Genomic DNA, 100,278 nt, shown 5'->3' on the forward strand with positions numbered 1-100,278 from the left:
TAAAGGCGAAGAATTTACAGTTCAAGAGGCAACTCCTGAAAGCTTTGAAGGAGTAGATATCGCACTATTTAGTGCTGGTGGATCTGTATCGAAACAATTAGCGCCAGAAGCAGCAAAACGCGGTGCGATTGTTGTTGATAATACAAGTGCATTCCGTATGACAGAAAACGTGCCACTTGTTGTACCTGAAGTAAATGAAAATGACTTAAAAGAACATAATGGCATTATTGCAAATCCAAACTGTTCTACAATTCAAATGGTAGTAGCTCTTGAGCCAGTTCGTCAGCAATATGGTTTAAAACGAGTAATCGTTTCCACATATCAAGCTGTATCAGGTGCTGGTGCGGCAGCTATTGAAGAACTTCATGAACAATCACAAGCAATCTTAAATGGCGAAGAAGTTAAGGCAAATGTTCTTCCTGTATCAGGTGATAAGAAGCATTTCCCAATTGCTTTTAATGCGATTCCACAGATTGATAAGTTCCAAGATAATGGATTTACATTTGAAGAAATGAAAATGATTAACGAAACGAAAAAAATTATGCATATGCCTGAATTAGAAGTAGCGGCAACATGTGTACGTTTACCAGTTGTATCAGGACACTCTGAGTCTGTTTACATCGAAGTAGAAAAAGAAGGCGTAACAGTAGCAGAATTAAAGAGCTTACTTGCAAATGCGGAAGGTATTGTTCTGCAAGATAATCCAGAAGAGCAGTTATATCCAATGCCAGCTACTGCAGTAGGTAAAAACGAAGTATTCGTTGGAAGAATCCGTAAAGATTTAAATAACGATAAAGGATTCCATCTTTGGGTCGTATCTGATAACTTATTAAAAGGCGCTGCATGGAATTCTGTTCAAATTGCAGAGCGCTTAGTAAAATTACAATTAGTGTAAACGGCTAAGAGAAGGTGCAAAATATGAAAATAATTGTTCAAAAATTTGGTGGCACATCAGTACGTGATGACAATGGACGTAAGCATGCGCTTCATCATATAAAAAAATCATTAGCTGCTGGTTATAAAGTAGTTACTGTCGTATCTGCTATGGGTCGTAAAGGTGAACCATATGCAACGGATACGTTATTAAGTCTTGTAAATCAAGAGGAATCTACTATTTCTAAACGTGAGCAAGATTTATTATTATCGTGCGGAGAGTTAATCTCTGCAATTGTTTTCTCTAATATGTTGAATGAGAACGGTATAAAAGCAGCAGCATTAAATGGTGCACAAGCTGGTTTTGTAACGAATGATGACTTTACGAATGCAAAGATTATTGAAATGAATTGCGATCGTATACATGAAGAGTTAGAAAATGTAGATGTAATCGTCGTTACAGGATTCCAAGGGCAAACGAAAAAAGGTGATACGACAACACTTGGACGCGGAGGTAGCGATACTTCAGCTTCAGCATTAGGTGTTGCGCTTCATGCTGAATACATCGATATATTCACTGATGTAGAAGGTGTTATGACTGCGGATCCTCGTATTGTAAAAGATGCACGTCATCTTCAAACTGTAACGTATAACGAAATTTGTAACATGGCTTATCAAGGTGCGAAAGTCGTTCATCCACGTGCAGTTGAAATTGCGATGCATGCAAAAGTACCGCTTCGTGTACGTTCTACGTATTCTGAGAGTGAAGGTACGCTTATTTCAGCATATGACGGTGCTACAAGAGGTCGTGATGTAGAAGAACGTCCTGTTACAGGTATTGCCCACGTATCAAACGTAACGCAAATTAAAGTGCTTGCAAAAGAAACGGCATATGATTTGCAGCAACATGTGTTTAAAGAAATGGCGAACGAAGGAATCAGTGTCGATTTAATTAACATTTCACCTACTGGCGTAGCATATACGGTGAGTGATAATGTATCAAGTCATGCAGTTAAATTATTAAAGAACCTTGGATATGAGCCAATTGTGACAGAGCATTGTGCGAAAGTATCTATCGTTGGAGCTGGAATGGCAGGATACCCAGGGGTTACTGCGAAAATCGTTACAGCTTTAGCAGAAAAAGGTATTCAAATTCTGCAATCGGCAGATAGTCATACAACAATTTGGGTTCTTGTAAAAGAAACTGATTTAGTGGAGGCTGTAAATGCATTACATAGTGCGTTTGAGCTTTCAAAAGAAAAGCAACTGGAACAATAAGGAGTGAGACCATGATAGATTTTGGGACAATTGCAACTGCGATGGTAACACCGTTTGATATAAACGGTAATATCGATTTTGCGAAGACAACGAAATTGGTAAATTATTTAATTGATAACGGTACAACAGCAATCGTGGTAGGAGGAACGACAGGCGAATCTCCTACATTAACTTCAGAAGAGAAAGTAGCGTTATATCGCCATGTCGTATCTGTTGTCGATAAAAGAGTGCCCGTAATCGCTGGAACAGGTAGCAATAATACGCATGCTTCTATTGACTTGACTAAAAAGGCAACAGAAGTTGGTGTGGATGCAGTAATGCTAGTAGCACCGTATTATAACAAGCCGAGTCAAGAAGGAATGTATCAGCATTTTAAGGCAATTGCTGAAAGCACGCCGCTTCCGGTTATGCTATATAACGTTCCAGGACGATCTATTGTACAAATCTCCGTTGATACAGTTGTTCGTTTATCAGAAATAGAAAACATTGTTGCTATTAAAGATGCCGGCGGCGATGTGTTAACAATGACAGAAATCATTGAAAAAACAGCGGACGACTTTGCGGTATACAGCGGTGATGACGGTTTAACGTTACCGGCTATGGCAGTTGGAGCGAAAGGTATCGTTTCGGTAGCATCTCATGTCATCGGAAACGAAATGCAAGAAATGATTACAGCATTTCAAGCAGGAGAGTTTAAGAAGGCGCAAAAATTACATCAATTACTTGTAAGAGTAACTGATTCGTTATTTATGGCGCCAAGTCCAACTCCAGTAAAAACAGCGTTACAAATGGTTGGATTAGATGTAGGTTCTGTACGTTTACCACTTCTTCCATTAACAGAAGAAGAAAGAGTAACGTTACAATCTGTAATGCAATCTATTCCTCGTTAATAAAAATGACCTAGTGTGGAACTAGGTCATTTTTTTATTGATATGAAAATGTTTGAATCTGTTTTAATGTGAATCTTTTGTAAAATGATTTTAGGCTCGCCTTTCTCGTCTGTATATGACCCTATATAGAAAACATTTTATGTTGAAAACGAGTATATTACGCTACGCGTTCTCTACTGGCTAAAGTATGATATGGTCCTTTCGTTAATTTTGTTTCAACCTCTTGTTCTCGATAGTGACTGTCAAATCCCGCTAAAAATTTAACCTTATTAAATTTTTAGCGGGATTTTGTAATTCATAGCTTTTTGTCATGTAATGCAATGTTTATAAGAAAAGGATCTTACATCTTTAATTTTGTTGAAAAGTAGTTGCTGGTACAGAAAATACTTTCGGTTATGTTTTTATAGGAATTGCCTCAAATATGACGTAATCTATAAAAAAGCTTCATTTTATAAGTGTTTTTGTGCGATTCAAGAAAAAAATCTAGGAAATCCATCAAATGAAAGTAATTTAAAGTATTTAGGGTAGTTTTTTCCAAATAACATGGAGTATAAAAGCAGCGGAAATAAGCCATATACTTTTAGTGCTGTTCCTTTCTTTTACTTTTTCTTTCGCACGATTTAACTTGTGTTCTATTTCTTGTATCAGGTATAATATGGCTAAGTAGCTTAGTACGGGTATGCTTAGCAAAATTGGTAAAAATTATAATTTAATTACATTTTCATATCATATCGAATAAGATATTTGATTTATATAATGAAAGAGAGGTGAAACCTGGTTTAAAAAATAAACAAGGACATGATATCGCATAACGGTAAGGACATTCGTCTTGGACGGTGAATATATGGTGGTTGTAGAGTTTCCCCTGGTGTCTCTGCAATTTTAGTGAAATCAGTGTTTGCAAGATTTTTAAACCAGGCAACAACATGAAGAGAAAAGAGAATGAGTCTGTTAAAGTATTTGCTCTTGGTGGAGTAGGTGAAATCGGGAAAAACATGTACTGTGTTGAAATTGATTCTGAAATCTTTATTGTGGATGCAGGGTTAATGTTCCCGGGAGATGAAATGTTTGGAATTGATATCGTTATTCCTGATATTACATATTTAGTGGAAAACCAAGAGCGAGTAAAGGGTTTATTTATTACTCACGGTCATGAAGATCATATTGGTGGTATTGTTTACGTACTTCGTAAATTATCTATTCCAGTGTATGCAACGAAATTAACAGTAGGACTTATACAAGAAAAACTTGGCGAAGCGGGTATGTTAGGTCGTGTAGACTTAAAAACAATCGATTCAAATTCAACAGTAGAGTTTAATACTACAACGGTGTCATTCTTTGGAACGACACATAGTATTCCAGATTCTGTTGGTGTTTGTTTCCATACATCAAAAGGTGCAATCGTATATACAGGAGACTTTAAATTCGATCAAACTCCAATTGGAAATAGTGGAGCAGACCTTGGGAAAATGGCTCAAATTGGAAATGAAGGCGTACTTTGCTTATTATCTGATAGTACAAACGCAGAGCGCCCAGGTTATACAGGTTCTGAAAAAGAAGTTGGTGTAGAAATTTCTAAAGTGTTCTACGGCGCAGAAGGTCGTATTATCGTTGCTTCATTTGCATCGAATGTACATCGTATTCAACAAGTATTTGATGCAGCTGCCGAAACAGGGCGAAAAGTAGCGGTAGTAGGACGTAGTATGGTGAAAGTAGTAGACATTGCAAGACGTCTTGGTTATTTAGATGTTCCAGAAGGTATGGTTATTTCATTACAAGAAGTAGACAACTTCCCAGAGAAAAAGGTAGCTATTTTAACGACAGGTAGTCAAGGTGAACCGATGGCTGCTCTATCTAGAATGGCAAAACAAGCACATAAACAAATTTCAATTCGTAAAGGTGATACTGTTATCATTGCTGCTTCGCCAATTCCGGGTAATGAAATATCTGTATCAAAAATTATTGATTTGTTATTTAGAGCTGGAGCTGAAGTTGTTTATTACGGCGAAAGAAAAGTTCATGTTTCAGGTCACGGTAGCCAAGAAGAATTAAAATTAATGTTAAATTTAATGAAACCGAAGTACTTTGTACCCGTACATGGTGAGTTCCGTATGCAAAAAGCACATGCGTATTTAGCTGAAGATGTAGGTATTACAAGAGAAAATATCTTTATCGTAGAAAAAGGCGATGTAATTGCTTTTGGTGACGATGAAGCGAACTTAGTCGGTAAAGTACAAGCTGGTAATGTTTTAATTGATGGATTAGGTGTAGGTGACGTTGGTAATATCGTTCTTCGAGATAGAAAGATGTTATCTCAAGATGGAATATTAGTAGTAGTTGTAACGCTTGGTAAAGATGAAAAGAAAATTATCTCTGGTCCAGAAATCATTTCACGTGGTTTCGTATATGTTCGTGAGTCAGAAGCGTTAATTGAACGATCTACAGAGATTGTACGTATGATTGTTGAGCAGTCAATTAAAGAATATTCGATTGAATGGTCAATGTTAAAACAAAATATTCGTGAATTATTAGGACAGTTCTTGTACGAAGAGACAAAGAGAAAACCTATGATTTTACCGATTATTATGGAAGTATAAAAAAGATCACCCTTATGGGTGATCTTTTTTTTCTTTTTAACCCTATCGAATGAAATTTATAACTTAAGAAATAATAGTTATATACGAGTGAAAGGGGATGCGAAATGACAGAACGTGATCGATATACAAATGAAGAAAAAGAAACTGAGCCAAAAGAAGCTGGAAAAGAGGCTTCAATAGTAGAAAAAATTCAACAGCTTGGACAGACAAATGTACCACAGATGAATGAATCACGTATTCATTGTTTAACGATTATCGGACAAGTGGAAGGTCATGTTCAATTACCGCCGCAAAATAAAACAACAAAATACGAGCATATCATTCCGCAAATTGTTGCGATTGAACAAAATCCGAAAATTGAAGGTTTGCTTTTAATATTAAATACGGTTGGAGGTGACGTTGAAGCTGGACTAGCAATTTCAGAAATGGTAGCTTCACTTTCAAAACCAACAGTATCTCTAGTTTTAGGTGGGGGACATTCCATCGGTGTACCGATTGCTGTTTCTACTGACTATTCGTTTATTGCGGAAACTGCGACGATGACAATTCATCCAATTCGTTTAACAGGTCTTGTCATAGGTGTGCCGCAAACATTTGAGTATTTGGATAAGATGCAAGAAAGAGTTATTCGTTTTGTGACGAAGCACTCGAAAGTAACAGAGGATCGTTTTAAAGAGCTTATGTTTGCGAAAGGAAATTTAACGCGAGATATTGGGACGAATGTAATTGGTGGAGATGCAGTAAAGTACGGTCTTATAGATGATGTTGGTGGTATTGGAAATGCGATTCGAAAATTAAACGAATTAATAGATGTTCGCGCGGAAGGTAGTGCAGAAGGGACAATGTTACAATGATTTTATATACAATTATGCCAGAGCAACTTGTGTATCCGGCCGATTATTCACAATGTGAAAGTCAAAAAGTTGTAAATATAAATGGTGTGGAATTAATGGTTTCTGAAGAGGAACATGGGTGTTATTCTATTGTACGTGTGCTAAGTACGGACCCACTTCACTATTTAGAGTTTGAGCCCGGTCAGAAAATAACCTTTTAGCAAAAAGAAGGATTTTGTTTAGAAGCTATGGTATAATATAAAAAACAAGACGGTTGAGCAGCCATGAGTAGGCTGCTTTCTTCTGTTTATTTAGCATTTTACAAGAAGTGTAAAAATAGAAGATATAAAGACCTGAAAAATAGAGAAAACAGACATATAAATAGAGCATTTTTAGGGGAGCTTTACTTATATGTAGAACACGAGGTGAAGAAATGGCAAAACAAAAGCAAAGAGGGACGAAGGCAAAGGCAAGACGTACGATAAAGCCAACCTTGTATTATGAAATCGTCGGTTTAACTCTTTTTGCACTTTCAATCATTACGATTTTACAGCTAGGCGTTGTAGGGAAATCGTTTGTGTTATTTTTTCGCTTCTTCTTTGGTGAGTGGTACATAATTGGTGTGTTAGGTGTAATAGCTTTATCGGTTTCCTTTGTTATAAAACGCGGATGGCCGAACCTTTTAAATAAACGGTTAATTGGATTTTATTTAATTGTATTGGCAATATTAATGTTTAGTCATATTACATTATTTAACCTTCTTACAAAAGATGGAGCAGTGCAAAATACTTCTGTTATTGTGAGTACGAAAGATAACTTCTTTCTTGAAATGAAAAAAGGGCCAGATAGCGTTCATTTAGGCGGTGGTATGTTTGGTGCGCTTATGTTCGCGACATGTTACTTCCTATTCGACGAAGTAGGAGCCTATATCATTGGGATTATTTTAGTTATTCTCGGGGTACTCTGTATAACAAATAAACATATTGGAGAAGTGTTAGCTCCAGTTGGTAGAATTCTTAGAAGTCAATTTCAAGTGATGCAAGTGGATTATAAAGATTGGAGATCCAAAAGAACGGCTGAACAAACAGAAAAGAAAAAAACAACAAGAAGTACAAGAAGCAAACGTGCTGCAGAACAAGAAGAAGTGATTGAGCCGATGGAAGAAATCCAAATTGATCCGCCAATTATTTCAAATTTCACTGAGAATTATCCTGCAAATGAAGAAGAGGATAAACGAATTGAAGTAGAGCAAGAAGATTTGATCACTTCACCGTTTATTGAAGAGACTCCACCAATTGAAGAATCAAAGAAAAAGCGTGGAGAAAAAATCGTTGAATCGTTAGAGAGTGAAGCGCAAGCACCTCCTATGCAATTTTCAAATGTAGAAAATAAAGATTACAAGCTTCCTTCACTTGATATATTAAAATTTCCAAAGAATAAGCAAGTTACAAATGAAAATGCGGAAATTTATGAGAATGCTCGTAAATTAGAACGTACATTCCAAAGTTTCGGAGTGAAAGCGAAAGTAACAAAAGTGCATAGAGGTCCTGCAGTTACAAAATATGAAGTGTATCCTGATATGGGGGTAAAGGTAAGTAAAATTGTCAGTTTAAGTGATGATTTAGCCCTTGCATTAGCTGCAAAGGACATTCGTATTGAGGCGCCAATTCCCGGGAAATCAGCTGTAGGGATCGAAGTTCCGAACTCAGAAGTTTCGATGGTAACGCTGAGGGAAGTTCTTGATTCTAAGGCTAACAATCATCCGGAAGAGAAGTTGTTAATTGGTCTTGGCCGAGATATTACAGGTGAAGCTGTATTAGCCCGTTTAAATAAAATGCCCCATTTACTCGTAGCTGGTGCGACAGGGAGCGGGAAAAGTGTATGTATTAACGGTATTATTGTTAGTATTTTAATGCGTGCAAAACCACATGAAGTAAAATTAATGATGATTGACCCGAAAATGGTAGAGTTAAATGTATATAACGGTGTGCCTCATTTGTTAACACCAGTTGTAACTGATCCGAAAAAAGCATCGCAAGCATTGAAAAAAGTTGTGAGTGAGATGGAACGTCGTTATGAATTGTTTGCTCATAGTGGTACACGTAACATTGAAGGATACAACGATTATATAAAAGAGCATAATAGTCAATCAGAAGCGAAACAACCCGAATTACCGTATATTGTAGTAATTGTGGACGAGTTAGCAGATTTAATGATGGTTGCTTCGTCTGATGTAGAGGATGCGATTATGCGTCTAGCGCAAATGGCTCGTGCTGCTGGTATTCATTTAATTATTGCAACGCAACGTCCGTCAGTTGACGTTATTACGGGTGTTATTAAAGCGAATATTCCATCACGTATTGCATTCGCTGTATCTTCTCAAACAGATTCTCGTACAATTCTTGACGGTGGTGGTGCAGAGAAGCTACTAGGTCGTGGCGACATGCTGTTTATACCAATTGGTGCATCGAAACCTGTACGTGTACAAGGTGCATTTTTATCAGATGATGAAGTTGAGAGAGTTGTAGAATATGTTATTGGACAGCAAAAAGCACAATATCAAGAAGATATGATTCCGCAAGATGTTCCTGATACGAAGCAGGAAGTAGAAGATGAATTATATGATGAAGCGGTTCAACTTGTAGTGGAAATGCAAACAGCATCTGTTTCTATGCTACAACGTAGGTTTAGAGTAGGTTATACGCGAGCTGCTCGTCTAATTGATGCAATGGAAATGAATGGTGTAGTAGGTCCATATGAAGGTAGTAAACCGAGAGAAGTACTCATTAATGATGTACAAGAAAAAAGTTCTTAAAAAAGCCTAATTGTTTTTACAATTAGGCTTTTTTATATAGTGTTTTTGTTATATACTATACTCAGCAATAAAGAAAGGGCTTACATTTAGAGGGTATCTTTAGAATACGAATACTTTGAGTATGTTTTATGTAAATGTTCGATATTTAATGCAGAAAAATGTTGGATTTTGTTGACACGTATGAGAGCAAGTGGTAAGATTACTTCGAAAAGAATCACTGCCTCATATAATCTTGGAGATAAGGTCCATAAGTTTCTACCTGGCAACCATGAATTGCTAGACTATGAGGGGAAAAGTGTGTAACAAAGGATGTAAAGGATCTTTGTGCCGAACTTTTTCTCGAAATGAGGAATGTTTATGGTGCAAAGTTTTTTTTATACAGTAAAGAGTGAAAATTTCATTTTAAAAAATTATTATTATTTATTCGACAATTGCGCTTATTTTTAGTGGTTAGTCATTTGTACTATGTTGTAAGTTGAAAAAAGAGAAAAGAAGTCTTACATCAGAGGTCGAATAATTGAAATGCGGGGGAGTCTTATGTCAGTAAAATCCGATAGTCGTCACCTATATTTACGGGTGATTGATCACATCAAAGAAAAAATTAAAGATGGGGCTTATAAAGAACGACAAAAGTTACCATCAGAGTTTGATTTAGCGAAAGAACTTGGCGTAAGTAGAGCGACTTTAAGGGAAGCGTTACGTATTTTAGAAGAAGAAAATGTTGTCATTCGTAGACATGGTGTAGGGACATTTGTAAATGCAAAGCCATTATTTTCTTCTGGAATAGAACAACTTTCTAGTATTACAGATATGATTTCTAGTGTGGGGAAAACACCAGGAACGATCTTTTTATCATCATCTACTACAACTTTAACAGAAGAGGAAAAAGAGAAGTTTAATAGTGAAGATGGTTTCAATGCAGTGATGATTGAACGCGTGCGTACAGCAGATGGGGAACCTGTTGTATATTGTATCGATAAACTTGCAAAAGAAATATTGCCAGATTTATCGGGTTACAATGAGGAGTCATTATTAACGGTGATACATAATAACACGCATAAGCGCATAACATATGCGGTTGCTCACATTGAGCCAATTGGCTATCACCCTAAAATCTCACCGATTTTAGAATGTGAGCCTGAAACAGCACTGCTTGTATTAAAACAAATGCACTATGATCAAAATGATGAGCCAATCTTATATTCTATCAATTACTTTAGAGCTGATAAGTTTAGCTTCCACGTATTAAGAAAGCGTATGTAGGTAAGTTCCTTTTTAGGGAGGTGACAGCAAGAAGTAAGGGACAGCAGCGAAAGAATAAAAAAATATATATCATTTTTGGAGGGGTTTCTAGTATGAAGAAAAAAGCAGGTCTTTTATTATCATTAACATTAGCAGCAAGTACAGTTTTAGGTGCATGTGGTAACTCGGATAAGGCAAGCAGTGATAAGAAAGACACGAAAGACTTCAAGGTCGGTATGGTAACGGATGTTGGGGGCGTTGATGACAAATCGTTCAACCAATCGTCTTGGGAAGGACTAAAAAAGTTTGGTAAAGATAACGGATTAAAGGAAAAGACAAATTATCGTTACCTACAGTCTGAAAAAGAAGCGGATTATATTCCAAACTTAAAGAAATTTTCAAAAGATAAGTATGATTTATCTTTCGGAATTGGTTATAAATTAGAAGGTGCAATTAAAGAAGTAGCAAAAGAATCTCCAAAACAACAATTTGCAATCGTTGATACTGTAGTAGATGCACCAAACGTAACGAGCATTACATTTAAAGATCATGAAGGATCATTCCTTGTAGGTGCGGTAGCAGCTATGTCAACAAAATCGAATAAAGTAGGATTTGTTGGTGGGATGAAGAGTGATTTAATTAGTAAATTCGAAAATGGATTTAAAGCGGGTGCAAAAGCAGTAAATCCAAACATTGAAATCGTATCTGAATATGCAGAAGCATTCGATAAACCTGAAAAAGGTACAGTTCTTGCATCAGCAATGTATGGTCAAGGCGTAGACGTAATTTATCATGCTGCTGGTGGTACAGGTAACGGTGTATTCACTGAAGCGAAAAACCGTAAGAAAAAAGGTGAAAATGTTTGGGTAATCGGTGTTGACCGTGATCAAAACCAAGAAGGTATGCCTGAAAACGTAACATTAACTTCAATGGTAAAACGTGTAGATATCGCTGTTGAAAAAGTAGCGCAAGAAGCGAAAGACGGTAAGTTAAAAGGCGGTAAAGTAGAAGCGTTTGGTTTAAAAGATGACGGTATTGGTATTTCAAAAACAACTGATAACGTGAAAAAAGTTAACCCTGAAATTTTAACAAAAGTAGAAGAATTTGAAAAGAAAATTACAGACGGTGAAATTAAAGTACCGGCTACAGATAAAGAGTATAAAGAATATGAAGCTTCTCTAAAAAAATAAATAGAGAAATAGCAAAGGTTAGTTCATAGAACTAACCTTTGTATGTATAAAACTTCCGAATTGCTTAATAAGTTAATAGTGTAATAGGGAATGTTCCCTGTTAAAAGGAGGAACACAATGGAATACGTAATTGAGATGAATAACATTACGAAAGTATTCCCAGGCATTGTAGCGAATGATGATATTACGCTGCAAGTAAAGCAGGGTGAGATACATGCTTTACTTGGAGAAAATGGTGCAGGGAAATCCACATTGATGAATGTACTATTTGGTTTGTACCAACCAGAACAAGGTGAAATTAAAATTAAAGGAAAGTCTGTAAATATTACCAATCCGAATGTGGCAAATGACCTTGGTATTGGAATGGTTCATCAGCACTTTATGCTTGTTCATAATTTTACAGTTACAGAGAATATTATTCTCGGAAATGAACCGAGGAAAAAAGGGAAAATTGCTGTTGAGGAAGCTGCTAAAGAAATTCAAAAACTGTCTGAACAATACGGTTTAGCTGTAGATCCATATGCGAAAATACAGGATATTTCAGTGGGTATGCAACAGCGTGTTGAGATTTTGAAAACTCTTTACCGCGGTGCAGAAATTTTAATATTTGATGAACCGACAGCTGTGTTAACACCACAAGAAATTCATGAGCTAATTCAAATTATGAAAAAGCTTGTGCAAGAAGGAAAATCTATTGTTCTTATTACACATAAGTTGAAAGAAATTATGGAAGTTTGCGATCGTTGTACGATTATTCGTAAAGGAAAAGGAATTGGAACGGTTGACGTTGCAAATACGGATGAAAATAAACTTGCAGAATTAATGGTCGGACGTCAAGTGAATTTTAAAACAGAAAAAATAGACGCGAAACCAAAAGAAGAGGTACTTTCAATTGCAAATCTTGTTGTTCACGATGCACGTCAACTACCTGCTGTAAAAGGCCTTGACTTAACTGTTCGTGCGGGGGAAATTGTTGGGATTGCAGGGATTGATGGAAATGGACAAAGTGAATTAATAGAAGCAATTACTGGTTTACGAAAAGTTGAGTCAGGTTCTATTGCAATTAAAGGGAAAGAAATAACAAATTGGCCTGTTAGAAGAATAACAGAAGAAGGAATTGGTCATATTCCAGAAGATCGTCATAAACACGGACTCGTCCTTGATTTTTCTGTTAGAGATAATATAGTTCTGCAAACGTACTATAAGAATCCGTTTTCAAAGAAATGGATTTTAAATTTCAGCAAAATTACAGAAAAAGCAAAGGCTCTTATTGAACAGTTTGATGTACGTACACCTAGTGAGCAAACTTTAGCACGCGCTCTATCTGGGGGAAATCAACAAAAAGCAATTATTGCACGTGAAGTAGACCGTGATCCAGATTTATTAATCGCAGCACAGCCAACACGTGGTTTAGATGTAGGAGCAATTGAATTTATTCATAAGAGATTAATAGAGCAAAGGGATAAAGGGAAAGGTGTATTACTTTTATCACTAGAGTTAGATGAAATCTTAAATGTTAGCGATCGAATTGCTGTTATTTATGAAGGGAAAATTGTAGCAATAGTTGATGCGAAAGAAACGAATGAACAACAGCTTGGATTGTTAATGGCTGGGGGAACAAAGAAGGAGCAGGTGGGTACAAATGGCTAAAAAACTTTTAACAGAACGAACGATAAATATTTTAGTCCCAGTACTATCCGTTATTTTTGGCTTACTTGTCGGAGCGATTGTAATGTTAGTTAGTGGTTATGATCCAATTGTAGGTTATAGTGCACTTTGGACAGGGATGTTCGGTAGCGCAAGTGCGATTGGTGAAACGCTTCGTACAATGATACCGCTTATTCTTGCTGGTTTATCAGTGGCGTTTGCATTTCGTACAGGTTTATTTAATATCGGGGTAGAGGGTCAATTGCTAGTTGGTTGGCTTGCAGCGGTTTGGTTCGGTTATGCAGTTTCACTACCAGCTTTCCTTCATATTCCATTATCTATTTTATTCGCAGCATTGGTAGGAGGAATTTGGGGCTTCATTCCTGGATATTTAAAAGGAAAGTTTCAAGTTAATGAGGTTATTGTAACAATTATGATGAACTATATCGCATTATATGTAACATATGACATCATTAAGCGCTTTTTACATGAAGGTAATGATAAAACGTATGACATTAAAGAGAGTGCATCACTATCTTCAGACTGGCTTGCTAGCATTACTGATGGTTCGCGTCTTCACTGGGGAATTATTGTAGCAATATTAATCGCTATTTTAATGTGGTTCTTATTAGATCGAACAACTTTAGGCTACGAATTAAAGTCGGTAGGATTTAATCAGCATGCTTCTCAATATGCAGGTATGAAAGTTTCTCGTAATGTAGTATTCTCCATGACAATTGCTGGTGCATTTGCGGGGATTGGTGGAGCGATGGAAGGATTAGGAACATTCCAGAGTATGACCGCGATGTCTTCGTTTACAGGAGTAGGATTTGATGGGATTGCCGTAGCATTACTTGGAGGGAATAATCCGTTTGGTATAATCCTTTCAGCTTTATTATTTGGTGGTTTGAAAAGTGCTTCCCCTCAAATGAACTTTGAGGCAGATGTACCATCAGAGCTTATTAATGTAATTATTGCATGTATCATCTTCTTTGTTGCATGTAGTTATGTGTTAAGATGGGCGCTTACACGCATGAGCAAGGAGGGGAAATAAATGAGCTTTTTAGATATATTAGCCATTCTTGTGACAGGTACGTTATATACATCGGCACCTATCATTTTCACAGCACTAGGTGGAGTATTTAGTGAACGATCGGGTGTTGTAAATATCGGATTAGAAGGACTAATGCTATTTGGTGCATTTATTGGAGTTGTTACAAACTTATTAATGGGTGATACTTGGGGAACGATGACCCCGTGGATTGCGTTATTATTTGCGGCAATTGGTAGTGGATTATTTGCATTACTTCATGCGGTAGCTTCTATTACATTCCGAGCAGATCAAGTTGTAAGTGGTGTAGCAATTAACTTCTTATCTCTTGGTTTAACGGTATTTGCAATTAAGAAGATTTTTGATAAAGGGCAGACTGACTTTATTCAGTATCGTATTGAAAAGATTGATATTCCAGGCCTTTCGGATATTCCGGTTTTAGGGAAAATATTTTTCTCGAATGTACCAATAACGTCGTATATTGCCATTATTTTAGCATTCGTTGTTTGGTATGTTATTTATAAAACACCGTTCGGTCTTCGTCTACGTGCTGTTGGTGAACACCCAATGGCAGCGGATACGATGGGGATTAACGTATATAAAATGCGCTATATTGGAGTCTGTATTTCAGGAGTGTTTGCTGGAATTGGTGGAGCGATTTTTGCAATGTCAATTTCTAATAACTTCTCAGGGGCAACTATTACAGGACAAGGTTTCTTAGCTTTAGCTGCTATGATTTTTGGAAAGTGGAATCCACTAGGCGCACTAGGTGCAGCTCTATTCTTTGGTTTTGCGCAATCTCTTAGTGTAACGGGCGGAACAATTCCTGTATTAGATCAAATTCCAAGTGTTTTATTAACGATATTACCATATGTATTCACAATATTAGCGCTTGTTGGTTTTGTAGGTCGTTCTGAAGCTCCGAAAGCATTAGGAACTCCTTATGAAAAAGGAAAACGATAAGTATTTTATAAGTATAAAAAAGCTCGCACATTAGTGTGGGCTTTTTTACATAGAATATATTTAATACGGAATTTTACTATGTTCCTTACATATTAAAGTTTTTAGAAAGAATCATATGTAAGCATAATAAGGGAGAAAAGTTGATTTTTTATTTCTAAAAACTGTATATTGAAGAGGAATATTCCTATATACGTAAAGGAGGGCTATAAATGAAACTAATGGAACAACAACTACATGAGTTAGGTGGTTTGCGCGTACATATTATTCCGACTGATAAATATAAAACGAATACCTTTGTATTTCGTTTTAAAGCGCCTTTAAATGAGGAGACGGTGACAGAGCGTGCCCTATTGCCATACGTATTGCAAAGTGCCACAGAAAAATTACCTTCTGTAATTCGTCTTCGTCAATATTTAGAAGAATTATACGGGTCTTCTTTAGCGGTAGATGTAAGTAAAAAAGGGGAAGACCATATTATCTCCATTTATGTAGACATTGCAAATGAAGTTTATTTACATGATGCACCACCGTTATTTGAAAAAGCGCTTTCTATGTTGTCTGATATTGTGTTACATCCAGCAACCGAGGGGAACGGTTTCCTATCTTCTATCGTAGAAAGTGAAAAAAGAGCACTGTTACAGAGAATTGAAGCTACTTATGATGATAAAATGCGTTATGCAAACGAGCGTTTAATTGAAGAAATGTGCAAAGTAGAACCGTATCGTTTAAGTGCAAATGGAAAAAAAGAGAGTGTTGCTTCTATTACAAATGAAAGTCTGTATCAATATTATCAAAAGGTGTTAGCGGAAGATGAGATGGATCTATATATTATTGGTGATATTTCAGAAAACGCCGTTGATCTTGTAAGTAAGTATTTTTCTATTTCAGCTCGTCCAGTGAGAGAAAGAAATGTACTCCTTCATAGACGAAATAATGAAGAAAAAGAAGTTGTTGAAAAACAAGAATTAAAACAAAGTAAATTACACATCGGTTATCGTACATTTGTCACATATAAAGATGAAGATTATTTTGCATTGCAATTGTTCAATGGATTGTTTGGTGGTTTTTCTCATTCGAAGTTATTCGTAAATGTGCGTGAAAAAAATAGTTTAGCGTACTATGCAGCATCGCGCTTTGAAAGTCATAAAGGTTTATTATTTGTTATGTCAGGAATCGAAGCGAAAAATTATGAAAAAGCAGTTGAGATTATTAAAGAACAAATGCTTGCGATGCAAAACGGAGAGTTTTCTGAAGAAGAAATACATCAAACAAAAAGTGTCATCCAAAATCAAATATTAGAGGCGATTGATACACCGCGTGGATTTGTAGAAATGCTATATCATGGTATTATTTCAGATCGTACACGTCCAGTTGAAGAATGGCTTACAGGTATAGAAAGTGTAACAAAAGAAGAAATTGTAAAAGTAGCTAAAAATATTGAACTAGATACAATTTACTTTTTACAAGGAACGGAGGGAGAGTAAATGGAAAAAATTGTTTATGAGCAATTAAAAGAAACACTCTATTATGAAAAACTTCCTAATGGATTAGATGTATATGTTTTACCGAAACAAGGATTTAATAAAACATTTGCGACGTTTACGACGAAATATGGTTCAGTAGATAATACATTTGTACCATTGGGGAAAGAAGAAATGATTCGTGTGCCTGATGGGATTGCACATTTTCTTGAGCATAAATTATTTGAAAAAGAAGATCACGATGCTTTCCAATTGTTTAGTAAACAAGGAGCATCGGCAAATGCTTTTACATCCTTCACACGAACAGCTTACCTTTTTTCATGTACTTCAAACGTAGAACAAAATTTAAATACATTGCTAAACTTCGTGCAAGAGCCTTATTTCTCTGAAAAAACAGTTGAAAAAGAGAAGGGGATTATTGGGCAAGAAATTCAAATGTATCAAGATAACCCAGATTGGCGTTTGTACTTTGGGTTAATTGATAGCTTGTTTGTAAAACACCCAATTAAAATTGATATTGCAGGCACAATCGAATCTATTAGTAAAATTACGAAAGATTTATTATATGAATGTTATGAAACATTTTATCATCCGAGCAATATGTTATTATTTGTTGTGGGTGCAATTGATCCAGAGAAAACAATGGATTTAGTACGTGAAAATCAAGCGGAAAAAGATTATAAAAACCAGCCAGAAATTGTGCGTTCATTTGAAGAGGAACCAAATGAGGTAAATGAAAAGAAAAAAATTATTTCAATGCCTGTGCAAACACCGAAATGTTTAGTTGGTATTAAAGCGACTAATTTAAAAGAAAAGGGGCAAGCGCTTTTAAAACAAGAAATTGCGCTTACGTTACTCTTAGATTATTTATTTGGAAAAAGTTCTGTTCATTACGAAGCTTTATATAATGAAGGACTTATTGATGATTCATTCTCGTATGACTATACAGAAGAAAATAACTTCGGTTTTGCAATGGTTGGTGGTGATACGAAACAACCTGATGAATTGGCAGATCGTTTAAAAGATATTTTATTCAAAACAGATTATGATCAATTAGATGCGGCGGCATTAGAACGAGTGAAGAAAAAGAAAATTGGTGGTTTTTTACGCTCGTTGAATTCACCAGAATATATTGCAAATCAATTTACACGATATGCGTTTAATGAATCTAGTCTATTTGATGCATTGACTGTATTAGAAGGGCTGACGGTTCAAGACTTACAAGAAGTAGCAAAATTATTGTTATCAGAAGAAAAAATGAGTGTTTGTCAGGTGTTACCGAAAAAATAACATTTTAAAGATACCCTCATCTTATCATTGAAAAATTGTAAGATGAGGGTATTATTTAGTTGTGTGAAAATTGAACTTGTAGAGATAAGAGAGGGAATTTATGAAAAAGTATGCGTTAGTAACTGGAGGGAGCGGAGGGATTGGCTCTGCTATTTCGAAACAATTAATTCAAGATGGATATACAGTTTATGTTCATTACAATAACAGTGAAGGAAAGGTATTGGAATTGCAGAAAGCATGGGGAGAAGTTATCCCTGTTCAAGCGAATTTGGCTTCTAGTGATGGAGCAGAGCAATTGTGGGGACAAATTGAACACCCTATTGATGTTATTGTATACGCAGCTGGGAAGAGTATTTTTGGACTAGTAACAGATGTAACAAACGAAGAATTGGGTTATATGGTAGAACTTCAAGTGAAGAACGTATATAAATTACTTTCAATGGCACTTCCGCCTATGATCGGGAGGAGAAGTGGTAATATTGTAATTATTTCATCTATATGGGGACAAATAGGGGCTTCTTGTGAAGTGCTGTATTCAATGGTAAAAGGGGCGCAAAATTCATATGTGAAAGCTTTAGCGAAAGAAGTTTCTTTAAGTGGATTACGTGTGAATGCAGTAGCACCAGGAGCAATTGAAACGGAAATGTTAAGTGTTTTTTCTGAAGAAGATAAAATGGGAATTGCTGAAGATATACCATTAGGTAGAATAGGATTACCAGAAGAAGTAGCAAAAACAGTTTCATTCCTCGTATCACCAGGAGCATCATACATAACTGGACAAATCATCGGAGTGAATGGCGGTTGGCACTGCTAAAAATTTCTTACATAAAAAATGAACAGTTGCACAAATTAAGGATGATTTTATTACTCAATAGTGAGGTGCTTAATTATGTCAGTATTAGATAATTTTGATCAGTGGAAGAGCTTTTTAGGAGATCGTTTAGAGCAAGCGCAAGGAAAAGGTTTAGACGGCGGTGCGGTATCAGATATGGCATTTCGTGTTGGCGACTACCTTGCTAATGAAGTAGAAGGGCGCAATGACCAAGAGAAATTATTAGCTGAGCTTTGGAAAGTTGCTGATGAACAGGAGCAACATACAATTGCAAACTTAATGGTTAAGTTTGTACAACATAAGTAAAAGTAGAGAGGAGATTCTCCTCTCTACTTTTTTTGTATAATAATTACACAGGATAGATTATACATTTAGCTTCCCTATTAAGGTGAAATCATATAATATAGTACGTAGGTGTAAAGTAAGCAAGGGGAGTGATCTTGGATGATTGAATGGTATTTTGAATATGAAATACATAAAAACCGACCTGGCTTGCTTGGTGACGTTTCTTCGTTAATCGGTATGCTCGGCATTAATATTGTCACAATTAATGGTGTAGATAATGCACGACGTGGGTTACTTCTTATGTGTGATAATCAAGAGCAAATCTCTAGACTTGAATCAATTTTAAATACGATGGATAACATAACGGTAACGAAATATCGTCCGCCCAAGCTAAGAGATAAGCTAGCGGTTAGGCATGGTAGGTACATACAACGAGATGCAGATGATAAGAAAACATTTCGATTTGTGCGTGATGAATTAGGCTTACTTGTAGACTTTATGGCAGAAATTATGAAAAAAGAAGGCCATAAACTAATTGGGATACGCGGAATGCCTCGTGTCGGAAAAACAGAATCCATTGTTGCTGCAAGTGTTTGTGCAAATAAAAGGTGGTTATTTGTATCATCTACTCTTATTAAGCAAACTGTTCGTAGTCAATTAATTGAAGATGAGTATAGCGATGACAATATTTTCATCCTAGATGGAATTGTGTCAACGAAGCGTGCCAACGAAAGACATTGGCAGCTCGTTCGTGAAATTATGAGATTGCCTGCAACGAAAGTTGTGGAACATCCTGATGTATTTGTGAGTCAGTCAGAATACACATTGGATGATTTTGATTATATTATCGAGTTGCGTAACGATTATGATGAAGAAATTCAATATAATTTAGTAGATGAAATTGAGCAAGGTACGCAAAATAATTTCTCTATGTTTGACTTTTAAAGAAATATTGAGGTGTTAGTAGTGACGGAATTGGGACAAAAGCTGAAAGAAGCAAGAGAAGCGAAAGGCTTGTCTATTGATCAGCTGCATGAAATTACAAAAATTCAAAAACGCCATCTAGTGGCAATTGAAGAAGGCAATTATGATGTATTGCCAGGAGCTTTTTATGCGCGTGCATTCATTAAACAATACGCAGATGCTGTTGGATTAAATGGAGAGGAACTGCTTGTAGAACATCAGAGTACGATACCACAATCTGAAAGGCGTGAAGTTCCACAAGTATCAACGGGACAAAAAACACAAGAAACAATGCAAAAATCTTCATCATGGCCAGTTGCAGATCACATGCCGAAAATCTTAGTTGCGCTGTTAGTAATCGCGGTTGGAGTCGTAATCTGGTTTGTGTTTCAAGCGTTAACTGGAAAAGATGATGAAAAAGTTCCGAGTGCTCAAAGTGAGAAAATTGAAGTTCAAAAAGCGAAAGATTCTCCGTTAGATACGAAGAAAGCGGAAGAGCCAAAGAAAGAAGAGCCAAAGAAAGAAGAACTAAAGAAAGAAGAACCAAAGAAAGAGGAGCAGCCAGCACCACCAACTGGACAGCAAGAAGTGAAAGTAGTTGGAACAACTGGTAAGGTATCTACTTTGGAAATTCATAATAATAAAACGTTAGAATTGGAAATTTCAGCGAAGGGTGCAAGTTATGTAGATGTTAAGGATGATGCGGGTAATGAAATTCTAAACACTACAGTACAAAGCGGTCAAACAGAGAAACGCGATGTATCAACATTAAAAGAAGTACGACTTAATATTGGAAGTGCACCGAATGTTGAAATTAAACTGAATGGCCAAGTGCTTGCTTTCCCGTTAGATCCACAAAAAGAATATCACCAAAGATTGGTGATTAAAAACCAAGGGATAGAGCAACCTGCACAATAACAGTCATCGCTTCGATGACTTTTTTTTCGATGAACAAATGTTTTTGATATGATGGAGGAATAGCTGTGAATTTACCAAATAAAATTACAATATCTAGAATCTTCTTAATTCCAATTTTTATGGTAATTATGTTAGCGCCCTTTGATTGGGGTTCATACAAAATTGGTGATGTTGATTTGCCAATTCAACATTTAGTAGGGGCACTTATCTTTATCATTGCTTCAGCTACAGATTGGATTGATGGACATTACGCAAGAAAGTATAATCTTGTAACGAATTTAGGAAAGTTTCTTGACCCATTAGCTGATAAATTACTTGTTTCAGCAGCACTTATTACATTGGTAGAGATGCAATATGTACCGGCTTGGATTGTTATTGTAATTATCAGTCGTGAGTTTGCTGTAACAGGTTTACGTCTTGTACTTGCTGGAACAGGGGAAGTAGTTGCGGCAAATCAGCTAGGGAAAATTAAGACATGGACACAAATTATTGCGATTGCAGCATATTTATTACACGATGTACCTTTAAATTTAATCCATATTCCAGTTGCTGATATCTTCATATGGATTGCATTAATCTTTACTGTTATTTCAGGATGGGATTATTTCTGGAAAAATAGAGCTGCTTTTGTAAACTCAAAATAGAAGTTTATGGGGGAATTAGGATGAATGCTGAGATTATTGCGGTTGGAACTGAATTATTACTTGGACAAATTGCAAATACAAATGCCCAGTTTTTATCTGAAAAGTTAGCTTCAATTGGAATTAACGTGTACTATCATACTGTTGTTGGTGATAATAATAAGCGACTGCAAAAGGCGATTGAAGCTGCGGAAGAACGTGCTGATATACTTATTTTTACAGGTGGATTAGGACCGACAAAAGATGATTTAACGAAAGAAACGATAGCGGCTAGTTTAGATGAAGCGCTTGTGTATGATGAAAAGGCATTAGCCTTAATAAGTAATTACTTTAAGCGTACAGGCCGTGAATTTACGGAGAATAATAAAAAGCAAGCGCTCGTCTTAAATGGAGCAACAGTATTTGCAAATGACCACGGTATGGCGCCTGGTATGGGGGTAAATAAGAACGGAAAAGTTTATATTTTATTACCAGGGCCGCCAAAAGAAATGAAACCAATGTATGTAAGTTACGTGGAGCCTTTTTTACGTAATTTTACAACAGGAGAAAACATTTATTCCCGTGTGCTTCGTTTCTTCGGTATCGGGGAGTCCCAATTAGAGGTGAAAGTTCAAGATTTAATTGATGGACAAACAAACCCAACAATCGCCCCGCTAGCAAATGATGGAGAAGTGACATTACGTTTAACCGCTAAGCATCAAAATGTTAGCGAAGCGGAGAAACTAATTCAACATGTGGAAGATTTGATTTTAGAAAGGGTAGGAGAATTTTTCTACGGATATGACCAAGAATTTTTGCATTATAAGGCAATCGAGTTATTGAAGAGAAAAGGGTTAACTTTAGCATGTGCAGAAAGTTTAACAGGTGGTCTTTTTGGAAATCAAGTAACTGAAAATGCTGGTGTTTCTTCTGTATTTAAAGGCGGTGTCATTTGTTATCATAATGATGTGAAGCAACATGTATTGCGTGTGCCTGAAGAAGTGTTGCATACTGATGGTGCAGTTAGTAAAGAATGTGCTCGTTATCTTGCTGAAAATGTTAAGGATTTATTAAAAGCGGATATCGGAATTAGTTTCACTGGGGTAGCAGGGCCAGATGCTTCAGAACAGAAAGAGCCAGGAACAGTATTTGTTGGATTGGCGATTAAAGGTGAACAAACTGCAGTTTTTCCTCTTAATTTAAGTGGAAGTCGTCAACAAATTAGAGAACGCTCGACAAAATATGGATTTTATCATTTATATAAAAAGCTAGAAGAGATATAAGTTTCTTCTAGCTTTTTTTATAGTTAAATTACGTATTTATGTAATGGAAAATAAAAAAATCGAATAAATGTTCGATTTTTGTTGGCAAATTGAATTGAAAATAGGTATAATAAGATTAGCAATTCAGTTAAGGAGGAATTTTGAATGAGTGATCGTCAAGCGGCATTAGATATGGCGTTAAAACAAATAGAGAAGCAATTTGGTAAAGGTTCAATTATGAAATTAGGAGAACAAGCGGAACGTAGAATTTCTACAATTTCAAGTGGTTCTTTAGCACTTGATGTGGCATTAGGGGTAGGCGGATACCCACGTGGCCGTATTATCGAAATTTACGGACCTGAAAGTTCAGGTAAAACGACAGTTTCATTACATGCAATTGCAGAAGTACAACGTCAAGGTGGACAAGCAGCATTCATCGATGCGGAGCACGCAATGGATCCTGTATATGCACAAAAATTAGGCGTTAACATAGATGAATTACTATTATCACAGCCTGATACAGGGGAGCAAGGATTAGAAATCGCGGAAGCTCTTGTACGAAGTGGTGCGGTTGACATTATCGTAATTGACTCTGTAGCAGCTCTTGTACCGAAAGCAGAGATTGAAGGCGACATGGGTGACTCACACGTAGGTTTACAAGCACGTTTAATGTCACAAGCACTTCGTAAGCTTTCAGGAGCAATCAACAAATCAAAAACAATTGCAATCTTTATTAACCAAATTCGTGAAAAAGTTGGGGTTATGTTCGGAAACCCAGAAACAACTCCAGGTGGTCGTGCGTTGAAATTCTATTCAACTGTCCGTCTTGAAGTGCGTCGTGCGGAGCAATTAAAGCAAGGTAACGACATCGTTGGTAATAAAACAAAAGTAAAAGTAGTGAAAAATAAAGTAGCGCCACCATTCCGTGTTGCTGAAGTTGATATTATGTACGGAGAAGGTATTTCAAGAGAGGGTGAAATCTTGGATATGGCTTCTGAGCTTGATATCGTTCAAAAGAGCGGTGCTTGGTATTCTTATAATGAAGAACGTTTAGGACAAGGTCGTGAAAATTCGAAGCAATTCTTAAAAGAGAATACGGACTTAAGAGAGGAAATTGCCTTCTTTGTTCGTGATCATCACGGAATTGGTGAAGATTCTGGTGTGGAAGACACGGAAGATGCAACTCTTCAAGATTAAAAAATAAAAGACACGGGTCCCGTGTCTTTTATTTTTTTACCTTCTATTAAAGGGGTATCTATCGTAGTGGTTAAAATATTTTTTTGACTCAAATGGGATGTGTAAAGAGGAATATTCATACGTTTTAAGGGAATAAAATGGTATTTACTAAGGTTTTCCAGGATAGTATGCTATCAATTTTTCAAATTCAGATAACATTAAGGACTGAAGGTAAAGAAAGTAAAAGTAGACAACGCTTGACAATGAAAATTACGATAGATACAATGAGAATGTATATTTTTTCTTATATACGATATACTCTTCTCAAGAAGAGAAGTAATATTCGGAGTAAGGTTTAAATCTTACCGAAATAATAATATGACATTTTAATTGTGAAATGAAGAAAGTCCCTTAAAAAAGCGGGACGACGGTCTTTGCTGTATATTGTAATTTAATGTACATGCCGACAGTCTTTTTTCATTCATAGCAAGGGGAGGTGAAATCATGAGTAGTACAGTTTGGATACTCATCTCCATTTTGCTTGCAACAACAGTCGGTGCAGTTGTTGGCTTTTTTGTTCGAAAGTCTATTGCTGAAGCGAAGATTAATGGTGCGGCTAATGAAGCGAAACGTATTTTAGACGAAGCGAATCGTGAGGCTGAAGCACTTAAGAAAGAAGCGCTTTTAGAAGCAAAGGATGAAATTCATACACTTCGTACAGAAGCTGAATTAGAAATTCGTGACCGTAGAAGCGAATTACAAAAACAAGAAAATCGTTTAATGCAAAAAGAAGAGAACCTTGATCGTAAAGACGAAACGCTCGATAAACGCGAGCAGCAGTTAGAGAAGAAAGAGGAATCTCTTGTAGCGAGACAACAACAGATTGAAGAGTTGGAAAGCAAAGTGGGAGAGTTAGTTCAAAAGCAACAAACAGAATTAGAGCGCATTTCCAATCTGACACGCGAACAAGCGAAAGCAATTATTCTTGGTAAAGTAGAAAATGAAGTTTCTCATGAAATCGCTGTTATGGTAAAAGAAAGTGAAGTTCGCGCGAAAGAAGAAGCGGATAAGAAAGCAAAAGAGATTTTATCTCTTGCAATGCAAAGATGTGCAGCTGATCATGTTGCTGAAACAACCGTTTCGGTTGTAAATCTTCCAAATGACGAAATGAAGGGACGTATTATCGGGCGTGAAGGTCGTAATATTCGTACGTTAGAAACGTTAACGGGTATTGACTTAATTATCGATGATACACCAGAGGCGGTAATTCTTTCTGGATTCGATCCAATTCGTCGTGAAACAGCTCGTATCGCTCTTGATAAACTAGTACAGGACGGACGTATTCACCCAGCGCGTATTGAAGAGATGGTCGAAAAATCAAGACGTGAAGTGGACGAGTATATTCGCGAAGTCGGAGAGCAAACAACGTTTGAAGTGGGTGTTCACGGATTACACCCAGATTTAATTAAAATTTTAGGTCGTTTAAAATACCGTACAAGTTATGGACAAAACGTCTTAAAACACTCTATGGAAGTTGCATATTTAACTGGACTTATGGCAGCAGAGCTTGGTGAGGATGAAAAACTAGCAAGACGTGCTGGTCTATTACATGATATCGGAAAAGCGATTGACCATGAAGTAGAAGGTAGCCACGTTGAAATTGGTGTTGAACTCGCAACGAAATATAAAGAGCATCCTGTAGTTATAAACAGTATCGCATCTCACCATGGTGACACAGAACCAACTTCTATCATTGCAGTTTTAGTTGCAGCAGCAGATGCTTTATCAGCTGCAAGACCGGGAGCTCGTAGTGAAACGCTTGAAAACTACATTCGTCGTCTTGAAAAGTTAGAAGAGATTTCAGAGTCTTATGAAGGCGTTGAAAAATCATTTGCAATTCAAGCAGGACGTGAAGTTCGTATTTTGGTAAAACCAGATACAATCGATGACTTAGAAGCTCATCGTTTAGCTCGTGATATCCGAAAACGTATTGAAAATGAACTGGATTACCCAGGACATATTAAAGTAACTGTTATTCGTGAAACACGTGCAGTGGAATACGCAAAATAAAGTGGTGAAACACCACTTTATTTTTTTGTGTTGGAATTGGATAAAATAAAGACAGTTATTTAGCATAAAAGTGAAACAAACTTATAATAAACATATTATAAGGAATTTACTTGATGCTATAGCAATAAAAAATGCAGTACATAGAAAGGGTAAGACATATGAGAATATTATTTGTTGGGGATGTAGTAGGATCTCCTGGTAGAGGTATGATTCAACAGTACGTACCGGCATTAAAGAAAAAATATACACCTACAGTAACAATCATTAATGGAGAAAATGCAGCAGGTGGCCGTGGGATTACAGAAAAAATATATCGAAACTTTTTAGAGTGTGGGGCACAAGCAGTTACACTTGGAAACCATGCTTGGGATAATCGTGAAGTATTTGAATTCATCGATGATGCAAAATATCTTGCAAGACCAGCTAACTTCCCAGAAGGAACTCCAGGAAAAGGACTTATCTTTGTGAACTGTAATGGAACAGAAGTTGCAGTTATTAACTTACAGGGGCGTACTTTCCTTCCTCCGATTGATTGTCCATTCCGTAAAGTGGATGAATTAATTAATATTGCGAAAAAACGTACGAATATTATCTTTATTGATTTCCATGCGGAGACTACAAGTGAAAAACAAGCGCTAGGTTGGTATGTAGATGGACGTGCTACAGCAGTAGTAGGTACGCATACGCATGTCCCTACAGCGGATAACCGTATTTTACCAAGCGGAACGGCATATATTACAGATGTTGGGATGACAGGGCCATATGATGGAATTTTAGGTATGGACCGAGAAGCAGTATTGAAGAAGTTTTTAACGAACTTACCGGTACGATTTGAAGTAACAAGTGGTAGAACGCAATTAAGTGCAGTGTTAATTGATGTGGATCCAAATACAGGAAAAGCAAAGAAAATTGAGCGCATTTTAATTAATGACGATCAACCATTTTTTGAGTAAATTTCCGTTAAATTTTAGATAAGTTATTATATTTTAATTTTTTAGAAAAATTACGAAAATTTAGCAGGAATACGCGCCATTCCTCGTGAATATAAGTTAAAGTGAAATAATTGCTAATACTTTTTAAAGAAACGAGGAGGAAACGCGGAATGGAAATATTAAAAGTTAAAGCAACGTCGGTCCCTAATTCTGTAGCTGGTGCACTTGCAGGTGTTATTCGCGAACGCGGAACAGCAGAAATTCAAGCTATTGGTGCAGGTGCATTAAACCAAGCGGTAAAGGCAGTAGCAATTGCAAGAGGGTTTGTAGCGCCTAGTGGTTTGGACCTAATTTGTATCCCAGCGTTTACAGATATTATGATTGATGGCGAAGAGCGTACAGCAATAAAATTAATTGTAGAACCTCGTTAAGTTTAAACAACCTGTTTGCAGTATGCAAACAGGTTGTTTTTATAATGGAGGAATGAAAATGAAAATTTTTGATGCTCATTGTGATGTGCTCTTTCAGTTATGGAGTGCAAAGGGAAAAAAGAATTTTAAAAACGATCCGCAATTACATATTACATTTCAACAGTTAAAGGAAAGACAAGGAAGTATACAATGTTTTGCAATATATGTGCCAGAAACAGTGACGTATGAAAAACGATTTGAAGCGGCATTACAAATGATAGATATTTTTTATAATGAAATTCTATCGCTACCAGGTGTGAGATTTATCCGAACGAAAGAGGATATAAATAGATTAAAACAAGACGAGGTTGGCGCGCTATTAACGTTAGAAGGGTGCGAAGCAATTGGCAAAGAAGCGATGAAATTACGTTTGTTTTATCGGTTAGGTGTACGTTCTTTCGGATTAACATGGAACTATGCGAATTTGTTAGCTGATGGGGCGCTAGAGACGCGTGGAGCAGGTTTAACTACTGTTGGTAGACAAGTTGTACAAGAGTTGAATACTTTGCAATTATGGACGGATCTATCACATTTAAATGAGAGAAGTTTTTGGGATGTGATAGAAATTGCAAATAACCCAATTGCATCCCACTCAAATTGTTATAAACTGTGTGAGCATCCACGCAATTTAAATGACGAACAAATTAAAGCGCTTATACAGAGAAATAGCATAATCGGTGTTACTTTTGTACCGCAGTTTCTAACAAGTGAAAGACAAGCAAATATAACAGATATAGTAAAACATATCGAATATATTTGCTCGCTAGGTGGAGAAAACAATATAGGGTTTGGTTCAGATTTTGATGGGATTGTAGATACGGTTGTCAATGTATCTGCCTACCGAGATTATGAAAATGTCATGAATGAGCTTTATAAATACTATGCTGCATCTACTGTAGAAAGATTTTTATATGATAATTTTGTTGAACATATGAGTTTTTAAGTTTTTGGTTTAAAATTCAGAATAATTAAAATTAATTCATTTGATTTTATTGCTTTTTTTAAGACCTAATACTAGAATGAAAAACAAAATAGCTTTATACTAAAGATTCAGGGAAATCAGAAGAGGCATAATTTGCGTCCGTTGTAGTTTATTTGCATAAAAAATGCTAAACTATTACTGTAAAAAAATACACTACAATGAATGCAGCCAAAAGGGGTGTAGGAGATGATTAGTCAACTTTCATGGAAAGTTGGAGGCCAACAAGGTGAAGGAATTGAAAGTACAGGAGAAATCTTCTGTATTGCATTAAACCGATTAGGATATTACCTATACGGTTACCGCCACTTCTCATCACGTATAAAAGGCGGCCATACAAATAATAAAATTCGTGTAAGTACAACAGAAGTACGAGCGATCTCAGATGATTTAGATATTTTAATTGCTTTTGACCAAGAAACAATTGATTTTAACTTCCACGAACTACGTCCAGGTGGAATTGTAGTTGCGGATGCGAAATTTAATCCAACAATACCTGATAATACAGATGTAAATCTATATGTGATACCGTTTACAGATATTGCTTCAGAATTAGGCACATCATTAATGAAAAACATGGTTGCTGTTGGAGCATCAAGTGCAGTATTAGGATTAGACGAAACAGCTTATTTAGATGTTGTTGAAGAAATCTTTGGTCGTAAAGGAGAGCAAGTCGTTCAAAAGAATATGGACGCAATTAAACGCGGCTCTCAATATATGAAAGAATTACTAGGTGAGAAAGTAAACATGATGCAGCTTGAAAAAGCTGATGGTAAAAAACGCATGTTTATGATTGGAAACGACGCAATCGCATTTGGTGCGGTAGCTGGTGGTGCTCGTTTTATGTCAGCATACCCAATCACACCTGCATCAGAAATTATGGAATACTTAATTAAAAAATTACCGAAAGTCGGCGGAACAGTAATCCAAACTGAGGATGAAATCGCAGCTTGTACAATGGCAATCGGTGCAAACTATGCTGGTGTTCGTACATTAACTGCATCTGCTGGTCCTGGTCTTTCATTAATGATGGAAGCAATCGGTTTAGCAGGTATTACAGAAACTCCATTAGTAATTGTTGATACACAACGTGGTGGTCCAAGTACGGGATTACCAACGAAACAAGAACAGTCTGACTTAATGGCGATGATTTACGGTACGCATGGTGAAATTCCAAAAATCGTAATGGCGCCAAGTACAGTTGAAGAAGCTTTCTATGACATTGTAGAAGCATTTAACTTATCTGAAGAATATCAAGTTCCTGTTATTTTCTTAACAGATTTACAGCTTTCGTTAGGAAAACAAACAGTAGAACCACTTAAATTAGATAAAGTGGAAATTCGTCGTGGTAAGCTTGATTTAGAAGCGGAATTACCAGAACGTGAAAATAAAGCATACTTCAAGCGTTATGAAGTAACTGAAGACGGCGTTTCACCGCGTGTTTTACCTGGTATGAAAAATGGTGTTCACCATGTTACAGGTGTAGAACATGATGAAACTGGAAAACCATCGGAATCAGCAATAAACCGTAAAGATCAAATGGACAAACGTTTCCGTAAAATGGAAAACTTGAAGTTTAATACCCCTGTTTATAAAAATGTTAAGCATGAAGAAGCAGACGTATTGCTTGTTGGATTTAACTCAACTCGTGGTGCGATCGAAGAGGCAATGACGCGTTTAGAACAAGAGGGTATGAAAGTAAACCATGCTCATGTACGTTTAATTCACCCGTTCCCAACAGCTGAAATCGATCCACTTGTGAAAAAGGCGAAGCGTGTTGTAGTAGTAGAAAACAATGCAACAGGTCAGCTTGCTAACATTATGAAAATGAATCTTGGTAATGGTGAGAAAATTTCTAGTCTTTTAAAATATGATGGAAACCCATTCTTGCCGAAAGAGATTTACAACGAATGCAAAAAAGGGGTTGTATTAAATGGCAACATTTAAGGACTTTCGTAACAGTGTAAAGCCAAACTGGTGCCCAGGTTGCGGAGACTTCTCAGTGCAAGCTGCAATTCAACGTGCGGCAGCTAACGTTGGTTTAAATCCAGATGAACTTGCTGTTATTTCTGGTATTGGCTGTTCAGGCCGTATTTCAGGTTATATTAATTCATATGGTGTGCATAGTATTCATGGTCGTGCCCTTCCGATTGCACAAGGTGTAAAAATGGCAAATCGTGATTTAACAGTCATCGCTTCAGGTGGTGATGGTGATGGATTTGCGATTGGTATGGGACATACAATCCATTCTATTCGTCGTAATATCGATATTACGTACATCGTAATGGATAACCAAATTTACGGGTTAACAAAAGGGCAAACTTCACCACGTAGTGAAGCTGGATTTAAAACGAAAAGCACACCGCAAGGTTCAATTGAACCATCACTAAATGTAATGGAAATGGCTTTAACAGCTGGTGCGACATTTGTGGCGCAAAGCTTTTCGAGTGATTTAAAAGAATTAACACAAATTATTGAAGCTGGTATTAACCATAAAGGATTTTCATTAATTAACGTATTTAGCCCATGTGTTACTTACAATAAAGTAAATACCTACGATTGGTTTAAAGAGAATTTAACGAAACTAAGCACAGTAGAGGGATATGATCCATCTAATCGCATGATGGCTATGCAAACTTTAATGGAAAATAACGGTTTAGTAACAGGTTTAATTTATCAAAATACTAAGCAACCATCATATCAAGAACTTGTTAAAGGCTATAGTGAAGAGCCTTTAGTGAAATCTGATTTAAATATGGATCAGAAAATGTTTGATGAGCTTGTTGCTGAATTTATGTAATATAAGAAGAGGAGGTTGCCATGTGGCAACCTTTTTTTATTAGAAAAATATAGGGTAGTCTTATTTACTTAGAAAATTCAGAATGGTAAAATAATATATAAATCGTTGTATGAAAATGGCAAGTTCATTGCTTATGAAATGTAAGATAATAAAGGGCCTCTGTATTGTTAAAATTGGCGAAACAGGTCATACTATGGTAATGTTTATAGGGATAAAGCAATATGCTTTTGGGTAGGACAACAAGAAATAATAAAAAGGGAATGTCTATTTGCGTGGGGAAGACTTCATTCTTATGAATGATTAGATTGATTACTCAAGTTTCAAAGGACAAGTTATCTCTCAAGCTATCTAACCATTTTTGAGGTGAGTCTAGGCGCATTAAAATGGACTATAGAGTGTGTATAGTTAAGGGTGAAAGGAGATTACCGATGAACGAGCAACAACGATTAGCAAGTCAACAAGCAAATTCCTCTACGAAAAAAGAAGAGAAAGATTATAGTAAATACTTTGAAAGTGTATATCAACCACCTTCCTTAAAGGATGCGAAAAAGCGAGGGAAAGAAGAAGTTAAAATTGAACGGGATTTTGGCTTACCTGAAGAGTTTCGCAATTTTGGTACAGGAAGAAAGTTCTATATTCGTACATATGGTTGTCAAATGAATGAGCATGATACGGAAGTAATGGCAGGTATTTTCACAACGCTTGGATATGAACCAACTTTTTCGACTGAGGATGCAGATGTAGTTTTATTAAATACTTGTGCAATTCGTGAAAATGCTGAAAATAAAGTGTTTGGTGAACTAGGCCATTTAAAGTCACTAAAGCGAAGAAATCCGGACCTTTTAATTGGTGTATGTGGTTGTATGTCTCAAGAAGAATCTGTTGTAAATAAAATTATGCAAAAAAATCAGCATGTAGATATGGTATTTGGAACGCATAATATTCATAGATTACCGTACATTCTAAAAGATGCGATGTTCTCGAAAGAGACGGTAGTTGAAGTATGGTCAAAGGAAGGCGACGTAATTGAAAACCTTCCGAAAGTACGTCGTGGTGATATTAAAGCTTGGGTAAATATTATGTATGGCTGTGATAAGTTCTGTACGTATTGTATTGTACCGTATACGCGCGGAAAAGAGCGGAGCAGACGTCCAGAAGATATTATCCAAGAGATTCGTCATTTAGCTGCGAATGGTTATAAAGAAATTACATTACTTGGACAGAACGTAAATGCATATGGTAAAGACTTTGAAGATGTAGAATACGGTCTTGGTGATTTAATGGACGAACTTCGTAAAGTTGATATTGCCCGTATTCGTTTTACAACGAGCCATCCACGTGATTTCGATGATCACTTAATTGAAGTGCTTGGCAAAGGTGGCAACTTAGTAGAACATATCCATTTACCAGTTCAATCTGGAAGTACAGATATGCTGAAAATTATGGCGCGTAAATATTCACGTGAGCATTATTTAGAACTTGTAAGAAAAATTAAAGAAGCAATTCCAGATGCAGTATTAACAACAGATATTATCGTTGGTTTCCCAAATGAAACAGATGAGCAATTTGAAGAAACGATGTCGTTATATCGTGAAGTAGGATTTGATACTGCCTTTACATTTATTTATTCTCCTCGCGAAGGTACACCAGCTGCAAAAATGAAAGATAATGTACCTATGGAAGTGAAGAAAGAACGTCTTCAACGCTTAAATACACTAGTAAATACGTTGGCAATTGAAAAGAATAGTCGTTACAAAGGTCAAATTGTAGAAGTGTTAGTTGATGGGGAAAGTAAAAATAATCCGGAAGTACTTGCAGGTTATACTCGCACGAATAAACTTGTAAACTTCGTCGCTTCAAAATCTTTAATTGGTCAGCTTGTGAAAGTAAAAGTAACGGAAGCAAAAACTTGGTCTCTTAACGGGGAATTAGTTGAAGAGCCGATTGAGGTGAAATAATAGATGAAAGTATATTCGAAAGATGACATTGTTGAACAAGCAAAAGAATTAGCAAAAATGATTTCTGAAACAGAAGAAGTTGATTTTTTTAAGAAAGCAGAGGCGCAAATTCATAAAAATGAAAATGTAAAGCGCGCAATCGATGAAATTAAAGCACTGCAAAAACAAGCAGTAAACTTGCAGCATTACGGGAAGTGGGAAGCTTTAAAAAAGGTAGAAGCTGAAATTGATGCATTGCAAGATAAGTTAGACAGTATTCCAGTCGTACAAGAATTTAAATCTTCACAAACATATGTAAATGACTTATTACAGTTAGTTGCTAGTACAATTTCTAACAACGTAACAGATGAAATATTAATTTCAACTGGTGGCGATGTACTTAAGGGTGAAACTGGCGCAGCGGTAGAAAGTAAAAAAGGAAATTGTGGTTGTTAAAGAGATGTCATATTGACATCTCTTTTTTTTAGTTGATTAAACGTAAGTTCTTCTCAAAAAAAGAATGACACATTCCGCTATTGTCACGCATATGATTAAGTGAATAGTGATTGAGGAGGGTTACGAATGTCCGAATTTAGAGAGATTATTACAAAAGCAGTGGTTGGAAAAGGACGTAAGTATACAAAGTCAACGCATACATGTGAATCGAATAATGAACCAACAAGTATTTTAGGGTGCTGGGTAATTAACCACTCGTACGAAGCAAGAAAGAATGGGAAGCATGTGGAAATTGAAGGTTTCTATGATGTGAACACTTGGTATTCATTTGATGGAAATACAAAGACTGAAGTTGTAACAGAACGCGTGAACTACACGGACGAAGTAAGCATTGGTTATCGTGATAAAAACTTTTCTGGTGACGATTTAGAAATTATTGCTCGTGTTATTCAGCCACCAAATTGTTTAGAAGCGCTTGTATCACCAAACGGTAATAAAATTGTTGTAACTGTAGAACGTGAATTTGTAACAGAAGTAGTTGGAGAAACGAAAATTTGTGTAAGTGTAAATCCTGAAGGCTGCGTAGAATCAGATGATGATTTCCAAATTGCTGATGATGAATTTGAAGAATTAGATCCGAACTTTATCGTTGATGCAGAAGAAGAGTAATAGAAAGCTAGGGAGAAGTTCTTCCTAGCTTTTTACTTTACATAAGTGGCGCTGAATGAACATGATTCTTTATGAAATATGTTATAATGAAGATAGACTCCTGAAATAGGAGATATGGATGTCCGTGAAATGTGACATATATGAAAATTGATTACTATGTAAGAATTATGGAGGAAAAGTATGACGCAATATACCCCTATGATACAGCAATATTTAAAGGTTAAGGCAGACTATCAAGATGCCTTTTTATTTTTCCGATTAGGCGATTTTTATGAAATGTTCTTTGAAGATGCCGTTAAAGCAGCTCATGAACTTGAGATTACATTAACGAGCCGAGATGGTGGCAGTAGTGATCGTATACCGATGTGCGGTGTACCGCATCATGCAGCTAAAAACTATATTGAACAACTTGTTGAAAAAGGATATAAAGTTGCTGTTTGTGAGCAAGTGGAAGATCCAAAAACAGCTAAAGGTGTAGTGCGCCGTGAAGTAGTACAACTAATTACGCCAGGAACGATGATGGAAGGGCGTACAATTGATGAGAAAGAAAACAACTTCTTAGCCGCATTAACACATTTTGAAGATGGATCATATGCTTTAGCTTGTAATGATTTAACGACTGGACAAAATACAGTAACGTTATTGACTGGTTCAGTAGAAGATATTTTATTGGAAGTGTATGCAACTGGTTCGAAAGAAATTGTTGTAGATTCTTCATTTTCTAAAGATGAATTAAATAAATTAACTGAAACGTTAAAAATGACAATTTCATATGAAGATGCAACGGCAATTCCTGAAGGATTAGAACATCTTGTGAAAAATGTTTCGCAAGCAAAGTTAATTAAAGCAATTGGACGCTTATTTAACTATGTGATAAGAACGCAAAAACGTTCATTAGATCATTTACAACCTGTAGAAATTTATTATACGAATCAATTTATGAAAATTGATGTGCATTCAAAGCGAAATTTAGAGCTGACGGAAACACTTCGAACGAAAGAAAAAACAGGATCATTATTATGGCTATTGGATAAAACAAAAACAGCTATGGGTGGTCGTATGTTAAAACAGTGGATGGAACGTCCACTTATTCAGAAAGAAAAAGTTGAAGAGCGTTTAGAAATGGTTGAAACATTTGTAAATGATTACTTCTTACGTGAAGATTTAAAAGAAAAATTAAAAGAAGTATATGATTTAGAACGTTTAGCAGGAAAAGTTGCATTTGGTAATGTCAATGCACGGGACTTATTACAGTTAAGACGATCTTTACTTCAAGTACCAGCTATTTTAGAAGCGATTAGTTTGTTAGATAATGCTTATGCAGCAAGGTTAATTCAAAGCGCGGATCCATGTGAGAGCTTAACTGAATTACTAGGAAGAAGTATTCAAGAAAACCCACCGCTTTCTATTAAAGATGGAGATATTATTAAAGACGGTTATAATGACAAGCTTGATCAATATCGTTACGTTAGTAAAAACGGAAAAACGTGGATCGCTGAGCTTGAAAAACGAGAGCGTGATATTACAGGAGTTAAATCGTTAAAAATCGGGTACAACCGTATTTTCGGCTACTACATTGAAGTGACGAAGGCGAATCTTGCAGCACTTCCAGAAGGCCGCTACGAACGAAAACAAACGCTTGCTAATGCTGAACGTTTCATTACAGATGAACTGAAAGAAAAAGAAACGTTAATTTTAGAAGCAGAAGAAAAAATTGTACAACTAGAATACGATTTATTTACAGCGCTTCGTGAAGAAGTAAAAGTATTTATTCCGAAATTACAACATTTAGCAAAAGTAATTAGTGAATTAGACGTACTGCAAAGTTTTGCGACAGTTAGTGAAGAAGAACAGTTTGTAAAACCTGTACTAACAACGAAGCGTGAAATCTTTATTAAAGATGGTCGTCATCCTGTCGTTGAAAAAGTATTGAACGGGAAATTGTATGTACCGAATGATTGTATTATGCCAGAGAAGATGGATGTCTTTTTAATTACAGGACCGAACATGTCTGGTAAAAGTACGTATATGAGACAGTTAGCACTTGTAACGGTTATGTCACAAATTGGTTGTTTCGTACCAGCGACAGAAGCAGTATTACCTGTATTTGACCAAATCTTTACGAGAATTGGTGCAGCAGATGATTTGATTTCAGGTCAAAGTACATTTATGGTCGAAATGTTAGAAGCGAAAAATGCAATTGCAAACGCATCAGAAAGAAGTTTAATTTTATTTGATGAAATTGGACGAGGTACATCTACGTATGATGGCATGGCACTTGCACAGGCAATCATTGAACATATTCATGACCAAATTGGGGCAAAAACGTTATTTTCTACACATTATCATGAATTGACTGTGTTAGAAGAGAGTTTAGATCAACTGAAAAATGTACACGTTTCAGCAATTGAAGAGAATGGTAAAGTAGTATTCCTTCATAAAATTCAAGATGGAGCAGCAGATAAAAGTTACGGAATCCACGTTGCGCAACTTGCAGAGCTTCCAGATAGCTTAATTGCCCGTGCGAAAGAAGTGTTAGCACAACTAGAAGGACAAGAAGAAATTATTATTCCAAAGCGTGTAGAAGTGAAAGTGCAGGAGCAAGAAGTTATTCCAGAACCTGTAGTTGTAAAAGAAGAGCCAGTAGAAGTACTAGAGGCGAAAGTAGAGACTGAGGAAGAATCACAACTATCTTTCTTTGGAGGAGAACAGTCTTCGAAGAAACAAGACAAGCTTGCGTTAGATCAAAAAGAAACAGCAGTACTGGCGCAAATTAAAAAAATTGATTTACTTGATATGACGCCTTTAGAAGCGATGAACGAACTGTATCGCTTACAGAAAAAGTTAAAGAAAGGATGAGTAAGTAGATGGGGAAAATTCGCAAACTCGATGACCAACTCTCTAACTTAATTGCGGCAGGAGAAGTAGTAGAGCGTCCTGCTTCAGTCGTAAAAGAACTTGTGGAAAATTCTATCGATGCGAATAGTACATCTATTGAAATCCACTTAGAAGAAGCTGGTTTATCGAAAATTCGCATCATTGATAATGGAGATGGCATTGCAGAAGAAGATTGCATCGTAGCTTTTGAACGACATGCGACAAGTAAAATTAAAGATGAAAACGATCTGTTTCGCATCAGAACACTCGGTTTCCGTGGTGAGGCATTGCCGAGTATCGCCTCAGTTAGTGAATTAGAATTAATCACTAGCACAGGTGATGCACCTGGTACACACCTTATTATTAAAGGTGGAGACATTATAAAGCAAGAGAAAACCGCGAGCCGAAAAGGAACAGATATTACAGTACAAAACTTATTCTTTAATACACCAGCGCGTCTTAAATATATGAAAACCATTCATACAGAGCTTGGTAATATTACAGATATTGTGTATCGTATTGCAATGTCACATCCAGAAGTATCGTTAAAGCTGTTTCATAATGAAAAGAAATTGCTTCATACGTCAGGTAATGGTGATGTAAGACAAGTACTTGCATCGATTTACAGCATTCAAGTTGCGAAGAAACTTGTTCCGATTGAAGCTGAATCTTTAGATTTCACAATTACAGGCTATGTAACATTACCAGAAGTAACGAGAGCATCTCGAAATTATATGTCAACAATCGTAAATGGCCGTTACGTTCGAAACTTTGTATTAATGAAAGCAATTCAGCAAGGATATCATACATTACTGCCAGTCGGACGATATCCAATCGGATTTTTATCGATTGAAATGGATCCAATGCTTGTTGACGTTAACGTACATCCTGCAAAATTAGAAGTTCGTTTTAGTAAAGAACAAGAATTGCTAAAGCTTATCGAAGAAACATTGCAAGCTGCATTTAAAAAAATACAGCTCATTCCAGATGCAGGCGTAACAACGAAGAAAAAAGAAAAAGACGAGAGTGTGCAAGAACAGTTCCAGTTTGAGCATGCGAAGCCGAAAGAACCATCCATGCCGGACATTGTTTTACCAACTGGCATGGATGAAAAACAAGAAGAACCGCTGCCTGTGAAACAGCCAGCACAACTGTGGCAACCGCCGAAACAAGAATGGCAACCACCGAAACAAGAATGGCAACCACCACAGTCGCTCGTAAGAGAAGAACAAAGTTGGCAGCCATCTACTAGACCGATAATGGAAGAACCAATTCGAGAAGAAAAATCGTGGGACAGTAATGAAGAGGACTTTGAATTAGAGGAATTGGAAGAAGAAGTTCAGGAAATAAAAGAGATTGAAATGAACGGTAATGACTTACCGCCACTTTATCCAATTGGACAAATGCATGGAACATATATTTTCGCTCAAAATGATAAAGGCTTATATATGATTGACCAACATGCCGCGCAGGAACGTATTAATTATGAATACTTCCGTGATAAAGTAGGAAGGGTAGCGCAAGAAGTACAAGAACTGCTTGTACCGTACCGTATCGATTTATCTCTTACTGAATTTTTACGTGTTGAAGAGCAACTAGAAGAACTGAAAAAAGTCGGTCTATTCTTGGAGCAATTTGGCCATCAATCCTTTATCGTCCGCTCACATCCAACGTGGTTCCCGAAAGGACAAGAAACAGAAATTATCGATGAAATGATGGAGCAAGTTGTTAAACTAAAAAAAGTTGATATTAAAAAATTACGTGAAGAAGCAGCCATCATGATGAGCTGTAAAGCATCGATTAAAGCGAATCAATATTTAACGAACGATCAAATATTTGCTTTACTGGAAGAACTACGTACAACAACAAACCCGTATACATGCCCGCACGGAAGACCGATTCTTGTGCATCATTCTACTTATGAGTTGGAGAAGATGTTTAAGAGGGTTATGTAGAGTGAATAAACTACATTTCAAAAGGGGGCAACATTTACTGTTGCTCCCTTTTAATATGTAGATTTAATTGTTAAACGAGAATATGGTGAAGTAATTTTGCAGTTTATTTCTTGGCTGCGTTAGCTTATATTTATCTATGTATAAAAAAGCGCTGTATACGGCACTTTTTAAAAGGTGCATGAATAGTATAATGAAGATTTTTACATTATTAAAGACATAACTATGCATGGCCTAATATTGATTCTTATTTGGTTAATTGTCATAAGGATCTATACGATTATTTATTTTTATTATTATTAATTTTTTCAGTGTATAGAACTTGCTCTTTGTAGTGTTTCTTAATTGGAAAGTTATGTGTACCTGTGCCGTTCTTGAATTTTTTATCAATGGGGTTCTTTAGAGGAACTGTTGTGGTTTCAGTAAATTCATATGGGTAATTTATTTTAGATTTATCTTCAAACATGAAAATGCCTCCTTTTAGGATTTCCTAAATTCTTTACTATAACATGATATGCATATAGATTTTTTTTGGACTAGTTATTTATATAGGTTAATGGAATTTAATTACATAACCACTGAAGCCTTTTAAAGGAAAATAATTTGAGAAAGAAATGGTATGAATAGCCGTTGGCTCCTATTGTTATTTTTTTGTTTGACAGCGCAGTGAATAATGCATATAAATTCAATATAGATTGTTTTTATAATATGGTTTATATGAGATTTTCTTGATAATATAATGTGGAATATTATAGTATTATTAGGTTATTAGGAACATTTAATGCTGTTTCATAACTGAAAGGGAATTGAAAAAAAACTGAAACTTTTCTCATAAAAATTCAATCTAACTTGAAAAATGAAAGGAAAATGAAATTTTCCAAAAGATATTCTTTGTTAAGATAAAAAGCATACATACAAAAAGTATTGGTATATCTTAAAAATGTATTTTCAAGATATAGTGGGGGAAAAGATGAGATTAGAAAAACAATTAATAAAAAAGATGTATTATGAAACATTCCTAATGGAGAATGAAACAAAACCAACTCTTGACGTACTTGGACAAGCTTATGTAAACGATGAAAAAAATGAGATTTCTGATGGGTCTTATATTCGTTTTGCACAAGGTGAATTTTATTATCGTCATCAAGATTTTGAAGCAGCTATTTTTAAATGGGAGAAGGTTAGTAATGAATTAGCACCATGGGCACAAAAAAATATTGCGGATGCTTATTTCGAACTTAATCAATTATCATATGCTGAAAATATTTATACTTCTATTACTACTGATAATAAAATATTGATGATTGAAATTAGACTACAATTACTTTCTCTTTACATTGAGCAAAATAATTTTGACTCAGCTTTCGGTGTTATTAAAGAAGCAGTTTCTTTAAATCCTGATTATCCGAATGTCACAAAAATTGCCCGTTCCTTTTATGAGGAACAGCAAGATTTTGATAGTGCAGTAGAGCTTGCTGTGAATGAGTTAATTCGAATAGAATCGTATCCGTGGTTTGAGGTATTAAAAGGATATATTGATAAAGGGTTTACTAAACATATTTCACCAGATTATTTTTATAATGCATTAGCTACATTAAATAATGTAGATCAAGTACAGTTTACGCAAATGGTTTCATCACTTTGGAACAGTTATAAAGATGAACAAAATTATTTATTATGGCTTAATACAATAAATGAATTTTTCTTACATATTGAAATACATTCGTCCGATATATGGAACAAAGTTTCTGCTTTTTACGAAGAAACTTACTTTGCATTAATTCAAGGTCAATATACGCTTAGACAATTAAACGATATCATACCCAATCTGTTAGCAAATTGGTTAAAAGTAGTTAATCCATCTTATGCTGTATTTCCATCTGCAGCTGTATTGGCATGGGATGAGATTTTCCCTTCCAAAATAGATTCAGCAAATATAGAGCATGCGGAAAACTTACTGTCACATTCTATTAATCATGTAAATGGCTTAGAGTACAGCTTACACCTTTTTGAATCTATTACAGAGTGGGCACAAAAGCACAATATAGAAATAGGTCACCGATTTAAATGGTTAGTTGACGAACTCGCAGATTTAAGAACAAATCGTATTTTAGTAACGGGAACTTCAGGAAATGGAAAAACTACATTTATTAACTCTATATTAGGAGAAAACATATTAGAAAAATCAATTTCAAATGTAGTAGTTTTAAAAAATGATGCTCATATAGAAATAAACGCTATAACAGACTCAGCAATTACAACAACGGAAGATGTCTCTGATTACCATAATATGATGTCTCAGCACCATCAAACATATAGAGATAGAGCGTGTGTTGAATTTAAATTACCATGCAGATTTTTAAATGAAAATAAACTTACATTTGTAGTGACACCTGGCTTTAATAGGAATAACGACACTAGAGATGAGATATTCGAATATTTAAATTCTGTAGACGAATTACTGTTCGTATTGAATGCGGATTCACCTTTTACTGACAAAGAACGTGACATTCTATTAAGTATTCAAGAACATACGCCAAATTTACAAATTCATTTCTTATTAAATAAAATCGATAACATTTACAGTGAAGCAGAAGTGAAAAGGGTATTACATGATACGGCAACGAGAATAAACACATATTTCCCGCATGCGAGAATTTTCCCTTATTCCTCGTTATATACAAGTAGTAAACAATTAAATGATTTAACTGAGTTTATTCATTTTAACTTTAATCATAAAAATATCGATGCAGAACGTACTGAAAAGTTATTATTTTTCATTCGAAAAACAATTACATATCTTTTGGATAAACGTGTTGAGAAAGAAAATAATCTAGTAGATGCTATTAATTGGAATGAAGATATGCTAGTGAAACTAAACGGTAGCATTAATAACCTTACTGCATTTGAGAGGGAAAAAATTCATTTCATTACACAATCATATCGTTCAATGAAGACTGAAATTACAAATGATCTTACTGAAAATATTCCGAAGATATTAAAGAGCTGTTCTAATTTAATTAGTGAAGAAAGTGATTTCGGGCACATGGATACGGAACTAAATAAAGCAATGAATGAAAAAGTGCATAAATATTTAGAACAAACTGTATTACCTAATCTCGCTCTTTCTATGCAAAATTGGATTGCAACTTCTAATAATGAGCTTCTTCAAAGTCAAACGTATTTAGAAGAACTTAGTGAAGGGCTTAATTCACTATTTGGAGAAAATAGAATACAGTTAGAATGTGATTTTAAAGTGCTTGATGACTGGCGCAGAGATACTGACAGGATGACGACTAGAATACAAATGGATGAAGTAAATATTTTACGTCGATTTACGCCAGCACAATTTTTGTTGAAAAGTGCCGGTAAATTATTTGGAGTTCTTCCTAAAAATAAATCTATACTATATAACAAATACAAACAGTATGTAGAAAATGAAGATTATACTGAAGTAACGGCTTCTATTATGAAGAAATTTTTCTTGCAATTTGAGCTGTTTGAAAACACACAAGAGCGAGATATTAATATATTCTTTAGGAATCCATTTAACTCCTTAAAGCAAGCTGTAGAAAACACGCATTTAGAAATACAAGAAAAACAAGAGATATTACATAAGATGAAATCAAATCCTGAAATCTATCATGATTCTATCATGCTCTTTGAATTGAGATTGCGTCAATGTGAAGTAATTTTAAATATAGGTGATGATAATACCTATACGGATGTAGCTTTAGAAACAAGCGTAGAATAAAAGTAAACACATCAGATTTTTTATATGAAAAATCTGATGTGTTATAAGAAAGTAAAAAGGAGCAATTGTAATAAGTTGCTCCTTTTTCATATATAGATTATTTTTCTGTTTCTTTAATTTTAGTTTGTACTTCGCCAGTTTTAATTTTATTACTTTCTGAGAAGCGTAATAAATCGCCTTCAATAATTTTGTCAGACATTCGTAATTCATTTTGTGCACGTTTAATGAGGGCTTGAGCTTCTTTTTTTGGTAAATCTACAATTTCCCCTGTTATACGGTCGTAGAAAGTGTTGTTTTTGTATGCATACTTATCTGTAACGAAGCTACCATCGCGTAAAACAACAAAGCCAGTATATTCATCTGAAAACATATCATGGCCAAAACGGATATCATTCGTAGAACCAACACCTAATAAATTTAGAATAGTAGGTTTCATATCGATTTGTCCCGTAGGCTTTGAAATATTTTGACCTTCTGTTTGTCCAGGAATATGAATATATAAAGGTGTACGTTGTAAATTTAAAGTATCAAATTCTGTTATTTGATCTTTGTCTAAAAACTGTGCCATTGCACGATTATGTTTTTCGGAAATGCCATAATGATCACCGTATAACACAATAATAGAATCATCATACATTCCCTCGGCCTTTAAACGCTCAATAAATTTTTTAATTGATTCGTCTAAGTAACGTGCAGTTACGATGTAACGATCGAATACGCCATTACCAGAGTTGTATGGTTCAATGAATTTTGTATCTTCATCATACGTGAATGGATAATGGTTTGTTAAAGTAAGGAAACGAGCATAGAATGGTTGATCAACAGTTTTTAATATATCTACTGATTGATCAAAGTATTCGATATCTTTTAATCCCCAATTTAAATTTGTTTCTGGCGTAATTTTGTAATCAAGCTCATTATAGTAACGATCATAACCAAGAGCGGAGTACATAATATTACGATTCCAAAATGTTGCGTTATTCGCATGGAATACAGAAGTGAAATAACCTTGCTGACGTAAAATTTCTGGAGTCGCAGTATAATCATTGTTACCGTGTGTGAAGAATACAGCCCCTCGATTTAATGGATACAACGACGTATCGATTAGAAATTCAGAATCGGATGTTTTCCCTTGACCAGTTTGATGGAAAAAGTTATCAAAGTAATAACTTTCATTTATGAATTCATTTAGGAATGGTGTAACTTCTTGCCCATTGACTGATGCGCCTATTAAGAAGGTCTGCAAGGATTCAAGAGTGACGACAATTACGTTTTTTCCTTTCGCTGCACCAAACATATTAGGGTTTGGCTCGCTTTGGTTTGCTTTTACGTAGTTTTCAGTTTCTTGTAATTTACTACTATCAGCAAGTGCTTTTTGTGACCCAGCTTTTACTTGCAGTGTTAAGTCATATACTTGGTGAGTATATAAGCCTAAATTTTTGACAAGCATTACCCGGTCGAATGATCTCGTTAATAATTCAGGGCGCTCTTTTTCTGCAAGCTGTAGATTCGCAAAGAATACACCAATCGTTAAAAGAAAGTATAACAAGCGTGTAGAATGAGTTACACGTTCTGTTTTAAAGACCAATGATTTCTTTTTTAATAAAATAAAGAAGAAAACAATGTCTACGAATGCGAGTATAATTTTGTAGTTTAATATCTCTATAATACTGCCGCCTAATTGGCCAAAGTTTGAGGTTTGTCCAAGTACTGGTAATGTAACGAAATCACTATAAAAATCATAGAACATTACATTTCCAACAAGCACGATCGTTAATAAGAAATTAATACATAGCGCTATATAATTTCGCTTTTCACCAGTTGCAAATAATGCTAATCCAACAAATGCTAATGATGCGGCTAGAGGGCTAATAAACAAAATAAGCTCTTGCGTTGAAGACTCAATTTTTAAATCAAAACTGAATCGAGTAATAAGATATGTTTTTAACCATACTGCTAAAGCCATTATTATAACAAAACTTATATTTTGCATTTGTAAATTTATTTTATTCTTCATTTTTACACCTTCTTTATACAATTTATTTAATTGAAGTTATATATTATGTTTTTATAACTATTAGAGTTTAATGAACCATTTAGATTATGTTTTCTAAAGGGAATAATTTGAAGTATTCATATACATACAATGGGGATTTTTAAAGCGTAGTAGCATAAATATAACTCTTTTTGAGAAACGGGCAGAACAAGTCATAGTTGTAGTGAAATTGACTTATAGACATCCTACCATATTAAACACTATGATGATGTTACAAAATATCGAACAAATGAAAGTGAAAATGGATAGAGACTTTTAAAACTGTTGACATTCAATTTATTAGAATTGAATGTCAATCGTTTTAAATATACAGTTATGTTACATATGTATTTTGTAAAATTCCGTTTCTTTGCCAGTTAATCATTAGCCGGGAAGGATAGGAGGGATTATTAAAACACTTTTACTATATATAAGTAAAAGTGTTTTGGAATTGAAAATATTTGACTGACATCTTAATGATAGAAATTAAATGTCAGATAAGTACTTTCCAACATACAGACCACTTGCAGCAGCTTGAGATAAGGAATGAGTGACGCCGGAACAATCTCCAACTAAAAATAGTCCATGCACACTTGTTTCAAAAGAGTTATTGATTTTTATCGTAGGAGCATAGAACTTTCCGTCAATTCCATATAGTAAAGTATGTTGATCAATAGGCTCTTGTATAAATTGTTCTAAACGTAATAAAAATTCTTTCAGCCCTTCAATATATAATTGAGGAACTTCTTGATTCAAATCTCCATAATCCCCCTGTAGTGTAGGTTGTATACGATTATGTTCCATGCTGTTTTTCGCCGTAGGTTGTTTCTTTAATAAGTCCTCTAAGCGCTGTATAACAATCCGATCTCGTCCTTGGTTAATGCCTTTAATAATTGAACTTGCGTATACATTTGCTTCTTTGAGAGTTGGAAAATAGCGAGGAATAAATAAAGTGAAGTTTAAATTAGAAGTGCCAGTTCCTTGCTCTCGAAAATTTTGACCGTCAGGCATAACTAAACCTTCTTCGTACTTTCGAATGATGCGTCCTTTTGGATTCATACAGTAAGTAGTTGCTGTGAAATGCTCACCTTGATAAGAAAGTTTTGTTTCAAAAGTATCTTTTAATATAGAACGTAATTGATGTTCTTTCATTTCTACTCTAATTCCTAAATCTACACGTGTTTGCTCCTGAGAAATACTTAGAGAACTGCATATTTCTTTTAACCAATCGGCCCCTGAACGCCCAGTTGCAAATACTAGTTGCTTAGTTTGAACTGTTCCTTGATTTGTCTCTATTGTAAAATAATCTTCCTGTTTCAGAATATGTTGTACATCTATTTGAAATTTGATCTTTATTTTCGTCAGTAAAAATTCATAGAGCTGCTGAAAAATGTTATTGGAAAGGGGAGTACCAAGATGTCTTACTTCTGTTGTTAGCATTTGTAAACCACACGCTTCAGCTCTTTTAGTGAGACTTGAATTTTCAGTACAATATTTTGAGACAGAACTTCCACCAAACTGACATAGAATTTCATCTACTTCAGCCATGAGCTGTATAAAGCCCTCTTTACCGACTTTTTGCTCAAGTTCTCCGCCAAATCCGTTTGTATAATTAAATTTCCCTTCAGATCTTCCTAAACCACCAAACCCGAAATATTTATCACATGTAGTACAATTACACACTTTTCCTTCGTCTAAAGGACAATGGCGATCTTCTAGCGCTTTACCTTTATCAAGAATTAAAACTTTTTTGTTACTTTTAGCTAGTGAATAAGCCATAAAAATGCTACTTACTCCAGCGCCGATAATTGTAACATCATACATATTCTTTCACCTGCTAACGAATAGTTTGTTTTTTATTTTTCTAGTGTATAACAATTTTATGAAGTTAAGAAATAGCTTTTATTAATAAAGTGGGAGTTTTTGAACTTGATGCTGTATTAACTTCTCCGAGTGGTGGAGTAAATACAAAAATTTTTATTTGAAAGAAGAAATAGTTTGAAAAATCACTATGTCATATGATTAATAACATCTTACATAGAAAAAAACAGACCTTTTAAGTGAAGAGGTCTGTTAATGATTTTAAATCTTATTTAGCAAACACATGGTTACCAATTACTGCTACTGTTTGACGTGTCGTAATCCACTTGTCTGTTGATGTTTTTGGATTGTAGAAATAAATCCAGTCAGAATGTACTCCATTTGTGGAGATAGCCTCTTCTACAGCCATTTTTGCTTCTGCACTTGCAGGCTGATTAATTCTGCCATCTGTAACAGGAGTAAATGCATATCCGTATTTAATAGGTTCATAAATAACACCTGTTATTGTATTTGGAAAACCTTTTGCATTTACACGATTTAGTATAACTTTTGCTACTGCTACTTTTCCTTTATAGGATTCGCCACCTGCTTCAGCAGTAACTAAGCGTGCCATTAAGTCTTTTTCTTTTTGTGAAATGCTTGAGTTAATTTTTAAATGTTGTCCTGTATAAAGCTTGTTTCCGACTGTATTGTTAATTTGTTTTATAGATTGGACGGTGACATTGTAACGCTTTGCTATCGTTTCTAATGAATCCCCCGGTTGTACTTGATAAATAATTTGTCCAGAAATGCTCGCAGGCTTGGCGTTTTGAGGAACAGTGATTTCATTTGATTTCACGGACCCTGGAATATGTAACTGTTCGCCAATAAAGGTTTTATCGTTTCCTTTATTATTAGCCTGTTTAATGGATTGTATTGAAACTCCGTATTGTTTACTAATGCCCCAAAGTGTATCGTTCTTTTTTACTGTATGAATGGTAGAAGCTTCAGCTGTACTTTGACTACATACGAATGTAATTGCAGCCGCGGATAAAGGGATTATATGTTTTATTTTTAGTAATTTCATTGTAAATCCTCCTAAGAAAAAATTAAGGTGAAACTATTAAGTAATGTAGTTCAGAATGTGTATATGCGTAATATATTAATGTAAGTATATTAGCACATATAAAATAAATAATCACTATAAGTTTCATATTCGTGTAGTGTAGAGTCAGAATATGAAATATTGCATATGAAAATACATTGAAGTTCATATTTCTGATTACTATAATCTATTTAGTAGAAAGGGAATACGTTATAGAAATAAAATCATTATAGATTAATATAATGATTAATAATTATTAATAGGAGGATTGATGTAATGAAAATATTTCAAAAAATGTATGCGTCAACTGTAATCATTACAACACTTTTAGGAACAGGAGGTACTATCAATAGTGTACATGCTGATTCTATAGAACAGCAGAGTAAATTAGGGATAGAACAAGAAACAGATAAGCAAATCATTGTAAAATTTAAAGCAGATTTGGATTTTCCATATGAAGATGGTATTGAAAAACAAATACAATCTCAAACGAATGATAAAGTAATAAAAGATCTTTTGACAGAATATCCAGATGTAACATTTACTCGTTTATTCACATCTGTAAGCCCGGAACAAATACAAAACCTTGAAGTGAAAGCACCTAATCATGTATCTACAAGTTTATTAAACTACTATATTCTTCAAAATCAAAATAGTGGGTATGAAGAAGAAATAGTAGATAAGTTAAAGGCATCTTCTTTAATAGAAGATGCGTATATGAAGAAACAAGAGAAAATAATGCCACCTGAAGTGCAATCATCAAGTGTAGCTCTTAATCCTAATAAAAATCCTAGATTTAAAAAACAAGGTTATCTTGAAGCAGCCCCATACGGTATTAATGCGCCTTTCGCCTGGGGAGTTCAAGGCGGTAATGGAAATGGTATCACTTTTGTTGATATGGAATACGGATGGCTATTAAATCATGAGGATTTATTACATCAAAATATTGAATTAATGTCTGGAAGAAATATAAATCAGCATGTCGGTCATGGGACGTCTGTACTAGGAATTGTATCCTCTGAGGACAATGAAGTCGGGAATATTGGGATTGCGCCAAAAGCGAAAGCAAAGGTTATCTCTCAAATAAGAGATAACGGACAGTATAATACGGCTGATGCAATATTAAGCGCTGTAAATCAGTTAGAAGCTGGGGATGTTTTATTGTTAGAGGCGCAAGCATCCTTTGATGGATATGGTGATAAATATTTACCTGTTGAAGTACAACCAGATATTTTTGATGCAATTCGTGCTGGTACAGATAAGGGAATTGTAATTATAGAGGCTGGAGCAAATGGGTGGAATGATTTAGATCAGTTCAAAGATAGAAAGGGTAAGCAAGTCTTAAATCGTAATAGTAAAGATTTTAAAGATTCGGGTGCAATTATAGTAGGAGCTGGCTCTTCATCTTTCCCTCATGAACGTATGTGGTTTTCGAATTATGGAAGCCGTATTGATGTGTACGGATGGGGAGAAAATGTAGATACAACTACAGCCGAGCAAAGTAGAAGTGCTGTAAATCTTTATACTTCAAGCTTTAGCGGAACATCTAGTGCTTCGCCAATTATTGCTGGGGCAGCGACTTTAGTACAAAGCATTGCTAAAGAAAATTTAGGACAACCATATAGACCTAGTGAACTAAGAGCAATATTAAGCAACCAGAGCACAGGAACAAAATCTAAAGATCCATATGCAGATAAAATTGGTGTTTTACCAGATTTGAAGTCTATACTAGTAAACTTAGGCTATGAACAAAGAAAACTAAACGGTGGGAATGAATTACAAGTAACAGAAAATGAACCAAATAATGAGCCTAGACAGGCAAATAAAGTTAACTTTCATACACCGGTGAAAGGAACGCTACATAATAGTGATAGAGTAGATGTATTTACTTTCCAAATTGACTCGCCGGAAAATATTAATATTTCTCTACTAAATGAACAAAATATCGGAATGACATGGGTACTTCATCATGAATCAGATTTAAATAACTATGTAGCATATGGTGAAAATGAAGGAAATGTAGTTAAAGGAACTTATAATGCAAAGCCAGGAAAATATTATTTATACGTCTATAAATATGAGAATAAAGATGGTTCATATGTATTGAACATAAAATAAGCAAAGGGAACTTCAGATGAAGTTCCTTTAAATTTTTCTAATTTAGTATATGTGAATGATTTTTTAACTTTACTTCTATGCAATATTTCATATTGATGAAATGTTATTTATTTTTTATGAACTAGCCTATATTATATTCAATAAGTTTGATATAAAAACAGAAAAAGAGAGTGATAATAATGAGAAATAAGAAGTTAATTTTGAAATTATTCATATGTAGTACAATATTTATCACATTTGTATTTGCTTTACATGATAAGAGAGTAGTTGCAGCTAGCTCTGTTAATGAGCTTGAAAATTGGTCGAAATGGATGCAACCTATACCTGATAATATTCCGTTAGCACGAATTTCAATTCCAGGAACACACGATAGTGGGACGTTCAAGTTGCAAAATCCGATTAAGCAAGTGTGGGGAATGACGCAAGAATATGATTTTCGCTATCAAATGGACCATGGAGCTCGCATTTTTGATATAAGAGGACGTTTAACAGATGATAATACGATAGTTCTTCATCATGGGCCATTATATCTTTACGTAACACTGCATGAATTCATAAATGAAGCGAAACAATTTTTAAAAGATAACCCGAGTGAAACAATTATTATGTCTTTAAAAAAAGAGTATGAGGATATGAAAGGGGCAGAAGATTCATTTAGTAGTACGTTTGAAAAAAATTATTTTGTTGATCCTATCTTTTTAAAAACAGAAGGAAATATAAAACTTGGAGATGCTCGTGGGAAAATTGTACTACTAAAAAGATATAGTGGCAGTAATGAATCTGGAGGATATAATAATTTTTATTGGCCAGATAATGAGACGTTTACCACAACTGTAAACAAAAATGTAAATGTAACAGTACAAGATAAATATAAAGTGAGTTATGATGAGAAAGTAAAATCTATTAAAGATACAATCAATGAAACGATGAACAATAGCGAGGATTTAAATCATCTATATATTAATTTTACAAGCTTGTCTTCGGGTGGTACAGCATGGAATAGTCCATATTATTATGCGTCTTATATAAATCCCGAGATCGCGGCATATATTAAACAAGAGAATCCAAAAAGAGTTGGTTGGGTTATCCAAGATTATATTAGTGATAAGTGGTCACCGATTCTCTATCAAGAAGTTATAAGAACTAATAAGTCGCTTTAATTTTTATCATAATTTCATAGAAACAATATAACTCTATTAAAAGTCTTGTGGAATTCCCATAAGACTTTTTAGTATTTGATAGTATGAGAATCAAGTTCTTCGAATATAATTATAAGATTAATAAAAAAATGTCGATAAATGTCGATTGTTGTTGTAATATAAAACAAGTAAAATATAATATATAGATGAAGTGATTTTGTTGTCTTTTATTAAAAATAGTAAAATTGGAACGAAATTAAATGTGTTAGTCATTATATCGAGTTTGGCTTGTATCATGTTATCTTCACTCGGGTTTTTAGGGCTTCAAAAAGGTGAAAATGCATCTTCTAGTATGTATGAAGAAAGACTATTACCAATTGAATGGATAGGAATTGTAGAATCAAATTTTTACCATGTTAATATGAATTTTATGGAGATTATGATATCGAAAGATGAAAAAAGAATGAAAGAACTCATAATAGAAATGGATAAGACTAGAAAAGAAAATGATGAGCTGTTAAAACAATTTGAAACTAGAATTAGTTCTCATAAAGAAAAAGATTTGTATAATGCGTTTCAAAGTCAATTTAAAGATTTAAGAGTACAAATGAAAAAAGCACAAGATTTGGGACTGACTAATAATGAAGAAGCCTATAGCTATTATTTAAAAGAAATTGACCCTAATATGGAAAAAACAATTCAGTCTATTCGTGAACTTATTTTATATAATAATAATGCTGCTGAACAGCTACAAAAAGAGAATGTTAATAGTGTGAAAAATACAATCATAACATTTGTAATTATTTCATTTGTTGGAATCATAATAATCATTTTTATTGGTTTTATAACAAAAAATGCTATAAAAAAACCAATTGTATTATTACAAAAAGATATGGAACGAGTATCTGCTGGAGATTTAACAATTCGAACTTCTTATAAATCCGAGAACGAATTAGGCCATATTGTACAGTCCTTTAATAGTATGTTAGATAACTTGCAACAATTAGTCGGTCAGGTGAAGGTTACGGCGAAAGAAGTGATTGTTTCAACTGAAAATATGCTACAAGAGACGAAAACGGCAGCACATATATCAAACGAGGTTGTTCGAACTACTTCTGAAATAAATAAAGAAATAGAGGGACAAGTGACTAGTATTCAAGAAAGTTCAACTTCAATGGAAGAAATTGCAACTGGTGTTCAAACAGTAGCTGAATCTTCAGCGATGGTTGCTGAAGTTGCTGTTGCAACAATAGACCAAGCAAACTCTGGTAGTGAAGTTATAAAACAATCTATTCATCAAATGAATAGCGTGAATGAAGTTGTCGAAGAAACTTCTAAGGTCATTGATAGACTTGTTACGCGTACACAACAAATTGAAGAAGCGTTAGATGTTATTACTAATATTGCGGAACAAACGAATTTACTTGCTTTAAATGCTGCAATTGAGGCAGCACGTGCTGGAGAAAATGGAAAAGGATTTGCAGTAGTTGCAGCTGAAGTAAGAGGTCTAGCTGAGAAATCTAAAACATCTGTAAATGATATAAATAATTTAATACGTTTTATACATCAAGATACAGAGGATACAGTTCATGTAATGAAAAAAGGTCAACAACAGGCTAGTGGTGGTAAAGAAGCAGCGCATAAGGCAGAACTCGCATTTTCATCTATTATGCAAGATATTAATAGAATAACGACCCAAATTCAAGAAGTGTCTGCTGCCACAGAAGAAATGTCTGCTGGGACAGAAGAAGTAAATGCCTCTTTGTCAATAGTTTCTGAAACTGCAACACAAGTCGCACAAGAAACGAATCGAACGGTACAATCAATTCAAGCACAAGCCACATTGATTCAAGAAATAACGACGAAATCTAATGAAATGAAAAAGAAAGTCGAAAATTTAGAAATGCTAATTTCACAATTCATTATTGAAGAATAAGTCTATTAACATTTATCCCGCTATTTGCCGGGCAGTAAGACCCCTACCTCAAAATTCAGCGGAAGCAAAGAAGTTAGGTAGGGGCCTGCTGCCCGTAAAAGCCCGATTGGTGAAGACTGATTAAAGTTTCACTTTATCATTAGTATAAACTTTAAGATACTCAACATAGTGCTGTGTTGTATAATTTGAAAAAGGACCTTCATAGGTTCTTTTTTTGTAAATGGTGTGAACGATACTTTTCATTATGAAAAAATCAAACTTTTAAATCGGGTTAATTTCAAGTGGAAAATGGATATAATTAACCTTGCGAAAAAGCAACTGGTCCTAAGTGATCAGTTGCTTTTTATTTTTAAAGTGGATGAGCAAAAAAACGCGAAAGTGGTTGGTCCGCTTTTTACAAACATCTATTATGATAAGAGAAGAAAGGTAGTATGTTATCAGCGTTTTAAAGAGGAAGGTTTTTATGTAAGTTCTTTAATTAAAATAGATGGGTCTTAGAGAGGTGAAAAGACAATGAGTTTTGCAATTTCACTAGTCGTTATTATTGTAATTGTATCGCTATTTGGGACTGTACTAGTTGCAAGAAACGTGGAGGAGAATTACGGCAAGTCTACAAAAAGAAATGTGAAAAACTTATCTGCAATCTATATTCTTCTTCTTTTTGTTCTACTGGTTGGGGTAACATGGTATGTGGTAATGATTTGATAGTTTGTGAAAGAACTGAAATGAGAGTATGAAGTTGGAATTTCAGAAGCTATCGAGTAATCAGAAAGAGAACTATTTTGGATATATCCATTTACGGATAAGAAAATGTGACTAATTAATACTATTTTTACGGTGAATACTGTTAGTAAAAAATGAGGATAGTTCGTTTTGAAAGGAGGGAACTAGATGGAATGGAAACCAAATCGTGCAGATAAGACACCTGTATATAAACAAATTGCTGATTATATTGAAAGAGGCATTTCTTCAGGTGAATTTCCTTCTGATAGTAAGTTACCTTCTGAGCGTATATTGGCAAAGGGGTTACAGGTGAACCGGAGTACAATAGTAGCTGCGTATGAAGAATTAAAATCACTTGGAGTAGTAGAACGGCAAAAGGGAAGCGGAACACGGGTCAATACAGACATATGGGGTGTCTCACATAAACGAATACCGAACTGGGGTAGGTACGTGGAGGACGGATCATTCTTACCTAACGTACCACTCGTTCAACAAATTCGAACGGAAACACAAAAAGATGATTTAATTAATTTAGCAAGTGGTGAACTGTCACCAGAATTAATTCCAAGTGATAGATTTCGAACAATTTTGTCGGAGAAAACATTTATGGAAAACCTCGGTTATGACCATCCACTTGGAAATGAGATGTTGAGAAAAACAATTTCAGCACATGTTCAGCAATATAAACAAATTGAAGCAGATTCAAGCTCTATTCTTATTACGTCTGGAGCACAACAGGCGCTTAATCTTATCGTTCAATGTTTATTAAAACCTGGCGATGCGATCGCGATTGAAGATCCTTCGTATTGTTTTTCGCTTCCAATGTTTAAATCGGCCGGTTTAAACATATTTCATTTACCTGTTGATGAGCATGGAATGAATCCAGATGACTTAATCGATTTGCACAAAAAGCATCGCATTCGGATGGTATTTTTGAATCCAGATTATCAGAATCCAACGGGTACTGTACTTTCATTAGCGAGACGTAAAAAGATTTTAGAACTGTCTTCTGAGTTCGGTATACCAATTGTAGAAGATGATCCGTATAGTTTAATTTCTTTTAATGGAGAAGTGAATCCGACATTAAAATCAATGGATCAAAATGGAAATGTTCTTTATATAAGTTCATTATCAAAAATTGTTGCATCAGGATTACGTATTGGATGGATAATTGGTCCTATACGAGTAATTGAGCGTTTAGCAGATGCAAAGCAACAAGTTGATTTTGGCCATAGTGTATTTACGCAGTGGGTAGCAAATCAATTTTTAGAATCAAAGGATTTTCATACACATATTACGATACTTCGTGGACAATTAAAGCAAAGAAGAGATGAATTAATTACAGAGCTTGAAGGAACATTGGGAGACCGAGTTGAATGTTTCGTGCCAGAGGGTGGAATACATGTATGGTGTAAAGTGAAAGGAAAGTTTGATGAATATCACTTATTAGGTGAATCTATACGGAATGGTGTCGCATTTGTTCCGGGCAGTGTTTTAGGTTCGAAAAATGAATATATACGATTTACGTTTGGTAGAGCGAATATAGAACAAATTCAACTTGGAATTAAACGGTTTGCTTACACGCTAAATGAGATTTCATAATATGGATGTGTGATAGTGAAATGAGGGAAATAAATGAAGTACGTGACGCTTTTACTTCAAGTAGGTGTGCTATATGTATTTAGCTTAGTGGGTATGTGGATTCAGGAAATATTCCATCTATCAATACCGGGAAGTTTAATAGGGATGTTAATACTGTTCCTGTTTCTTTTCACTCGCGTTCTACCGTTAAAGTGGTTTGAGTTAGGTGCGGAAAAGTTAATCGTATTTTTACCGTTATTTTTAATCCCTTCGACAACAGGGCTCATGGAATACGGATCTTTTCTTTTAAGTAAGGGGAGTATTATATTCCTTTTAGTAGTTGCAAGTACTATAGTAACTTTAATTGTTTCAGGTTATATAAGTCAATTATTAGTAACATCAAAAAAATAAAATCGACAAGGTGCACGATTCAAATGGTCTTAATTATTATTACTGTAGCAATTTATTTCTTGGCGACAAATCTATATAAAAAATTTACGTTTGCATTTACGTTACCGGTGTTAACAGTTACGGCAATTATGATTTGTTTATTTTTGATTTTTGGTATTTCTCATCATGAGTATAGGGAAAATGGTGGAGACATTCTTTCAAGCTTATTGAGCCCTGCAATTGTAGCATTAGCCATACCTCTATTTAAAGAGCGAAAGATACTGATGAAAAATTTTTTATCGATACTTATCGGAGTAGTGATAGGTATAGTGGCTGTAACGAGCATGAATGTAGTGATTGGCGGAATTTTAAATATAGATAAGGAACTTATATTAACTACTTTACCACAGTTAGCAACGATGCCTATTGCCCTTTCATTAGCGGATCAAATTGGTGGTATTCCATCTATGACTTCTAGTTTTGTAGTTGTTGCAGGGATAACAGGTGCTATTGTCGGACCGACAGTACTTAAGTTTTTCAGTATAACAAGTACGATTGGAAAAGGAGTTGGAATGGGCTGTGCATCACATATTATCGGTGTGAGTCGTTTAGTGAAGGAAGGCGAGAAAGAAGCGACTATCGGTTCGGTAACGATGATTGTAACTGGAATACTCATTAGTATACTAATACCGTATGGAACGAAATTTATTTTTTAAATGTAATGGAGATGATAACAATGACAACATGGTTTATAGTTACATTATTTGTTTTTGGAGCTATTAAAGTATTAGTTTCTAGTATGCCCACTTCTGTTGTAGAATCAATTATTAGTAAATTTGAGTTGCATCAAAAACTTGAGGCGGAAAATACTTCTATATCAATAGATGGAAAAAATATAGAGGGAGAAATGAAACTACAAGTTATTCATGAATTTAATGAAGCTTTGTTTTTAGATAAACATTATTTCCCGCCGCACGGAGAAGGGACACCAATAGTCATTGATACGAAGAAAGGGAATAAAGAGATTAGGTTTTCTCTATATAGCTATGAGGAACATATTGATGTCATTAAGCAATATAAGAAGAAAGTCGTTGCCTATCGTTTACGCTCTAAAAGCCTACAAACACTGGCACCATTAGCAATAATGGAAGAGTATGCTTAAGAAGGGACCTATAATGGTCTCTTTATTTTTTTATCCAATTATATATGTTCCAAATAAAAGAATGGAAAATCATATAACCAAATAAAGAATATGTATGGTTCCAATTCGTACTGTGTATAAATAAACCTAAACTTTCAGCAATCTGTTCAAAAAGGCTAGCACAAATACCAATTGAAATAATAAATAGAATTCTAGAAACTTTAGATAATTTTTTTGAAATGTGTATAAAGATAACTGTTAAAATCGGCAGTACGAATAATGTAAAAGCTATATTAACCGAAAATGTGGATGAGAAGGGTCTAGCTGGAAAGGAATATATTTGTTTATGAACAAAAAAAGCATCTAAACAAGTTCCAATAATAGCAGAGAGAAAGATTGTAACTACTAATGCTAGAAACTCATTCTTCTTCTCGGAGGAGGACATTTTTCTTTGCGAGAATTGCGAGTTCAATTTTTTCGAGTGTTTTGCAGTAGTCTTCTGTAATTTGTCCATTTATATTTTCCTCCTTATCAACTAAATAATGTACAACTTGCCAATCGGTAAACCAATCTTCACTGTCAACTTCCTCATGCTTCATATCTCGCCATGCATAGATGAGTGCAGGGCTGTATATGCGATAAGCGTCATTTCGTAACTGGCATTTTTTTATTCGGCGCTTATAAAACTCACGGGAAAAAGATTCATTTACACTTGAAAATAAATGGGGCCAGTAATCTTTCCTTGATCCCGTGTGTGGATGGTGTTGGGCCCAGCTTATTATTTGAGATAAAACATGTGTATCTCGAAATAATAATGAATATAATCTTTTTCCAATTAATATTCGTTCATGTAAGGAAGTGAAATGTTTCATTGTATCACCAAATAGTAACACTTTTTGTTTCTTATCATTTTCGTAGAATGGGAAAATGATATGATTAAACTGAAAGAAATCAAAGAGTTTAAATCCAATACTATTGAGTACGGTCTTTTTAAATTGTACATTTTGAATCACTCTTTTTTCTAAGTAGTTTTGTTCATTAATAATAGTTGCAATGGCTAATGTTTTTTTGTTGCCTGTTTTCCAAAAATCGTTCCACATCGTTTCCATAAATGTAGAAACATTTAGGTGAGGGAGAAGGTGAAATAACTTTTGTGATTTCTTTACACTTTGTTCGTAAAGTAAAAATTGAGGGTATACATCTTGGAAAATAAGCCAATTCCCTCTTTCTAAAAAAGAAAAAAATATGAATTGATCTTTCTCTGATAAGATTCTCGTATATAAATCGCCCTTTAAATCAGTCATATTCCAACCGCCGTTACGTGATACCATATGTCCAAGCAGTGCCCAATGTATTTCTGGATATTGAATGTAAAATTGGTAGTATGCGCGTGTTCTTGTAACATTATTTTTATTTAGCTGTTCTGTTTGTATTTTTATTTTGTTGATGATGAGTTGCTCTTCTTTCGTTAATTTATACAAGGTATCAGAAGGAATAAGCTTGCTTTTTTGTTTCAATTCATTTTTTACATCGAATAGGGAGAGGGGCAGTGCTTTGGAAGGTCCGTTATATGTATGATTTGAATTGCTTTGGTCCATTCCGTTACCTCCCTTTTTCATAAATTTAAACATGATTATTGGCTATGAATCATTCTATTTATCCCGCTATTTGCCGGGTAGTAAGATCCCCACCTCAAAATTCAGCGGAAGCAAAGATGTTCGGTGGGGGATCAACTGCCCGTAAAAGCCCGATTGGTGAGGGCTGATAATTAGTGGGGGATGAACAATATCCCCACTGATTAAAGTTTCACTTTATTTTATTACGAGTATAAGAAATAAATGAGCGGTGTTTTTTTACAAGGAATTTATTTATCATGCAAACAGTATAAAAAATCTTACTGTTGTGAGGTGAAATGAAAAACAGAAACGTTGTTTAATAGTTTCTGTTTTTTTATTTTGTCAATTAAATGTAACAAACGACGATTATGATTTGAATCAATTGAAAATAATTCAATAAATACTATTTAAATTGAGATGTTTCGTAGGAGGAAAAGGAATGTTAAATAAAATAATTTTAATTACTGGTGGTACAGGTTCGTGGGGGCATGAACTTATAAAACAACTATTAGAAAAATCACCGAAAGAAATTAGAATTTTTTCAAGAAATGAAACGGTTCAGTTTGAAATGCAGCAACAGTTTATAAATGATGAAAGGTTAAAATTTATTATTGGAGATATTCGTGATAAAGATCAACTAGTCTATGCTTGCCAAGGTGTACATTATATATTTCATCTTGCAGCTTTAAAACACGTTCCAGTATGTGAGTATTATCCTTATGAAGCTATAAAAACCAACATACATGGTACGCAAAATGTAATTGAAGCCTCTATACAGATGCGAGTTGAAAAAGTTATATATGTTTCAACGGATAAAGCAGCTGATCCATCAAATACGTATGGGATGACAAAAGCAATTGGTGAAAAATTAATGGTTCATGCGAATATACAAACGAAGAAAACAAAATTCATTTGTGTTCGTGGTGGAAATGTTTTAGGGACGAGTGGAAGTGTAGTACCGCTTTTTAAACAACAAATTAAAAAATCTTCACAAGTAGGGATTACCGATGCGAATATGACTAGATTTTTCTTAACAGTTGAAGATGCTGTTGGATTGTTATTTAAAGCCGTATATCAAGGTAGAGGCGGGGAAATCTTTGTTATGAAAATGCCGGCATGTAAAATAACAGATTTAGCAGAAGTGTTAATTGAAGATTCGGAAAAAAGGAACGTTAAGGTAAAAGAGGTAGGGATAAGACCAGGTGAAAAATTAAGTGAAATGCTTTTATCTGAGGTAGAGAGTAAAACAAGTATAAGTTTTGATCAAAATTATTTTGTGGTACTACCGACCATTCCTATAGAAGGACTTCAAGAATATTATTCTAGCTATCCGCTAGTGGATGTGAAGAGTTTTAGTTCTCAACAAGACTTACTTGCAAAACATGAGGTGAAACAAATGCTATTAAAAGGAGGATTTTTGCGATGAAAAAAAATGCGAGCCTTTTAATAACTGGTGCAAATGGTTTTACAGGACGCCATGCTTGCCAATATTTTTTAGAGCAGGGCTTTCATGTAATTCCTATGTTTCAAAATCGTGCACATAGAGAAAAAATTAGAAATGGTATTACTTGTAATTTAACTAATAAGAGCGAAGTAATAAAGGTAATGAAACAAATAAAGCCAGACTACGTATTGCATTTAGCAGGAAGGAATTCGGTCATAGAATCTTGGACATCTGCTCTTGAATATATAGAGATTAACGTAATAGGAACGTTATATTTATTAGAAGCAATTAAGCAAGAAGCATCGCATTGTAGAACATTAGTTATAGGATCTGCTTTGCAAGCAGATAGTATGGACGAAATGAAAATTTCAAATCCATATAGTTTAAGTAAAACGATGCAAGTCATTATTGCAGAGGCTTGGGGAGAATTAATGGATTCAAATATTATCATTGCAAAGCCTTCAAATTTAATTGGTCCAGGGGTATCGAATGGCATTTGTTCGATTCTCGCAAAGAAAATGATAGATATAGAATCAGGTAGAAGTAAAGCTATTATTGAAGTAAACAGTTTGAAAGATAGTAGAGATTTTCTAGATGTACGTGATGCGGTTAAAGCATATCATGTGTTATTACGAGATGGAATAAATGGAAAACAATATAACATCGGATCAGGAGTAAAACGATCTTTATTAGATGTACTAGAACAATATAAAGAATTAACACAGCTAAATTTTTTTATAGAGGAAACAGAGAAAAGTGGGAGCGACTCAAATGAGAGTTTAGTAATAGAGGAAATAAAAAGGTTAGGTTGGATCCCAGAAATTGAATTTCATCAATCATTAAAAGATGTACTTGAGTATGCGAAGTGTAGTGACATCTGCATGCAATGAAAAACAAAAAAGGGTGTAAGAAATATATGAATGGTTATGAAGTAATAGATAATCAAAATACGCTATTTCTTTCAATTGTTGATACGCTGGACTGGAAAGATGAAGAAGCGCATGTATTGCGTCTTTATGAGGCAATACATAAATATCAAGCGTATGTAGAAGAAAAAAGGGTTAATCGAATAAAGTCAGCATTAGAGACCGAAACTAGGTATGTGATTCAAATCTTTGCTCAATATGAGTGTAGTGAGTATGGAAATGATTTTTATGAACTCATTAAAGATCTTTTACAAGATATAGAGGTGGAGTTAAAGATTTATATAAAAAATAATAAGTTTATTTACATTTAAAAGGTAAATATAAAGCTAGATTTTTAATAATAAAGGTGGGTATAAGTTATGAGCAAAACGATTCTTTTTACTGGGGGCGGTACAGCCGGACACGTTATGATTAATATTGTATTAATTCCTAAATTTATAGAGCAAGGATGGAGAGTCGAGTATATTGGATCCAAAAATGGAATTGAAAAATCATTAGTGAAAAATGTTAAATACAATAGTGTTTCAACGGGCAAGCTTAGGAGATATTGGGATTGGGAGAATTTTAAAGATCCTTTTAAAATTATAAGCGGTTGTTTACAAAGTTATAAATTAATTAAGAAAACAAAGCCTGACGTTATCTTTTCAGCAGGAGGATTTGTTTCAGTTCCTGTAGCTATAGGAGCATGGTTAAATCGTGTGCCTATAATTATACGTGAACCAGATAGCACATTAGGACTTGCCAATAAAATAGCATTACCTTTTGCTACAAAGCTATGCACAACATTTCCTCAGACAGGAGAAAATGTAAGTAATGAGAAGAAGGTTTATGTAGGACCGATTGTAAGGGAAGAAATTGAGAAGGGTAACGTATTAAGAGGAAGAAGATATTGTGAATTTCAACAAGATAAACCAGTGTTATTAATTATGGGTGGGAGTCAAGGTGCTAAATGGATAAATGATATGGTAAGGAAATGTTTAGATACAATACTATTAAACTTTAATATTATTCATATATGTGGTAAAGGGAAGGTAGACCCATCTATTGGCATGGAGGGGTATATGCAATTTGAATATATAGGAGACGAGTTGCCGCATATACTAAATATGGCAAGTGTTGTAGTTTCCAGAGCGGGTTCTACTGCTATTTCTGAATTGTTATTTTTGAAGAAACCGATGTTGCTTATCCCGTTAACTAACAGTTCCAGTAGGGGAGATCAAGGTTTAAATGCTGAATATTTTTCACGGCAAGGATATGCGGAAGTAATACTCCAAGACAGAGTAAATACGAATACATTTATACATGCAGTAAATAAGTTGTATACAAATCAGGAGAAATATATTCAAAACATGAATGAATATAAAAAAACAAATGATGAGGGGATTCATCAATTAGTAGATATAATAAATGATGTGGTGAAGTAATAGAAATGTAAATGGAAAAACAAAAGGAAAGAAGGTATCTTCTTTCCTTTTTACTATATTTGTTCAAATTTATTGTTAGTTATTCCAATTAGCTATGTAATATGGGTGAATGCCGTTTTCTAATAGCTCAGTAAATGCATCAATATGAATAGGCTTACTGTAATAATAACCTTGAATAAACTGACATTTATTTTTTTGAAGGAAATTTACGTGCTCTTTTGTTTCTACACCTTCAGCAATGACAGACATTCCTAGTGTATTTGCTAATGTGATGATTGTTTTAATAATTTCCATTCCATCATCACATGTTTCAGACATTGTAATAAATTCTCTCGGAATTTTTAATGTATCAATTGGATATAAAGGTAAGTAGGCTAGCGAAGAATAACCTGTACCAAAGTCGTCGATTGAAATGTGAATCCCTAGACTTTTTAGTGTACGCAGTTTTATCAATGTTTCTCGTTCATCCATCATTGCAATTCGCTCTGTTAATTCAAGATCAAGAGAGCTTGCTGGTAAACCTGTATTTGTTAAAGTAGAAGAAATAGACCTTACAAAATCCTCTTGTTCAAATTCTTTAGCAGATAAATTTACACCTATTTTTAAATGTGAATATCCGAGTCCGTGCCAACGTTTCATTTGCTTACAAGCCTGCTCTAATGTCCATTTTCCTATTGAAATAATTTGTAGTGTTTCTTCTGCAATCGGAATAAACTCGTATGGAGAAATAATACCTAATTCAGGATGATTCCACCTAATTAAAGCTTCTGCACCGATGATTTTATTAGATTCACTATCAACTTGAGGTTGATACAAAAGGAACAATTCTTCATTTTGTAGTGCGTTTGGTAAATCTTTTTCTAATCGTAATCGTCTTTCAATTTTTTTAGCGATTACATCGTCATAAATAGAGAGAGAGTTAAGCTCTTTTGCTTTTGCATCATACATTGCAACATTGGCGTTTTTCAGGAGTGTAGCGGTATCGATTCCGGAATGTGGATAAATAGCGATGCCGATACTCAGTGATAAAGTTAATTTATGCTCATGTATGATAAATGATTTTTTCATGCATTCAAATAATTGGTTACATAATTGGAATAAGTAATCTTCGTCAGTATAGTTTTCAATTATGATTGTAAATTCATCGCCACCGATTCTTGAAAGATGAGTATGTGATGGAAGACATGATTGGAATCGCTTTGCTACTTCTTCTAATATGTAATCTCCTGACGAATGTCCAAGTGTATCGTTAATTGCTTTAAAGCGATCTAAATCTAAATATAATAATGCAAACTCGCTTCCTGCTATTTTAGCATTTTTTATAACTCTCTTTAATTTTTTATGAAAAAAGGCACGGTTCCCAATTTTCGTTACTGTGTCATGGAATGCTAAATATTTAATTTCTTCTTGCTGTTTTTTTAGTGCAGTAATATCTTTCACCATAATATAGCTTCCTGAAATTTGTCCGTCTATTATAATAGGAATGATTGTAACGTATAAAAAATAAGTAAAGCCATCTTTATATTGAGAACTAAGTTGTAAGGATGCCGATTCTTGTTGTTTCACTTTCTCTAATGCCAATGCTAGCTTATGCTTATCTTCATCTAAAATAATCGAAAAACAAGTTTCACCTAGTAACTCATCCGTTGGTGCACCAAGTAGTACACTCCCAGCCTTATTTACATTTAAGAATATTCCATTTAAATCAATGGTGAAAATAGGGTCAGGATGATATTCATATAATGATTTAAACTTTTGTTGTTTTTGAGAAAGAGCCTCTGATTTATGAACTAAATCAGACGTCCGTAAAGTAACTTTTTCTTCTAGTTGGGCATTAAATGCCTGCAAACGTTTTGTTAAGGAATTGTTTTGCATACGTACGATAGAATGACGAATGAGTACGAAAATAAAAGTAATACAATTTCCTGTAATGAGAGTTGAAGATGATGTTTGTTCTTTTAATGTAAACCCGATTAGTATTGCAACAGCAAGATAGGGAAATACAACTAAAGCTTTTTTTCCTATTATAGGGTTTACAATGAAATAATTTTTATGGCTATTATGATCTTCTGGAATAGAGCCAGCTATTGCAATAAGTAATATAGGTATTCTATATAAAAGACGTAATAATGTTATCGTTTCAGTTGATAAGTGGTTATTTAAGTAAAAATAAATATAGTTAAAAGTTGCAGAACTTATTAATACAAAAATAAAGATATAAATTTTCCGTTTGGATTTAAAAATTGTTGGACGGAAAAAGAGACTAACACCTAGCAGCAGAAATAATAAATCTGCAATTGGGTATAAAAATGAAAGGAAAACATCTCCTAGTGAAAGAGAGAATATATTTAAACTTGGTTGGTTAAATAAATACCATTCTAATGTAAATATGGAAGTAAGCACTATGCATATATCACAAATAAAGAACGCTTTTTCCCATTTATTGCATTCCTTTAAAATTTTATAGCAGAAAGCGATAAGACAGAAAAATAGAAAAAACATGTAAAATACATCAGAAACAGTAAAACGATGTATTGGAATTTCGAAGAAGCTATCCTGATATGTATATACTATTTTCCCTAATAAAAAACTACCAATTGCTATTGTAATACATATCCAAAACGGATTTGAACTGACTTTTTTAGAATATATAGAGTAAATCAGTGATACAAATGTAATGGCTTCAACGATAAGTGAAGCGAAGCGTACATCTGAATTTGAAAAATGAGTAGGGAACAGATAGAAAAACATAAAATAGATTGAATAGCATATTAATGTTCCAATTAATATACATAATTGTAAATTTTTATTTAATTTCAATGAAATCACCTTCTTTAATTATGTACTATGTTCGTTATATCTATACATAATAATATTATTTAAGAATTGTATCAGATTTCCTTATAAAAATCATGTTTATAAGGAAAGTGTTAAATAGTGTAAGTATTCTTAAAGTTAAAAAAACATTGTGGTTGATAGTATAGACTGTATCAAGATTTTAAATAGAAATTGTATATTTAGTCATCCTTTGAATTGTAAAGTTTTTTTAGTGATTTGTAAGTGGAGATGCAAAATTGCATATAAAATGATGAGGATTTTTTAGGCGAGATTTTTATTTTAAATCTGAAAATTAACATTTGTGAAAATATAGGGGAAGGATATAGAATAAGAACGTGTATTCTTACAGAGTGGATAGTATTGCCACTAAATAGGGAGGTTTTTTTATGATATATCGAATTAAAGATGCAGAAATATACTATGAAATTGTGGGAGAGGGTAAACCGGTCATTATCATACATGGCTGCGCCCCTGATCATAGGTTAATGATGAAATGTATGGAATCAGTATTTCAGAAATATGAAGGTTGTAAGCGAATATATATTGATTTACCTGGTATGGGGAAATCGAACGCTCCAAATTGGATAAATAGTTCAGATCGTATAGTAGAAGTGCTTATCACATTTATTGAGGAAATCATTTCTACTGAAAAATTTTTATTGGTAGGAGAATCATATGGAGGCTATTTAGCCAAAGGTATACTTACAAAGATGTTTGAGAGAGTTAGCGGATTACTATTAGTATGTCCTGTTGTTGTAGCGGAGCCAGAAAAAAGGATTCTTCCAGATAAACAGGTAATTGTACAAGATGAGGAATTTTTAAATACGCTTACTTCCACGGAAAGAGAGAAATTTTGTGAGTTAGCTGTAATAGCAAATGAATATACATATACGCGATTTAAAGAAGAAATTAAGCCTGGGTTAGATGTTGCTAATTATGAATTTATTGAAAGGTTGCAAAAGAATTACTCTCTTACTATGGATTTTCAGCGTGAAAAATATGAAAAGCCCGTTCTTTTACTGACTGGAAGACAAGATATATCAGTAGGTTATCAAAATATTATAGAAATTATTGAAGAATATCCCAGGGCAACATTAGCAGTGTTAGATATGGCAGGGCATAATTTGCAAATTGAGCAGCCTGAATTATTTGAGAGTTTAGTAGGAGAATGGATTAGACGAACAAATCAGCACATTTTATAAAGTATTTTAGTATTACACTTAAGTGTTGAAATGGGATAAATGAACGTGATGTATTAACTAATAAACAATTTTAAGGAGAAATTATGAGCACATATATTTATATGGTTAGACATGGTGAATCACCAAAACTAGAAGGAAATGAAAGAATGCGCGGGTTAACTGAGAAGGGACGTATGGATGCCCGTAGAGTAACTGACATATTAAAAGCGGAGAAAATTGATACTTTTATTTCCAGTCCCTATAATCGGGCTATGTTAACGATAGAGGAGTCAGCTAATTTCCATGAAAAAGAAATAGTAGTATATGAAAATCTTAAAGAGTGTATGTTTTCAAGTGAGGGTCAGGTTATATCAGACAAAGAGGTGTATCCACTTGTACAGAAGATGTTCTCTAATCCGGACTTTTCACGAACGGAAGGAGAGTCATATGCAGATTGCCAGAGAAGAGTAGTGAAAGTATTAAAAGAAATCTTAATAGATTTTCAAGGACGCAAAATTGTAATTGGTACACATGGGCTTGTCATGACATTAATGATGAACTATTTTGATAAACAATATGGTTTTGAATTTTTAATGAATACGTCAAAACCGGATATATATAAGATGGAGTTTAAAGAAGAACAATTAATGAATGTAGAGAGATTATGGAAAGCGGAATAAAATTAGTTGCATGGATTTTGTTGTAAAAGTTACTTTTATAGCAAAGTCTTTTTTTGAATAGAAAGCATCTTTATCAACTATTTTTAGAATGTTAAATCAATAAGTAATTATTCAGTATTTGAATAAATTATGGGGGAATTGGTTTAGGGAAACAATTTTAAATGTGTCAAAACTCCAAACGTTGGATTTATATTCAATAGGAGAAAAAGATGTAGAATTTTGTCTTACAGTCCCCGTTTACTTTTCATTTCATTACATATAGGCTTTGTGGTGTAAGGGGGACATCACCTTTACGCAAAATCTATAAGGAGGTCATTGTAATGAAACAGATTAAAAAGTTTGCGGGAGTTGCTTTAGCGGGGACGATTGGATTAAGTGGACTACTGTTTTTAGAACCAAGTGTAAGCGTTGCGGAAGCACAGCAAGTGAAAGTGGAAAATTTCAATACAATTGATGTAACGATGGATCTAAATGAATTGTATGTATTAAGTGGCAGAAGTATTGATATTCTTTCTGGAGATAAAGAAGCAATTCAGTTAAATAAATACACAATTAGTTTTAATAAACCTGGGAAGTATGTGATTAAAGTAAATGGTTGTATTTATGATGATGTATATACTTTTATTGTGAATGAGTAGTATTATATATTCTTAAATTGCGAGATAAAAACAGAAACACCCTATTTGCGGCGGGAGTCGTAAATAGGGTGAATTTATTTGCATTAAGCAGTACTTTAAATATGTTCACTAATTTTCTTTTTGTTATGTAAAAGTGTTTGAAACATCTTAAATGATTGCTGAAAGATTGGACTTTGAATAAAGGTGTACAGAAAAGTTACGATGAAAACAGGACCGCCTAGCATAAATCCAACAACTAGTACAATACATTCTACTATGATTCTAGCACGGCTAATAGAAAGTCCTGTTTTGTCGGAAATAGTAAGCATGAATCCATCACGAGGGCCAGCGCCAATCCCAGCTGCAACGTACATCCCTCCCCCGATACCTGTAATGGCAATACCAGAAAATAAAATGAGTAAGTTTATCCATAAATAATTACTAGCGTCTGGAAGCATGTTTGATTGTAAGAAAAAGTCCATAATGGGACCGATAAGTAGTGCATTCAAAAATGTACCGACATTTATATATTTTCGATCTACTAGTAAAGATATTAGAACGAGACATAACCCACATATGACACTCCACGTACCAATGGTCCATCCAAACTTTTGGTAGAGAGCCATATTTAAAACTTCCCAAGGGTGCAAGCCTAGAAATTTAACTTTGACCGCAAGAGCATTTCCAAGGCCAAAGAAAATTAATCCTAAGAAAAAAAGAAAATAGCGAAAGAGAGTTAGCCTCATCTTTAAAACCTCCCATATTTTATAATTATGTATGTTACCTGTTACGGTTTTAATGTACAAATATTATGTCTTTTTATCATTCGTTTAAAAATGTTAACAATGTAAATGAAATATGTATCTTCACAGTCAAAAAAGTTAAAATATTTCGTTTTAAGGATTATAATGGAGAGAGAAACGTAAAAGGGAGTGAATGAACTTGAAACAAGAACTTATTGAAAGATTTACGAGATATGTAAAAATTGATACGCAATCAAATGAAGAAAGCCATACAGTACCAACAACACCAGGACAAATTGAGTTTGGTAAGTTATTAGTGGAAGAGCTAAAAGAAATTGGGTTAACAGAAGTAATGATGGATGATAATGGCTATGTAATGGCAACACTTCCAGCTAATACGGACAAGGATGTTCCTGTAATCGGATTTTTAGCTCATTTAGATACGGCAACAGACTTTACAGGGAAAAACGTCAAGCCACAAATTCATGAAAATTTTGATGGTAATGCAATTACGTTAAATGAAGAGCTAAATGTTGTGTTAACACCAGAGCAGTTCCTGGAATTACCATCATATAAAGGGCATACCATTATTACAACTGATGGTACAACACTTCTAGGAGCAGATGATAAAGCTGGTCTTACAGAAATTATGGTTGCAATGAACCATTTAATACATAATCCGCAAATTAAGCACGGGAAAATAAGAGTAGCATTTACACCGGATGAAGAAATTGGTCGTGGGCCAGCGCATTTTGATGTAGAAGCGTTTGGTGCATCATTCGCTTATACGATGGATGGAGGTCCATTAGGTGGTTTAGAGTATGAAAGTTTTAATGCTGCAGGTGCTAAGTTAACGTTTAACGGAACGAATACACATCCTGGAACAGCGAAAAATAAAATGCGCAATGCAACTAAACTGGCTATGGAGTTTAATGGGCATTTACCAGTAGAAGAGGCGCCAGAATATACAGAAGGCTATGAAGGATTCTATCATTTACTTTCTTTAAATGGTGATGTTGAGCAAAGTAAAGCGTATTATATTGTTCGAGACTTTGATCGTGAAAATTTTGAGGCACGTAAAAATAACGTTAAAAATATTGTGAAGAATATGCAAGAAAAGTATGGTGAAGATGCAGTCGTCTTAGAAATGAATGATCAATACTATAACATGCTTGAAAAAATTGAACCGGTAAGAGAAATTGTTGATATTGCATATGAAGCAATGAAAAGTTTAGACATTGAACCAAATATTCATCCGATTCGCGGAGGCACAGATGGATCACAATTATCATATATGGGATTACCGACGCCGAATATTTTCACTGGTGGTGAAAACTATCACGGTAAATTTGAGTATGTTTCGGTAGATAATATGGAAAAAGCCGTTCAAGTTATTGTAGAAATTGCAAGACGTTTTGAGGAGCAAGCTTAAAAAAGAACCAAGTAGTACGAATGTGCTACTTGGTTCTTTTAATATAGTACTCGCCATAAATAAAAAGTCGCATAAGACTCCCAATTAGCCCAGTTTGCCGCGAAATCTTTTATTTCATTTTTAGTCGGTTTATTTTCGGAACCTGTTATAAATTTAATTGCATTATGCAGACCAACATCATCAATTGGAAAAGCTGAAGGAAATCTTAAACAACGCATTAAAACATAGTTGGCAGTCCATGGGCCTATACCATGGATAGCGGTTAATTGTTTCTCAGCAACCTTTACATCTTGTGTTTGCAGTAAATCCTCTTTTGATAGTTTTCCCTCTGTGATAAGCTTCGCAATACCGATTAAATATTCACATTTTCTAGTCGTCATTTTTAATTGTTGGAGATCTTCTACATGTAGATTTGCAATTGTTTCAGGTGATGGGAATATCCAATGCTTTCTACCGTCCCATTCTACATAACTTCCAAATTGCTCAACTAATCTTCTTTTTAGCGTATAAGCATATGTTAGGTTAATTTGTTGACCGATAATTCCCCAGGAAAGTGCCTCAAATAAGTCTGGAATACCTAAAGTACGAAGGCCATAATATTGTTCAATTGGTCCTTGAAGGAGTAAATCATGTTTAGCTAATGTATAAAAGGGGGCTAAATCAGTAGTTAAATCAAACCATTCTTTTATATAGTTAGCTACAGCTTCACGTATCGATTTTTCAGATGTGAATGATTCTTCTAAACAAAGTATTTGAATATTGCCATCTGTATTCACACTAATTTCAACTAGAGGATTTACATCTTGAACAGGGATAACTTTATAAATTTTGTTATCTTCAATATGGAACATACATTCATTGTTAGAACGTGATAGATAACGTAAATTTTCTTGGAAACAAAATTCTTTTGGAACTGCTATAGATAATGCGCTATTATATTCTGCTGTCATATGAATTCCACCTGCAACTTTTCTAATGTAAGCAATTTTTTCTTCATTTCTAATCCACCCCTAAATCCGGTTAGTTTCCCATTCTTCCCAATAACGCGGTGACAAGGAATGGTAATAAGAAGAGGGTTAGCAGCAATAGCAGAAGCAACGGCGCGCACAGCTTTAGGTTTTTGAATTCTTTCAGCAATTTCTGTATAAGAATAGGTCTTTCCATAAGGAATTTCACGTACCGCATTCCAAACAGATGATTGAAAATTAGTTCCATAAGCATCGATAGGGAATGTAAAAGTTTCTCGCTTGCTTTCTAAATATTCGATAATTTCTTTCGTATATATTTGCAAGTAATCTGGACTATGGATCAATATATGTTGGGGCAGTTTTTTTCTAGCCCATATATTTAATTCTTCAAAGTTTTCGTCTTGTGATCCAATGAAACATAGTCCATTTTCAGTTGCAGCAATATGAAATCGCCAATTTTTATGTGTAAGTAGCGTCCAATATATATAATTATTTTTGTAGGAATTCATTATCGTATCCCTCTTTCATTTCGTTCTTTTTTCGATATTCAGTAGGAGTAAATCCGGTTTTTTTTTTAAATAAAGTTGCGAAATACTCTGGGTTTTCTATCCCGACAGCAGTACTAATTTCTTTAATAGATTGATTTGTGTGTAAAAGGTATTCGGTTGCTTTAAGAACCCTGAATTGTTGTATATATTCTATAGGAGTTAGCCCTATTATTCTTTTGAAAGTACGCTGTAAATGAAAAGGGCTACCATGACACATTTCCGCAAGCATGTCGAGAGTTAAGGATTCGTCATAATGCTTTTCGATATAGTCTTTAATTTGTTCTACCCACTCTTCATTAGGTAAAGTGATCCCGTTTGGCTTACAACGTTTGCACGGGCGAAAGTTTTCACTTAATGCTTGTTCTGCATGATGAAAAATTCGTACATTGTTTCTATTCGGTATTCTTGATTTGCATGATGGCCTGCAAAAGATTCCAGTTGATTTCACAGCATAAAAGAATTTGCTATCATAGGAAGAATCATTATGAATAATTGCATGCCAATACTCACTCGTTAATGTTAACCCTTCATTGTGCAAAAACATCACCTCTGAAAGTAGTATAACCTGAATAAAGTGCGTATGTACGTATTTACAAATGTAAGAGCAAGATTACAAAGATGAACATATGATTGTTTTTCTATTTTGTGATAGCATGAACTTTGAAAGTGAACATCAAGAGGAGGACTATAAGTGAAGTTAATTTCATGGAATGTAAATGGTTTACGTGCAGTTATTGCAAAGGGTGGATTTTTAGAATATCTCGAAGAATCTAATGCAGATATATTTTGTCTGCAAGAGATTAAATTGCAAAGTGGCCAAATTGATTTAAATCTAGAGGGATATTATACATACTGGAATTACGCTGTGAAAAAAGGGTATTCGGGAACGGCTATTTTTACAAAAAAAGAACCGCTTTCTGTTACATACGGCTTAGAAATTGAAGAGCATGATCAAGAAGGGCGACTTATTACATTAGAATTCGAAGATTTTTACATGATCACGTTATATACACCAAATTCAAAACGTGGATTAGAACGATTAGATTACAGAATGAAATGGGAAGATGATTTCAGATCCTATATCAAACGATTAGATGAGAAAAAACCAGTTATTTTTTGTGGAGACCTAAATGTTGCTCATAAAGAAATCGATTTGAAAAATCCAAAAAGTAATCGTAAAAACCCTGGATTCTCCGATGAGGAACGAGAGAAATTTACATGTATTTTAGAAGAAGGATTTATTGATACGTATCGTTACCTTTATTCTGATCAAGAAGGTGCATACTCGTGGTGGTCGTATCGTATGGGCGCGAGAGCGAAAAATATCGGATGGCGTTTAGATTATTTTGTTGTTTCGGAAAGAATGAAAGACCAAATAACAGAAGCGAAAATTAATAGTGAAGTAATGGGATCAGACCATTGTCCAGTTGAATTACATATAAATTTCTAAAAAAAGAAGTATCTCCCTAAAATCAGGCGGATACTTCTTTTTTTAATTCAGTTTGTTAAAATTTTTCAAATCATTCTTGAAATAATTTCATATTAAATATATACTTAGTAACGATAATCATTATCAGTAGAAACGGTTATCAAGTGATGAAGGTGTAAAAGAATTATAGTCTAGGGGAAGTGAACGTGAATGAGTTCTGGATAAAATTATTAATCTAATGAAATATATATTTGAGACAAGGTTCATATAGTTAAATTTTATTGAGAATATAGTTTGAAAATTCGAGAGGAGACATATAAAGATGAACAAGAAATTATTTACTTTAGGGATGGTTACAGTTTTAAGTGTAGGTTTAGCGGCATGTAATAGTGCGGATAAAACTTCAGGCGAGCAAAAACAACAGACAAAAGCTACGGAAACGAAAAAAGATGAAAAACGAAAAATTACATATTTAGGTAAAGAATATACAGTGCCAGCAAAAGTAGATAAAATTGCGACAGCTAGTTTAGAGTCAATGGAAGATGCGGCGGTACTTGGAATTAAACCAGTTGGTGCCATTACTGTAGGTGGTAAATTACCAAAATACCTTGAAAAAGAGTTAGAAGGTGCGAAATCTGTTGGTGAGAAAATGCAACCAAATTTCGAAACATTACTACAATTAAAACCAGATGTTATTACATCGAGTACGAAATTCCCAGCAGAAACAGCTGAAAAGTTTACGAAAGTAGCTCCTACATTCCCGGTATCACACGTTTCAACAAATTGGGAAGATAACTTAAAGTTAATGGGAGAATTAACTGGTAAAAAAGATAAAGCAGAAAAAATTATTAAAGACTACAATTCGGACGCTGAAAAAGCAAAAGCAAAACTAGGAGATAAGTTAAAAGATAAAAAAGTACTTGTCATTAGATTAAGAGCAAACGAATTATTCTTATATCCAGATGGAGTATACTTCAACCCTGTAATTTATAAAGATCTTGGACTAACTGCTCCAGAACAATTGAAAACTGTAAAAGCACAAGAGAAAATTTCATTTGAAAAACTTGCTGAACTTAACCCAGATTATATTTTCTTACAATATGAGGCAAGTGAAAATAAAAACCCGAAAGTGTTAGAAGAAATTGAAAGTAATCCAATTTGGCAAAGTATGAATGCTGCGAAGGAAAAGAAAGTATTTGTAAATGTTGTAGATCCAATGGCACAAGGTGGTACTGCTTGGAGTAAAACAGCATTCTTAAAAGAAGCAGTGAAAAATTTATCTAAATAATACAATAAGTAAGGTGCGTTGAATGATATGCAGAAAACAAATGCAGTACCAGTAACCATATTATGTATAGCACCCATACTCATCTTATTTACAGTTATACTTTCGATTTTGTATGGGGCGAAAAGTATTGATGCTGAAACAGTGTGGAACGCATTATTTCATTTTGATTCAAGCGATGTAAATCATAATATTATTATTACTTCACGTTTACCAAGGGTAGTTGCAGCTCTTTTAGTCGGAGCATTTCTAGCCATATCAGGAGCACTTATGCAGGGGATGACAAGAAACTATCTTGCATCCCCTTCTATTATGGGTGTGACGGATGGCGCTGCCTTTGTTATTACACTTTGTATGATCTTTCTTCCGGGAATGTCATCAATTGGTATGGTTTTATGTTCAATGATTGGTTCTGCACTAGGAGCCGGTATCGTGTTTGGTTTTGGTTCGCTCCTTCAAAATGGCTTATCACCAGTTAGGTTAGCGATTATAGGGACAGTTATTGGAACATTTTTAAGCAGTGTATCGGCTGCAATGGCTTCATATTTTCAAATTTCTCAAAATGTTAGTTTTTGGTTTAATGCAAAATTAGATCAAGTAGATCCTAATATCATTAAAATCACGATACCGTTTGGGATAATTGGAATAATTTTAGCGCTGTTAATATCAAAATCTATTACCATTCTTTCATTAGGCGAAGAGGTTTCTATTAATTTAGGGCAGCGTACAAAACTAGTTAAAGCGATGGCAATTTTATCAGTTATCTTTTTAACAGGAACAGCAGTTGCTTTAGTGGGGAAAGTTGGTTTTGTAGGTTTAATTATTCCGCACATTACTCGCTTTATAATTGGGGTAGATTATAAGTGGATTTTGCCATGTGCAGGCGTTATTGGTGGCGTTTTCTTAGCGTTATGTGATGTTTTAAGTAGATTTGTAAATTATCCATTTGAAACGCCAATTGGAGTCGTAACATCTTTAATTGGAATTCCTTTCTTCCTTTATTTAATTCGTACAAGAGGAGGAGAGAGACATGCTTAAAAGTTCAAGTCAACGTTTTGGAATGACGATGGGGATTATTGTATTTTTAATACTATGTGCCATTTACATTAGTTTAACGAATGGTACGTTTGATATTACGATTACAGATGTATTTAAAACACTTTTTAGAATTGATCCAGTACCAGAACATGATTTAGTTATTTTTGAGTTTCGCCTTCCGCGTATTGTAATTGCTGGATTAGTAGGATTAGGCCTTGGTGTTGCGGGTGCCGTTATTCAAGGGATTACAAGAAATGGATTGGCAGACCCAGGTATTTTAGGCGTAAACGCCGGAGCAGGAACAGCCATCGTTATTTTTATGTTTTTCTTTCAAGGGCAACTAAAGAGCACAGATTGGATTTCTATAATGATGATGCCTATGTTTGGTTTAATAGGTGGATTAGGTGCAGCGCTAATCATTTATTTGTTTTCTTGGAAAAACGGTAAGTTAGATTCGCAACGACTGTTATTAACAGGGATTGCAATCGGTTCAGGGTTTGGAGCATTCTCTATGTATTTATCACTCAAAATGAAGTCAACCGATTTCGAGATGGCTGCAGTGTGGGTGTCTGGAAGTATATATAGTGCAAACTGGAAGTATATTGTGGCTATGTTACCATGGCTTATTATCTTAATTCCGCTTATACAAAAGAAAGCTTATTTATTAGATTTATTTCAATTGGAAGAAACGAGTATTACAAGTTTAGGTGTTTCAGTAGAAAGAGAGAAATCGATTTTACTGTTAAGTAGTATCGGACTTGTGAGCGCATGTGTTGCTGTTTCAGGGAGTATCGGTTTTATTGGACTAATGGCACCGCATATAGCGAAAAGACTTGTCGGTATTCAACATAAGTATATAATTCCTACGTGCGGCGTAATAGGAATGTTTCTTGTAATTGCTTCAGACTTTATTGCGAAAACAGTTTTCACACCTGTAGAGCTACCAGTTGGAATCGTTATTTCTATTGTCGGTGTACCGTATTTCTTATATTTACTTTATAAGGCGAAAGCGTAAGAGGAGGAATAAAAGTGAGTATTTTAAGTGCAAAAAATTTAGAAACAAGTTATGAAAAGCTTACAGTGTTTCGCGATTTAAATGTGGAAATACAAGAAGGAAAAGTAACGACAATTATAGGTCCAAACGGTTGCGGTAAATCGACATTGTTAAAAACAATGGGAAGAATTTTAAAACAAAAAAGCGGAAAAGTATATTTGCAAGGGCAAGATTTACATACAATTCCAACGAAAGAAATTGCGAAGCAGTTAGCTTTACTCCCGCAAACGCCAATTGCACCAGGTGAACTTAAAGTGGAAGAATTAATTTCTTATGGACGCTATCCACATCGAAATAACGTAAATAAGTTAACGACAAAAGATAAAGAAATGATTGATTGGGCATTAGATATAACGAAAACTTCTGAATTTCGGACGAGACAAATTGCAAATTTATCGGGCGGTCAAAGACAAAAGGTATGGCTAGCGATGGCATTAGCACAAGAGACAGAAGTGTTGCTATTAGATGAGCCAACTACATACCTTGATATGTCTCATCAATTAGATGTATTACAAATTGTGGAGAAGTTAAATAAAGAACATAATTGTACGGTTGTTATGGTATTACATGATATTAATCATGCAGCAAGGTTTTCAGATGAAATTATTGCAATGAAGGAAGGAGAAATTGTTATAACTGGTAGCCCAGAAGAAATCATTACAAATGAAGTGTTAAAAGAAGTATTTCATATTGATGCGCGTGTCATGATTGATCCGTATAACGGGGCTCCTGTTTGTTTCGGTTATGATAGCGTTGTATCTCAAGAAGAAAAAATCGAAATATATGTAACAAGTTAAAAAGGGGGGGATAGGGTGAATACTACAGTTGAAAAACAGCAGATTATAACATCTAATACAGAGCAGTGGAAAATGTATTCAAAATTAAAAGGTAAAGAATATCAAATTCATATTTCAAAGCCGAGGCAACCAGCACCGGATTCAGGATATCCTGTCATTTACGTATTAGATGGCAATGCCTTTTTTCAAACATTTCATGAAGCAGTTAAAATACAATCAGTAAGAGCGGAAAAAACCGGTGTTTCACCAGCTGTTATAGTAGGAGTGGGTTATCCAATTGAAGGCGCATTTTCAGGGGAAGAAAGATGCTATGATTTTACGCCTAGCGTAATTTCAAAAGATGCTCCTTTAAAACCAGATGGTAAACCGTGGCCTAAAACAGGAGGAGCACATAATTTCTTTACTTTTATTGAAGAAGAACTGAAACCACAAATTGAAAAGAATTTTGAGATTGATAAAGGTAAGCAAACGTTATTTGGGCATTCTTTAGGTGGACTATTTGCTCTCCATATACTATTTACAAACTTAAATGCTTTTCAAAATTATTTTATTAGTAGTCCATCTATATGGTGGAATAATAAATCTGTACTTGAAAAAGAAGAGAACCTTATACATGAATTAAACAATGCTAAGTTTGAAACAGGAGTGTTCCTTACAGTTGGGTCACTAGAACGAGAGCATATGGTTGTAGGTGCAAATGAATTATCAGAGCGCCTTCTCCAAGTAAACCACGATAAACTTAAATTTAAGTTTTATGAAGCTGAAGGAGAGAATCATGCATCTGTTGTGCCGACGTCTTTAAGTAAAGGATTGAGATTTATTAGTTACGTATAGGAAAAAAGGTAAGCAATTGCTTACCTTTTTTCCTTATTGTTTAAAGGCAACGTATCCATCAATTAAAAAACTAGTGAAAAAGCGAGTCATTTGAGTAAAGCCACATTCCTCCATAATAGTTAATAAATTAGCTTCGGAAATAGGAAATATTTCTGTTTCAAAAGAATTTTCAAATCGGTCCCAATCTTCTAATGGAATTTGATTTTGCATCATATGATTGCGCCAAGCATGTAATTGTGTAGAAAACATACTTGTATGGGGCACACCATTTATTGAAGCGAGAAAGAATGGCGCACCAGGCTTTAGGCGATTACTAATATCATTAATAAGTTCTTTTTTCTCCTTATTAGTTGGAATGAAGTGCAGGACAAGCATACAGGTGGCAGCGTCAAATAACTGATTTGGTAATAATGTATGGATAGTTCCATGTACAAGATGAACATGGTTTTGTATGCCTTCGTTTTTAATTCTTTTTTTAGCTAACTGTAGCATGCTTTCAGATGGATCGACCCCTGTAAAAGATAAGTTGTTATTTTGTTTGCCTATTGAGAGAATTTCTTGTCCGCCACCAGCACCTATAACTAGTAAATTTGGATTCATGTTTTTTATAGGGAGTGTAGTAAATAAAAAATGGTTCATCATTTCATATAGGTGGTAGTAGCCTGGGATTTTACATGGAATTCTTTGTTCATATGAATTTACGGTAGTATCATTCCAATTCATTTTTAACCTCCTAAGTATGTGTTTTATAGGTTTATTATGAAATGAAATTATGAAGGGGAACAATCCCGTAAATCTGGGGGGAAGAGGATGCATGAAAAAACAATGAAAGAAATTAAAATGGTAGCGAATCATATAAGTTCTATAAGATCATTTCAAGAGTCATTTCTCCACTTGATACGTAAAGTTATTGATTTTGACGCCGCTTGTTTTACAACTATAGACCCAATTTCTTTTTTATCTACTGGGGCATTTACCGATGAGAGTGTTGAAAAGATTCATCCACAATTGTTTATGAATGAATTTTTAGAAGATGATTTTAATAAATTTAAATGTTTAACAGAACACTCTCCTCATGTTGCTTCTCTAAGTATGGCGACAAATGGTGAACAAAAGAAAAGCTCTAGATACCGAAATATTTTAAAACCAGCAAGTTTTGGAGATGAATTAAGGGGCGTTTGTATGAGTAAGGGGAAATGTTATGGCCATCTTAGTTTATTTCGAGGAAGTATAAGTCCCGCTTTTCATATCGATGATTGTAAGTACTTAGCAACGATAGTCCCAATCGCTGGAGAGGCTTTAAAGAAGACAGTTTCTATACCTTTTTCAGAAGAGAAGGTGATAGGCACAGGTACGATTATAGTAAGTGAGGATTTTAGTGTATTATATTGGAATCAAGGTGGCAGCGAGTGGCTTTCAAATCTTAGAAAGCATGAACAGTTAAATATAAAAGAAATACCAAGGCCAATACGTGCGGTTTGTTCGAAAGTAAAGGCTAACGAGTATAATGTAGGGTGTATGAATAGAGAAGAAAACGTTTGTCTACCTTTAGCCTATGGCCATTTTTTAATCATTCGGGCTAGTAAGTTAGAACGTACAAGTAGTTTTCAAGGTGGTTATATTGTTCTATTCGAAAGAGCAAGACCGGAAGAGATTTTTCCACTTATTATGGAAGCTTATAGTTTTACAATACGTGAGAAGCAAGTAATACGTAAAATTCTTACAGGTATGTCGACAAAGGAATTAGCCCAAGAACTTTGTATATCTATATACACGGTACAAGATCATTTAAAATCCATTTTTGAAAAGACTGGGGTAAGTAGCAGAAATGAACTTGTGTGGGAAGTATTTTCGAAGTTTTGCTTTGATGTCAATGAATGAAAATAAAACAACTCTACAAAGATCACATGAAGTACGGTGGATGAGTTGTAGGATTGGACTTAAAAAGGTTATGGATGAAACGTTCCATAACCTTTTTTGATATGTAGAATTGTCCTTTTTGAACGTTTTGTTTCAACTTTTCGTCTAAAGAGACAAAAAGTTGTCACAATTCGGTCGCAATTAGCATAAACATAAAATAGACGAAATGAACTTATTTCCAAAAAGGCTTAGTTCATTCCAATCATGATTCGTAGAGCTGCAAAAGCATGGATTAAAAGTTCACTATATTTTCAAGGAGGTAGATCGTATGAAAACTATTCTTGCTATCGCTGGGCTTATTTGGGTTTTATCACATGGAATTCCAATTTATGAAGGAGAACAAATTCGCAGTGCTCTGAATAAAAATTTTAATGAATATCATGTTATTGATCGGCAAGATAATGTTGTGACAGTTCGTGTAAATGACTGTTTTCATACGGTAACCGTGGAAGGAACTTCAGTAGTGAATGATGAAAAAGTATGTGATCAGCAATAATTATATATAGAAGGAAAAAAGTCTCAATTTATACACGTATAAATTGAGACTTTTGTATTTATGGATGAATAATAAGAGGGGATGGATAATCCCCTCTTATTATTTTTTTGAAAAAAGGAAAGGGTATCATGATAATTGAGGCTGAGAAGCTAATAAGTTGTTAAGAATAGGCATAAAGTGTAAATATACTCTTATGGGGTATCATGCGTAGATATTTAATGCTATAATTGGTATACTCATAAAAACAATTGTTTTATTGGATGAAGAGAAACTTTAAGAAGGTGATAATATGGATCATAAAGAGAATGAAGCAGTAACACATAGATCAGAAAAAGAAAAAGAACAGATTATAAATAGATTAAAGAGAATTGAAGGACAGGTTCGCGGTATTCAAAATATGATTGAAAATGATCGTTATTGCGTGGATATTTTAGTGCAAATTTCAGCGATTAATGCAGCGATGAAAAAAGTAGGAATGGGCGTTCTCAAAAATCATACGAGTCATTGTGTTTCAGGAGCTATTAAAAATGGAAATGGTGACGAAGCAATTGAAGAATTAATGACAGTATTTGAACGTTTTTCAAAAGCGTAAAAACAAGCTAGTATTTAACTGGCTTGTTTTTTTGTTTACCCTTATATTGGATTTTGGTGTATTGTAGTGAAAAAGTGTGTGTAAAATAAACTTTTAGAAAATAATTGAAAAATCATGATATAAAACCATTGATTACCTTAGGGGGGTATGGTAAGATGTAATTGTGATTAACAAACAATGAATAAACAAGAGGAGGATTTTAAATGGAACAGTTAACATTACAAGTTGAAGGTATGTCTTGTGGACATTGTGTAAATGCTATCGAAAGCAGTGTGAAAGAGCTAAACGGTGTTGAACAAGTGAAGGTTCAATTAGCAGAAGGAACTGTTGAAGTTACTATCGATTCGTCTGCTGTAACATTAAAAGATATCGTTGCTGTAATCGAAGATCAAGGATACGATGTTCAATAATTATTTTTAGATATGGAGATAAATCGTACTTTAAATGAAGTACGATTTATTTTGCTAATAATTATACCTCATAAGGGTATATAGAGGTGAGAGACATGAATGAAAAAAAAGAGGCCAATCTTCAAATATCAGGAATGACATGTGCGGCATGTGCAAATAGAATTGAAAAAGGTCTAAAAAAAGTAGAAGGTGTTCATGAGGCAAATGTAAATTTTGCGCTTGAAAAAACAAAAATAATGTACGATCCAACTAAAACAAATCCGCAACAATTTAAAGAAAAAGTTGAATCGTTAGGATATGGAATTGTAAGTGATAAAGCTGAATTTACTGTTTCAGGAATGACATGTGCAGCATGTGCAAATAGAGTTGAAAAGCGTTTAAATAAGTTAGATGGTGTGAACAAGGCGACAGTAAATTTTGCTTTAGAATCAGCCACAGTAGACTTTAATCCTGATGAAGTTAATGTAAATGAAATGAAGAGCGTGATTACGAAGCTAGGATATAAATTAGAAGTGAAACCAGATGATCAAGATGCATCAACTGATCATCGATTACAAGAAATTGAGCGACAAAAGAAGAAGTTTATTATTTCGTTTATTTTATCTTTCCCATTATTGTGGGCAATGGTTAGTCATTTCTCATTTACTTCGTTTATTTATTTACCAGATATGTTAATGAACCCTTGGGTGCAACTAACACTTGCAACTCCTGTTCAATTTATCATTGGTGGACAGTTTTATGTTGGGGCTTATAAAGCGTTACGCAATAAAAGTGCTAATATGGATGTTCTCGTGGCGCTTGGAACGTCGGCCGCCTATTTCTATAGTGTATATTTAAGTATTCAATCTATTGGTTCTTCGGAACATATGACAGATTTATATTTTGAAACGAGTGCGGTACTTATTACATTAATTATTTTAGGTAAATTATTTGAAGCGAAAGCAAAAGGGCGCTCATCAGAAGCGATTAAAAAATTGATGGGTTTACAAGCGAAGACAGCTACAGTTGTGCGAGATGGAACAGAAATAAAAATTTTGATTGAAGAAGTAGTAGCTGGTGATATCGTCTATGTAAAGCCTGGTGAAAAAATCCCAGTAGATGGGGAAATTGTAGAAGGAAAGTCAGCGATAGATGAATCGATGTTAACAGGCGAAAGTATTCCGGTTGATAAAACAATTGGAGATGGAGTAATCGGTTCTACAATAAATAAAAATGGGTTTTTAAAAGTGAAAGCCACTAAGGTAGGCAGAGATACTGCATTAGCTCAAATTATTAAAGTAGTAGAAGAGGCTCAAGGTTCAAAAGCTCCTATTCAAAGGGTAGCAGATCAAATTTCAGGTATTTTCGTACCAGTTGTAGTTGTGATTGCAATTATCACATTTGCAGTGTGGATGCTATTTGTTACACCTGGTGATTTTGGCGGAGCACTTGAGAAAATGATTGCCGTACTTGTTATCGCTTGTCCGTGTGCATTAGGGCTTGCAACGCCTACATCTATTATGGCAGGATCAGGAAGATCGGCTGAGTATGGTATTTTATTTAAGGGCGGGGAGCATTTAGAAGCAACACACCGATTAGATACAGTTATTCTAGATAAAACAGGTACTGTGACAAACGGGAAGCCGGTGTTAACAGATGTAATTGTAGCAGATGGATTCCGTGAAGAAGAAATACTACGTTTAGTAGGGGCAGCAGAAAGAAATTCTGAACATCCACTTGCAGAAGCGATTGTAGAAGGAATTAAAGAAAAGAAAATTGATATCCCAAGTTCAGAAACGTTTGAAGCGATTCCAGGATTCGGTATCGAATCAGTTGTAGAAGGAAAACAATTATTAATTGGCACACGTCGATTAATGAAGGAATTCAATATTGATATTGAAGAAGTTTCTAAATCAATGGAAGCGCTAGAACGAGAAGGAAAAACAGCAATGCTTATTGCAATCGATAAAGAATATGCCGGTATAGTTGCCGTTGCAGATACTGTGAAAGATACTTCAAAAGCAGCTATCGCAAGACTGAAAAAAATGGGTCTAGACGTTGTGATGATTACAGGAGATAATACACAAACTGCTCAGGCGATTGCAAAGCAAGTTGGTATTGATCACGTAATTGCAGAAGTATTGCCAGAAGGAAAAGCAGAAGAAGTGAAAAAACTCCAAGCACAAGGTAAGAAAGTAGCAATGGTTGGAGATGGAATAAATGATGCTCCTGCTCTTGCTACGGCGGATATCGGTATGGCAATTGGAACAGGAACGGATGTAGCGATGGAAGCGGCAGATATTACGTTAATCCGTGGGGATTTAAATAGTATTGCTGATGCGATCTTTATGAGTAAAATGACGATAAGAAATATTAAACAAAATTTATTCTGGGCATTAGCTTATAACGCGTTAGGAATTCCAATCGCGGCATTAGGCTTCTTAGCACCTTGGGTTGCTGGAGCAGCGATGGCATTTAGTTCTGTATCCGTTGTATTAAATGCATTAAGATTACAAAGAGTTAAATTAAAGTCTTAAAAAGCTACATTAAAGTAATTGAATAGAATTAAAAAACAATACTTTGAATAAGTATTGTTTTTTTGTTCGTATAGAAATTAAAACGATATAATAAAGAAGAAATATGGAATCGTATGTAGTAGAAAAGTTAAGAGGTAGTTTGGTAAGGAGACTTATATATGTTAAAAGATATTATAGTTAGAACATTTCAGAAAGAAGATTTAGAGCAAGTATTACAATTGTTCTATGAGACAGTTCATACGGTTAATGCAAAAGATTATAATGAGTTACAGCTACAGGCGTGGGCACCAAATCGACTAGATAGAGAAAGCTGGTTAAAGTCTTTAGAGAAGAATATTAGTTATGTAGCGGATCATAACGGTGTGATATTGGGATTTGGGGATTATAACGATGATCATTACGTAGATCGTTTATTTACACATAAAGATTATCAAGGGAAAAGAGTCGCTTCATACATACTACAGATGTTAGAAAAAGAAGCAGTGAAATTGGGGCATAGGGAGATATATACAGAGGCGAGCATTACCGCAAAACCTTTTTTTAAAAGTAAAGGTTTTATTTGCATAAAAGAACAAAAGAAACAGCATAATGGTCAGATTTTTATTAATTATGTTATGAAAAAAATATCCTTCTCATAAATGAGAAGGATATTTTTCATTATTTTACAGCTTCTTTTAGTTCTTTACCAGCTTTGAAAGCAGGTACTTTAGAAGCTGCGATTTGCATTTCTTCACCAGTTTGTGGGTTACGGCCTGTACGAGCAGCTCTTTCGCGAACTTCGAATGTACCGAATCCGATAAGTTGTACTTTTTCACCAGCAGCTAAAGTGTTAGTGATTGATTCTACTACAGTTTGTACAACTACAGTAGCTTCTTTTTGAGAAATCTCAGCATTTTGTGCTACGTTTTTAATTAATTCTGTTTTGTTCATGTTTTTCACCTCATATGTAAATAATGCTATTTAAGTTGTTATTATAACGTATAAAACATTCGAGAACAAGTGTACGTACATATATTCGCAAAAAAAATGAAATTTGTAATATTTTTTAGGACACTTTATAGACATTCCATTTAAGCGGATAGAGATTTGTTCTTCATTTCAGTCTTCTCTTGATGAGAAGGTAGTTTCTTATTATGAGATATGAAGTAAGGTAGTGCTACAAATAACATACCCCCTACTAAATTTCCAAAGAAAACAAAAATAAAGTTTGGAAAATATTCAGCCCAAGTGAAATGACCGGCAAAAATCGCAGCTGGGATGACAAACATATTGGCTACAACGTGTTGAAATCCAATCGCAACAAAAGTCATAACTGGGAACCAAATACCGATAATCTTTCCGATAAATTCTTTACTTCCCATACTGAGCCAAACAGCTAAACAAACGAGCCAATTACATCCGATTGCAGAAATAAATGCTTGCAATGGTGTATCTTGTAGTTTCGCTTGAGCGATAGAAATAGTTTTCGCTAAAAAAGCTCCTTCAGTTAAGCCGACGATATGACCGAAAAAATAGGCTACGAATACAGCTCCTATGAAATTGCTAAATGTAACAATAACTAAATTTCGTATGAAATAAAATAAAGTAATTTTCTTTTGGAACCAGGCCATAGAAACTGTCATCATGTTACCAGTAACTAGTTCACCGCCTGCAAGAATAACGAGAATAAGACCAATAGGGAATACAGCAGCGCCTAGAAAACTAGAAAATGATCCCCAATATTTTGGCATTGTCCCAATAACATGAATATCGAGTAAATACCCTAATGAGATAAAAGCACCACCAAAAAAACCAAGAATTAGTATAGGGAGCAATGATAAATGACCTTTTTTCCTTCCTGAATTCGCAGCAAGTTTCGTAATTTCTTCTGGTGTAAATACAGACATGAATAACCCCTCCGTAATAAAATGATGGAATGAATAGAAAAAATTCAAAAATCTACGTATTATAAAAATATGTTATGACTTCTGTATAAAATTGTCAAAGTGAATAGAGAGGGAACGACATATTGATAACATTGTTCATGTTGTCACATTAATGTAACAATAAGGATTTAAAGTGTTTCTAGAGGTGAAAACATGAATACGAATCATGTAAAAAAAGAACGAAAAAAATCAATCGTAAAGATATTTATTATTATTTTTATAAGTATATTAATGATACCAGTAAGTTTGTATTATTATGCGACAGAAATAGAACGAAAATTAGTAACAGTTACGTGGAATGAAATAGAAGCTTCTGCAATTCCTAAAGAATTTAATAATAAAAAAATATTACAGTTTTCAGATGTACATTTAGGACCAGAGTTTACACTGAAACAACTTGAACATTTAGTGGAGAAGATGAATGAATTACATCCAGATATAGTAGTTTTTACTGGAGATTTAATAGATAAATTTGGGTCTTATAGTGCGGAAAGAGAAGAAGCGAAGGCTATTTTGCAGAAAATTTACGCTCCCTTAGGGAAATATGCTGTGTTTGGGAATCATGATAGGGGCGGGGGCGGTAGTTTATTTTACAAAAAATATATGGAGGAAGCTGGTTTTTCTGTATTAGTAAATGAAGTGCAGAAAATTAAAGTGGAAAACGGCAAATATATTACAATATCAGGTTTGGATGATTTTCTATTAGGGAAGCCGCAAATAGATTCAACTTTAAAAAACTTGAAACAAAATGATTTCAACATGTTATTAGTACATGAGCCGGATGTTGTAACCAAAATCAATCGTTACCCAGTTGATCTTCAACTGTCAGGACATAGTCACGGAGGACAAGTCCAAATTCCTTTTGTAGGTCCGTTAATTACTACCAAACTAGCTGAGAACTATGTTGAAGGTATGTATGAAGTAGAGGGGAAGAGTAAGCCGTTATATTTATATGTAAATCGTGGCATTGGGACTACTAGGATGCCTGTTAGATTTTGGAGTGTACCTGAACTTTCAATTTTTGTGTTGAAGCAAAATAGTGACTAGAATAGTAGGAGGACTTTTAGAGAAAGTTCTCTTTTTTTAATAGTTAAATACTGAATATTATGTAAGTTTTGTTTAAAGTGTTAAATAAAGAAAGGGGAATTTCTAGGATAGAAACATGGCATAAAGAATTGGAAAGTTTATATAATCAAATAGTTTCATGACGAAGAGATTTTCATCAATATCCAGAGCTAGCGTTTCAAGAAATAGAAACGCCGAGAAAAATAGCTGAAATCTTAAAAAGTTTTCATATTGATGTGAAAACAAATATCGGGAGCAGAGGAGTAATCGGCGTAATTGAAGGTGGAAGACCTGGGAAGACGATAGCGCTACGTGCTGATTTTGATGAACAAGCAATGTTAATTGGTGGTAAATTACTTTTAAGTCTTGTGAATAGTTATGTAAGAGATGAAAAAGAATCTCTTCATCATGTAGAAGTGAAAAAGTAATTTACATAAATAAAAAACAACAATAGGTTATGTAACCTATTGTTGTTTTTTATTATTTTTGCAAGGAAAGATTATCAAAATATGTTCTGTAAGTATTAGAGAATTCAAAGTTGTTTTTTGCATCCCAATTAATAGACCAAGACATTAGGCCGCGGAATGCAGGATAGCCACTCTGATTTGAAAGTTTATACTTTCCTCCGAAAGGAATGCCCTTAATGATATAATCTAAAGCTTTTTTCATTTCAGTTGGAGAAATGTACCCGCCACTTGGAGCGGCCGCTGGAGCTGCAGGAAGTCCAATTATGACTTGATCCGAACGAAGAGCTGGGAAAATGTTATTTGCATTACCACCTACAGGAAAACCATGTAAGAGCATATCCGCCATAGCGACTTCGTAGTCTGCAGTACCTTGATTGTAGTTATTACCGTCCATTCCAATCCCGCTACCAGCATTGTAGTGTTGAACGTGAATGTATGTTAGTTTATCTTTCACTCCATAAATAATTGGTAAATATGCACCCCAGATGCTTCCGTATGCGCTATAACCGCCTTGAACATAAGCTGTTTCAGGAGCCATGCTTAATAGAAAATCTGGACCATAATGATCTGAGATTGTTCGAATAGCTGATATAAGATTTACGATTTGAGGAGTAGTTGGGTTTTTGAAATTAGTGTCATTTCCGTTTAAGTAAATACCCGATTCAAGGTCAATATCTATTCCATCAAAATCATATTTATCAATCAGAGATTGTATGGAATTAATAAAACGTTGCTTAGCGGCATTGTCAGGGAGTAAAACGACCCCATTTTGTCCACCTATTGAAAGAACTACTTTCTTTCCTTTACTTTTTAAATAAGAAATATCTGATTTGAATTCTGCATCTGTACCATATACAGGGGAAAATTCAACAGTGGAACGATCACCACCAGTTTCACCGAAAGATACATTGATTACATCCCATTTTGGTGAAACGTCTCTTAATTTAATAATGCCAGTACCGTTATCGAAGTTATGCCAGTATCCAACGAGTAATTTTGAACCTAAATTGTTTGCTGCTTGTGTTTGGAAAGGGGATAGCGGTAGTAGTAAGAACATTACTAAAATACAACAAAAAAATTTGAACTTGTTTAACATATTAACACTCCTATACAAAAAGTTGTCTAGATGTATAATCTTGTTTATCTAATGATATCTGAAAATTCTTTCTTTTGTAAGAGGACTATAATTTTCTCAACAATTGTGTATGGGAAAGTATTAAACCTAATGAAATAATTTTTGAAGGAGATTGAATTGCAATTGTTAAATTCAGAATATTTTGATATATTTTAAAGTATAGGACAAAATCTTTCGCACAGTACTCTTACATAAATTTCAAAATTTAGTTTGGAAGGGGATGTACAAGAGTTGGATAAAAATCTTAAGAAAGACCTCAAAATACGCCACATTACAATGATCTCAATTGGTGGCGTAATAGGAGCTGGTTTGTTTGTTGGAAGTGGTGCGGTTGTGCATTCGGCAGGACCTGGTTCTATCGTTTCATATGCATTAGCAGGGCTTCTAGTTATTTTCGTTATGAGAATGCTGGGGGAAATGGCAGCTATTAATCCGACAAGTGGTTCATTTGCAACATATGCAAGAGAAGCAATTGGTCCATGGGCAGGTTATACAATTGGGTGGCTATATTGGTTTTTCTGGGTAATTGTTATTGCAATAGAAGCTACAGCAGGTGCTGGTATTATTCAATACTGGATTCCGGAAATCCCACTCTGGTTATTAAGCTTAATATTAACGATTTTATTAACGTTGACGAATGTTTTCTCGGTGAAATCATTTGGAGAATTTGAATATTGGTTTTCATTTATTAAAGTAATAAGTATTGTTTTGTTCCTTTGCTTAGGTCTTGCTGTTATTTTAGGATTTGTACCAGGAACGGAAGCACCTGGCACTTCGAATTTAGTAGGGCAAGGAGGATTTATGCCAAATGGTATAAGTTCGGTGTTACTTGGAATTACCGTCGTTATATTTTCATTTATGGGATCAGAGATTGTTGCTGTAGCCGCTGGAGAGTCTGCCGAACCTGTAAAAGCAGTAAAAACAGCAACAAATAGTGTGATTTGGCGTATTCTCGTATTTTTCATTGGATCGATCGCTGTAGTTGTTACACTCCTTCCGTGGAATTCAGCGAACATACTAAAAAGCCCATTTGTGGCGGTATTGGAACATATAGGGATACCAGCGGCAGCACAAATTATGAATTTTATCGTTTTAACAGCTGTACTTTCTTGTTTAAATTCGGGTTTATATACGAACTCAAGAATGCTTTTTTCAATGGCAGAAAGAGGAGATGCACCAAAGGCATTTTTGAAATTGAATAGTAGTGGTGTTCCGGTTCGGGCGGTTTTATTTGGAACTTTCTTTGCTTACATTGGAGTTGTTTTTAGTTACATATCTCCAGATAAAGTATTTTTATTTTTAGTGAATGCATCTGGCGGTATTGCATTACTCGTTTATCTCGTTATAGCAATTTCACATTTCAAGATACGTAAAAAAATGGGGAAAGCAGAACAACAAAATTTGAAAGTGAAGATGTGGCTTTTTCCATATGTAACATATGTTACAATTGCTGCGATTATAGCAGTTTTAGTTGCAATGATCGCAATTGAATCTTTACGTTCACAGGCACTATTAACGATGCTTGTTACTCTTCTTATAATAATTTCTTATTTTATTTTTAATAGAAATAAAAATAGTACAGTATTGAATTCCGAAAGTAAAAATGAGGAATCTGTTCGATTCTAATTTCTTGTTTTAGAAGAGAGTTACACCCAATCATTGCTATAAAAGAATCATATATAATCATAGAAACAAGTAATTACTATTGTCATAGTGAATATAAACTTTTTTCTTGACTTTTTATACGAAGGCGAGCAGAATGGTAAAAAAGGAAGGGGGGATGATGTTGGAAGAGTACGTATTAGAGCTGTATAACTTGTTATATACGACAGAATGGCAAGATATTGTTTCGTTTCTAGGAATAGTATTTTGCATGAAAATTGTAATTGTATATATGGAAGAGCAAGGTATGTTCTATTCCTTCTCATCTCCGTTCGATGTGCAGCGCGAGCCGTTGCTAAACTATGCCAATGTGAATTACGAACAATTTCCTTTTGTACTATTCTTTATGATTCGATTTATAACAGCAATTGTAAAGAAGAAGGAAAGTGATGATGAAGAGTGCCACGCAACTTGTAAGGTAGCTAATGTTTTTTAAGCTAAATACAAGGAGGAGATTTATATGTGGTTTCGATTTCTTATGATTGGTTTCTTTTCATTAACAGCAATTTCATTAATGGGATATCAAGTGTCTGAAATTTTTCAAGCATATAGCGATACATTTTTTAACAAAAATTAATCGCGTTGCTATTTGAATAATAAAGCGATAAAATCCTTCTTAAGAAGTTTTATTAAGAAGGATTTTTTTCTTTGTCTTGTCTTGCTGTGTCAAACTATTGTCACATTTACACTGTGAATAATATGTTAAAATAGTGAGGTTATGTATACATACTCGAAGGAAGAGGGAGTGACCATTTTGGTGGATCAATCAACAAATCAGAAAAGCTATGCTCCTATTGTGATAACGCTTTCTGTAATTGTAAATGCGATTATTTTATTTTTGTTCTTTGGACCTGTTGGCTATGAAGGAGAAGTACATTTTGATGTAACAATTTTACCAATGTTAAATGCGATTTTTAATAGCTTTACGTTCGTATTCTTATTAGCAGCTTTATACTCTATTATTAAAAAGAATGTGAAAATGCACCGTGGTTTTATCCTCGCAGCATTTACAACGACGTTGCTATTTTGTGTTTCTTATTTATCGTATCATTACTTGGCGCCAGCAACACATTTTGGCGGAGAAGGGTTCATTAAATATGTGTACTTCATTATTTTAATTACGCATATTATCCTTGCTGCAATTATTGTACCACTTGCATTGTTTGCACTTGTATTTGGTTTTACAAATCAATTAACACGTCACCGTAAAATTGTACGTTGGACGATGCCAATTTGGTTATATGTAAGTTTATCTGGTGTTATTGTTTACTTAATGATCTCACCTTATTATCAATAAAAGTCTCAGCCCTTAGGCTGGGGCTTTTTTGTTAAGCAAATCTTTTTGTGAAATGAAAAAAATATGGTATACAAAAGTATAGTTGCTTTTCATATAGAAGGGATGGTAAAGAAATATGCAAAATTTTGTATTTCGTAATCCAACGAAACTTATTTTCGGTAAAAATCAATTAGAACAGTTAAAAACTGAAATTCCACAGTTTGGTAAGAAGGTTCTTCTCGTATATGGAGGAGGCAGTATTAAAAGAAACGGTATTTATGATAATGTAATTTCTATTTTAAACGATATTAATGCAGAAGTATTTGAATTGACGGGTGTTGAACCGAATCCTCGTGTATCAACTGTAAAGAAAGGGATTCAAATTTGTAAAGATAATGGAGTTGAATTTATTTTAGCAGTTGGTGGAGGAAGTGTAATCGACTGTACGAAAGCGATTGCTGCTGGTAGCAAATATGATGGAGATGTATGGGATATTGTAACGAAAAAAGCATTTGCTAGTGAGGCATTACCATTTGGCACTGTACTTACTCTTGCTGCGACAGGTTCTGAAATGAATGCAGGCTCGGTAATTACAAATTGGGAAACGAATGAAAAGTATGGATGGGGAAGCCCAGTTACATTCCCGCAGTTTTCAATTTTAGATCCAGTTCATACTGCATCTGTACCGAGAGATCAAACGATTTATGGTATGGTAGATATTATGTCACATGTATTAGAACAATATTTCCATCATGGAACGAATACAGAACTACAAGACCGTTATTGTGAATCTGTTTTAAGAACAGTCATTGAAACAGCACCTAAGCTTTTAAGTGATTTAGAAAATTATGAGCATAGGGAAACAATTTTATATTGCGGAACGATGGCGTTAAATGGCATTTTAGCGATGGGAGTAAGAGGTGACTGGGCAACTCATAATATTGAACATGCAGTTTCTGCTGTTCATGATATACCGCATGGAGGTGGGCTTGCGATTTTATTCCCGAACTGGATGAAACATGTTGTAGAGGAAAATGTAAGTCGTTTTAAACAGTTCGCTATTCGTGTATTTGATATAGAAACAGATGGCAAAACAGATAAAGAAGTGGCGTTAGAAGGAATTGAGGCACTGCGTCAATTTTGGACTTCAATTGAAGCACCAGCAACATTAGCTGATTACGGTATTGGAGAAAATGAAATTGATATAATGGCTAATAAAGCGATGGTGTATGGTGAATTTGGTAACTTTAAAAAATTAAATAAAGATGATGTTCTAAGTATATATAAAGCTTCTTTATAAGTGAATTTAGAAAAGAAACCTATTTGATTGTTTGATCGAATAGGTTTCTTTTTTGCTTTTTATAAGCGTTTATGAATGTTTGTGATTATTTTTGGCTGTTTATGGTTGATTTTTGTGACCGTTTTCATTATACTGTAATCAAAGAAGAGGTGAATAAAATGTTAACTCCTGAACGTCATCAAATGATATTGCAACTTGTAAAAGAACAGAAAGTTGTAAAATTACAGCAATTAGTTGAAAGAACAGAAAGCTCTGAGTCGACAATTCGCCGTGATTTAGCACAATTGGAAAAGCAAAGGTTATTAAAAAGAGTTCATGGTGGTGCCGCTGTTTTAACAGGAAAAGGGCAAGAACCAACGATGGTTGAAAAATCATCCAAAAACATTCAAATAAAACAACAAATTGCTAATTATGCGGCTAGCGTTGTTGAACAAGGTGATTGTATTTATTTAGATGCAGGGAGTACAACATTTGAAATGATTCCATTTTTAATCAATAAAGATGTTACTGTCGTTACGAATGGACTTATGCATATTGAAGCTTTAGTTGAAAATAATATTCGTGCGTATTTACTAGGCGGAATGATGAAGAGTAGGACGAAAGCTTTAATCGGTGCTATGGCACAGGAAAGTATGCAGAAGTATCGCTTTGATAAATGTTTTTTAGGTGCAAATGGTGTACATGAACAGCTTGGCTTTACAACGCCAGATCCAGAAGAAGCGCTCCTAAAACAAATGGCATTAACATTAGCAAACGAAGGATATTTCTTAATTGATGAAAGTAAGTTTTCAGAAGTTGCGTTTGCGAAAATTGCAAATGTTGAAGATGCAAATATTATTACAAACCATTTAGAAATTGATTTAGAAAAATATAAAAAACAAACCAATGTAATTGAGGCTGATAAACAATGATCTATACAGTTACTTTAAACCCATCTATTGATTATGTAGTGCAAGTTCCTTCTTTTGATTTAGGAACAATAAATCGAGCGGAGAAAGATATGAAGTTTCCTGGAGGAAAAGGAATTAATGTTTCTCGTGTTCTTCAGCGTTTAGGTGTTAAAAATATAGCACTTGGATTTACTGGTGGATTTACTGGTCAATTTATTAAAGAGGTATTACAGACGGAAGGTGTAACAACAAACTTCGTCCAAGTAGATGAAGATACTCGCATTAATGTGAAAATAAAAGGGAAAGAAGAAACAGAATTAAATGGCCAAGGTCCTATTGTAACAAAAGAGCAGTTCGAACAGTTAATGAAAAAAATTGAGAGTATGCAACCTGGAGATTGTGTTGTACTCGCTGGGAGTGTACCAGTCTCTATTCCAAGTACCTTTTACGAATCAATTGCTGCGTTTGGAGCTGAAAAAGGTATTCGTGTAGTAGTAGATGCAAGTGGAAGTGCACTGCAACATGTAATTAAAAATAAGCCGTTTTTAATTAAGCCAAACCACCATGAACTTGGTGAGTTGTTTGGAGTGGAGCTTTCAACAGTAGAAGACATTTTACCTTATGGAAGAAAATTAATTGAACAAGGTGTAAAACACGTTATCGTATCGATGGCTGGAGAGGGAGCTTTATTATTTACGGCAGAAGGTATATATGAAGCGACTGTTCCAAAAGGTGTTGTAATTAATTCAGTTGGGGCCGGAGATTCTCTTGTTGCAGGGTTTGTAGGCAAATATGAACAGACAAAAGATATTGAAAAGGCATTTCAATACGGCGTTGCAACAGGGAGTGCAACAGCATTTTCAGCTGATTTATGTAAGAAGGAAAAAGTAGAAGAATTATTGTCGCAAGTAATTGTAGCTAAGCGATAGGGGGAAGCAACATATGAAAATTACAGAACTATTAAAAAGGGATACAGTCATTATGGATATGACAGCTTCAAATAAAGAAGCTGTCATAGATGAATTAGTTGAGAAATTAAACGGGGCAAATCGTTTAAATAGTAAAACGGAATTTAAAGAAGCTATTTTAAAGCGGGAGTCCCAAAGTACGACTGGAATAGGGGAAGGTATTGCAATACCTCATGCGAAGACAAAGGCTGTTAAACAACCATCGATTTGTTTTGGTAGAAGTGTAAGCGGTATCAATTATGAGTCGCTTGATGGACAACCGGCACACTTATTCTTTATGATTGCTGCAAGTGAAGGAGCGAATAATACTCATTTAGAAACGTTGTCTCGTTTATCGACATTATTAATGGATGAAGGGTTTCGCAAGCAACTATTAGAAGCGAAGGATGAAAGTGAGCTTCTTCAACTATTTGATGAAAAAGAGAATGAAAAAGAAAAAGAGAATGAAAAAGAAGAAGAGATTGAAGTTGCAAAACCAGAAGGAAATGAACCGTACGTACTTGCTGTTACAGCTTGCCCAACTGGAATCGCTCACACATATATGGCGGCGGATAGCTTAAAAGCAAAAGCGGCAGAGTTAGGAATAGCGATTAAAGTTGAAACGAACGGATCAACAGGTATTAAAAACGGTTTAACAAAAGAGGATATTGAACGTGCAACAGCTATTATTGTTGCGGCAGATAAACAAGTAGAAATGAATCGTTTTGCTGGTAAACATGTCATTCAAGTGCCAGTTGCTGATGGGATTAGAAAAACGGAAAATCTGCTTAAACGAGCTGTCAAACAAGATGCACCAATCTTTAAAGGTGTAAAAGAGGATGGGAAAACAGAAAGTATTGAGAGAGAAAAAGGATTAGGAATTTATAAGCATTTAATGAGCGGTGTAAGTAATATGCTTCCATTCGTTGTTGGTGGCGGGATTTTAATAGCGCTAGCATTTTCGTTTGGTGGTATAAAGGCGGAAGGTCCTTTAGCTGAATTGTTCATGTCAATTGGTGGAGGAAAAACAGGTGCGTTTTTATTCCTTGTACCAATTTTAGCTGGATTTATTGCAAGCTCTATTGCTGATCGTCCTGGTTTTATGCCTGGTGTTGTAGGTGGATTTTTAGCGGCGAATGCGAATGCTGGATTTTTAGGTGGATTAATTGCTGGTTTCTTAGCTGGATATGTTGTTTTAGGGTTAAAAAGATTATTTTCAGGACTACCAGTACAATTAGAAGGAATTAAACCTGTTTTGTTATATCCAGTCTTTGGATTATTGATTACAGGAGTTGTAATGCAAAAAGTAGTAATTCCGCCTGTAGTAGCATTAAATGAAATGTTGACAGGGTGGTTAAATGGTTTAAATGGTACGAATGCTATATTACTAGGTCTTATTTTAGGTGGTATGATGGCAATTGATATGGGTGGTCCAATTAATAAAGCGGCATTTACGTTTGGTATTGCTGCAATAGAAGCACAGAATTTTGGAGTGCACTCAGCAGTTATGGCTGGTGGTATGGTACCGCCACTTGCGATTGCATTCGCAACTACATTCTTTAAATCAAAGTTTACAGAAGCGGAACGTAAATCTGGTTTAACAAATTATATTATGGGAGCATCGTTCATTACAGAAGGTGCGATTCCGTTTGCAGCTGCAGATCCGGTTCGAGTAATCGTAAGTTGTGTTGTTGGTTCAAGTATTGCAGGTGCGTTATCTATGTTATTCCAAATTACATTACCGGCACCGCATGGTGGATTATTTGTAATAGCATTAGTAAATAAACCGTTACTATATATTTTCTCTATATTAATTGGAACGATTGTCTCGGCTATTATGCTAGGTGTTTGGAAAAAGAAAGTTCAATAACAAATGAAAAGAGAGCAGCTTTTAGTAGCTGCTTTCTTTTTATTACAAAAAAATAGGTTAACAATGGAATATTGATGCTTTTTGGTAAAAGATGTAATGAATTTTGGTTTTTTTGTAACAAAAAAGTAACACTGTAATTTTTTCTGGAAAAAGTTCTTGTGCTCGTATGTAAAAAATATATGAAAACCATTGGAGATTGTATTAAAAATACATTTTATTAATATGGAAATTTATGTTACAGCTCATTAATCGTATATTACGAATGCTTTGTAATTGTGTGATTTCTAAAAATTCTAAAAATCTGTTGCTATAATGAAAATACGAAAACAAAGCAAATGGAGGCTATTCATGAAAAAATTATTAAGTATAGCAACAGCAGCAGTTTTTGGTCTTGGGATTTTTGCAGGTTCTGCTAAAGCGGAAACAATTGTAACAACAGACGTATTAAATGTTAGAGAAAACCCAAATGTAGAGTCAAAGCTTGTAGGTAAAGTGTTAAGTGGGAATACACTAGATGTTATAAATACAGAAAATGGATGGACAAAAATTAAGTTAAACGGTAAGGAAGCGTTTGTAAGTGCTGAGTTTACAAGGAGCACATATTATGTAACGGCGGGCGTATTAAATGTTCGTGCTGGAGCGAATACTGATTCTGAAATTTTAGGTAAACTTAATAAAGATGATGTGATTGAAACGACGAATCAAGTTCAAAATGAATGGTTACAATTCGACTACAATGGAAAAGTCGGATATGTTCACGTGCCATTTTTAACAGGAACGGCACCTGTAATTGAAAAGAAAGAAGTTGTAGCTCAAGAAGAAGCGCCGGTTAAAAATAATACAGCAGTTAAGAATAAAGAGTCTGTTAAGAGTAACGATTCTATTAAGAATGTAGAATCAAGTAAACCTGTGGTAAAAGAAAAGCCGGCTGCAAAACCAGTTGCGAAATCTACTGAAAAAAGTGCGCCTACTGGTGGTCGTGAAATTACAGTAGAAGCGACGGCATATACAGCAGATCCGAGTGAGAATGGTTCGTATGGTGGTCGTGTATTAACTGCAATGGGGCATGATTTGACAGCAAATCCAAATATGAAAGTAATTGCTGTTGATCCGAAAGTAATTCCGCTTGGCTCAAAAGTATGGGTAGAAGGATATGGAGAAGCGATTGCTGGAGACACTGGTGGTGCGATTAAAGGAAATCGTATTGATGTATTAGTCGGTTCAGATGGTAGTGCTAATAGCTGGGGGCGCAAATCTGTAAAAGTGAAAGTTATACAATAGGTTATCGATATTAATATAAAAAGCGGTTGCTTGAAATTATGTAAGCAACCGCTTTTTATGGATTATTGAAAGGGATAAATAGTTTTACCTGTAATAATTTTATATGCACTGCAAAATTGTGTTTGTATATATTCTGTATTTTTATTTTCTGGATGTGATGTTGTTTCATGGAGAGTAGAATGAAAAGCCCGTAGTAAACAATTTAGGGCGAAGTATAATTCCTCTTGTGAACAATTTTGTTCTTTTGTAGAAGTAGCTAAAATGAGGTCTTTTGTCAAAGATGAAAAATTGATGGTGGATTGTTTCATAGTTAACTCATCCTCTCGAAACTATTTTTATCATGTATATGCAGAATTGGACAAACTATGTTCTTTTTTATATGTAATTTCATGTACCGAAATGAAAGAACTTGCAATCATGCCGTTAAAATTGGTAAGATTGGGTATAATCAATAGATGGAGTATATTACATAAAGAGAGTTGAATGCTATGGGAGAAGTGCAACGTGAAAAAGTTGCTGTCATCATTGGACCAACAGCTGTTGGAAAGACGAAGTTAAGTATCGATCTTGCCAAAGCGTTGAACGGTGAAATTATTAGTGGTGATTCCATGCAAATCTATCGAACGATGGATATTGGAACTGCAAAGGTAACACAAGCAGAGATGGACGGAATTCCACATTATATGGTCGATATAAAAAATCCGGAAGATTCATTTTCTGTCGCGGAATTTCAAGAACGTGTTCGCAAACATATTCGAGAAATTACAGAACGTGGTAAATTACCAATTATAGTTGGTGGGACCGGTCTTTATATACAATCTGTTTTATTCGATTATCAGTTTACAGATGATGCTGGTGATGTGATATACCGAGAGCAAATGGAAAAGTTAGCTTTAGAACGCGGTGTGGAATATGTACATAAAAAATTGCAAGAAGTAGATCCAGAAAGTGCAGAGCGTATTCATGCAAATAATGTACGACGTGTCATTCGGGCGTTAGAAATTTTCCACACGACGGGTGAAAAAATGAGTGACCAAATTGAGAAACAAGAAAAAGAGTTACTCTATGATGTTTCATTAATTGGCTTGACAATGGATCGAGAAATGCTATACGATCGCATTAACTTACGAGTGGATTTGATGATGGAACAAGGCCTATTAGAGGAAGTAGAAGGGCTGTATAATAGAGGGATACGAGATTGTCAATCTATTCAAGCGATTGGATATAAAGAAATCTATGATTATTTTGAGAATCGAGCCTCTTTAGAAGATGCGGTATCACAATTAAAGACGAATTCGCGTCGTTATGCAAAGCGTCAATTAACGTGGTTCCGTAATAAAATGGATGTCACGTGGTTTGATGTTACAGACGGTGAAAAAACGTCAGAAATTTTACGATACATAGAAGGAAAGTTACAAGTAAAGTCGAATAATAGTAAGTAGAGAAAAAGAGGAGGATTCGACATGAAGCAATCAATCAATATTCAAGATCAGTTTTTAAATCAACTCCGTAAAGAAAATACGTTTGTTACGCTGTACTTATTAAATGGTTTCCAGCTTCGTGGACTAATTAAAGGATTTGATAATTTTACAGTCCTACTGGAAACAGAAGGTAAGCAACAGCTTATTTATAAACATGCAATTTCTACATTTGTACCACAAAAAAATGTTTCAATTGAATTAGAATAGTAATGAATTATTGTACATAACAAAAAAAGAGCGAGTTTCTCGCTCTTTTTTTATTTGTCATAAACAATATATAGTGAAATTTAAGCGATTCTAAATACAGTAAGGCGGATGTTAGTATTTCCTGTCGCAGGAATCGTAATCTCATTAAGAGTAGATTGGACAGAAATTCTTGCACCAGCTACTAATGTTTCGATTGTAGTAAATGAAAGTGAGTCGCCTATTAAATTTGAAGAGAAATTATCAGTTGCGACTGCTCCATTAATTGAAATTCCTACTCCGAGTGGAGCGCATCCTGGCGCAGTTGTAGAAATGGATACGCTAATTACATAAATACCACCGTTGATAACAGTAACTGTATCTGTGCCGTTGAAGATAATATTGTTTACGTTAATTGCAGTACTAAAAATAAAGTTATTAAATTGCAGTACTGTTTGCTGAATATTGTTTGTTACAACAATTGTTGCTACAGGGAAGCTAGGTCCAGTTGGCCCAGTAGGTCCGGTAGGCCCACCAGAAGGTCCAGTAGGTCCAGTAACTCCTATACCAGTAGCGCCGGTAGCACCCGTTGGTCCTTGAATGCCTTGAGGTCCAGTGGCACCCGTAGCACCTGTGTTACCTTGAACACCTTGAGGTCCAGTGGCACCCGTGTTACCTTGAACGCCTTGAGGTCCAGTAGCACCCGTGTTACCTTGAACGCCTTGAGGTCCAGTGGCACCCGTGTTACCTTGAAGACCTTGAGGTCCAGTAGCACCCGTAGCACCAGTAGCGCCGGTAGCACCCGTGTTACCTTGAACGCCTTGAGGTCCAGTAGCACCAGTAGCACCAGTAGCACCYGTGTTACCTTGAAGACCTTGAGGTCCAGTGGCACCCGTGTTACCTTGAAGACCTTGAGGTCCAGTAGCGCCAGTAGCACC

Annotated in this window: 89 protein-coding genes, 1 pseudogene and 1 riboswitch (1 of these 91 running past the window's edge); of the genes and pseudogenes, 73 read left to right on the forward strand and 17 right to left on the reverse strand. The window is 34.7% G+C overall.

Translation table 11 applies throughout. From position 1 onward, the window contains the following. The 32 genes from asd to mutL form a co-directional block, all read left to right on the forward strand. Window positions 1-895, forward strand: partial view of an aspartate-semialdehyde dehydrogenase gene (gene asd / locus ASE54_RS07710; RefSeq protein ID WP_000414846.1) — the 3' portion only. It extends 152 nt beyond the left edge of the window; the window shows 895 of its 1,047 coding nt (coding positions 153-1,047); its start codon lies off the left edge, out of view; the stop codon is at window positions 893-895. A 23-nt stretch (window positions 896-918) separates the two neighbouring features. Further along, the gene (gene dapG / locus ASE54_RS07715) at window positions 919-2,151 is read left to right on the forward strand and encodes an aspartate kinase (RefSeq protein WP_000692456.1); all 1,233 of its coding nucleotides are present in this window, start codon (window positions 919-921) and stop codon (window positions 2,149-2,151) included. Between the two features lie 11 nt (window positions 2,152-2,162). Continuing rightward, complete coding sequence (gene dapA, locus ASE54_RS07720) at window positions 2,163-3,041, forward strand: 4-hydroxy-tetrahydrodipicolinate synthase (RefSeq protein ID WP_000564763.1); 879 nt, start codon at window positions 2,163-2,165, stop codon at window positions 3,039-3,041. Between the two features lie 926 nt (window positions 3,042-3,967). Continuing rightward, window positions 3,968-5,638, forward strand: a complete 1,671-nt coding sequence (locus ASE54_RS07725) for a ribonuclease J (RefSeq protein ID WP_000823089.1) — start codon at window positions 3,968-3,970, stop codon at window positions 5,636-5,638. 104 nt (window positions 5,639-5,742) lie between these two features. Continuing rightward, entirely contained in the window at window positions 5,743-6,492 is a 750-nt protein-coding gene (gene tepA / locus ASE54_RS07730; protein WP_000139825.1) for a translocation-enhancing protein TepA, read from the forward strand. Continuing rightward, the gene (locus ASE54_RS07735) at window positions 6,489-6,692 is read left to right on the forward strand and encodes a YlzJ-like family protein (protein ID WP_000605020.1); all 204 of its coding nucleotides are present in this window, start codon (window positions 6,489-6,491) and stop codon (window positions 6,690-6,692) included. The genes tepA and ASE54_RS07735 overlap by 4 nt, the downstream gene beginning before the upstream one ends. A gap of 212 nt (window positions 6,693-6,904) precedes the next feature. Further along, complete coding sequence (locus tag ASE54_RS07740; RefSeq protein WP_001118795.1) at window positions 6,905-9,286, forward strand: DNA translocase FtsK; 2,382 nt, start codon at window positions 6,905-6,907, stop codon at window positions 9,284-9,286. A gap of 202 nt (window positions 9,287-9,488) precedes the next feature. Beyond that, window positions 9,489-9,590: riboswitch (purine riboswitch) on the forward strand. Window positions 9,591-9,823: 233 nt separating this feature from the next. After that, window positions 9,824-10,549: a GntR family transcriptional regulator gene (locus ASE54_RS07745; RefSeq protein ID WP_000114182.1), complete on the forward strand. Its 726-nt coding sequence runs from the start codon at window positions 9,824-9,826 to the stop codon at window positions 10,547-10,549. 92 nt (window positions 10,550-10,641) lie between these two features. Next, window positions 10,642-11,718 (forward strand): BMP family protein, encoded by a 1,077-nt coding sequence (locus ASE54_RS07750; RefSeq protein WP_000725767.1) that lies wholly within the window; start codon window positions 10,642-10,644, stop codon window positions 11,716-11,718. Between the two features lie 117 nt (window positions 11,719-11,835). Beyond that, entirely contained in the window at window positions 11,836-13,368 is a 1,533-nt protein-coding gene (locus tag ASE54_RS07755; protein ID WP_000456929.1) for an ABC transporter ATP-binding protein, read from the forward strand. Continuing rightward, window positions 13,361-14,419, forward strand: a complete 1,059-nt coding sequence (locus ASE54_RS07760; RefSeq protein ID WP_001085255.1) for an ABC transporter permease — start codon at window positions 13,361-13,363, stop codon at window positions 14,417-14,419. The genes ASE54_RS07755 and ASE54_RS07760 overlap by 8 nt, the downstream gene beginning before the upstream one ends. Continuing rightward, a complete protein-coding gene (locus ASE54_RS07765) occupies window positions 14,420-15,379 on the forward strand; it encodes an ABC transporter permease (protein WP_000008857.1) in 960 nt (319 codons plus the stop codon). It abuts the gene before it with no gap. A 209-nt stretch (window positions 15,380-15,588) separates the two neighbouring features. After that, window positions 15,589-16,863 carry a pitrilysin family protein gene (locus ASE54_RS07770; RefSeq protein WP_000772416.1) on the forward strand — a complete coding sequence of 425 codons (1,275 nt, stop codon included), beginning with the start codon at window positions 15,589-15,591 and terminating at the stop codon, window positions 16,861-16,863. Then, a complete protein-coding gene (locus ASE54_RS07775) occupies window positions 16,864-18,150 on the forward strand; it encodes a pitrilysin family protein (RefSeq protein ID WP_000411971.1) in 1,287 nt (428 codons plus the stop codon). Window positions 18,151-18,250: 100 nt separating this feature from the next. Next, window positions 18,251-18,964 carry an SDR family oxidoreductase gene (locus ASE54_RS07780; RefSeq protein ID WP_000759625.1) on the forward strand — a complete coding sequence of 238 codons (714 nt, stop codon included), beginning with the start codon at window positions 18,251-18,253 and terminating at the stop codon, window positions 18,962-18,964. 75 nt (window positions 18,965-19,039) lie between these two features. Then, a complete protein-coding gene (locus tag ASE54_RS07785) occupies window positions 19,040-19,288 on the forward strand; it encodes a DUF3243 domain-containing protein (protein WP_000114444.1) in 249 nt (82 codons plus the stop codon). Between the two features lie 138 nt (window positions 19,289-19,426). After that, window positions 19,427-20,212, forward strand: a complete 786-nt coding sequence (locus tag ASE54_RS07790) for a DUF3388 domain-containing protein (protein ID WP_000574107.1) — start codon at window positions 19,427-19,429, stop codon at window positions 20,210-20,212. 21 nt (window positions 20,213-20,233) lie between these two features. Beyond that, window positions 20,234-21,148, forward strand: coding sequence for a helix-turn-helix domain-containing protein (locus ASE54_RS07795; protein WP_000137465.1), 915 nt, complete (start codon window positions 20,234-20,236; stop codon window positions 21,146-21,148). 65 nt (window positions 21,149-21,213) lie between these two features. Continuing rightward, window positions 21,214-21,792 carry a CDP-diacylglycerol--glycerol-3-phosphate 3-phosphatidyltransferase gene (gene pgsA, locus ASE54_RS07800; RefSeq protein WP_001052967.1) on the forward strand — a complete coding sequence of 193 codons (579 nt, stop codon included), beginning with the start codon at window positions 21,214-21,216 and terminating at the stop codon, window positions 21,790-21,792. Window positions 21,793-21,812: 20 nt separating this feature from the next. Further along, the gene (locus ASE54_RS07805; RefSeq protein WP_000990684.1) at window positions 21,813-23,051 is read left to right on the forward strand and encodes a competence/damage-inducible protein A; all 1,239 of its coding nucleotides are present in this window, start codon (window positions 21,813-21,815) and stop codon (window positions 23,049-23,051) included. Window positions 23,052-23,195: 144 nt separating this feature from the next. Beyond that, window positions 23,196-24,227, forward strand: a complete 1,032-nt coding sequence (recA, locus tag ASE54_RS07810; RefSeq protein WP_001283853.1) for a recombinase RecA — start codon at window positions 23,196-23,198, stop codon at window positions 24,225-24,227. A 483-nt stretch (window positions 24,228-24,710) separates the two neighbouring features. Continuing rightward, window positions 24,711-26,276: a ribonuclease Y gene (gene rny / locus ASE54_RS07820; protein WP_000099770.1), complete on the forward strand. Its 1,566-nt coding sequence runs from the start codon at window positions 24,711-24,713 to the stop codon at window positions 26,274-26,276. A gap of 158 nt (window positions 26,277-26,434) precedes the next feature. Continuing rightward, a complete protein-coding gene (locus ASE54_RS07825; RefSeq protein WP_001221092.1) occupies window positions 26,435-27,229 on the forward strand; it encodes a TIGR00282 family metallophosphoesterase in 795 nt (264 codons plus the stop codon). Window positions 27,230-27,378: 149 nt separating this feature from the next. Beyond that, on the forward strand, window positions 27,379-27,639 hold the full coding sequence (spoVS, locus tag ASE54_RS07830; RefSeq protein WP_000404341.1) for a stage V sporulation protein SpoVS: 261 nt from the start codon (window positions 27,379-27,381) through the stop codon (window positions 27,637-27,639). 22 nt (window positions 27,640-27,661) lie between these two features. Further along, window positions 27,662-28,621, forward strand: coding sequence for a dipeptidase (locus ASE54_RS07835; protein WP_003309838.1), 960 nt, complete (start codon window positions 27,662-27,664; stop codon window positions 28,619-28,621). Window positions 28,622-28,846: 225 nt separating this feature from the next. Beyond that, the gene (locus tag ASE54_RS07840) at window positions 28,847-30,604 is read left to right on the forward strand and encodes a 2-oxoacid:acceptor oxidoreductase subunit alpha (protein ID WP_000625417.1); all 1,758 of its coding nucleotides are present in this window, start codon (window positions 28,847-28,849) and stop codon (window positions 30,602-30,604) included. Further along, window positions 30,591-31,457: a 2-oxoacid:ferredoxin oxidoreductase subunit beta gene (locus ASE54_RS07845; protein ID WP_000190155.1), complete on the forward strand. Its 867-nt coding sequence runs from the start codon at window positions 30,591-30,593 to the stop codon at window positions 31,455-31,457. Before ASE54_RS07840 ends, ASE54_RS07845 begins: the two co-directional genes overlap by 14 nt. A 428-nt stretch (window positions 31,458-31,885) precedes the next feature. After that, window positions 31,886-33,415 carry a tRNA (N6-isopentenyl adenosine(37)-C2)-methylthiotransferase MiaB gene (miaB, locus tag ASE54_RS07850; protein WP_001005392.1) on the forward strand — a complete coding sequence of 510 codons (1,530 nt, stop codon included), beginning with the start codon at window positions 31,886-31,888 and terminating at the stop codon, window positions 33,413-33,415. A gap of 3 nt (window positions 33,416-33,418) precedes the next feature. Continuing rightward, the gene (locus ASE54_RS07855) at window positions 33,419-33,850 is read left to right on the forward strand and encodes a RicAFT regulatory complex protein RicA family protein (protein ID WP_000870460.1); all 432 of its coding nucleotides are present in this window, start codon (window positions 33,419-33,421) and stop codon (window positions 33,848-33,850) included. Window positions 33,851-33,976: 126 nt separating this feature from the next. Further along, complete coding sequence (gene cotE, locus ASE54_RS07860) at window positions 33,977-34,519, forward strand: outer spore coat protein CotE (protein ID WP_001288799.1); 543 nt, start codon at window positions 33,977-33,979, stop codon at window positions 34,517-34,519. 180 nt (window positions 34,520-34,699) lie between these two features. Then, on the forward strand, window positions 34,700-37,378 hold the full coding sequence (gene mutS / locus ASE54_RS07865) for a DNA mismatch repair protein MutS (RefSeq protein ID WP_000195994.1): 2,679 nt from the start codon (window positions 34,700-34,702) through the stop codon (window positions 37,376-37,378). A gap of 8 nt (window positions 37,379-37,386) precedes the next feature. Continuing rightward, complete coding sequence (mutL, locus tag ASE54_RS07870; RefSeq protein ID WP_000516485.1) at window positions 37,387-39,351, forward strand: DNA mismatch repair endonuclease MutL; 1,965 nt, start codon at window positions 37,387-37,389, stop codon at window positions 39,349-39,351. A 277-nt stretch (window positions 39,352-39,628) separates the two neighbouring features. Here the strand turns inward: mutL and ASE54_RS07875 are convergent, their stop codons facing one another. Beyond that, window positions 39,629-39,814, reverse strand: coding sequence for a hypothetical protein (locus tag ASE54_RS07875; protein WP_000461138.1), 186 nt, complete (start codon window positions 39,812-39,814; stop codon window positions 39,629-39,631). Window positions 39,815-40,318: 504 nt separating this feature from the next. Here ASE54_RS07875 and ASE54_RS07880 point away from each other — a divergent pair. Next, window positions 40,319-43,102 carry a dynamin family protein gene (locus tag ASE54_RS07880; RefSeq protein WP_001235297.1) on the forward strand — a complete coding sequence of 928 codons (2,784 nt, stop codon included), beginning with the start codon at window positions 40,319-40,321 and terminating at the stop codon, window positions 43,100-43,102. A gap of 97 nt (window positions 43,103-43,199) precedes the next feature. On the opposite strand, the gene ASE54_RS07885 is transcribed toward ASE54_RS07880, so the two are convergent. The 3 genes from ASE54_RS07885 to ASE54_RS07895 form a co-directional block, all read right to left on the reverse strand. After that, a complete protein-coding gene (locus ASE54_RS07885; RefSeq protein WP_000791034.1) occupies window positions 43,200-45,119 on the reverse strand; it encodes an LTA synthase family protein in 1,920 nt (639 codons plus the stop codon). A 504-nt stretch (window positions 45,120-45,623) separates the two neighbouring features. Next, on the reverse strand, window positions 45,624-46,961 hold the full coding sequence (locus ASE54_RS07890) for an NAD(P)-binding protein (protein ID WP_000272409.1): 1,338 nt from the start codon (window positions 46,959-46,961) through the stop codon (window positions 45,624-45,626). A gap of 265 nt (window positions 46,962-47,226) precedes the next feature. Beyond that, on the reverse strand, window positions 47,227-48,024 hold the full coding sequence (locus ASE54_RS07895) for a cell wall hydrolase (RefSeq protein WP_000771008.1): 798 nt from the start codon (window positions 48,022-48,024) through the stop codon (window positions 47,227-47,229). 294 nt (window positions 48,025-48,318) lie between these two features. Between ASE54_RS07895 and ASE54_RS07900 the strand changes: the two genes are divergently transcribed. From ASE54_RS07900 to ASE54_RS07940, 8 genes are all read left to right on the forward strand, one after another. Beyond that, window positions 48,319-50,160, forward strand: coding sequence for a peptidase (locus tag ASE54_RS07900; protein WP_000689209.1), 1,842 nt, complete (start codon window positions 48,319-48,321; stop codon window positions 50,158-50,160). Between the two features lie 179 nt (window positions 50,161-50,339). Next, window positions 50,340-51,320 carry a phosphatidylinositol diacylglycerol-lyase gene (gene plcA / locus ASE54_RS07905; protein ID WP_001244684.1) on the forward strand — a complete coding sequence of 327 codons (981 nt, stop codon included), beginning with the start codon at window positions 50,340-50,342 and terminating at the stop codon, window positions 51,318-51,320. Window positions 51,321-51,519: 199 nt separating this feature from the next. Continuing rightward, window positions 51,520-53,235, forward strand: a complete 1,716-nt coding sequence (locus tag ASE54_RS07910; RefSeq protein ID WP_000008148.1) for a methyl-accepting chemotaxis protein — start codon at window positions 51,520-51,522, stop codon at window positions 53,233-53,235. A gap of 513 nt (window positions 53,236-53,748) precedes the next feature. After that, window positions 53,749-53,940, forward strand: coding sequence for a hypothetical protein (locus tag ASE54_RS07920; RefSeq protein WP_000006462.1), 192 nt, complete (start codon window positions 53,749-53,751; stop codon window positions 53,938-53,940). Window positions 53,941-54,126: 186 nt separating this feature from the next. Then, window positions 54,127-55,560, forward strand: a complete 1,434-nt coding sequence (locus ASE54_RS07925; protein WP_000454959.1) for a PLP-dependent aminotransferase family protein — start codon at window positions 54,127-54,129, stop codon at window positions 55,558-55,560. 33 nt (window positions 55,561-55,593) lie between these two features. Beyond that, window positions 55,594-55,950, forward strand: coding sequence for a CidA/LrgA family holin-like protein (locus ASE54_RS07930; protein ID WP_000878483.1), 357 nt, complete (start codon window positions 55,594-55,596; stop codon window positions 55,948-55,950). Window positions 55,951-55,973: 23 nt separating this feature from the next. Next, window positions 55,974-56,645, forward strand: a complete 672-nt coding sequence (locus ASE54_RS07935; protein ID WP_000242949.1) for an LrgB family protein — start codon at window positions 55,974-55,976, stop codon at window positions 56,643-56,645. Window positions 56,646-56,665: 20 nt separating this feature from the next. Beyond that, window positions 56,666-57,091: a YfmQ family protein gene (locus ASE54_RS07940; protein ID WP_000214632.1), complete on the forward strand. Its 426-nt coding sequence runs from the start codon at window positions 56,666-56,668 to the stop codon at window positions 57,089-57,091. Window positions 57,092-57,113: 22 nt separating this feature from the next. On the opposite strand, the gene ASE54_RS36720 is transcribed toward ASE54_RS07940, so the two are convergent. Next, window positions 57,114-57,515: a CBO0543 family protein gene (locus tag ASE54_RS36720; RefSeq protein WP_042595508.1), complete on the reverse strand. Its 402-nt coding sequence runs from the start codon at window positions 57,513-57,515 to the stop codon at window positions 57,114-57,116. Continuing rightward, entirely contained in the window at window positions 57,490-58,668 is a 1,179-nt protein-coding gene (locus tag ASE54_RS07945; RefSeq protein ID WP_000372810.1) for a DUF2515 domain-containing protein, read from the reverse strand. The genes ASE54_RS36720 and ASE54_RS07945 overlap by 26 nt, the downstream gene beginning before the upstream one ends. 457 nt (window positions 58,669-59,125) lie before the next feature. Here ASE54_RS07945 and ASE54_RS07950 point away from each other — a divergent pair, with 457 nt between their 5' ends. Genes ASE54_RS07950 through ASE54_RS07965 form a run of 4 tightly spaced genes read left to right on the forward strand, consistent with a single transcriptional unit; the run spans window position 59,126 to window position 62,480 of the window. Next, window positions 59,126-60,112 (forward strand): UDP-N-acetylglucosamine 4,6-dehydratase family protein, encoded by a 987-nt coding sequence (locus ASE54_RS07950; protein ID WP_000932593.1) that lies wholly within the window; start codon window positions 59,126-59,128, stop codon window positions 60,110-60,112. Next, window positions 60,109-61,020 carry an NAD-dependent epimerase/dehydratase family protein gene (locus ASE54_RS07955; RefSeq protein WP_000739089.1) on the forward strand — a complete coding sequence of 304 codons (912 nt, stop codon included), beginning with the start codon at window positions 60,109-60,111 and terminating at the stop codon, window positions 61,018-61,020. Before ASE54_RS07950 ends, ASE54_RS07955 begins: the two co-directional genes overlap by 4 nt. Continuing rightward, window positions 61,017-61,367: a DUF6572 domain-containing protein gene (locus ASE54_RS07960; protein WP_002082318.1), complete on the forward strand. Its 351-nt coding sequence runs from the start codon at window positions 61,017-61,019 to the stop codon at window positions 61,365-61,367. The genes ASE54_RS07955 and ASE54_RS07960 overlap by 4 nt, the downstream gene beginning before the upstream one ends. A gap of 48 nt (window positions 61,368-61,415) precedes the next feature. Beyond that, on the forward strand, window positions 61,416-62,480 hold the full coding sequence (locus ASE54_RS07965; protein ID WP_000047567.1) for an undecaprenyldiphospho-muramoylpentapeptide beta-N-acetylglucosaminyltransferase: 1,065 nt from the start codon (window positions 61,416-61,418) through the stop codon (window positions 62,478-62,480). 75 nt (window positions 62,481-62,555) lie between these two features. Here the strand turns inward: ASE54_RS07965 and ASE54_RS07970 are convergent, their stop codons facing one another. Next, complete coding sequence (locus tag ASE54_RS07970; RefSeq protein WP_000773542.1) at window positions 62,556-65,300, reverse strand: bifunctional diguanylate cyclase/phosphodiesterase; 2,745 nt, start codon at window positions 65,298-65,300, stop codon at window positions 62,556-62,558. A gap of 404 nt (window positions 65,301-65,704) precedes the next feature. Between ASE54_RS07970 and ASE54_RS07975 the strand changes: the two genes are divergently transcribed. The 3 genes from ASE54_RS07975 to ASE54_RS07985 all read left to right on the forward strand — a co-directional run bounded on the left by ASE54_RS07975 (window position 65,705) and on the right by ASE54_RS07985 (window position 67,817). Then, a complete protein-coding gene (locus ASE54_RS07975) occupies window positions 65,705-66,520 on the forward strand; it encodes an alpha/beta hydrolase (RefSeq protein WP_000640325.1) in 816 nt (271 codons plus the stop codon). An 83-nt stretch (window positions 66,521-66,603) separates the two neighbouring features. Continuing rightward, window positions 66,604-67,179: a histidine phosphatase family protein gene (locus tag ASE54_RS07980; RefSeq protein ID WP_000109172.1), complete on the forward strand. Its 576-nt coding sequence runs from the start codon at window positions 66,604-66,606 to the stop codon at window positions 67,177-67,179. Between the two features lie 320 nt (window positions 67,180-67,499). Next, window positions 67,500-67,817 (forward strand): hypothetical protein, encoded by a 318-nt coding sequence (locus ASE54_RS07985; protein ID WP_000809494.1) that lies wholly within the window; start codon window positions 67,500-67,502, stop codon window positions 67,815-67,817. A 95-nt stretch (window positions 67,818-67,912) separates the two neighbouring features. Here the strand turns inward: ASE54_RS07985 and ASE54_RS07990 are convergent, their stop codons facing one another. After that, on the reverse strand, window positions 67,913-68,542 hold the full coding sequence (locus ASE54_RS07990; RefSeq protein ID WP_001241257.1) for a YitT family protein: 630 nt from the start codon (window positions 68,540-68,542) through the stop codon (window positions 67,913-67,915). 196 nt (window positions 68,543-68,738) lie between these two features. Here ASE54_RS07990 and pepT point away from each other — a divergent pair, with 196 nt between their 5' ends. Further along, on the forward strand, window positions 68,739-69,971 hold the full coding sequence (gene pepT / locus ASE54_RS07995; protein ID WP_000807002.1) for a peptidase T: 1,233 nt from the start codon (window positions 68,739-68,741) through the stop codon (window positions 69,969-69,971). A gap of 38 nt (window positions 69,972-70,009) precedes the next feature. On the opposite strand, the gene ASE54_RS08000 is transcribed toward pepT, so the two are convergent. From ASE54_RS08000 to ASE54_RS08010, 3 genes are read right to left on the reverse strand one after another with little or no spacing between them, the layout of a single operon-like run. Beyond that, entirely contained in the window at window positions 70,010-70,921 is a 912-nt protein-coding gene (locus ASE54_RS08000) for a DNA-3-methyladenine glycosylase (protein WP_000123501.1), read from the reverse strand. Then, the gene (locus ASE54_RS08005; protein ID WP_001089834.1) at window positions 70,918-71,448 is read right to left on the reverse strand and encodes a methylated-DNA--[protein]-cysteine S-methyltransferase; all 531 of its coding nucleotides are present in this window, start codon (window positions 71,446-71,448) and stop codon (window positions 70,918-70,920) included. The genes ASE54_RS08000 and ASE54_RS08005 overlap by 4 nt, the downstream gene beginning before the upstream one ends. Beyond that, on the reverse strand, window positions 71,429-72,025 hold the full coding sequence (locus ASE54_RS08010) for a bifunctional transcriptional activator/DNA repair enzyme AdaA (protein ID WP_000551298.1): 597 nt from the start codon (window positions 72,023-72,025) through the stop codon (window positions 71,429-71,431). Before ASE54_RS08010 ends, ASE54_RS08005 begins: the two co-directional genes overlap by 20 nt. A gap of 153 nt (window positions 72,026-72,178) precedes the next feature. Here ASE54_RS08010 and ASE54_RS08015 point away from each other — a divergent pair, with 153 nt between their 5' ends. The 6 genes from ASE54_RS08015 (at window position 72,179) to ASE54_RS08040 (ending at window position 77,924) form a co-directional block, all read left to right on the forward strand. After that, window positions 72,179-72,937, forward strand: a complete 759-nt coding sequence (locus ASE54_RS08015) for an exodeoxyribonuclease III (RefSeq protein ID WP_000767606.1) — start codon at window positions 72,179-72,181, stop codon at window positions 72,935-72,937. Window positions 72,938-73,238: 301 nt separating this feature from the next. Next, the gene (locus tag ASE54_RS08020) at window positions 73,239-74,204 is read left to right on the forward strand and encodes an iron-hydroxamate ABC transporter substrate-binding protein (RefSeq protein WP_001035504.1); all 966 of its coding nucleotides are present in this window, start codon (window positions 73,239-73,241) and stop codon (window positions 74,202-74,204) included. A gap of 27 nt (window positions 74,205-74,231) precedes the next feature. Further along, window positions 74,232-75,239, forward strand: a complete 1,008-nt coding sequence (locus ASE54_RS08025; protein WP_001173054.1) for an iron ABC transporter permease — start codon at window positions 74,232-74,234, stop codon at window positions 75,237-75,239. Continuing rightward, window positions 75,232-76,254, forward strand: coding sequence for an iron ABC transporter permease (locus ASE54_RS08030; RefSeq protein ID WP_000920455.1), 1,023 nt, complete (start codon window positions 75,232-75,234; stop codon window positions 76,252-76,254). The genes ASE54_RS08025 and ASE54_RS08030 overlap by 8 nt, the downstream gene beginning before the upstream one ends. A 14-nt stretch (window positions 76,255-76,268) precedes the next feature. Further along, on the forward strand, window positions 76,269-77,090 hold the full coding sequence (locus ASE54_RS08035; RefSeq protein WP_000025762.1) for an ABC transporter ATP-binding protein: 822 nt from the start codon (window positions 76,269-76,271) through the stop codon (window positions 77,088-77,090). Window positions 77,091-77,105: 15 nt separating this feature from the next. After that, window positions 77,106-77,924 carry an alpha/beta hydrolase-fold protein gene (locus tag ASE54_RS08040; RefSeq protein WP_001098706.1) on the forward strand — a complete coding sequence of 273 codons (819 nt, stop codon included), beginning with the start codon at window positions 77,106-77,108 and terminating at the stop codon, window positions 77,922-77,924. A gap of 33 nt (window positions 77,925-77,957) precedes the next feature. Here the strand turns inward: ASE54_RS08040 and ASE54_RS08045 are convergent, their stop codons facing one another. Then, the gene (locus ASE54_RS08045) at window positions 77,958-78,647 is read right to left on the reverse strand and encodes a class I SAM-dependent methyltransferase (protein WP_001104343.1); all 690 of its coding nucleotides are present in this window, start codon (window positions 78,645-78,647) and stop codon (window positions 77,958-77,960) included. Window positions 78,648-78,734: 87 nt separating this feature from the next. Between ASE54_RS08045 and ASE54_RS08050 the strand changes: the two genes are divergently transcribed. The 6 genes from ASE54_RS08050 (at window position 78,735) to ASE54_RS08075 (ending at window position 84,496) form a co-directional block, all read left to right on the forward strand. Next, entirely contained in the window at window positions 78,735-79,805 is a 1,071-nt protein-coding gene (locus tag ASE54_RS08050) for a helix-turn-helix transcriptional regulator (protein ID WP_000544759.1), read from the forward strand. Between the two features lie 307 nt (window positions 79,806-80,112). Then, entirely contained in the window at window positions 80,113-80,340 is a 228-nt protein-coding gene (locus ASE54_RS08055; RefSeq protein WP_000849105.1) for a hypothetical protein, read from the forward strand. Window positions 80,341-80,629: 289 nt separating this feature from the next. Further along, window positions 80,630-80,932: a metal-sensing transcriptional repressor gene (locus tag ASE54_RS08060; protein WP_000349643.1), complete on the forward strand. Its 303-nt coding sequence runs from the start codon at window positions 80,630-80,632 to the stop codon at window positions 80,930-80,932. Window positions 80,933-81,135: 203 nt separating this feature from the next. Further along, window positions 81,136-81,342, forward strand: coding sequence for a copper chaperone CopZ (gene copZ, locus ASE54_RS08065; protein WP_000436973.1), 207 nt, complete (start codon window positions 81,136-81,138; stop codon window positions 81,340-81,342). Between the two features lie 95 nt (window positions 81,343-81,437). Beyond that, window positions 81,438-83,858: a heavy metal translocating P-type ATPase gene (locus ASE54_RS08070; protein WP_001003184.1), complete on the forward strand. Its 2,421-nt coding sequence runs from the start codon at window positions 81,438-81,440 to the stop codon at window positions 83,856-83,858. Window positions 83,859-84,016: 158 nt separating this feature from the next. Beyond that, window positions 84,017-84,496: a GNAT family N-acetyltransferase gene (locus tag ASE54_RS08075; protein WP_000910172.1), complete on the forward strand. Its 480-nt coding sequence runs from the start codon at window positions 84,017-84,019 to the stop codon at window positions 84,494-84,496. Window positions 84,497-84,515: 19 nt separating this feature from the next. On the opposite strand, the gene ASE54_RS08080 is transcribed toward ASE54_RS08075, so the two are convergent. Together ASE54_RS08080 and ASE54_RS08085 are read right to left on the reverse strand one after the other, a co-directional pair. Next, the gene (locus ASE54_RS08080) at window positions 84,516-84,788 is read right to left on the reverse strand and encodes an HU family DNA-binding protein (RefSeq protein ID WP_001043904.1); all 273 of its coding nucleotides are present in this window, start codon (window positions 84,786-84,788) and stop codon (window positions 84,516-84,518) included. A 140-nt stretch (window positions 84,789-84,928) separates the two neighbouring features. Next, entirely contained in the window at window positions 84,929-85,744 is an 816-nt protein-coding gene (locus ASE54_RS08085) for a formate/nitrite transporter family protein (protein ID WP_000110550.1), read from the reverse strand. Between the two features lie 192 nt (window positions 85,745-85,936). On the opposite strand from ASE54_RS08085, the gene ASE54_RS08090 reads away from it, so the two are divergent. Both ASE54_RS08090 and ASE54_RS36725 read left to right on the forward strand, forming a co-directional pair. Beyond that, the gene (locus ASE54_RS08090) at window positions 85,937-86,830 is read left to right on the forward strand and encodes a metallophosphoesterase (RefSeq protein ID WP_001095333.1); all 894 of its coding nucleotides are present in this window, start codon (window positions 85,937-85,939) and stop codon (window positions 86,828-86,830) included. 107 nt (window positions 86,831-86,937) lie between these two features. Then, a pseudogene (locus tag ASE54_RS36725) lies at window positions 86,938-87,174 on the forward strand (amidohydrolase); the annotation flags it as partial. A 154-nt stretch (window positions 87,175-87,328) separates the two neighbouring features. Here the strand turns inward: ASE54_RS36725 and ASE54_RS08100 are convergent. Next, window positions 87,329-88,411, reverse strand: a complete 1,083-nt coding sequence (locus ASE54_RS08100) for a chitinase (RefSeq protein ID WP_000932446.1) — start codon at window positions 88,409-88,411, stop codon at window positions 87,329-87,331. Window positions 88,412-88,681: 270 nt separating this feature from the next. On the opposite strand from ASE54_RS08100, the gene gabP reads away from it, so the two are divergent. The 8 genes from gabP to entD all read left to right on the forward strand — a co-directional run bounded on the left by gabP (window position 88,682) and on the right by entD (window position 97,676). Next, window positions 88,682-90,076 (forward strand): GABA permease, encoded by a 1,395-nt coding sequence (gene gabP, locus ASE54_RS08105; protein WP_000360101.1) that lies wholly within the window; start codon window positions 88,682-88,684, stop codon window positions 90,074-90,076. A 133-nt stretch (window positions 90,077-90,209) separates the two neighbouring features. After that, window positions 90,210-90,548, forward strand: a complete 339-nt coding sequence (locus tag ASE54_RS08110; RefSeq protein WP_003309818.1) for a hypothetical protein — start codon at window positions 90,210-90,212, stop codon at window positions 90,546-90,548. Window positions 90,549-90,866: 318 nt separating this feature from the next. Next, the gene (locus tag ASE54_RS08115; RefSeq protein ID WP_000228316.1) at window positions 90,867-91,409 is read left to right on the forward strand and encodes a DUF420 domain-containing protein; all 543 of its coding nucleotides are present in this window, start codon (window positions 90,867-90,869) and stop codon (window positions 91,407-91,409) included. 115 nt (window positions 91,410-91,524) lie between these two features. Continuing rightward, the gene (locus ASE54_RS08120; RefSeq protein WP_001179115.1) at window positions 91,525-92,688 is read left to right on the forward strand and encodes an iron-containing alcohol dehydrogenase; all 1,164 of its coding nucleotides are present in this window, start codon (window positions 91,525-91,527) and stop codon (window positions 92,686-92,688) included. 158 nt (window positions 92,689-92,846) lie between these two features. Next, the gene (locus tag ASE54_RS08125; RefSeq protein WP_000957288.1) at window positions 92,847-93,599 is read left to right on the forward strand and encodes a DeoR/GlpR family DNA-binding transcription regulator; all 753 of its coding nucleotides are present in this window, start codon (window positions 92,847-92,849) and stop codon (window positions 93,597-93,599) included. Continuing rightward, the gene (gene pfkB, locus ASE54_RS08130) at window positions 93,596-94,507 is read left to right on the forward strand and encodes a 1-phosphofructokinase (RefSeq protein WP_000640856.1); all 912 of its coding nucleotides are present in this window, start codon (window positions 93,596-93,598) and stop codon (window positions 94,505-94,507) included. Before ASE54_RS08125 ends, pfkB begins: the two co-directional genes overlap by 4 nt. A gap of 13 nt (window positions 94,508-94,520) precedes the next feature. After that, on the forward strand, window positions 94,521-96,395 hold the full coding sequence (locus ASE54_RS08135) for a PTS fructose transporter subunit IIABC (protein WP_000704617.1): 1,875 nt from the start codon (window positions 94,521-94,523) through the stop codon (window positions 96,393-96,395). 348 nt (window positions 96,396-96,743) lie between these two features. After that, on the forward strand, window positions 96,744-97,676 hold the full coding sequence (gene entD, locus ASE54_RS08140) for a cell wall-binding protein EntD (protein WP_000735455.1): 933 nt from the start codon (window positions 96,744-96,746) through the stop codon (window positions 97,674-97,676). Between the two features lie 62 nt (window positions 97,677-97,738). Here the strand turns inward: entD and ASE54_RS08145 are convergent, their stop codons facing one another. Further along, on the reverse strand, window positions 97,739-97,984 hold the full coding sequence (locus tag ASE54_RS08145) for a hypothetical protein (RefSeq protein ID WP_000814431.1): 246 nt from the start codon (window positions 97,982-97,984) through the stop codon (window positions 97,739-97,741). Between the two features lie 180 nt (window positions 97,985-98,164). Here ASE54_RS08145 and miaA point away from each other — a divergent pair, with 180 nt between their 5' ends. Both miaA and hfq read left to right on the forward strand, forming a co-directional pair. Then, window positions 98,165-99,118 carry a tRNA (adenosine(37)-N6)-dimethylallyltransferase MiaA gene (miaA, locus tag ASE54_RS08150; RefSeq protein WP_000504954.1) on the forward strand — a complete coding sequence of 318 codons (954 nt, stop codon included), beginning with the start codon at window positions 98,165-98,167 and terminating at the stop codon, window positions 99,116-99,118. 21 nt (window positions 99,119-99,139) lie between these two features. Beyond that, entirely contained in the window at window positions 99,140-99,364 is a 225-nt protein-coding gene (gene hfq, locus ASE54_RS08155) for an RNA chaperone Hfq (protein ID WP_000813896.1), read from the forward strand. Window positions 99,365-99,444: 80 nt separating this feature from the next. Here hfq and ASE54_RS36730 read toward each other — a convergent pair. After that, on the reverse strand, window positions 99,445-100,278 hold an 834-nt coding region (locus ASE54_RS36730; protein ID WP_235567807.1), incomplete at its 5' end, for a Gly-Xaa-Xaa repeat protein.

The sequence above is a fragment of the Bacillus sp. Root131 genome (assembly GCF_001429475.1).
Lineage (GTDB): Bacteria > Bacillota > Bacilli > Bacillales > Bacillaceae_G > Bacillus_A > Bacillus_A thuringiensis_S.

Excerpts from the sequence above, each read along its gene's own strand:
- dapG (WP_000692456.1), top strand. The coding sequence starts at position 919 with ATGAAAATAATTGTTCAAAAATTTGGTGGCACATCAGTACGTGATGAC.
- spoVS (WP_000404341.1), top strand. The coding sequence starts at position 27,379 with ATGGAAATATTAAAAGTTAAAGCAACGTCGGTCCCTAATTCTGTAGCT.
- ASE54_RS07965 (WP_000047567.1), top strand. The coding sequence starts at position 61,416 with ATGAGCAAAACGATTCTTTTTACTGGGGGCGGTACAGCCGGACACGTT.
- ASE54_RS08080 (WP_001043904.1), bottom strand. The coding sequence starts at position 84,788 with ATGAACAAAACAGAATTAATTAAAAACGTAGCACAAAATGCTGAGATT.
- ASE54_RS07955 (WP_000739089.1), top strand. The coding sequence starts at position 60,109 with ATGAAAAAAAATGCGAGCCTTTTAATAACTGGTGCAAATGGTTTTACA.
- mutL (WP_000516485.1), top strand. The coding sequence starts at position 37,387 with ATGGGGAAAATTCGCAAACTCGATGACCAACTCTCTAACTTAATTGCG.
- ASE54_RS07985 (WP_000809494.1), top strand. The coding sequence starts at position 67,500 with ATGAAACAGATTAAAAAGTTTGCGGGAGTTGCTTTAGCGGGGACGATT.
- ASE54_RS08100 (WP_000932446.1), bottom strand. The coding sequence starts at position 88,411 with ATGTTAAACAAGTTCAAATTTTTTTGTTGTATTTTAGTAATGTTCTTA.
- ASE54_RS08090 (WP_001095333.1), top strand. The coding sequence starts at position 85,937 with ATGAATACGAATCATGTAAAAAAAGAACGAAAAAAATCAATCGTAAAG.
- ASE54_RS08110 (WP_003309818.1), top strand. The coding sequence starts at position 90,210 with ATGGTAAAAAAGGAAGGGGGGATGATGTTGGAAGAGTACGTATTAGAG.
- ASE54_RS08005 (WP_001089834.1), bottom strand. The coding sequence starts at position 71,448 with ATGAATTCCTACAAAAATAATTATATATATTGGACGCTACTTACACAT.
- ASE54_RS07895 (WP_000771008.1), bottom strand. The coding sequence starts at position 48,024 with ATGAAATTACTAAAAATAAAACATATAATCCCTTTATCCGCGGCTGCA.
- ASE54_RS07765 (WP_000008857.1), top strand. The coding sequence starts at position 14,420 with ATGAGCTTTTTAGATATATTAGCCATTCTTGTGACAGGTACGTTATAT.
- ASE54_RS07930 (WP_000878483.1), top strand. The coding sequence starts at position 55,594 with ATGAAGTACGTGACGCTTTTACTTCAAGTAGGTGTGCTATATGTATTT.
- rny (WP_000099770.1), top strand. The coding sequence starts at position 24,711 with ATGAGTAGTACAGTTTGGATACTCATCTCCATTTTGCTTGCAACAACA.
- ASE54_RS07750 (WP_000725767.1), top strand. The coding sequence starts at position 10,642 with ATGAAGAAAAAAGCAGGTCTTTTATTATCATTAACATTAGCAGCAAGT.
- ASE54_RS07840 (WP_000625417.1), top strand. The coding sequence starts at position 28,847 with ATGATTAGTCAACTTTCATGGAAAGTTGGAGGCCAACAAGGTGAAGGA.
- ASE54_RS07845 (WP_000190155.1), top strand. The coding sequence starts at position 30,591 with ATGGCAACATTTAAGGACTTTCGTAACAGTGTAAAGCCAAACTGGTGC.
- ASE54_RS07775 (WP_000411971.1), top strand. The coding sequence starts at position 16,864 with ATGGAAAAAATTGTTTATGAGCAATTAAAAGAAACACTCTATTATGAA.
- ASE54_RS07990 (WP_001241257.1), bottom strand. The coding sequence starts at position 68,542 with ATGAGGCTAACTCTCTTTCGCTATTTTCTTTTTTTCTTAGGATTAATT.
- ASE54_RS07805 (WP_000990684.1), top strand. The coding sequence starts at position 21,813 with ATGAATGCTGAGATTATTGCGGTTGGAACTGAATTATTACTTGGACAA.
- ASE54_RS07745 (WP_000114182.1), top strand. The coding sequence starts at position 9,824 with ATGTCAGTAAAATCCGATAGTCGTCACCTATATTTACGGGTGATTGAT.
- ASE54_RS08045 (WP_001104343.1), bottom strand. The coding sequence starts at position 78,647 with ATGAATTGGAATGATACTACCGTAAATTCATATGAACAAAGAATTCCA.
- ASE54_RS07855 (WP_000870460.1), top strand. The coding sequence starts at position 33,419 with ATGAAAGTATATTCGAAAGATGACATTGTTGAACAAGCAAAAGAATTA.
- ASE54_RS07725 (WP_000823089.1), top strand. The coding sequence starts at position 3,968 with ATGAAGAGAAAAGAGAATGAGTCTGTTAAAGTATTTGCTCTTGGTGGA.
- ASE54_RS07950 (WP_000932593.1), top strand. The coding sequence starts at position 59,126 with ATGTTAAATAAAATAATTTTAATTACTGGTGGTACAGGTTCGTGGGGG.
- ASE54_RS08070 (WP_001003184.1), top strand. The coding sequence starts at position 81,438 with ATGAATGAAAAAAAAGAGGCCAATCTTCAAATATCAGGAATGACATGT.
- ASE54_RS07735 (WP_000605020.1), top strand. The coding sequence starts at position 6,489 with ATGATTTTATATACAATTATGCCAGAGCAACTTGTGTATCCGGCCGAT.
- ASE54_RS07920 (WP_000006462.1), top strand. The coding sequence starts at position 53,749 with ATGAGTTTTGCAATTTCACTAGTCGTTATTATTGTAATTGTATCGCTA.
- ASE54_RS08020 (WP_001035504.1), top strand. The coding sequence starts at position 73,239 with ATGAACAAGAAATTATTTACTTTAGGGATGGTTACAGTTTTAAGTGTA.
- entD (WP_000735455.1), top strand. The coding sequence starts at position 96,744 with ATGAAAAAATTATTAAGTATAGCAACAGCAGCAGTTTTTGGTCTTGGG.
- ASE54_RS07885 (WP_000791034.1), bottom strand. The coding sequence starts at position 45,119 with ATGAAGAATAAAATAAATTTACAAATGCAAAATATAAGTTTTGTTATA.
- ASE54_RS07975 (WP_000640325.1), top strand. The coding sequence starts at position 65,705 with ATGATATATCGAATTAAAGATGCAGAAATATACTATGAAATTGTGGGA.
- ASE54_RS07770 (WP_000772416.1), top strand. The coding sequence starts at position 15,589 with ATGAAACTAATGGAACAACAACTACATGAGTTAGGTGGTTTGCGCGTA.
- ASE54_RS07925 (WP_000454959.1), top strand. The coding sequence starts at position 54,127 with ATGGAATGGAAACCAAATCGTGCAGATAAGACACCTGTATATAAACAA.
- ASE54_RS08060 (WP_000349643.1), top strand. The coding sequence starts at position 80,630 with ATGGATCATAAAGAGAATGAAGCAGTAACACATAGATCAGAAAAAGAA.
- ASE54_RS07785 (WP_000114444.1), top strand. The coding sequence starts at position 19,040 with ATGTCAGTATTAGATAATTTTGATCAGTGGAAGAGCTTTTTAGGAGAT.
- ASE54_RS07900 (WP_000689209.1), top strand. The coding sequence starts at position 48,319 with ATGAAAATATTTCAAAAAATGTATGCGTCAACTGTAATCATTACAACA.
- ASE54_RS08050 (WP_000544759.1), top strand. The coding sequence starts at position 78,735 with ATGCATGAAAAAACAATGAAAGAAATTAAAATGGTAGCGAATCATATA.
- ASE54_RS07945 (WP_000372810.1), bottom strand. The coding sequence starts at position 58,668 with ATGGACCAAAGCAATTCAAATCATACATATAACGGACCTTCCAAAGCA.
- ASE54_RS07780 (WP_000759625.1), top strand. The coding sequence starts at position 18,251 with ATGAAAAAGTATGCGTTAGTAACTGGAGGGAGCGGAGGGATTGGCTCT.
- miaB (WP_001005392.1), top strand. The coding sequence starts at position 31,886 with ATGAACGAGCAACAACGATTAGCAAGTCAACAAGCAAATTCCTCTACG.
- ASE54_RS07835 (WP_003309838.1), top strand. The coding sequence starts at position 27,662 with ATGCAAACAGGTTGTTTTTATAATGGAGGAATGAAAATGAAAATTTTT.
- ASE54_RS07875 (WP_000461138.1), bottom strand. The coding sequence starts at position 39,814 with ATGTTTGAAGATAAATCTAAAATAAATTACCCATATGAATTTACTGAA.
- ASE54_RS07980 (WP_000109172.1), top strand. The coding sequence starts at position 66,604 with ATGAGCACATATATTTATATGGTTAGACATGGTGAATCACCAAAACTA.
- ASE54_RS07790 (WP_000574107.1), top strand. The coding sequence starts at position 19,427 with ATGATTGAATGGTATTTTGAATATGAAATACATAAAAACCGACCTGGC.
- ASE54_RS07760 (WP_001085255.1), top strand. The coding sequence starts at position 13,361 with ATGGCTAAAAAACTTTTAACAGAACGAACGATAAATATTTTAGTCCCA.
- miaA (WP_000504954.1), top strand. The coding sequence starts at position 98,165 with ATGGGAGAAGTGCAACGTGAAAAAGTTGCTGTCATCATTGGACCAACA.
- ASE54_RS08120 (WP_001179115.1), top strand. The coding sequence starts at position 91,525 with ATGCAAAATTTTGTATTTCGTAATCCAACGAAACTTATTTTCGGTAAA.
- ASE54_RS08075 (WP_000910172.1), top strand. The coding sequence starts at position 84,017 with ATGTTAAAAGATATTATAGTTAGAACATTTCAGAAAGAAGATTTAGAG.
- cotE (WP_001288799.1), top strand. The coding sequence starts at position 33,977 with ATGTCCGAATTTAGAGAGATTATTACAAAAGCAGTGGTTGGAAAAGGA.
- copZ (WP_000436973.1), top strand. The coding sequence starts at position 81,136 with ATGGAACAGTTAACATTACAAGTTGAAGGTATGTCTTGTGGACATTGT.
- ASE54_RS08085 (WP_000110550.1), bottom strand. The coding sequence starts at position 85,744 with ATGTCTGTATTTACACCAGAAGAAATTACGAAACTTGCTGCGAATTCA.
- ASE54_RS07890 (WP_000272409.1), bottom strand. The coding sequence starts at position 46,961 with ATGTATGATGTTACAATTATCGGCGCTGGAGTAAGTAGCATTTTTATG.
- ASE54_RS08000 (WP_000123501.1), bottom strand. The coding sequence starts at position 70,921 with ATGACAGCAGAATATAATAGCGCATTATCTATAGCAGTTCCAAAAGAA.
- ASE54_RS08135 (WP_000704617.1), top strand. The coding sequence starts at position 94,521 with ATGAAAATTACAGAACTATTAAAAAGGGATACAGTCATTATGGATATG.
- ASE54_RS07755 (WP_000456929.1), top strand. The coding sequence starts at position 11,836 with ATGGAATACGTAATTGAGATGAATAACATTACGAAAGTATTCCCAGGC.
- tepA (WP_000139825.1), top strand. The coding sequence starts at position 5,743 with ATGACAGAACGTGATCGATATACAAATGAAGAAAAAGAAACTGAGCCA.
- plcA (WP_001244684.1), top strand. The coding sequence starts at position 50,340 with ATGAGAAATAAGAAGTTAATTTTGAAATTATTCATATGTAGTACAATA.
- ASE54_RS07940 (WP_000214632.1), top strand. The coding sequence starts at position 56,666 with ATGACAACATGGTTTATAGTTACATTATTTGTTTTTGGAGCTATTAAA.
- ASE54_RS08145 (WP_000814431.1), bottom strand. The coding sequence starts at position 97,984 with ATGAAACAATCCACCATCAATTTTTCATCTTTGACAAAAGACCTCATT.
- ASE54_RS08055 (WP_000849105.1), top strand. The coding sequence starts at position 80,113 with ATGAAAACTATTCTTGCTATCGCTGGGCTTATTTGGGTTTTATCACAT.
- ASE54_RS07825 (WP_001221092.1), top strand. The coding sequence starts at position 26,435 with ATGAGAATATTATTTGTTGGGGATGTAGTAGGATCTCCTGGTAGAGGT.
- ASE54_RS08125 (WP_000957288.1), top strand. The coding sequence starts at position 92,847 with ATGTTAACTCCTGAACGTCATCAAATGATATTGCAACTTGTAAAAGAA.
- ASE54_RS07960 (WP_002082318.1), top strand. The coding sequence starts at position 61,017 with ATGAAAAACAAAAAAGGGTGTAAGAAATATATGAATGGTTATGAAGTA.
- recA (WP_001283853.1), top strand. The coding sequence starts at position 23,196 with ATGAGTGATCGTCAAGCGGCATTAGATATGGCGTTAAAACAAATAGAG.
- ASE54_RS07880 (WP_001235297.1), top strand. The coding sequence starts at position 40,319 with ATGAGATTAGAAAAACAATTAATAAAAAAGATGTATTATGAAACATTC.
- ASE54_RS08030 (WP_000920455.1), top strand. The coding sequence starts at position 75,232 with ATGCTTAAAAGTTCAAGTCAACGTTTTGGAATGACGATGGGGATTATT.
- hfq (WP_000813896.1), top strand. The coding sequence starts at position 99,140 with ATGAAGCAATCAATCAATATTCAAGATCAGTTTTTAAATCAACTCCGT.
- dapA (WP_000564763.1), top strand. The coding sequence starts at position 2,163 with ATGATAGATTTTGGGACAATTGCAACTGCGATGGTAACACCGTTTGAT.
- ASE54_RS36720 (WP_042595508.1), bottom strand. The coding sequence starts at position 57,515 with ATGTCCTCCTCCGAGAAGAAGAATGAGTTTCTAGCATTAGTAGTTACA.
- mutS (WP_000195994.1), top strand. The coding sequence starts at position 34,700 with ATGACGCAATATACCCCTATGATACAGCAATATTTAAAGGTTAAGGCA.
- ASE54_RS08025 (WP_001173054.1), top strand. The coding sequence starts at position 74,232 with ATGCAGAAAACAAATGCAGTACCAGTAACCATATTATGTATAGCACCC.
- ASE54_RS07935 (WP_000242949.1), top strand. The coding sequence starts at position 55,974 with ATGGTCTTAATTATTATTACTGTAGCAATTTATTTCTTGGCGACAAAT.
- pfkB (WP_000640856.1), top strand. The coding sequence starts at position 93,596 with ATGATCTATACAGTTACTTTAAACCCATCTATTGATTATGTAGTGCAA.
- ASE54_RS07740 (WP_001118795.1), top strand. The coding sequence starts at position 6,905 with ATGGCAAAACAAAAGCAAAGAGGGACGAAGGCAAAGGCAAGACGTACG.